The sequence below is a fragment of the Gilliamella sp. genome (assembly GCF_024104075.1).
GTDB classification, from domain to species: Bacteria; Pseudomonadota; Gammaproteobacteria; order Enterobacterales; family Orbaceae; genus Gilliamella; species Gilliamella bombi.
In genome coordinates, this window is sequence record NZ_JAGGHR010000001.1 from 1 (window position 1) to 115,343 (window position 115,343).

103 protein-coding genes, 1 tRNA gene and 1 pseudogene (1 of these 105 running past the window's edge) are annotated in these 115,343 nt (G+C 33.9%); 76 read left to right on the forward strand and 29 right to left on the reverse strand.

The features are described 5' to 3' along the window. Nucleotides 1-180 precede the first annotated feature (180 nt). Together rpmG and rpmB are read right to left on the reverse strand one after the other, a co-directional pair. Nucleotides 181-348, reverse strand: coding sequence for a 50S ribosomal protein L33 (gene rpmG, locus J6569_RS00005; protein ID WP_025314526.1), 168 nt, complete (start codon nt 346-348; stop codon nt 181-183). A 15-nt stretch (nt 349-363) separates the two neighbouring features. Next, entirely contained in the window at nt 364-600 is a 237-nt protein-coding gene (gene rpmB, locus J6569_RS00010) for a 50S ribosomal protein L28 (RefSeq protein WP_174798812.1), read from the reverse strand. A 476-nt stretch (nt 601-1,076) separates the two neighbouring features. Here rpmB and aroE point away from each other — a divergent pair, with 476 nt between their 5' ends. The 5 genes from aroE (at nt 1,077) to argA (ending at nt 6,205) form a co-directional block, all read left to right on the forward strand. After that, a complete protein-coding gene (aroE, locus tag J6569_RS00015; protein ID WP_296317048.1) occupies nt 1,077-1,907 on the forward strand; it encodes a shikimate dehydrogenase in 831 nt (276 codons plus the stop codon). Nucleotides 1,908-2,061: 154 nt separating this feature from the next. Then, nucleotides 2,062-2,415 carry a DUF1870 family protein gene (locus J6569_RS00020; RefSeq protein WP_034913431.1) on the forward strand — a complete coding sequence of 118 codons (354 nt, stop codon included), beginning with the start codon at nt 2,062-2,064 and terminating at the stop codon, nt 2,413-2,415. Nucleotides 2,416-2,631: 216 nt separating this feature from the next. Then, nucleotides 2,632-3,144: a shikimate kinase AroL gene (aroL, locus tag J6569_RS00025; RefSeq protein ID WP_296317050.1), complete on the forward strand. Its 513-nt coding sequence runs from the start codon at nt 2,632-2,634 to the stop codon at nt 3,142-3,144. Nucleotides 3,145-3,387: 243 nt separating this feature from the next. Continuing rightward, on the forward strand, nt 3,388-4,587 hold the full coding sequence (locus tag J6569_RS00030; RefSeq protein ID WP_296317053.1) for an MFS transporter: 1,200 nt from the start codon (nt 3,388-3,390) through the stop codon (nt 4,585-4,587). A gap of 289 nt (nt 4,588-4,876) precedes the next feature. After that, entirely contained in the window at nt 4,877-6,205 is a 1,329-nt protein-coding gene (gene argA, locus J6569_RS00035) for an amino-acid N-acetyltransferase (RefSeq protein ID WP_296317055.1), read from the forward strand. A gap of 100 nt (nt 6,206-6,305) precedes the next feature. Here argA and mutH read toward each other — a convergent pair whose 3' ends face one another. From mutH to J6569_RS00050, 3 genes are all read right to left on the reverse strand, one after another. After that, nucleotides 6,306-6,977 (reverse strand): DNA mismatch repair endonuclease MutH, encoded by a 672-nt coding sequence (gene mutH, locus J6569_RS00040; RefSeq protein WP_296317057.1) that lies wholly within the window; start codon nt 6,975-6,977, stop codon nt 6,306-6,308. A gap of 75 nt (nt 6,978-7,052) precedes the next feature. Next, nucleotides 7,053-7,601: an NAD(P)H-dependent oxidoreductase gene (locus tag J6569_RS00045; protein ID WP_065590279.1), complete on the reverse strand. Its 549-nt coding sequence runs from the start codon at nt 7,599-7,601 to the stop codon at nt 7,053-7,055. Nucleotides 7,602-7,662: 61 nt separating this feature from the next. Further along, nucleotides 7,663-8,199: a DNA starvation/stationary phase protection protein gene (locus tag J6569_RS00050; RefSeq protein WP_034913453.1), complete on the reverse strand. Its 537-nt coding sequence runs from the start codon at nt 8,197-8,199 to the stop codon at nt 7,663-7,665. Nucleotides 8,200-8,473: 274 nt separating this feature from the next. Between J6569_RS00050 and srlA the strand changes: the two genes are divergently transcribed. From srlA to J6569_RS00080, 6 genes are all read left to right on the forward strand, one after another. Then, nucleotides 8,474-9,022, forward strand: a complete 549-nt coding sequence (gene srlA, locus J6569_RS00055) for a glucitol/sorbitol-specific PTS transporter subunit IIC (protein ID WP_034913455.1) — start codon at nt 8,474-8,476, stop codon at nt 9,020-9,022. A gap of 21 nt (nt 9,023-9,043) precedes the next feature. Beyond that, nucleotides 9,044-10,030: a PTS glucitol/sorbitol transporter subunit IIB gene (locus J6569_RS00060; protein ID WP_296317059.1), complete on the forward strand. Its 987-nt coding sequence runs from the start codon at nt 9,044-9,046 to the stop codon at nt 10,028-10,030. Nucleotides 10,031-10,126: 96 nt separating this feature from the next. Further along, nucleotides 10,127-10,495, forward strand: a complete 369-nt coding sequence (locus J6569_RS00065; RefSeq protein WP_065590281.1) for a PTS glucitol/sorbitol transporter subunit IIA — start codon at nt 10,127-10,129, stop codon at nt 10,493-10,495. A gap of 12 nt (nt 10,496-10,507) precedes the next feature. Further along, the gene (gene srlD / locus J6569_RS00070; protein WP_174798803.1) at nt 10,508-11,287 is read left to right on the forward strand and encodes a sorbitol-6-phosphate dehydrogenase; all 780 of its coding nucleotides are present in this window, start codon (nt 10,508-10,510) and stop codon (nt 11,285-11,287) included. Nucleotides 11,288-11,365: 78 nt separating this feature from the next. Continuing rightward, on the forward strand, nt 11,366-11,725 hold the full coding sequence (gene gutM / locus J6569_RS00075) for a transcriptional regulator GutM (protein WP_065590283.1): 360 nt from the start codon (nt 11,366-11,368) through the stop codon (nt 11,723-11,725). Nucleotides 11,726-11,823: 98 nt separating this feature from the next. Next, nucleotides 11,824-12,606 (forward strand): DNA-binding transcriptional repressor, encoded by a 783-nt coding sequence (locus J6569_RS00080; RefSeq protein WP_065590284.1) that lies wholly within the window; start codon nt 11,824-11,826, stop codon nt 12,604-12,606. 137 nt (nt 12,607-12,743) lie between these two features. Here the strand turns inward: J6569_RS00080 and serA are convergent, their stop codons facing one another. Together serA and rpiA are read right to left on the reverse strand one after the other, a co-directional pair. Beyond that, the gene (serA, locus tag J6569_RS00085; RefSeq protein ID WP_296317061.1) at nt 12,744-13,985 is read right to left on the reverse strand and encodes a phosphoglycerate dehydrogenase; all 1,242 of its coding nucleotides are present in this window, start codon (nt 13,983-13,985) and stop codon (nt 12,744-12,746) included. Between the two features lie 79 nt (nt 13,986-14,064). Further along, nucleotides 14,065-14,721 (reverse strand): ribose-5-phosphate isomerase RpiA, encoded by a 657-nt coding sequence (rpiA, locus tag J6569_RS00090; RefSeq protein WP_296317063.1) that lies wholly within the window; start codon nt 14,719-14,721, stop codon nt 14,065-14,067. A 212-nt stretch (nt 14,722-14,933) separates the two neighbouring features. Here rpiA and J6569_RS00095 point away from each other — a divergent pair, with 212 nt between their 5' ends. The 4 genes from J6569_RS00095 (at nt 14,934) to J6569_RS00110 (ending at nt 18,048) form a co-directional block, all read left to right on the forward strand. Next, entirely contained in the window at nt 14,934-15,821 is an 888-nt protein-coding gene (locus tag J6569_RS00095) for a LysR family transcriptional regulator ArgP (protein ID WP_085165171.1), read from the forward strand. A gap of 112 nt (nt 15,822-15,933) precedes the next feature. After that, on the forward strand, nt 15,934-17,007 hold the full coding sequence (gene hemE / locus J6569_RS00100; RefSeq protein ID WP_296317064.1) for a uroporphyrinogen decarboxylase: 1,074 nt from the start codon (nt 15,934-15,936) through the stop codon (nt 17,005-17,007). Beyond that, the gene (locus J6569_RS00105) at nt 17,000-17,602 is read left to right on the forward strand and encodes a DUF416 family protein (RefSeq protein ID WP_296317066.1); all 603 of its coding nucleotides are present in this window, start codon (nt 17,000-17,002) and stop codon (nt 17,600-17,602) included. The genes hemE and J6569_RS00105 overlap by 8 nt, the downstream gene beginning before the upstream one ends. 173 nt (nt 17,603-17,775) lie before the next feature. Further along, on the forward strand, nt 17,776-18,048 hold the full coding sequence (locus tag J6569_RS00110; RefSeq protein WP_034912351.1) for an HU family DNA-binding protein: 273 nt from the start codon (nt 17,776-17,778) through the stop codon (nt 18,046-18,048). A gap of 169 nt (nt 18,049-18,217) precedes the next feature. Here the strand turns inward: J6569_RS00110 and ybaK are convergent, their stop codons facing one another. The 10 genes from ybaK to J6569_RS00160 form a co-directional block, all read right to left on the reverse strand. After that, nucleotides 18,218-18,703: a Cys-tRNA(Pro) deacylase gene (ybaK, locus tag J6569_RS00115; protein ID WP_065590290.1), complete on the reverse strand. Its 486-nt coding sequence runs from the start codon at nt 18,701-18,703 to the stop codon at nt 18,218-18,220. A gap of 103 nt (nt 18,704-18,806) precedes the next feature. Next, the gene (locus J6569_RS00120; protein WP_065590291.1) at nt 18,807-19,616 is read right to left on the reverse strand and encodes a hypothetical protein; all 810 of its coding nucleotides are present in this window, start codon (nt 19,614-19,616) and stop codon (nt 18,807-18,809) included. 74 nt (nt 19,617-19,690) lie between these two features. Further along, complete coding sequence (gene glyS / locus J6569_RS00125) at nt 19,691-21,763, reverse strand: glycine--tRNA ligase subunit beta (RefSeq protein WP_366941215.1); 2,073 nt, start codon at nt 21,761-21,763, stop codon at nt 19,691-19,693. Nucleotides 21,764-21,773: 10 nt separating this feature from the next. Beyond that, entirely contained in the window at nt 21,774-22,706 is a 933-nt protein-coding gene (gene glyQ / locus J6569_RS00130) for a glycine--tRNA ligase subunit alpha (RefSeq protein WP_034912362.1), read from the reverse strand. Nucleotides 22,707-23,016: 310 nt separating this feature from the next. Then, a complete protein-coding gene (gene dusC / locus J6569_RS00135; protein WP_296317070.1) occupies nt 23,017-23,973 on the reverse strand; it encodes a tRNA dihydrouridine(16) synthase DusC in 957 nt (318 codons plus the stop codon). Beyond that, nucleotides 23,970-24,743 (reverse strand): molybdopterin-synthase adenylyltransferase MoeB, encoded by a 774-nt coding sequence (locus J6569_RS00140; RefSeq protein ID WP_065590295.1) that lies wholly within the window; start codon nt 24,741-24,743, stop codon nt 23,970-23,972. Before J6569_RS00140 ends, dusC begins: the two co-directional genes overlap by 4 nt. An 81-nt stretch (nt 24,744-24,824) precedes the next feature. Then, on the reverse strand, nt 24,825-26,144 hold the full coding sequence (locus tag J6569_RS00145; protein ID WP_296317073.1) for an amidohydrolase: 1,320 nt from the start codon (nt 26,142-26,144) through the stop codon (nt 24,825-24,827). Between the two features lie 20 nt (nt 26,145-26,164). Then, on the reverse strand, nt 26,165-26,614 hold the full coding sequence (locus tag J6569_RS00150) for a hypothetical protein (RefSeq protein ID WP_065560819.1): 450 nt from the start codon (nt 26,612-26,614) through the stop codon (nt 26,165-26,167). Then, entirely contained in the window at nt 26,614-27,402 is a 789-nt protein-coding gene (locus tag J6569_RS00155; protein WP_296300186.1) for a DUF3100 domain-containing protein, read from the reverse strand. The genes J6569_RS00150 and J6569_RS00155 overlap by 1 nt, the downstream gene beginning before the upstream one ends. Nucleotides 27,403-27,431: 29 nt before the next feature. Then, the gene (locus tag J6569_RS00160) at nt 27,432-27,977 is read right to left on the reverse strand and encodes an isochorismatase family cysteine hydrolase (RefSeq protein WP_174798792.1); all 546 of its coding nucleotides are present in this window, start codon (nt 27,975-27,977) and stop codon (nt 27,432-27,434) included. A gap of 285 nt (nt 27,978-28,262) precedes the next feature. On the opposite strand from J6569_RS00160, the gene aspS reads away from it, so the two are divergent. The 5 genes from aspS to J6569_RS00185 all read left to right on the forward strand — a co-directional run bounded on the left by aspS (nt 28,263) and on the right by J6569_RS00185 (nt 33,652). Beyond that, on the forward strand, nt 28,263-30,020 hold the full coding sequence (gene aspS / locus J6569_RS00165) for an aspartate--tRNA ligase (RefSeq protein ID WP_296317076.1): 1,758 nt from the start codon (nt 28,263-28,265) through the stop codon (nt 30,018-30,020). Between the two features lie 9 nt (nt 30,021-30,029). Beyond that, entirely contained in the window at nt 30,030-30,482 is a 453-nt protein-coding gene (gene nudB / locus J6569_RS00170; protein WP_174798790.1) for a dihydroneopterin triphosphate diphosphatase, read from the forward strand. Nucleotides 30,483-30,493: 11 nt separating this feature from the next. Then, nucleotides 30,494-30,910, forward strand: a complete 417-nt coding sequence (locus J6569_RS00175) for a hypothetical protein (RefSeq protein ID WP_296317078.1) — start codon at nt 30,494-30,496, stop codon at nt 30,908-30,910. A 92-nt stretch (nt 30,911-31,002) separates the two neighbouring features. After that, nucleotides 31,003-32,466 (forward strand): 4-hydroxy-3-polyprenylbenzoate decarboxylase, encoded by a 1,464-nt coding sequence (gene ubiD, locus J6569_RS00180; protein ID WP_085165137.1) that lies wholly within the window; start codon nt 31,003-31,005, stop codon nt 32,464-32,466. A 121-nt stretch (nt 32,467-32,587) separates the two neighbouring features. Beyond that, entirely contained in the window at nt 32,588-33,652 is a 1,065-nt protein-coding gene (locus tag J6569_RS00185) for a tetratricopeptide repeat protein (protein ID WP_085165135.1), read from the forward strand. A 23-nt stretch (nt 33,653-33,675) separates the two neighbouring features. Here J6569_RS00185 and ppc read toward each other — a convergent pair whose 3' ends face one another. After that, a complete protein-coding gene (gene ppc, locus J6569_RS00190; RefSeq protein WP_296317083.1) occupies nt 33,676-36,327 on the reverse strand; it encodes a phosphoenolpyruvate carboxylase in 2,652 nt (883 codons plus the stop codon). 345 nt (nt 36,328-36,672) lie between these two features. Between ppc and J6569_RS00195 the strand changes: the two genes are divergently transcribed. The 12 genes from J6569_RS00195 to J6569_RS00250 all read left to right on the forward strand — a co-directional run bounded on the left by J6569_RS00195 (nt 36,673) and on the right by J6569_RS00250 (nt 47,784). Next, complete coding sequence (locus J6569_RS00195; protein ID WP_034912407.1) at nt 36,673-37,164, forward strand: NADH-quinone oxidoreductase subunit J; 492 nt, start codon at nt 36,673-36,675, stop codon at nt 37,162-37,164. Between the two features lies 1 nt (nt 37,165). Continuing rightward, nucleotides 37,166-37,468 carry an NADH-quinone oxidoreductase subunit NuoK gene (nuoK, locus tag J6569_RS00200; RefSeq protein WP_034912410.1) on the forward strand — a complete coding sequence of 101 codons (303 nt, stop codon included), beginning with the start codon at nt 37,166-37,168 and terminating at the stop codon, nt 37,466-37,468. Further along, entirely contained in the window at nt 37,465-39,312 is a 1,848-nt protein-coding gene (locus J6569_RS00205) for a proton-conducting transporter membrane subunit (protein ID WP_296317085.1), read from the forward strand. Before nuoK ends, J6569_RS00205 begins: the two co-directional genes overlap by 4 nt. A gap of 17 nt (nt 39,313-39,329) precedes the next feature. Continuing rightward, nucleotides 39,330-40,874 (forward strand): NuoM family protein, encoded by a 1,545-nt coding sequence (locus J6569_RS00210; protein WP_174798785.1) that lies wholly within the window; start codon nt 39,330-39,332, stop codon nt 40,872-40,874. 6 nt (nt 40,875-40,880) lie between these two features. Beyond that, the gene (locus J6569_RS00215; RefSeq protein WP_174798784.1) at nt 40,881-42,617 is read left to right on the forward strand and encodes an NADH-quinone oxidoreductase subunit N; all 1,737 of its coding nucleotides are present in this window, start codon (nt 40,881-40,883) and stop codon (nt 42,615-42,617) included. A 186-nt stretch (nt 42,618-42,803) separates the two neighbouring features. Further along, a complete protein-coding gene (gene yajC / locus J6569_RS00220; protein ID WP_085165105.1) occupies nt 42,804-43,136 on the forward strand; it encodes a preprotein translocase subunit YajC in 333 nt (110 codons plus the stop codon). Between the two features lie 68 nt (nt 43,137-43,204). Further along, entirely contained in the window at nt 43,205-45,061 is a 1,857-nt protein-coding gene (gene secD / locus J6569_RS00225) for a protein translocase subunit SecD (protein WP_296317089.1), read from the forward strand. Nucleotides 45,062-45,076: 15 nt separating this feature from the next. Next, nucleotides 45,077-46,072 (forward strand): protein translocase subunit SecF, encoded by a 996-nt coding sequence (gene secF, locus J6569_RS00230; RefSeq protein ID WP_366941216.1) that lies wholly within the window; start codon nt 45,077-45,079, stop codon nt 46,070-46,072. Between the two features lie 125 nt (nt 46,073-46,197). Continuing rightward, nucleotides 46,198-46,273: transfer RNA gene (locus J6569_RS00235), tRNA-Ala, on the forward strand. Between the two features lie 326 nt (nt 46,274-46,599). Then, nucleotides 46,600-46,941 (forward strand): chorismate mutase, encoded by a 342-nt coding sequence (locus J6569_RS00240; protein WP_202983932.1) that lies wholly within the window; start codon nt 46,600-46,602, stop codon nt 46,939-46,941. A 61-nt stretch (nt 46,942-47,002) separates the two neighbouring features. Next, nucleotides 47,003-47,518: a ClbS/DfsB family four-helix bundle protein gene (locus tag J6569_RS00245; RefSeq protein WP_296317093.1), complete on the forward strand. Its 516-nt coding sequence runs from the start codon at nt 47,003-47,005 to the stop codon at nt 47,516-47,518. A gap of 80 nt (nt 47,519-47,598) precedes the next feature. Beyond that, nucleotides 47,599-47,784: a hypothetical protein gene (locus tag J6569_RS00250; RefSeq protein ID WP_296317095.1), complete on the forward strand. Its 186-nt coding sequence runs from the start codon at nt 47,599-47,601 to the stop codon at nt 47,782-47,784. Between the two features lie 168 nt (nt 47,785-47,952). On the opposite strand, the gene mukB is transcribed toward J6569_RS00250, so the two are convergent. The 3 genes from mukB to mukF are packed head-to-tail and all read right to left on the reverse strand — an operon-like array spanning nt 47,953 to nt 54,468. After that, a complete protein-coding gene (gene mukB / locus J6569_RS00255; protein ID WP_296317096.1) occupies nt 47,953-52,371 on the reverse strand; it encodes a chromosome partition protein MukB in 4,419 nt (1,472 codons plus the stop codon). A gap of 2 nt (nt 52,372-52,373) precedes the next feature. Next, nucleotides 52,374-53,102, reverse strand: a complete 729-nt coding sequence (gene mukE, locus J6569_RS00260) for a chromosome partition protein MukE (RefSeq protein WP_366941217.1) — start codon at nt 53,100-53,102, stop codon at nt 52,374-52,376. Between the two features lie 43 nt (nt 53,103-53,145). Further along, nucleotides 53,146-54,468, reverse strand: coding sequence for a chromosome partition protein MukF (mukF, locus tag J6569_RS00265; RefSeq protein ID WP_296317101.1), 1,323 nt, complete (start codon nt 54,466-54,468; stop codon nt 53,146-53,148). 316 nt (nt 54,469-54,784) lie between these two features. Between mukF and pntA the strand changes: the two genes are divergently transcribed. Together pntA and pntB are read left to right on the forward strand one after the other, a co-directional pair. Further along, on the forward strand, nt 54,785-56,317 hold the full coding sequence (gene pntA, locus J6569_RS00270; protein ID WP_085165561.1) for a Re/Si-specific NAD(P)(+) transhydrogenase subunit alpha: 1,533 nt from the start codon (nt 54,785-54,787) through the stop codon (nt 56,315-56,317). A 15-nt stretch (nt 56,318-56,332) separates the two neighbouring features. Then, a complete protein-coding gene (gene pntB / locus J6569_RS00275) occupies nt 56,333-57,724 on the forward strand; it encodes a Re/Si-specific NAD(P)(+) transhydrogenase subunit beta (RefSeq protein WP_296317105.1) in 1,392 nt (463 codons plus the stop codon). 441 nt (nt 57,725-58,165) lie between these two features. Here pntB and fabR read toward each other — a convergent pair whose 3' ends face one another. After that, nucleotides 58,166-58,810, reverse strand: coding sequence for an HTH-type transcriptional repressor FabR (gene fabR / locus J6569_RS00280; RefSeq protein WP_065626638.1), 645 nt, complete (start codon nt 58,808-58,810; stop codon nt 58,166-58,168). A gap of 41 nt (nt 58,811-58,851) precedes the next feature. Further along, nucleotides 58,852-59,778 carry a DNA-binding transcriptional regulator OxyR gene (gene oxyR / locus J6569_RS00285; protein ID WP_085165558.1) on the reverse strand — a complete coding sequence of 309 codons (927 nt, stop codon included), beginning with the start codon at nt 59,776-59,778 and terminating at the stop codon, nt 58,852-58,854. Nucleotides 59,779-60,184: 406 nt separating this feature from the next. On the opposite strand from oxyR, the gene pcnB reads away from it, so the two are divergent. From pcnB to yciH, 13 genes are all read left to right on the forward strand, one after another. Continuing rightward, nucleotides 60,185-61,549 carry a polynucleotide adenylyltransferase PcnB gene (gene pcnB, locus J6569_RS00290; protein WP_296317108.1) on the forward strand — a complete coding sequence of 455 codons (1,365 nt, stop codon included), beginning with the start codon at nt 60,185-60,187 and terminating at the stop codon, nt 61,547-61,549. Nucleotides 61,550-61,624: 75 nt separating this feature from the next. Beyond that, nucleotides 61,625-63,991: an LPS assembly protein LptD gene (lptD, locus tag J6569_RS00295; protein ID WP_296317110.1), complete on the forward strand. Its 2,367-nt coding sequence runs from the start codon at nt 61,625-61,627 to the stop codon at nt 63,989-63,991. Nucleotides 63,992-64,070: 79 nt separating this feature from the next. Further along, nucleotides 64,071-65,384, forward strand: a complete 1,314-nt coding sequence (gene surA, locus J6569_RS00300) for a peptidylprolyl isomerase SurA (RefSeq protein ID WP_085165552.1) — start codon at nt 64,071-64,073, stop codon at nt 65,382-65,384. Beyond that, nucleotides 65,377-66,174: a 16S rRNA (adenine(1518)-N(6)/adenine(1519)-N(6))-dimethyltransferase RsmA gene (gene rsmA, locus J6569_RS00305; RefSeq protein ID WP_296317112.1), complete on the forward strand. Its 798-nt coding sequence runs from the start codon at nt 65,377-65,379 to the stop codon at nt 66,172-66,174. The genes surA and rsmA overlap by 8 nt, the downstream gene beginning before the upstream one ends. A 5-nt stretch (nt 66,175-66,179) precedes the next feature. Continuing rightward, on the forward strand, nt 66,180-66,998 hold the full coding sequence (apaH, locus tag J6569_RS00310) for a bis(5'-nucleosyl)-tetraphosphatase (symmetrical) ApaH (RefSeq protein WP_296317114.1): 819 nt from the start codon (nt 66,180-66,182) through the stop codon (nt 66,996-66,998). Between the two features lie 29 nt (nt 66,999-67,027). Then, nucleotides 67,028-68,860, forward strand: a complete 1,833-nt coding sequence (sppA, locus tag J6569_RS00315) for a signal peptide peptidase SppA (protein WP_296317115.1) — start codon at nt 67,028-67,030, stop codon at nt 68,858-68,860. A 783-nt stretch (nt 68,861-69,643) separates the two neighbouring features. Then, complete coding sequence (gene tmk / locus J6569_RS00320) at nt 69,644-70,285, forward strand: dTMP kinase (RefSeq protein WP_034910296.1); 642 nt, start codon at nt 69,644-69,646, stop codon at nt 70,283-70,285. Then, the gene (holB, locus tag J6569_RS00325) at nt 70,282-71,265 is read left to right on the forward strand and encodes a DNA polymerase III subunit delta' (protein ID WP_065590323.1); all 984 of its coding nucleotides are present in this window, start codon (nt 70,282-70,284) and stop codon (nt 71,263-71,265) included. Before tmk ends, holB begins: the two co-directional genes overlap by 4 nt. A gap of 76 nt (nt 71,266-71,341) precedes the next feature. Then, complete coding sequence (locus J6569_RS00330) at nt 71,342-72,742, forward strand: MBOAT family O-acyltransferase (RefSeq protein ID WP_065590324.1); 1,401 nt, start codon at nt 71,342-71,344, stop codon at nt 72,740-72,742. 16 nt (nt 72,743-72,758) lie between these two features. After that, nucleotides 72,759-74,057 (forward strand): DUF459 domain-containing protein, encoded by a 1,299-nt coding sequence (locus J6569_RS00335; protein ID WP_296317117.1) that lies wholly within the window; start codon nt 72,759-72,761, stop codon nt 74,055-74,057. Beyond that, nucleotides 74,050-75,225 (forward strand): GDSL-type esterase/lipase family protein, encoded by a 1,176-nt coding sequence (locus J6569_RS00340; protein ID WP_296317119.1) that lies wholly within the window; start codon nt 74,050-74,052, stop codon nt 75,223-75,225. The genes J6569_RS00335 and J6569_RS00340 overlap by 8 nt, the downstream gene beginning before the upstream one ends. A gap of 29 nt (nt 75,226-75,254) precedes the next feature. Further along, nucleotides 75,255-75,959: an orotidine-5'-phosphate decarboxylase gene (gene pyrF / locus J6569_RS00345; RefSeq protein ID WP_034910287.1), complete on the forward strand. Its 705-nt coding sequence runs from the start codon at nt 75,255-75,257 to the stop codon at nt 75,957-75,959. Between the two features lie 10 nt (nt 75,960-75,969). Continuing rightward, the gene (yciH, locus tag J6569_RS00350) at nt 75,970-76,290 is read left to right on the forward strand and encodes a stress response translation initiation inhibitor YciH (protein ID WP_296300246.1); all 321 of its coding nucleotides are present in this window, start codon (nt 75,970-75,972) and stop codon (nt 76,288-76,290) included. Nucleotides 76,291-76,350: 60 nt separating this feature from the next. Here the strand turns inward: yciH and tmaR are convergent, their stop codons facing one another. Next, on the reverse strand, nt 76,351-76,671 hold the full coding sequence (gene tmaR, locus J6569_RS00355; RefSeq protein WP_085165540.1) for a PTS system regulator TmaR: 321 nt from the start codon (nt 76,669-76,671) through the stop codon (nt 76,351-76,353). A gap of 308 nt (nt 76,672-76,979) precedes the next feature. Between tmaR and accD the strand changes: the two genes are divergently transcribed. From accD to J6569_RS00460, 21 genes are all read left to right on the forward strand, one after another. Next, nucleotides 76,980-77,870 carry an acetyl-CoA carboxylase, carboxyltransferase subunit beta gene (gene accD / locus J6569_RS00360; RefSeq protein ID WP_296317121.1) on the forward strand — a complete coding sequence of 297 codons (891 nt, stop codon included), beginning with the start codon at nt 76,980-76,982 and terminating at the stop codon, nt 77,868-77,870. A gap of 6 nt (nt 77,871-77,876) precedes the next feature. Continuing rightward, nucleotides 77,877-79,148, forward strand: a complete 1,272-nt coding sequence (gene folC, locus J6569_RS00365; RefSeq protein ID WP_065590329.1) for a bifunctional tetrahydrofolate synthase/dihydrofolate synthase — start codon at nt 77,877-77,879, stop codon at nt 79,146-79,148. 12 nt (nt 79,149-79,160) lie between these two features. Further along, nucleotides 79,161-79,736: an SPOR domain-containing protein gene (locus J6569_RS00370; RefSeq protein ID WP_065590330.1), complete on the forward strand. Its 576-nt coding sequence runs from the start codon at nt 79,161-79,163 to the stop codon at nt 79,734-79,736. A 68-nt stretch (nt 79,737-79,804) separates the two neighbouring features. After that, nucleotides 79,805-80,290 (forward strand): CvpA family protein, encoded by a 486-nt coding sequence (locus J6569_RS00375; RefSeq protein ID WP_085165571.1) that lies wholly within the window; start codon nt 79,805-79,807, stop codon nt 80,288-80,290. An 18-nt stretch (nt 80,291-80,308) separates the two neighbouring features. Next, the gene (gene purF / locus J6569_RS00380) at nt 80,309-81,823 is read left to right on the forward strand and encodes an amidophosphoribosyltransferase (RefSeq protein ID WP_065590331.1); all 1,515 of its coding nucleotides are present in this window, start codon (nt 80,309-80,311) and stop codon (nt 81,821-81,823) included. 461 nt (nt 81,824-82,284) lie between these two features. Beyond that, the gene (locus J6569_RS00385) at nt 82,285-84,978 is read left to right on the forward strand and encodes an inverse autotransporter beta domain-containing protein (protein WP_174798764.1); all 2,694 of its coding nucleotides are present in this window, start codon (nt 82,285-82,287) and stop codon (nt 84,976-84,978) included. Between the two features lie 116 nt (nt 84,979-85,094). Continuing rightward, nucleotides 85,095-86,126: a hypothetical protein gene (locus tag J6569_RS00390; RefSeq protein ID WP_174798763.1), complete on the forward strand. Its 1,032-nt coding sequence runs from the start codon at nt 85,095-85,097 to the stop codon at nt 86,124-86,126. Between the two features lie 143 nt (nt 86,127-86,269). Next, nucleotides 86,270-86,476, forward strand: a complete 207-nt coding sequence (locus J6569_RS00395) for a YheU family protein (RefSeq protein ID WP_065575078.1) — start codon at nt 86,270-86,272, stop codon at nt 86,474-86,476. 85 nt (nt 86,477-86,561) lie between these two features. Next, the gene (gene crp / locus J6569_RS00400; RefSeq protein ID WP_034910269.1) at nt 86,562-87,191 is read left to right on the forward strand and encodes a cAMP-activated global transcriptional regulator CRP; all 630 of its coding nucleotides are present in this window, start codon (nt 86,562-86,564) and stop codon (nt 87,189-87,191) included. Nucleotides 87,192-87,243: 52 nt separating this feature from the next. Continuing rightward, entirely contained in the window at nt 87,244-87,975 is a 732-nt protein-coding gene (locus J6569_RS00405) for an isoprenyl transferase (RefSeq protein WP_218059337.1), read from the forward strand. Then, a complete protein-coding gene (locus J6569_RS00410) occupies nt 87,969-88,811 on the forward strand; it encodes a CDP-archaeol synthase (protein WP_065590335.1) in 843 nt (280 codons plus the stop codon). The genes J6569_RS00405 and J6569_RS00410 overlap by 7 nt, the downstream gene beginning before the upstream one ends. A 16-nt stretch (nt 88,812-88,827) precedes the next feature. After that, nucleotides 88,828-90,144, forward strand: coding sequence for an RIP metalloprotease RseP (gene rseP, locus J6569_RS00415; protein ID WP_255456974.1), 1,317 nt, complete (start codon nt 88,828-88,830; stop codon nt 90,142-90,144). Between the two features lie 25 nt (nt 90,145-90,169). Further along, nucleotides 90,170-92,593, forward strand: a complete 2,424-nt coding sequence (gene bamA, locus J6569_RS00420; RefSeq protein ID WP_174798761.1) for an outer membrane protein assembly factor BamA — start codon at nt 90,170-90,172, stop codon at nt 92,591-92,593. Between the two features lie 38 nt (nt 92,594-92,631). After that, nucleotides 92,632-93,120, forward strand: coding sequence for an OmpH family outer membrane protein (locus J6569_RS00425; RefSeq protein ID WP_065590337.1), 489 nt, complete (start codon nt 92,632-92,634; stop codon nt 93,118-93,120). Beyond that, nucleotides 93,120-94,148 (forward strand): UDP-3-O-(3-hydroxymyristoyl)glucosamine N-acyltransferase, encoded by a 1,029-nt coding sequence (lpxD, locus tag J6569_RS00430; protein WP_174798760.1) that lies wholly within the window; start codon nt 93,120-93,122, stop codon nt 94,146-94,148. Before J6569_RS00425 ends, lpxD begins: the two co-directional genes overlap by 1 nt. A 106-nt stretch (nt 94,149-94,254) precedes the next feature. After that, nucleotides 94,255-95,556, forward strand: a complete 1,302-nt coding sequence (tig, locus tag J6569_RS00435) for a trigger factor (RefSeq protein ID WP_174798759.1) — start codon at nt 94,255-94,257, stop codon at nt 95,554-95,556. Between the two features lie 93 nt (nt 95,557-95,649). Beyond that, nucleotides 95,650-96,252 (forward strand): ATP-dependent Clp endopeptidase proteolytic subunit ClpP, encoded by a 603-nt coding sequence (gene clpP, locus J6569_RS00440; protein ID WP_065590340.1) that lies wholly within the window; start codon nt 95,650-95,652, stop codon nt 96,250-96,252. 10 nt (nt 96,253-96,262) lie between these two features. Beyond that, the gene (gene clpX / locus J6569_RS00445; protein WP_065590341.1) at nt 96,263-97,537 is read left to right on the forward strand and encodes an ATP-dependent protease ATP-binding subunit ClpX; all 1,275 of its coding nucleotides are present in this window, start codon (nt 96,263-96,265) and stop codon (nt 97,535-97,537) included. A 188-nt stretch (nt 97,538-97,725) separates the two neighbouring features. Further along, a complete protein-coding gene (gene lon / locus J6569_RS00450) occupies nt 97,726-100,140 on the forward strand; it encodes an endopeptidase La (protein ID WP_174798758.1) in 2,415 nt (804 codons plus the stop codon). Nucleotides 100,141-100,275: 135 nt separating this feature from the next. Then, nucleotides 100,276-102,135, forward strand: coding sequence for a SurA N-terminal domain-containing protein (locus J6569_RS00455; RefSeq protein WP_174798757.1), 1,860 nt, complete (start codon nt 100,276-100,278; stop codon nt 102,133-102,135). Between the two features lie 153 nt (nt 102,136-102,288). After that, on the forward strand, nt 102,289-102,600 hold the full coding sequence (locus J6569_RS00460; RefSeq protein ID WP_065590344.1) for a helix-hairpin-helix domain-containing protein: 312 nt from the start codon (nt 102,289-102,291) through the stop codon (nt 102,598-102,600). Nucleotides 102,601-102,643: 43 nt separating this feature from the next. On the opposite strand, the gene priA is transcribed toward J6569_RS00460, so the two are convergent. Beyond that, nucleotides 102,644-104,812, reverse strand: coding sequence for a primosomal protein N' (gene priA / locus J6569_RS00465; RefSeq protein WP_296317143.1), 2,169 nt, complete (start codon nt 104,810-104,812; stop codon nt 102,644-102,646). Between the two features lie 202 nt (nt 104,813-105,014). On the opposite strand from priA, the gene moaC reads away from it, so the two are divergent. From moaC to frdD, 8 genes are all read left to right on the forward strand, one after another. Beyond that, nucleotides 105,015-105,500: a cyclic pyranopterin monophosphate synthase MoaC gene (moaC, locus tag J6569_RS00470; RefSeq protein WP_065590346.1), complete on the forward strand. Its 486-nt coding sequence runs from the start codon at nt 105,015-105,017 to the stop codon at nt 105,498-105,500. A 10-nt stretch (nt 105,501-105,510) separates the two neighbouring features. Next, nucleotides 105,511-105,756 carry a molybdopterin synthase sulfur carrier subunit gene (gene moaD, locus J6569_RS00475; protein ID WP_065590347.1) on the forward strand — a complete coding sequence of 82 codons (246 nt, stop codon included), beginning with the start codon at nt 105,511-105,513 and terminating at the stop codon, nt 105,754-105,756. 1 nt (nt 105,757) lies between these two features. Continuing rightward, nucleotides 105,758-106,204 (forward strand): molybdopterin synthase catalytic subunit MoaE, encoded by a 447-nt coding sequence (gene moaE / locus J6569_RS00480; protein WP_176701300.1) that lies wholly within the window; start codon nt 105,758-105,760, stop codon nt 106,202-106,204. 60 nt (nt 106,205-106,264) lie between these two features. Further along, nucleotides 106,265-106,963 carry a Bax inhibitor-1/YccA family protein gene (locus J6569_RS00485; protein WP_085165522.1) on the forward strand — a complete coding sequence of 233 codons (699 nt, stop codon included), beginning with the start codon at nt 106,265-106,267 and terminating at the stop codon, nt 106,961-106,963. 170 nt (nt 106,964-107,133) lie between these two features. After that, entirely contained in the window at nt 107,134-108,978 is a 1,845-nt protein-coding gene (locus tag J6569_RS00490) for a sulfatase-like hydrolase/transferase (RefSeq protein ID WP_296317145.1), read from the forward strand. Between the two features lie 571 nt (nt 108,979-109,549). Then, nucleotides 109,550-109,900, forward strand: coding sequence for a hypothetical protein (locus tag J6569_RS00495; RefSeq protein ID WP_065590373.1), 351 nt, complete (start codon nt 109,550-109,552; stop codon nt 109,898-109,900). A 272-nt stretch (nt 109,901-110,172) separates the two neighbouring features. Further along, nucleotides 110,173-110,568, forward strand: coding sequence for a hypothetical protein (locus tag J6569_RS00500; RefSeq protein ID WP_051634141.1), 396 nt, complete (start codon nt 110,173-110,175; stop codon nt 110,566-110,568). A gap of 14 nt (nt 110,569-110,582) precedes the next feature. Beyond that, the gene (gene frdD / locus J6569_RS00505) at nt 110,583-110,939 is read left to right on the forward strand and encodes a fumarate reductase subunit FrdD (RefSeq protein ID WP_296317147.1); all 357 of its coding nucleotides are present in this window, start codon (nt 110,583-110,585) and stop codon (nt 110,937-110,939) included. A gap of 83 nt (nt 110,940-111,022) precedes the next feature. On the opposite strand, the gene J6569_RS00510 is transcribed toward frdD, so the two are convergent. The 4 genes and pseudogenes from J6569_RS00510 to J6569_RS00525 form a co-directional block, all read right to left on the reverse strand. Beyond that, nucleotides 111,023-111,886, reverse strand: coding sequence for a hypothetical protein (locus J6569_RS00510; protein WP_296317149.1), 864 nt, complete (start codon nt 111,884-111,886; stop codon nt 111,023-111,025). Nucleotides 111,887-112,132: 246 nt separating this feature from the next. Further along, a pseudogene (gene yejF, locus J6569_RS00515) lies at nt 112,133-113,716 on the reverse strand (microcin C ABC transporter ATP-binding protein YejF); the annotation flags it as partial. Continuing rightward, nucleotides 113,716-114,744, reverse strand: coding sequence for an ABC transporter permease (locus tag J6569_RS00520; protein WP_174798750.1), 1,029 nt, complete (start codon nt 114,742-114,744; stop codon nt 113,716-113,718). The gene J6569_RS00520 and the pseudogene yejF, both read right to left, overlap by 1 nt. After that, nucleotides 114,744-115,343, reverse strand: partial view of a microcin C ABC transporter permease YejB gene (locus J6569_RS00525; protein ID WP_034910220.1) — the 3' portion only. Its footprint extends 489 nt past the window's final position; only the last 600 of its 1,089 coding nucleotides appear in the window; the start codon falls outside the window, past its right edge; its stop codon occupies nt 114,744-114,746. Before J6569_RS00525 ends, J6569_RS00520 begins: the two co-directional genes overlap by 1 nt.

The window sequence follows — 115,343 nt, forward strand, 5'->3', positions numbered from 1 at the left end:
GTCATTTTTTTCATAATTAAATCCCCTTTTGCTTTTATCATAGAGAATTTTCTACTTTTTTGCTGTACTATTTTAGGGGATAGTTACAATGTTGTTTTATTGAAAATAGCGATAATTTTGTCTACAAATCGATATAAAAAAACCCAGCATTTGCTGGGTTTTTCAGTATTTATTAGATAACTATTTAATTTTAGCTTCTTTATAAATAACATGCTGACGAACTACAGGATCGTATTTTTTGATCTCCATTTTTTCAGGCATAGTTCTTTTATTTTTGCTAGTGGTATAAAAATGACCTGTACCAGCAGAAGAAACTAATCTGATTTTTTCGCGTACACCTTTAGCCATGATATGGTTTCCTTATTAGTACTTTTCACCACGGGCACGAAGTTCAGCTAAAACTGCATCAATACCCTTTTTATCGATAGTACGCATACCTTTAGCAGATACACGCAATTTTACAAAACGTTTTTCGCTCTCAACCCAGAAACGGTGAGTTTGAAGGTTTGGTAGAAAACGACGTTTAGTAGCATTCATCGCATGAGAACGATTATTTCCTACTAAAGGACCTTTTCCTGTTACTTGGCATACTCGTGACATGTCAATAATTCTCCGAAATTTCTATGCTTAAGCCCTGGGCGTAATATGTTAATGGAATTGACCTCGTCAGGCTTTTAGTTTACTGCAGTTCTATCTGAGAAGCAGTTTAACCTCTCACACTACACCCATAATAATGAGGTAGCGAAGTATACGCTGTTATGCGCAAATTCTCAAGTATTATCTTACCTATGCATAAAATTAGTTTACAATGGCATAACTCATATAATATTTATTTTATTAATTAAAAAAAATTCCTAAAACCATTTTGAATCAATCTGATAGATAAAATTTTTGTAAAAATTTTTTGTAATAGCACTTGCTTTTTTCTTATAACGAACAATTCATTATAAAACAATATACTGTCTTTAACATCATTTTAGAAAAAATGATTTAATTTAATAATAAATATGTTTTAATAAGCTTGATTAAGATTTTTATTTATATCGTGTTAATTTTCCAATTTATAAGGAGATTATATGAACCAGTTCACGCCGTATAGTATATATGGCATTATCGGTTATCCTTTAGGGCACAGTATGAGTCCACTTATTCATACTACGTCATTTCAAGATTATGGGATCCCAGCAGTTTTAGTTCCTTTTCCTACTCCACCAGAAGAGATACCGACACTTTTTAAATCAGTAAGATTACTAAATATCCGTGGATTATGTGTCACTATTCCACATAAACAGACTATCATCCCTTATTTAGATGAAGTGACAGATCATGTAAAAAAAGCAGGTGCTGCGAATTTGGTGTATTGGGATGGGGATAAACTTTGTGGGGATAATACAGATATTATTGGATTCATGGAGCCACTTCAAAATAAAAAACTGCCAGCAGAATTCAAAAAAGTGTTATTACTTGGTGCAGGAGGTGCTGCACGAGCAGCTGTAGTGGGATTACAGGAACTTGGTTATAGCGATATTACAGTAACAGATATTGCTGATGATTTACCTCAGGCATTAGCCAGTGAATTCAACCTTAAAACTGTTTCATGGGAAGACCGTAGTAAAGTTGAAGCTCAAATTGTTATTAATTCAACACCATTAGGTATGACGGGTAAATTTGAGAATCAAACACCTTATAAACAAGCTTGGTTTAAAGGTAAAGGCGTGGCTTACGATATTGTTTATACTCCATATAATACTTGTTTTAGACAAGAAGCAGAAAGAGCTGGCTGGCAATCTATTTCAGGGCGTGAAATGTTTATTGGTCAAGCAAATGCTCAATTTAAAATTTGGACAGGAAAAGATCTTTCTGAACGAGCAAAACAAGCTGTAATTGATGCTTTAGCTAAACATTAATTACCAAACAGGCAAACATATCTAGTTAAATTGGAATTAATCGTATTTTCTACTGTTTATACAATTAGCTGCTATTGCCAACTATATTACGTTGGCATAGGCAAAGTTAATATATTAATTGGATAGATCAAGCGCATTATAATAAGGAGCATTTATGACTAACTTAGAATTGCAAGCGTATCGTCGTTTTCTTATGCTAAAAGTATCAGAAGCTAGTGAATATATTGGAAAAACAGATATTAATACATGGCATGATTGGGAAAATGGTACAAAGCCGATCCCAGAGTTTGTCGGAAAAGCAATGCAAGAACTAAAAAAAATCAGAAACGAAAAAATAAATATTATTATAAATAGTATTAATGATCGTATTGGTAGTAATACAATCCGTTATTTTATGACATACGAAGAGTTCAAAAAGGTAAATTTAGATCTTGATGTGATTCAATGGCGATTACATCAATCAATTGCAACAGAGCTCTATTTCCGTGGTTTAGAAAAGTTATGTTAATTAACTTTATTAAGATGACTTTTAGGTTTTAAAAGCTTCCTTATAATTATTGTAAACATTTCATTACGGATGGTTCTGTGGTGGGGTTATTTAATTATATAAAAAATATATATTTATACATTTTTTATATAATATGTAAAAAATTTGTTGCAAAAATAAGAGCGAATCACTAGCATGGTTAATATATTCTATAAATCTGAAAAGATAAAACCCGATATGAATAAAACAATTTTTTTAGTTGGTGCACGGGCTGCAGGTAAAACAACGATGGGAAAGATGTTAGCAAATAAGCTATCGTTTTCTTTCATTGATACCGATAGCTATTTACTCGAAACTACCCAAAAAACGGTAGCCGAAATTGTTGAAAAAGAAGGTTGGGAAGGATTTAGAGCAAGAGAGAGCCAGGTGTTGATTGATACAACTAAACCTAATTGTGTCATTGCAACTGGTGGCGGCATGGTATTAGCCGAGCATAACCGGAATTTTATGAAACAAAATGGTATAGTTATTTTTTTATCTGCGCCTGCGGCAACACTAGCTGCGCGTTTAATGAAAGATCCTAACATTGCTCAAAGACCGTCACTAACGGGTCTATCTATTTCTGATGAGATGGAAAAGGTATTAGCTGAAAGATTACCTTTATACCATGATGCTGCACACCATGTGATCAATGTTGATCAAGATGAAAGTTTGATTCTTGCAAAAATGTTTGAAATACTTCAAAGCTAATTTAACTTCTTTTAATAAAAATACCGATTAAAAAGTGGTATTTTTATTAATAATAGAAAAAATAAATTTTTAAAATTTAATTAAGATTCTATATAAGTTTAATTTTTGAATAAAACTTTATTGTTTTCTAGAACCAAATGAAAGCTAAGTAACAAATTTATACTTACTATCTTTCTGATTAATATTGATACTTGTATATTGAATAGAATTATAATTTTATGTTTTACATATGGAGTATGACAAGTGGATAATCGAAAGGTCAATTCTTATGGAATTGCAGGATCTATATATGCAAATTATATAATACAAAGTATTGCATTAATTGTGATCATGCAATTTTCATATGATATATCGAAACAACTTAATATTGATCTAATCGGCATTGGTAAAATTGCTTCGGGTATAGGAATTGGAAAAATATTATTAATGTTTGTTGGTGGTGTATTGTCAGATAAATTTGGTCGCAAACTATTTATTTGTCTAGGTATGGCTTGCTATGCTATTTTTTTTCTAGGAATGCCTTTTTGTACTAATATAAATATTGCTTTTTGTTTAGCTATTGCTATTGGGGCTGGAAATTCTTTTTTAGATACTGGTTCAATGCCAGCATTAACAGAATGTTTTCCAAACTCATGTGGTACAGCTAGCGTATTGATCAAGGCTTTCATTTCAATGGGATCTCTTGTTCTTCCATTTATTGTTGTTTTTTGCCATCAATACCAAATATGGTATGGTTGGATTTTTTTTGGTTTTGTTGCTTATTTAATAGTTAATACACTATTTTTACTTCCTAAGCAGTTTCCACATATAGATACCTCCATTAAAAGTAATGAATGCTCACAAAGTTATTTTATTGGAAAACCTAATTTTGGATTTGAAGGTATTTTATTAATTATTATGGGATTTACAACAACAGCAACATTCGTTATTGTTTTGCAGTGGTTGCCAACTATCGCTATCAGAGCTGTTAATATGAGCGAACCTGATGCTAATCAACTGATTAGTTATTATAGTACTGCCTCAATTATTTCTGTATTTGTTACGGCTTTTGTAGTCAAACATCTATTAAAACCTATCTTTTGCATCATTATTTTGCCTGCCTTATCTGCGTTGGTATTAATCATTTTTTATTTTAATGTTTCACCTGCAATGTGCGTTATCGTCGCAATAGGAATGGGATTTACTGCGGCAGGGGGGGTACTTCAATTAACTTTGGTTGTTATGCAACAAATGTTCCCAACACGAAAAGGTCTTGCTGTAGGTTGTATGTATACTTTTAGCGGTCTATCGTTTGTTATCATTCCGCTTATAGTACCAAAATTAGCTATGTTCAATGTAAGTTATGCCATATTAATTGACTTTTTTATTGCGATGTCAAGTGTAATACTTGGCTCAATTATCTTTTATCGTTTTAAAAAGGTAGTTGATATAACAAAAATATAATTTTATATATTTTAAGAATAATAATGTTAGAGGGCATGCCAATATGGCATGCTTTTTTTCGATATTAACATCTCATAAAAATTTTAATTTATTTTCGTATTTAACAATTCAATATTTTGTTAATCCATTATTACTTAATCAAAAATCATTAAGCTTAAGCCATTAACTTTTATTAATAGCAAATTTTAAGATTTTTATTAGATTCTTGAAATATTGCTTGCCATAAAACCAAAAATAAATAAAAATACATAAAAAGTGAATAAGTATTCAGCTTGAGGTGGTTGTGAAAATGAAAGAACGTACAACTGAGTTAGTTGATGGCTTAAGACATTCAGTACCTTATATTAATGCACATCATGGTAAAACATTTGTAATTTTGCTCACAGGCGCAGTGTTAAAAAGTAATAATTATTCAAGTATTATTAGTGATATTGGTTTACTTTATAGTCTTGGTATTAAACTTGTTATTGTTAATGGTGCTCGCAATCAGATTGATGAATCTTTAAAAAATCATAATATCACACCTAAATATTATAAAAATACGCGTATTACCGATGCAACAACACTGGACATCATTAAACAAGTTACTGGTTCATTACAACTCAATATTACCGCAAGTTTATCAATGAGTTTAAATAATACTCCATTACAAGGAGCTCATATCAGTGTTGTAAGTGGTAATTTTGTGATTGCACAACCTTTAGGGGTAGATGATGGGATTGATTATTGTCATACAGGTAAAATCCGTCGTATAAACAATGAGGCTATAGCTGAACAACTAGCTCGTGGATCAATTGTGTTACTAGGCCCTGTTGGCGTTTCGGTTACTGGTGAAAGTTTCAATTTAGCGTCTGAGGATGTCGCAACCGAAGTTGCTATTCGCTTAAAAGCGGATAAATTAATCAGTTTTTGCGCTGAACAAGGAGTACTAGATGAAAACGGTCGTGTTATTACCGACCTTTATCCTGTTGATGCGGATAATTATGTCAATAAAAAAGAGCAGCAAGGTAAACCTTTATCTAGTGAAGCACGTTTTTTACGTGCAGCATCTAAAGCATGCCGTAGTGGGGTCAGACGAAGCCATTTGGTAAGTTATTTGGTTGATGGCTCAATTTTACAAGAATTATTTTCGCGTGATGGGATTGGAACACAAGTAGCGATGGAGCATTCTGAACAAGTACGTTTAGCAACTATTAACGATATTGGAGGAATTCTAGAACTCATACGCCCACTTGAAGAACAAGGTATTTTGGTTAAACGTTCACGTGAGCAGTTAGAAATGGAGATAGATAAATTTACCATTATTGAACGTGATAATATGACAATTGGTTGTGCCGCACTTTATCCATATCCTGAAGAAAAAATGGGAGAAATGGCCTGTGTAGCTATTCATCCTGATTATCGCAATTCATCTCGAGGAGATGACTTAATTGAAAAGTTAACAGAAAAGGCAATCCAGTTAGGGCTCGAAAAAATATTTGTTTTAACTACACGTAGTATTCATTGGTTTAGAGAAAAAGGTTTTAACCCTGCAGAAGTTGATGATTTACCGATTAAAAAGAAAAAACTTTATAATTATCAAAGGAATTCTAAAATTTTAATGCTTGATATTCTTTGACCTATATTTAAATAAGGTTGGGAGCGACTAAAATTTCTAATATTATAAATCTGGTATTAAATAATGGGATATTAACGCCAGCTATAAAAAGTAATTAGAATTAGTATGTTACAACAGTATTTAAAATTTGCATTGTAAATGTTTTTTTTAAGTAAAACCCACGTGGTCGAGTTAAAATAATATCACCATTTTCACCAATTGCTTCCGTAAGAGCTTGCCCATTGGCTGCTTTAGGCCTAATTTGTAAATAAGTACCATATCGAGCAGTAATTTTTTCAACATGCCCTAGTGCTATCATATCCATTAACTCTTCCCAGTCTTGTTTGAGCTGTTGCTCTTGTTTTTTAGTTGGTGTCCACATAATAGGTTTTCCAACTTTTCTATCTGCGAGAGGAATAGTTCTTTCACCTTCTATCGGAATCCAAAGCACTTTTGCAAGTTTATATCTAACATGGCTTGTCTCCCAAATAACACCATGATTAGCCATTAATGGTGTGACACTAACGAAGGTTGTTTCAAGTGGTTTACCGTGTTTATCAACAGGAATAGTTTTAAGCTCTATACCAAGATTAGCAAAATCTTGCTCAGCTTTACTACCAGCATTTGCTCCTAAAAAAGTTTCAATAAGATTGCCTACCCAACCCTTTTGTTTATTTAGATTATTCGGTATAGGTATGTTTAAGTATTGTGCTATCTCGCCAAAAGTATAACCTGCTGCTAACTGAGCTCGTTGCAATAATTCTTGTTCACTATTAGGAAAAAATATAGGCATGGCAAAAATAGTTAACTTACTTGTTAAGAAAACACAGTCAATTATATTGACTGTGAATCTTAAAATAAAGAGTTATTAGCTTAACTTTTCAACCCAACTTGCATAGCTATTAATAATAAGGGCTAAGAATTCTTTACTTTTTTCAGTAATATTACCACTTTCATCAAAAGTAGAAGCTACATTACCAATATAAGCTTCAGGCTGTTGTAATGTCGGCATATCAAGAAATACTAATGATTGACGAAGTTGATGGTTAGCGCCAAACCCACCAATTGCACCTTGTGAAACGGAAACAATTGCAGCGGCTTTTTTAGACCAAATGCTCTTACCATAAGGACGAGAACCAATATCTATTGCATTTTTGATAACAGCAGGAACTCCACGATTATATTCTGGTGTCACAAAAATAACACCCTGACAATCGGCTACTTCTTTGCGGAAACGAGTATAAGAGGCAGGAGGGGTATCATTATCAATATCTTCATTATATAAAGGTAAATCGCCAATTTGAATAATTTGTAATGAAAGTGATGGTGGTGCAATTTTTTGAAAAACTTTTGCTACTTTTAAGTTATAAGAGTCTTTGCGCAAACTTCCTACCAGTACAGCAATTTTTTTACTCATCTTAAATCTCCACTTTTTTTATAAGAGGTATTTTTAATACCTCTTAAATTAATAGTATTTGTTAATGTCCTGATGAGTCGACTTTTCGGCCTGCTTCAAATAAGAACCATGCACGTTGTTCTGTTTGATCGATCCACTCTTCAATTAAACTGGCAGTAGCGGTATCATTGTATTTATCACAAATATCATGTGCAACACGCATACGTTCTGTTAGTTTTACATTATCTTGGCATAGCTCGGCAAGCATATCTGATGGTTCAACGAAATCTGCATCATTATCAGAAATACTCTGTAATTTAGCAATGTGACCAATTGAGCGTAGAGTTGTGCCACCTAACTTACGGACACGTTCCGCAATCGGATCTGTCATTGCAAATAGCTCTTCACCTTGATCATCTAGCATTAAGTGGTAATCACGGAAATGAGGGCCACTAACATGCCAATGAAAGTTTTTAGTTTTTAAATATAAAGCAAATACATCTGCTAAAACAGAATTCATTGCTCCAGAAATATCTTTTGATGCCTTTTGTCCTAAATCAGTAGGAAACAAAATAGCTGATTGTTGTAGTTTTTTAGCAGAAGCCGTACTTTTAGCCATGATATATTCTCCTTTAAATTGAATAATAAATACCCGTATTGACAAAATTACGCCAACTTAATGTTAATGTCCAATAAAAAACGTTAATTTTTTACTATCATTGCTATTTCAGTAACCTATGGTTTCTTTATCTCTTTCTTCTTTCTTGTTTTTATTTATCTGAAACAATATCTTTCAAAATAAAAGAAAATATTTCAAAATGTGATTTAGTTAAAAGTTTTTATATTTCAAAGTTGATAGCATTAATGCGAAATTTAACTCAATAGGAGACAATATGATTGATGCTATTTCATTTGGTGCCGAATGGTTTATTGGTTTATTCCAAGAAGGCGGCAAGGTATTTGTGGGTATGGTAACAAGTATATTACCATTATTAATTTCATTACTCGTTGTGATGAACGCAGTGATTAAATTTATTGGGCAAGAACGTATTGAACGTTTAGCGCAAGCTTGTGCGGGCAATCCTGTTTCTCGATATCTATTATTACCACTTATCGGAACTTTCGTATTTTGTAATCCAATGACATTAAGCCTAGGTCGTTTTATGCCAGAGTTTTACAAACCGAGTTATTATGCAGCTTCATCTTATAGTTGCCATTCAATGAATGGACTCTTTCCACACGTTAACCCTGGTGAACTTTTTGTTTATTTGGGAATAGCTGCTGGTTTAACTACCCTAAATTTACCTTTAGGTCCTCTTGCTGTGAGTTATTTCCTTGTTGGTTTAGGTACTAACTTCTTTAGGGGGTGGATTACTGACTTTTGTACTGCCATTTTTGAAAGAAAAATGGGCATCAAGTTAGAAAGAAAAGTTCATCTATAATAAAAATAAGGAATATAAAAAATGGCAAAATTTATCCACATTGAAAAAGGCGAAGCAGGTTGGGGTGGACCTTTGGAACTTCCAGTTATTGCTGGTAAAAAAATTGTTTATATTGCAGCAGGTACTTGTCCAGCCATAGTTGACACTTTAGTTGATCTAACAGGTTGGGAAGCTATTGATGGTTTTAAAGATGGTGAGCCGCCTAAAGATGAAATTGGCGTTGCTGTGATTGATTGTGGAGGAACATTACGTTGTGGAATTTATCCAAAAAATCGTATACCAACTATCAATATTCATGCCACAGGTAAATCAGGCCCTCTGGCTCAATATATTGTTGAAGATATTTATGTTTCTGCGGTAAAACCTCACAATATCAAACTAATAGAAAAAGAAGGGAATGTTGTAAGCGAACCAGCAACAAACGATAAATCGTCTGAATTTAAAGATTATGACAGCAGCAAAAAAATTACTGAACAAAGCGATGGTTTGTTAGCAAGAATTGGTATCGGTATGGGTTCTGGCGTTGCTGTCTTCTTCCAAGCTGGCCGAGATACAATTGACACTGTACTGAAAACAATACTTCCTTTTATGGCGTTTGTATCGGCACTAATTGGTATCATCATTGCATCTGGATTGGGTAACTTTATTGCGCATGGGCTAGTACCACTGGCAAACAATCCGCTTGGATTGGTTATTTTAGCCTTAATTTGTTCATTTCCATTACTTTCCCCATTCTTAGGTCCTGGTGCGGTTATTGCTCAAGTTATTGGGACATTAGTTGGTGTTCAAATTGGACTTGGTAATATTCCACCGCATTTAGCATTGCCAGCATTATTTGCCATTAATGCACAAGCAGCATGCGACTTTATTCCGGTTGGTTTATCACTTGCTGAAGCTAAACAAGATACAGTTCGAGTAGGGGTACCATCGGTGTTAGTTAGCCGCTTTTTAACCGGTGCGCCAACAGTATTAGTTGCATGGGCGGTATCGTTATTTATCTATCAATAGATTGTCTAAAAAATGGGATGGTTCCATCCCATTTTAAACTAATGTTAAAAATAAAAAGCTTGGATTAAGTAAAAGCAAGAAATAAGAAGGTTAATGATGTCAAATATTATCTATCAATCAAAAATTAGTCAAATTGGTGAGTTTGCTCAAGATGCATTAACTGATGGTATGTTAATCCTGTTTAAAACTGGAGCACCAGCAGATTTAGCGGATTATTGTTTTGTGCATAGTCATGATGATTTAAAACAAGATTTACAAGTTGGGCAGACCATTTATCTAGGTAAACAGAGTTACAAAATTACCGCGGTGGGTGATGTTGCTAGCGTTAATTTCCGTGAATTAGGTCATATCACATTAAAATTTGATAGTAATAATCAAGCCGAATTACCAGGAACCATTCATATAGAAGGTGAAACTCCAAGTCAGCTTTTTGTGGGTGATGAAATTAGAATTGTAAATGATTAAGGAACATAAAAAATGAAACAAGTAGCAGTTGTTATAGGTGGCGGACAAACTCTTGGTGAATTCTTATGTAAAGGTATCGCTGATGCTGGATACAAAGTTGCCGTTGCAGATTTGAATGCCGCTAATGCAAACAAAGTTGCAGATGAAATAAATCAAAAACATGGCGCTAGCACGGCAAAAGGCTTTGTTGTTGATGCAACCAAAGAAGATAGTGTCATCAAGTTAGCACAAGACGTTGAAGCTACATTTAAACATGCTGACTTATTAGTCTACAGTGCAGGAATTGCACGTGCAGCTCCAATTACCAGTTTTGCATTAAGTGATTTTCAATTATCGGTTGATGTCAACTTAACTGGTTATTTCTTATGTGCGCGTGAATTTGCAAAATTAATGGTAAAACATAATACCGCTGGTCGTATTATCCAAATCAATTCGAAATCTGGAAAAGTGGGTAGCAAACATAATTCAGGATACAGCGCAGCCAAATTTGGTGGGGTAGGGTTAACACAATCACTTGCCCTAGATCTTGCTGATTGTGGTATTACTGTAAACTCATTAATGTTAGGTAACTTATTAAAATCCCCTATGTTCCAATCGTTAATACCACAGTATGCTAAAAAATTAGGTATTCCTGAAAACCAAGTGGAACAAGTTTATATTGATAAAGTTCCCTTAAAACGAGGTTGTGATTATCAAGATGTACTTGACGTATTGCTATTTTATGCAAGTGATAAAGCATCATATTGCACAGGGCAATCAATCAACATTACTGGTGGACAAGTGATGTTCTAGTTAAAATAAAGTGCGAAAGTTAATTTAAACTTATCGCACTTTTTATTCTAGCTTAAACAAAATGGAAAAATATTAAATATGACGACTACTCTAGTTGCTATAGCGCTTATTGCTTGGTGTATTCAAATTATTTTTAGTTGGTTTCAAATTCGTCGTTTCAATAAAGCGTTTCTAGCTTTAAAAAAAGGTTGCTACTTAGGTGTTGGTCGTAGTAAAAGTAAACGATTTAGACCAAGAGTATTAATCGCAATTTCATTAGATGAAAATAAAGTTGTGATTGATTCTATCATAATGAAAGGGATCACGGTATTTGCATTGCCTAAATCTATTTCCCAGCTCCATGGCTTATCTGTATCAGAAATAATCCCTGAAAAAATATTTCCAAACGACGTAATATCACAAAGTGCGTTGATTGTTGCCTTAACAGCAAAAAATTAATAATTATCTTTTATTTTGAAAAGTAATTTCTTTCATTATAAAGTATAATGGTTTGCAAAATAAAATTTCCTATATACTAATAATGATGGAATCATAATATGAAAGTAAGGCAACGACAAACAGCTATTTTAGAATACCTGCAAAATAATGGGCAAGTTAGTATTGATGAATTAGTTGAGTATTTCAAAACGACTGGAACTACAATTCGTAAAGATCTCACTCAACTCAGCCAAAGTGGTCTAGTTTTACGTACTTACGGCGGCGCCATGTTAAACCGTGAAATTGGTGATAGAGCTATTGATCATAAAACTTATATCAACATTGCATCTAAAAAATCAATTGCATGCGAAGCAGTTAAATTGATCCACGAAGGTGACTCAATTATTTTTGACTCTGGAAGTACTGTTGCTCAGATGATTCCTATACTGACAAGTTTCAATAATTTGACTATTATGACTAACAGCTTACACATTGTAAATGAACTTGTTGCACATAATAATGATCATACTATTATCTTATCAGGTGGCACTTTTCGCCGTAAATCGGCCTCTTTTCACAGTAACAGTGCATCAACTGCGGCCATATTTGAATCTTACACTTTTGATAAACTATTTATGGGGGCTGATGGGATTGATTTAGTAGGGGGCGTGACAACATTTAATGAAAGCTATCACGGCAGTGTTGCCATGAGTAAAGCTGCGGCAAAATTAATATTATTAGCTGACTCAACCAAGTTTGGCAGGCGTAGTCCTAATGTTGTGTGTGACTTAAATGCTGTTGATACCATCATCACCGACAATAAATTAGATGACAAATATTATGAAGCACTCATACAACGAGGCATCAAAGTCATTAAAGTAGACGTAATTGATAAAGAATAAAAAATAGCATTGTTTAAATGTTGCATTAGCGGGAATCTATTTGAGTGATGCAAATTATTAACAAAACAAATTTAATTTACTCAAAAATTAAAAACCCGCTAAAGCTGAGTGGCTAACAAGCGTACCGACTTATCACCTTAAAATAACAATCTAGCACGAATTGTTCCTGGCACGTTTTTCAGTTTAGATAACAACTCTTCAGCCTTACTTTGTTTAACTCTATCGATATCAATAACAACATAACCAATCTGAGGATCAGTTTGTAAATATTGTGCTGAAATATTAAGCCCTTGTTCAGCGAATAACGTATTGATAGCAGTTAGAACACCAGGTTGGTTACGATGAATATTAATAAAACGACTAGAGCCTTTAGCTGGAATAGGTAAAGAGGCTTCAGGAAAATTAACTGCTGAAAGTGTTGCACCAGTATCAGAATATTTAGCTAGTTTACTTGCGACCTCAATCCCAATATTTTCTTGTGCTTCGCTAGTTGAACCACCGATATGCGGAGTAATAATTACATTATCAAATTGACATAATGGAGATTCAAAAGGGTCGTTGTTACTAGCAGGCTCTGTTGGAAAAACATCAATAGCTGCCCCACTGAGTTTATTGGCTTTCAGAGCTTTAGTTAAAGCATCAAGATCGATAACTTTACCGCGTGAAGCATTGATTAAAATTGCGTCTTGTTTCATTGCATCAATTTCGTTATCACTAATCATTTTGATGGTTGTTGGATTTTCTGGCACATGCATTGAAACAATATCGCTTATTGCTAGTAATTCTTTCATTGTTGAAACTTGTTTAGCATTACCTAAAGGTAGTTTTGTTTCAATATCATAAAAATAAACATTCATCCCTAACGATTCAGCCAAAATACTTAGTTGGCTACCAATATGCCCATAACCAATAATACCCAAATTTTTACCACGAGCTTCGTGTGAACCTGTCGCAATCTTATTCCATTTTCCTCGGTGTGCTTTAGCATTTGCATCTGGTACTCGACGAAGTAATAATATTGCTTCGGCTAATACTAGTTCTGCTACAGATCGCGTATTTGAAAATGGTGCATTAAAAACAGGAATCCCTTTTACTGTCGCTGCATCAAGATCAACTTGGTTGGTACCTATACAAAAACAGCCAATGCCAGCAAGTTTAGGTGCAGAATCGATAATGTCCTTAGTTAATTGTGTTCTTGACCGGATCCCAATAAACCGGACATCTTTCAGAGCTTGCTTAAGTTCTTCAGGCGATAATGCGCTTTTATGATATTCAATATTGGTAAAGCCGGCGGATTTTAATATTTCAATTGCGCTAGGATGAACTCCCTCAAGTAATAAAAACTTATTTTCATCTTTGGTTAAAGTTTGAATAACCATTATTTCCTCTCTTTCCTTCAGCATACAAATTGGTACTTATAATTAAATACCATTATTAACTTTATTGTAGTAAATGATTTTATCTCAGCTCTTTTACACCCGTACTGCATCCAACAAGCGCAATATCAGCGCCTTTATTGGCAAATAATCCAACAGTAACCACACCTGCAATGCTATTAATTCGGTTTTCAAGCTCCATTGGTTTGGTAATGACAAGATCATGAACATCTAAAATCACATTACCATTATCAGTTATAACGCCTTGACGATATATTGGTTTACCGCCCAGCTTATATAACTCACGAGCAACATAGGAACGTGCCATTGGGATCACTTCAACCGGTAATGGGAATTTACCTAATACATCAACAACTTTTGATTCATCAACAATACAAATAAATTGTTTAGCAATGGCTGAAACAATTTTTTCGCGCGTTAAAGCTGCGCCACCACCTTTAATCATTTGCAACTGGTGATTAATTTCATCTGCACCATCGACATAGACATCCAAATAATCGACTTCATTACAATCGAGAACAGGAATACCATAGCTTTTTAATTTTTGGGTGGATGCTTCCGAACTAGATACAGTACCTTTGATTTGATCTTTTATTGTAGCTAATGCATCAATAAAATGGGATGCAGTAGAGCCTGTTCCTACACCAATAAAAGAATCAGGTTTGATAAATTTTAAGGCTGACCAGCCTACGGCCTTTTTTAATTCGTCTTGTGTCATAATATCACCCCTATTTTGAGGATAATTTTTCTTAAAAAAAAAATAAAATTTTGAAAGCAAAATTGTTGAAGATATGGCATAGTACCCAATTAGAAAGCAAAAATCATTAGGATTTTAAGAATTAAATCAACTTTGTGATAGGTTTAAAACTTATTACGATATTAAAGTAGATTAAATATTTGAGCAATGATCAAATCATTAATAAAGAGATTATGAAGCGTCCAGATTATAGAGCGTTACAAGCATTAGATGCGGTGATAAAGGAACGAGGATTTGAAAGAGCTGCTGATAAATTGTGTATTACACAACCTGCGGTTTCGCAACGTATCAAACAATTAGAAAGCTTTTTTGGTCAACAACTGCTAGTTAGGACCATTCCTCCGAAAGCAACCAAACAAGGTGAGCACCTGCTTGGCTTATTACATCAAGTTGAATTATTAGAACAGCAATGGTTAGGTGATAACGAGCAAAATGCCACACCGTTGTCGTTATCTATTGCGATTAATGCTGATTCTTTAGCAACTTGGTTTTTACCTGCGTTAAAACCAGTTTTAGATAAAAATATCTTACGTTTTGATATTCAAGTCAAAGATGAAGAACATACGTTAGAATTATTGCGTTTAGGGACAGTAGTTGGTGCGATTAGCATTCAAGCTAATCCTTTACCAGGTTGCTTGTCTGATTTATTAGGTGCTTTAGACTATATTTTTGTGGCTTCACCTGATTTTGCTAAAAAGTACTTTCCAACTGGGGTAACTCGATCATCTTTATTAAAAGCGCCTGCTGTTGCATTCGATCATTTAGATGATATGCATCAGGCCTTCTTACAAGAAAACTTTAACCTTACGCCAGGTAGTGTAATTTGCCATATCACTAGTTCATCTGAAGCTTTTGTGCAATTAGCTAAACAAGGTTCGGCCTGCTGTATGTTACCAAAGTTGCAAGTTGAGCAAGAATTAAAAAATGGTGAATTAATTAACTTAACTGATGGGTTATATCAAAGACGTATGCTATATTGGCATCGTTTTGCTCCTGAAAGTAGTGTAATGCAAAATATCTCTGAAACCTTGATTCGTTATGCACAACGAACATTATCATAGCCTCAGGATTTAGATCACAAATAATAGATAAATTAAGTGATTTTTATACTGAAACACATACTTACCTGAAACTTTTTAACAAAATAAAGTCTATATTTAAAGAGCTGAAGATATGAGCCAATTAAAAAATGATCGTTATTTACGAGCTTTACAATGTTTGCCTGTAGACTATACACCAGTTTGGATGATGCGACAGGCAGGTCGTTATTTACCTGAGTATCGTCAATTAAGATCAAAAGCGGGTGATTTTATGACGATGTGTCAAACGCCAGAATTAGCTTGTGAGGTCACCTTACAACCATTACAACGATTTGAGCTTGATGCTGCTATTATTTTCTCTGATATTTTAACAATCCCTGATGCTATGGGGCTTGGCTTATATTTTGAATCGGGTGAAGGACCTAAATTTAAAAAATCGATATCTTGCATATCAGATATTGAACAATTACCCATCCCAGATCCAGAGCAATCACTTAAATATGTGATGGATGCGATTCGATTAACAAAAAAAGAACTCAATGGTAAAGTTCCACTAATTGGTTTTTCGGGAAGCCCATGGACACTAGCCACCTACATGATTGAAGGGGGCAGTAGCAAAGCATTCACCAAAATTAAAAAGATGCTTTATAGTGAGCCCAAAGCGTTGCATCAACTACTTGAAAAACTCGCAAACAGTATCGCATTATATTTAAATGCACAAATTCAAGCAGGAGCACAATCGATTATGATTTTTGATACTTGGGGCGGCGTATTAAGTCATCAAAGCTATCAAACATTTTCACTTGACTATATGCAACAGATCTTATCGCAATTAAAACAAGGTAAAAAAAGTCAAGATATAACCTCGTACATTCCTGTTACTTTATTTACTAAAGGAGGAGGAATATGGCTTGATCGTATTATTAATACAGGTTGTGATGCGGTGGGAGTAGATTGGACTGTAAATTTAAGCCAGATTACTCAAAAAGGGAAAATAGCAGTACAAGGGAATTTAGATCCTTCCGTTTTATATGCAGGAAAGCAAACAATTGAATCCAATGTAGAGGCCGTTCTTAATGAATATGGCTATCACAATGGGCATGTTTTTAATTTAGGGCATGGTATTCACCAAGATATCCCTGTAGATAATGTACAGCATTTGATTGAAGCGGTACATCGACTATCAAAAAGGTTTCATCATGATTAAAAATCCTGTTCAATTAAGGCTAGAAAAGTTACCACAATGGAAACAACGTCTATTTATGGTCTGCTTATGTGAACGAATGTATCCCAACTTTGTTTTTTATTGTCATCAACAACATCATGAAGATGATGCTAAAAATTATAAAAAAATACTGGATTTAGTTTGGGAATCACTATTAGTTGAAGATGTAAAAATCAATTTTGATTTACAGCTTGAGAAATTAGAACTCATTATTCCAACTGTAACTGATGATAGTCCTTATATGGTTTATCCAGCCATCGATGCTTGTCATGCACTTGGTGAGGCCTTACACTCTTACTTGAGTGGTGAAATCGCTGAACATACAGCTAAAGTCAGTAGTATATCAGCAACTACAGTTGCTGAATTTGAAATGACCAAAACAAATGTTACTCTTTCAGAAGATGAACAACAAACTTTGCCTAGTGTTATAGATGAATTCGATTTGCAGTGGGAAATATTTCGATTGCTACGCGAAGAAAATAATGAAATGAATGAGTTGATAAAAGGCTTGAAAGATGAAATTCGAGCAGCGGAAACTAGTAATATTGGTGTTTTTTTGAGCTATCAAGGCGTTTAAAGTGTAATTTTTAAAATTTTTATTAAATTTTTCTTTAATATTGGACAAATATAGACTACATTTAACAGCAATGTAATCTAAGCAACGTTTACAGTAACGACGCTAAAATATTAAGTTTTAGCTTCGTTTATAATGTTAACTTTAACAATAAAATAATATGTAAGGATATACCCATGAATAAAACAGAACTTGTCGACGCTATTGCTAGCAAAGCTGATATTACCAAAGTAGCTGCAAAAACGGCGTTGGAAGCTACATTAGCCGCTATTACTGAATCATTGAAAGCTGGTGAGCCAGTTCAATTAGTTGGTTTTGGTACATTTAAAGTTAATTCTCGTAAAGCTCGTACTGGTCGTAATCCAAAAACTGGTAAAGAAATTAAAATTGCAGCAAGTAAAGTACCAGCATTCGTATCAGGTAAAACTTTGAAAGAAGCAATCAAATAAGTTGCTTTTTCTTACTGTCAACTTGATTGATAGAAGTATTAGGTCATAGGGTATAGTCTTATGACCTTATCAACTCAATAAAAATACATTATTTTAAGGCAAATTGCTTTCGCTTTTTCTTGTTTATAAGTAGTATTAGAACCAAATTAAAATTATATTACTAATAATTTTAAGTGGTTATTTCAACCCATTTCGCTTGTAATATATCAATCAAATCTTGAGGCGCAATTTCAATTTCTAATCCTCTTCGCCCGCCTGATATAAACATTGTTGTGTGCTCACTTGCACTTAAATCAATGAGTGTGGGTAGTTGTTGTTTTTGACCGAGTGGACTAATTCCTCCCACCAAATAACCTGTTACCTTTTGAGCTAAATTAGGATCAGCTAAATCTATTTTTTTACATTTTAGTGCTTTTGCGACTTTTTTAAGATCCAAATGTCTATCGACGGGCAATACACAAACCGCTAACGTCTTATTATTACCGTTTAAACTTACAATCAAGGTTTTAAATACCTGTGTAGCTGTAACATTCAAACTGGGATCAAGTTTATTAACCGCTTCTTGCCCGTAGTTAGTTTGGTTGGGATCGTGTTTATATTGGTGGATATTAAATTTGATTTTTAGCTTTTTAAGTAAATCAATTGCTGGAGTCATAGCTTTTATCCAATAGATTTAGTTAAATCAAAATAGTATATGGTAAGCGATATCCTTACCAAAATAGAGTTGGTAAGGAAATGAATAACAATTAAAGAATTAATTAGTGGTCTTCTTTATTTTTATCATCATTGCTAGTAGACGGTGCTGCTGAGTTAGAGGCACTATTTGCTAGCGTATAAAGACGATAGAAAAAGCTAGTAACAAAAATATCAAAAAAGATACTACAGAAAGAGAAGATGGTATCAAGGACAAAATTGTCACTATCGAACGCAATAGCTAATTGAGTAAAAACCATCACGAATGCTAGGAAGATTAATACCATCAAAATAGCTGAGCGCCACTGGGTTTTTGATGACTGAATGCTTAATGAAAGTGAGTCAAGAATATTGTTTTGACCAGGTTCAACCAGCGAAGCAAAAAAGAAGTTACAAAAGATAATTAAAATTAGAATTGGAATCAGTAGTACTAAAAAAATTAATATAAAAATAAGTTCTTTAGGTAAAAGCAAATTTAAACTAATAAGTACTATAGATAACATAAATGAGACTAAAAATATAAAGACTCCAATGATAAGATAAAAAAGAATAATTTTTAATGTATTTGATAACGCTTTAGACAGTAATAAATTTAAATTAAGTTTATCGCTGATATAAAGGTTAGAAATAGTTGCTATACTAATTGCTTTTAAAATAATGCTAATTAGTAATGTCAACATCACGAATAAAACATAGTTAGTTAAATTTTGTGAAAAATAGATTTGTTCAGCTAGATTTTGTTTGTCAAAGAAAGAATTAAAAAACGCATGAATTAAAGCTAGCGTTAGACTAACAAGAACAAATTGCGTAATGCGATTACGAATAAAATTGCATGTTTGTATAAAAACTAAAGAAAAAGAGATTTTTTTTTGCATTTCTATGTAAGTTCCTTATATGTGGTAACTGATTTAGTTACCACTATTATTTTTTGAATGATTAAATTCGTAAATTAAGCTTGCAATAATGAAATATCCGCAACTTTTAAGAATAAATTTTGTAGCTTTTTCAAAAGCGCTAATCGATTAAGTCTAATAACTTCATTGTCAACCATAACCATGACTGAATCAAAAAATGTATTTACCGTCTCTTTTAATGACGATAATTCAATTAACGCATCTTGATAACGGCTTTCACTAAAATACGGTGAAAGTTTATCGGTTAAAATTGCCAATTTTTTAGCTAATTCACCTTCTGCGCCTGTCTCTAGCAAGGCTGCATTGATCTGCTCAGGAATAGTAACCTCAATTTTAGATAAAATATTTGACACACGCTTATTAGCTTCGGCTAATGACGAGGCTTCGGGCAAGGTTCTAAAGTGAGTGACTGCCTTAACGCGTGCATCAAAATCAGCGGGTTTAGTTGGATTAAGTGCTAAAACTGCTTGAATCGTATCAATTGCAAAGCCTTGTTCTTGATACCAAGCTCGGAAACGACCCTGCATAAAATTAACAATATCGTCAACTACGTTTTTATTATTAAGCTTATCGCCATATAATGATGCGGCATAATTGGCTAATTCGACTAGATCTAAAGGCAGTGCCTTTTCAACAATAATACGTAAAACACCAATAGCAGCGCGACGCAATGCAAAAGGATCTTTATCACCTTTAGGATGCTGACCAATACCAAAAATGCCGGCTAAAGTATCTAATTTTTCAGCGATAGAAACTGAACAAGAAACAGCAGTACTTGGTAATTCATCACCAGCAAAACGCGGTTTATATTGTTCTTCAATGGCGGTTGCAACTGCAATACTTTCGCCATCTTTAAGGGCCAAATAACGTCCCATAATACCTTGTGTTTCAGGGAATTCAAAAACAGTATTAGTCACTAAATCGCATTTTGTTAATTTGCCCGCTCGTTTGGCTTGCTCAACATCAGCCCCAATTTTATCGGCAATAAAGCCAGATAACGATTCAATGCGAATTGCTTTATCCTTAACTGTTCCAAGCTGTTGTTGAAATAAAACTGTTTCAAGACGAGGCAAACGGTCTTCTAAACGTTGTTTTAAATCAGTTTGATAAAAGAATTCAGCATCGGCAAGGCGAGGGCGAACCACTTTCTCATTACCCGAAATTACAACTTGTGGATCTTTTGACTCAATATTAGCCACAAAAATAAAGTTTGGTAATAATTTGCCTTGTTTATCATAAACAGGAAAGTATTTTTGATCGCCTTTCATGGTATAAACCAATGATTCAGCAGGAACCTCTAAAAATCGCTCCTCAAATTTAGCAGTTAACACAACAGGCCATTCAACTAGAGAGGAAACTTCTTCAAGCAAATTATCTGTTAAATCTGCTTTACCATTTAATTTTGCAGCTTCTTCTTCAGCTTGTTGTTTAATAATAGATTTACGTTTATCGTAGTCAGCAATTACCTTACCACGTTGTTCCAAAATTTCAGGATACTGGTCTGCATTATCAATAGTGAACTCTTGCTCACCCATAAAACGATGGCCACGAATAATACGATCTGATTTAATCTCTAAAATCGTACCAGGCACAAGCTCATCACCATACAACATGGTAACAGTATGACATGGACGAATAAATTCAACTTGGCGAGCCGCCCAACGCATTGGTTTAGGGATAGGTAATTTGCTTAATGCGGTTTTAACCATATCACATAACAAATTAACAACTGGCTGACCTTTTTGATTTTGAGTATAAGAAAGCCATTCACCTTTATCAGTTTGTATACGCTCAGCCTGATCAACTGTAATACCACAACCACGAGCCCAACCTTCAGCAGCTTTAGTTGCATTGCCATTGGCATCAAAGGCTGCGCTGACCGCAGGACCACGTTTAACAATTTGGCTATCGGGTTGCGTATCATTCAAATTTAAAACTTTTAATGCTAAACGGCGAGGCGATGCATACCAAAGCACTTCACCATGTTCCAAATTGGCATTATCAAGCTGTTGTATAAAATTAGCCGCAAAGCTTTCTGCTAACGTGCGGAGTGATTTTGGTGGTAACTCTTCGGTACCAATTTCCACTAAAAATGTTTTTTGCATAATCTTCTAATTCCTACTTTGATGCACTTTCGTTAGATTGTGAATTTTGGCACATGGGGAAGCCAAGTGCTTCGCGAGATGCGTAATAGGCTTCCGCCACCATTTTGGTTAATGTTCTGATGCGCAAAATATAACGTTGTCGCTCAGTTACTGAAATCGCTTTACGAGCATCAAGTAAATTAAAACAGTGGGCCGCTTTTAAGATGCGTTCATAAGCAGGTAGTGGTAGTGGTTTTTCTAACTCAAGCAAAAACTTGGCTTCTTTTTCGTGTTGTTCAAAACAATAAAATAAAAATTCAACATTGGCGTATTCAAAATTATAAGTGGACTGCTCAACTTCGTTTTGATGGAACACATCACCATAGGTTGTTTTACCAAATGCTCCATCACTCCAAACCAAATCATAAACACTATCCACGCCTTGAATATACATTGCTAAGCGCTCAAGTCCATAAGTGATTTCACCAGTAACTGGTTTACATTCAAGCCCACCAACTTGTTGAAAATAAGTAAATTGGGTTACTTCCATACCATTTAACCAAACTTCCCATCCAAGCCCCCAAGCACCAAGGGTTGGGTTTTCCCAATTATCTTCAACAAAACGGATATCATTAACAGTTGGATCAAGACCTAATTGTTTTAACGAACCTAAATAAAGCTCTTGAATATTATCAGGAGAAGGTTTTAAGATAACTTGAAATTGATAATAATGCTGAAGCCTGTTTGGATTCTCGCCATAGCGGCCATCGGTTGGGCGGCGAGATGGTTGAACATAAGCTGCATTAATAGGTTCTGGCCCAAGCGCTCGTAGGCAAGTCATCGGGTGAGACGTGCCCGCACCGACTTCCATATCCAAAGGCTGAATCACAGTGCATCCCTGATTAGCCCAGTAGTCTTGTAACGTAAGAATTAACCCCTGAAAGGTTTTGACATTAAACTTTTGCATGATGTTATCTTTATGGTTGAATTGGTTTTTCGATAATTTAAATAGTGCTATATATTATACTTTTTATCAATACTTGTGAAATGCCTAATCAGGCTCTGTCTAATATTGAATAAATGATTGATTTTTCTTTAAAAGTAAAAAATTAAATAAAATCAATGCTCTACCTGAACGTTTTTTATGGAAAAGTAGAACCACATATAACCTTTTCTGATTAACATTAATTAATCTTTTAATATCAGCTAAATAGATTATATTTTATTGGTAATATGTAATGTACCTTATTTAGCTGTTGGATAAATAGCCACGACATTTATGTATTATTTTTATTGTCATTTGTTAAAAATTGACAAATTTCTTGTTGTGATTTGAGTGTTCTAATGTTTTGTAAGACTTCTGACGCTTGAACATAGTGCTGTTTTAAGTAAGCAAGCCATTGTTTGATGCGAGCAGAGTGATAAAGCGGTTTAGCATTATCAATAGATGATGTTGCATAGTGAATTAAAATTTCCATCACTTGTTGCCAATTTAATGCTGATTGCTCAGTTCGTATCATATTAGCTAGGTTTGGAATAGTTAAAATACCGCGCCCTAGCATAATGTCATTAGTTTGGCTTTGGCTTATGCAATTTTTTGCATCTGCAATAGAGAAAATTTCACCATTAGCAATAACAGGAATTTTTAAGTGCTGTTTGATTTGGCCTATTGTTTGCCAATCTATTTTTTCGGTTTTATAGCCGTCTTCTTTGGTCCTTCCGTGAATTGCTATTTCATTGGCTCCAGCAAGTTCAATTGCGTTGGCAATTTCGTGACAATGCGATTTATTATCCCAACCTAAGCGAATTTTGACTGATAATTTATTTGTTGCACCTATAGCTTGTCGTACCTGGCTGACAATATTAAATATCTGCTCTGGATATTGTAATAAATAAGCGCCACCGTGGCTGCCAACTACAGTTTTGGCTGGGCAACCAAAATTGATATCTATACCATAAGAACCTAATTCGATAGCTTTAATAGCATTTTCAGCCATCCACTCTGGTGACTGTCCTAAAATTTGGACACGAACTGGCGTGCCAGATTCGGTTTTTCCATTATTGTAAAGTTCAGGACATAGGCGATAGAAAGTCCTATTTGATAATTTGTGATGGGTCACTCTGATAAATTCTGTAACACAATAATCAAATTGGTTAATTTCAGTTAAAAGTTGCCTGACTTGATAATCAAGTACTCCCTCCATAGGAGCTAAAATAATTCGATTAATTTTCATTGAGAAACCTGATTGGTATTACCACTACCACAAACGGGACAATTAGGTTGTTTGGTAAATTTAACTTGGCTAAACTCCATTGTCATTGTATCAATCATTAATACACGACCAATTAATGGTTTTCCATATTGAGTTAACACTTTTATCGCTTCTAAGGCTTGCATGGAACCAAACATTCCAACAAGCGGAGCCATGACGCCGGTCTCAACACAAGTGAGTTGATCTTTACCAAATAAGCGACTTAAACAGTGATAACAGGGTTCATTAGGTTGGTATGTAAATACACTTAATAACCCCTCCATACGGATTGCCGCTCCAGAAACTAACGTTTTTTTTACTTGAAAGCAACAGCGGTTAATTTGCTCTCGTGTCACTAGGTTATCCGTACAGTCTATGACAATATCATGTTGTTTAATAAGTGAAATAAGCTTATTATCATCAAGTCGCTGATTTACTGTTTCAATTAACGTATTGGCATTTATATTGGTTAAGGCCTCTTTTGCCACCTCGACTTTGTATTGATTAATAAAGCTTTCGGTATATAAGATTTGTCGATTTAAGTTGGATTTTGATATGGTGTCAAAATCAACTAACGTTAATTTGCCTAAACCTGATGCCGCTAAATAGAGTGATGCAGCGCAACCAAGTCCGCCTAAACCAATGATCAGTGCTGAACTGTTTTTCAATATTTGCTGTTTATCAATATCGAAATCACGCAATGTGATTTGTCTATCATAACGAAACAATTCTTGATCAGTAAGTTCTAGCATATTGTGCGATTATTATTGTGGTTAATTATGAAGAAGCATTATAACAGAAACTTGGCACAACAATGTGCCAAGCTATTAAGATTATTTGTCAAAGCCAGATAGAAAGGTTAAATATTCCTCTTTGGTCATTAGTGGTTTATATTCTGACATCAGTTTCTGTGCAGGTTTGGCATCATCATAAAGTAAATCAATAATTGTACATGCCATCATTTGTGCAGGGCGGATGTAAGCCATTTCTTCATCAAATACCGTATAATCTTTACCATGTAAAACACCTCGAACTGAACCAATCCATGGGTGGCTAACAGGCATAATGTGAGATAAATCTCCAGTATCCGTACTACCTGTCATATGAGGCGCAATCCAAACATTATCAGCACCAATTAGATCTTGTGCATTACTTTGTAAAAAGTCATTAAGTGTTGGATTGTTTTGCAAAGGTAAATAACCTGGTAGATCTTTAATTTCACACGTTGCCCCAACAGCCATTGCTCCAGCTTTTAATGCTTGATTTATTCGTTCATTGGCATCAATCATGGCAGGCACATTGCCTGCGCGCACATAGCTTTCCATTCTGACATCGCTTGGAACTACATTTACTAAATCACCACCTTGGGTAATAATTGGATGGAATCTAATGTAGTCTTTTTCTTGAAATGTTTCACGAATAGCATGCACCCCCATCATTCCCATCATCGCAGCATTTAAGGCATTGACGCCAGCATGAGGCGCTGCAGCAGCATGTGCTGCCTCACCTTTATATTTAATTAATTTTCCGATAAAACCATTGCTAGTTGTTGATATTTCGATAAAACCATTTTGACGTTCATTAGGTACACTAGTTAAATGTATTTGTAATGCCATATCAATATCGTCAAACTCGCCACGTGAAATTAACTCTGGTTTGCCACCAATATATTTGATTTTACCTTCTTTTATTAAGCGATTTCGATAAGTGATTTCAACATATTCTTCAGCTGGAACAGCAAATGGTACGACATCGCCAGCTAAAAATTGCATAGCCCCTGAATCAATTAATCCCATCGTTACTGCCATCATATTTGCAATTTGAGCATTATGTCCACAGCAGTGCGCAGCACCAGATGTTTCGTCAGCAGCAGGGTGATCTGCACAAATAATAGCATCAAGCTCGCCGATAACGGCAATGCTATATTTACTACCTTTTCCTCCTTTTAGGCGACCTTTTACTCCTGTTATTGCTAATTTATTTTTAAATGGAATACCTAGTTTTTCAAAAGTTTGCTCAACTTTTTGAGCTGTTTTGTGTTCTTTATAACCAAGTTCAGGTTCTACCCAAATTGATTCAGCAATCGCCTTAATATCGGCTTTACGGTTTGCAATTGCACTACAAACCTTTTTTTTAAGTTCTTCTTTTGTCATAAATTAAATCCTAGTGCAAATTAGATAACACCTTCCCAATGCAAGGTGATTTGAGCAATGATTGCTGCCAAAATAAAAGTGCCTGAAAATACCGCTAATGAAACAGGAATAATTCGCCATGAGATACTTTTAAATAATGCTAAATCTTTACCAATAGCCAATCCAGCATAAGCAAGCACTGGGGTACAAACCGCTAATAAAGAAACCTTGTCAGTAAGTGAAACAACTTGTTCATGAAAAGGGAAAATAGGTGATGAAGCCACTGCGGCTACAACTGATACCCATAAAATAACTGGAAATTTGTTTAATACTGGAATTTTGCCAACAAAATAACCAACAATTGATATAACAACTAAAATTGATAACGCTTCTAATGACAGCATAAAATCAATTTTGTAACCTACTGTATTACCAGCAGCCATAATAATGGCAACTAAGATCAGTAAAAATATTGTTTCTAAACTTTTCATTATAGCGCTCCTTCTTTATTACGTCGTAAACGGGAAAAGATGTTATATAAGAAAGAGGCAAACGGTAGTGAAAATAATGTATAAATATAAATACCAACAACACTCGACATTAAGTTTGCTGTTGTTGCATAGGCTTTGATTTCACTAGCCATTTCTGGATAAAGGTCACTTATTGGAGCAAGTGATGCCGCCATCATACTACCACTTCCAACCCCAGCTCCCATGGCTAAAGCATAAGGATGGAGAATATCTAGTTTTGCCATCACACTGGCTAGTATACTCATCCAAATAGCACCATAAAGTGTGCCACAAACATACATCGCCATAACGCCTCGACCTTCAGCGGAATCCAATCCATATTTATCTGCAACAATTGCTATATTCGGTTCGCGAGCAACAGAATAAGTTGCACCTACAGCTTCCCGTTTCATGCCTAATATCATTGCTAGTGGCAAACCCAATAAAATCGTACCAGCAAAATGACCTAATTCCTGAAAAATTAATGCTAACTTAGCATCTTTTAGAATCATATCAATCTTAGGACCGACAGAAACGCCAAGCTTGGCAATAAGTAACATCAAAGTTACAATCATGATGGCGCTGGCATTATTCATATTTTTTAGTTTTAATATTTTTAATTTGGGAACACTTATTATTCCACCAATGATCATGGCGTATAACATCGGATACACGGCGATAATCCAAATAGACTGCTTACCGATAAACTCACATGCCAAAACAACGACTAGTGCAAGTAAATGCACTTTATAATCTCGTAAAACTTTCATTATTACTCCTTAATTTATTTAAAATATTTTTAAAGTATCGTTGCCCCTAATGTATTTTTAAAATGATTTAAAGCCCATTGATGACCGATTGGATCAAAGCTGGCTACTGCCTTTTTATGAATAAATATTTTATACCCTAAATTATAGGCATCTACTGCTGTGTGCAATATGCAAATATCAGTACAAACTCCTGTCAAATGGATTTCACTGATGCATCTTTCGCGTAATCGTAAATCAAGATCTGTCCCACAAAAAGCTGAATAGTGGCGCTTATTTATCCAATAGATATGATTAGTATTTTTATATTTTTGATAAAGGTTATCTAAACTACCAAATAATTGTTGTCCTAAAGTACCAATTATATTATGAGGCGGAAAAAGAGAATATTCAGGGTGAAATCTATCAGAAGGGTCATGAGAATCGATAGCAAAAACGACAAAATTATTATTTTTTATAAATGATTCTGCTACGTTTAGCATTTCCGCTTCAATTTTTTGACCAGCTAGGCCTGTAGTTAAAGCTCCATTATCAGCAACAAAATCATTTGTATAATCAATTGAAATTAACGCTTTCATATCAAGTAAATAGGCTATTAAATAATATTAAAGCTTATTAATAAATATTTGATATGACAAGTTATTTTCAATAAGTAATTTGAATATGTTTTTTATAAAATTAAGATCTAATTGGTATCTTTTTGAATTTAATTTATTTTATAAAAACTTTTATAAAGTAAATTTATTATTAAAAACTAACTATAAATAAATTAAATGAAAATTATTTTAAATCATGGTCTTTATACCCTGATAAATTGCTCTATAATAATTATCATTATTGCTAATAGTACACAGGATATTTTAATGAGAACAATTTATTGCGGACAACTCAATGCAAGTTATATTAATCAAGAAGTAACATTATGTGGTTGGGTCAATAAACGCCGAGACTTAGGCGGTATGATTTTTATCGATATGCGTGATCGTGAAGGTATTGTACAAGTTTTTTTTGATCCTGATTATCAACAAGCATATCAACTTGCTGGTGAACTTCGTAATGAATTTTGTATCCAAATTAAAGGCAAAGTAAGAGCTCGTCCGGAAGGTCAAATCAATAAAGATATGGCAACCGGAGAGGTTGAAATTTTGGCAACTGAATTGAAAATATTTAACCGTAGCGATGTATTGCCTCTTGATTTCAATCAAAACAACAGTGAAGAGCAACGTCTAAAATATCGTTATATTGACTTGCGTCGCCCTGAAATGGCAACGATCTTTAAAACGCGAGCTAAAATTACCGCATTTGTTCGTTCGTTTATGAACGAACATGGTTTTTTAGATATCGAAACGCCAATGTTAACCAAAGCAACTCCAGAGGGCGCAAGAGATTACTTGGTTCCAAGTCGAATCCATAAAGGTGAGTTTTATGCGCTGCCACAATCGCCACAATTATTTAAACAATTGCTAATGATGTCAGGATTCGACCGTTATTATCAAATTGTAAAATGTTTTCGTGATGAAGATTTAAGAGCCGATCGTCAACCTGAGTTTACGCAAATCGATGTTGAAACTTCATTTATGACAGCAGAGCAAGTGCGTGATGTTATGGAGAAGATGATTCGTGAGCTTTGGTTACATGTTAAAAATGTGGATTTAGGTAAGTTTCCTATTATGACTTTTGCTGAAGCGATGCGTCGCTTTGGAAGTGATAAGCCTGATCTGCGTAATCCGCTTGAAATTATTGATGTGGCTGATTTGGTTAAAGATGTTGATTTTAAAGTGTTTTCAACACCAGCTAACGATCCGAAAGGACGCGTTGCATTGCTTTGTATTCCAAACGGTGCACAATTAACACGTAAACAACTTGATGAATATACGCAATTCATTTCAGTTTACGGCGCAAAAGGTATGGCTTGGATTAAAGTTAATGAACGTTGCAAAGGGTTAGAAGGTGTACAAAGCCCAGTTGCTAAATTCTTTAATGAATTGCAAATGGAAGCACTGCTTAATCGTGCCAATGCTAAAGATGGTGATATTTTATTATTTGGTGCCGATAGCTATAAAGTAGTGAGTGATGCGTTAGGGGCATTACGTTTAAAAGTTGGTAAAGATTTAGGTTTAACCGATGAAAGTAAATGGGCGGTACTTTGGGTTATTGATTTCCCGATGTTTGAAGAAACAGATGAAGGTTTAAGTGCTATGCATCATCCATTTACGTCACCAAAAGATTATACACCAGAAGAACTTCTGAATAATCCTGAAAATGCTGTTGCAAATGCTTATGATATGGTAATCAATGGTTATGAGGTTGGTGGTGGATCGGTTCGTATTCACCGTAGCGAAATGCAACAAGCCGTCTTTTCAATTTTAGGTATTAATGAACATGATCAACGTGAGAAATTTGGCTTTTTACTTGATGCATTAAAATATGGTACACCTCCTCATGCAGGATTGGCATTTGGATTAGATCGATTAAGTATGTTATTAACTGGAACGGATAATATTCGCGATGTGATAGCGTTTCCTAAAACTACAGCAGCAACTTGTTTACTTACTGATGCTCCAAGCCCAGCCAATATTGCAGCATTGACTGAACTTGGTATTGAAGTAAGTAAAAAATAGTGATATTTGATGCGAAAATTCAAAAAACCTGAATCTGTTCTGGTGGTGATTTTCTGCCAGACAACAAACCGTTGCCTTATGTTACAGCGCCAAGACGACCCTTGTTTTTGGCAATCAGTAACAGGTAGTATGGAAAATAATGAGCTACCACGAGAAACAGCAATTCGTGAGGTTTTTGAAGAAACAGGCATTGATATTATAGGGCAAAATCTTGAGTTAATTGATGCAAAGTATTCCGTTGAATTTGAGATTTTCCCGCAATTTAGACATAAATATGCACCAGAAGTTAAGCTAAATAAAGAACATTGGTTTTATCTGCCTATTATTAATGAGATAATACCAGTACTTACTGAGCATTTAGATTATCAATGGTTAACAATTGATGAAGCAATCAATCTTACTTTATCTCCAAATAACAGTGAAGCTATTGGTAATATTCACAATTTGATTAAATCTAATTAAGAGGTTTGAAAATGAAATTAAGCCTATATGCCGTTGCGTTGTCCTGCTTATGTTTTTTTGTACCAACTTGTAATGCCGATATAAATATAACAAAGTGTCAACCTAATCAAAATGATTATATTATTTTTGATGAGTATGACGTTAAAATATCAGAGAAGATAATTGATTATAAATTACATGATCAACCTGAAAAACGTGAAAATAGTATTATTCAGATATTTGCTAATGAAAATAGTGATGATCGAAATGACTGGATAGCCTCGTTTCTATTTGATGATCAATCTGAACAATTTTTATTTTATCAAGTTGATCAAGATAAATTTATTGAAATCGATAAAAAACAATTTGATGCCTTATTACCTAAAATTGTTGAGTGTAATCAAAATAAACAAGTACCTATATATAGTGAAAACTTTGATGCAGATTAGTTAAATATCAAAGCTACATTAGTATTAAGTATTAAAAATGATTTTAGGATTTGGTTAACTCAAGACTATTAAGTAACAGGGAGTAGTAATAAATGAATTTTTCAAATTTTAGAGATTTTTTAGATTATCTTGAACAACAAGGTGAATTAAAAAAAATTACTTTTCCTGTTAATCCTTATCTCGAAATGACCGAAATTGCTGATCGTGTTTTACGTAATGGAGGCCCTGCTTTATTATTCGAAAATCCGATTGGTTATGATATGCCTGTTTTATGTAATTTGTTTGGCACCGCTAAACGTGTTGCAATGGGAATGGGGCGTGAAGATACTTCAGCTTTGCGTGAAATTGGTGAGTTATTGGCATTTTTACGTGAACCCGAACCGCCTAAGGGCATACGGCAATTTTTTAATGTGTTACCTAAGTATAAACAAGTACTAAATATGCCAGTCAAACATCGTTCTTCAGCACCATGCCAAGAGGTGATTTTTAAGGATGATGAGGTGGATTTGACTCGTTTACCTATTATGCATTGCTGGCCCGAAGATGTAGCACCTCTGTTATCTTGGGGACTGACTATTACTAAAGGTCCTTATAAAGATCGACAAAATGTGGGCATTTATCGCTTGCAACTTTTAGGAAAAAATAAATTGATCATGCGTTGGTTGTCACATCGTGGTGGTGCACTTGATTTTGCCGAATGGCAACAAGCACACCCAAACGAAAGATTTCCAGTTAGTATTGCTATTGGAGCTGATCCAGCCACCATTTTAGGTGCAGTGACACCAGTGCCAGATACTCTACCTGAATATGCTTTTTCTGGATTATTACGTGGTAGCCGAACAGAGGTAGTCAAATCGTTATCGAATGATTTAGAAGTTCCAGCTAGTGCAGAGATAATTCTTGAAGGTTATATTGATCCTAATGAGTTAGCATCAGAAGGTCCGTATGGTGATCACACAGGTTATTATAATGAAGTTGAGCAATTTTCCGTATTTACCGTAACGCACTTAACTCGCCGGAAAGATGCGATTTATCACTCAACTTATACAGGTAGACCACCAGATGAACCCGCAATCATGGGACTTGCTTTGAATGAAGTTTTTATTCCAATTTTACAAAAGCAGTTTCCTGAAATTGTTGATTTTTATTTACCGCCAGAAGGATGTTCATACCGTATTGCGATTGTTACTATTAAAAAGCAATATCCAGGTCATGCTAAACGAGTTATGATGGGAGTTTGGTCGTATTTAAGGCAATTTATGTATACCAAATTTGTAATTGTCTGTGATGATGATATTAATGCACGTGACTGGAAAGATGTAATGTGGGCTATTTCGACACGTATGGATCCTCATCGGGATACGACTTTTATTGATAATACACCGATCGATTATTTGGACTTTGCTTCACCTGTATCAGGATTAGGCTCTAAAATGGGTTTAGATGCTACCAATAAATGGACAGGTGAAACAAATCGTGAATGGGGAAAGATAATTAAGAAAGATCCAAAAGTCATTGCCCATATTGACGAAATTTGGGATGAGTTAGGTTTATAGAATTATCTTTAATCAATATTAATTGTATAAATAAAATAGCCCAAATAAGAATTAAACAAAAACTATTCCCTTATATTGCATTTATGTATAATTATTAAAATTGCTATAATAATTAAAAAATATGAAAAAAATTCAAATATTGTTAGTACTATTGTTATCTATTTCTTATAGTGCAATGGCTACAAATTATAAGACGCAATCAGATGATACTCAACTAAAGCTTAAAGCGTCAGATTCATTGCTCCCTTCTTTACGTTTGTCTGCAGAAAAAGGGAACTCAGAAGCTCAGTACTCATTAGGAAATATTTATAAACAAGGATTAGGTGTCGAGGTTAGTGATGTTCGAGCTTTTTTCTGGTATAAAAAAGCGGCTGAACAAGGGCTTGCCAAAGCACAAAATAATTTAGCATTTATGTACCAAAGTGGTTTAGGTACTAAACCTGATTTAAATGAAGCATTTAAATATTTTAAATTAGCGGCAGATCAAAATTATGCATTAGCTAAATATAATTTAGCTTTAATGTACAAAGAAGGGAATGGAGTAGAAAAAAACATACCGACTGCGATTGATTATTTTACACAGGCTGGTAATGAAGGTATTTATGACGCTTATCTAAATCTTGGTATTATGTATTTTTTTGGTGATGGTGTAAAAGAAGATCGCATGACGGCAGCTGATTGGTTTAGTAAAGCAGCTAAAGATAATATTCCAGAAGCGCAATATTATTTGGGATTAATGTCTGAAAATGGCGATGGTTTAACCCAAGATTATGTGGCAGCTAGCTATTTTTATACACAAGCGGCAGAGCATGGCCATGTATTAGCGATGTACAATTTAGCTATTATGTATGCAACAGGTACAGGAACTAAACCGGACAATACGCAAGCGGCATATTGGTTCACTAAAGCCGCTGAAGCTGGTAATGCTGATGCTCAATATAATATTGGTGTGATGTATGATGTAGGTGGAGGAGTGCCTAAAGACGAGGAAAAAGCCGTTGAATGGTATCTAAAAGCTGCAGAGCAGGGCAGTGTTGATGCTCAATATAATTTAGGTGTTAAATATCTAGAAGGCGAAGGCACGGATAGAGATCAAGATCGTGCTATTTATTGGTTTACTAAAGCTAGCGAGCAAGGAGATCAAGACGCTAAAGCTTATTTAGAACAATTATTACCAGAAAATTAAAAAAGGCATTAGCCTTTTTTAATTTATCCAGAGTTTCTCATACCCGCTGCGATTCCTGAGATGGTGATCATTAGCCCTTGTTCAACTATAATGTTTTCATTATTATTATCGTTGTTTTTTCGTGAGCGACTTAGTAACTCTACTTGTAATAAGTTTAATGGTTCAATGTAAGTATTACGTAATGCTACCGACTGGGCTATCCAAGGTAAATCAGCCATTAAACTAATATCATCAGTGATAGTTAATACTGTATTGATATCTTGGGTTAGCAAATTTCTTAATTCTTCACCTAATGGCCATAATGCAGGATCGACTAAACGTTGTTCGTAATATTGGTGAATATTTGGCGCAGATTTTGCGTAAACCATTTCAAGCATACCTAATCGGGCATTAAAGAAAGGCCAATTGTGGTACATCTCTTTAAGAATGTTTTGTCTGCCTTCTCCAATAATAGCTCTTAGTGCACTACCTGCACCGAGCCAAGATGGCACCATTAAACGGTTTTGTGTCCAAGCAAAAATCCAAGGAATAGCTCGTAAACTTTCAATTCCTCCACCTATTCGGCGCTTTTGTGGCCTTGAGCCTAGTGGTAATCTGGCTAATTCAACCTCTGGTGTTACTGCTCTAAAATAATCAACAAATTCAGAATGTTCTCGTACATAACTACGATAACAATTGCATGAAATTTCTGACATTTCGTCCATGATACTGCGCCATTCCTGTTTAGGTTCTGGAGGTGGTAATAAGTTGGCTTGCAAAATAGCTGAGGTATAAAGCATGAGACTACTGAGAGCAACCTCTGGCAGGCCGAGTTTAAAGCGGATCATTTCTCCTTGTTCAGTAACTCTAAGTCCTCCTTTTAATGATCCTGGTGGTTGCGAAAGTAGTGCGGCATGAGCTGGTGCGCCTCCTCGACCAATTGATCCTCCTCGTCCATGGAATAACACCAAATTAATATTATATTTTTCAAATAAGTTAACTAATTCCTCTTGTGACCGATATTGTGCCCAAGACGCGGCAAGAGTGCCAGCATCTTTAGCCGAATCAGAATAACCTATCATTACCATCTGTTTACCTTGAATTTTATTATAATACCAAGGGATATCCAATAGTTTTTGCATGACTGATTTAGCATTATTTAAGTCTTCTAGAGTTTCAAATAACGGTACTATGGGAATGTGTTTTTGGCAGTCAACGATTTTTAATAATAGATAAACCGCTAAAATATCAGAAGGTGCTTTAGCCATTGAAATTACATAAGAAGCAATTGATTCTTCGCCTGCTTTTTTTATTACACGACAAGTGTCTAATACTTCTTGAACCATTTGATCTGGTTGCCAACTGTAAGGTAATAACGGTCGATTTGATTTTAACTCTGTTAATAAAAATGTTTGTTTTTCTTCTTCAGACCATTGAGCATAGCTACCTAAGTTAAGTTCTTTGGTTAATGCGTCGAGTGCTTCTGTATGTACTGAACTGTCTTGACGGATATCTAATCTGACTAATTGTAACCCAAAGCTTTTTATACGACGCAGTGTGTCTAACAATGGTCCATGAGCAATTGTTGACATTCCATTGTCAATTAACGATTCATAACATACATAAAGCGGATTCCACAACTGCTCATTTTTAATCAAAATATCGCAAGGCGCTAATATAGGTTCATTATTCAATAAAGCTTCAATATAGTTGTGAGTTTTGATTAAACGTGTTCGTAACTGCTTCATTACAGCTCGATATGGCTCTGAAACGTTTTTGTTTTTTTCATCTAACAGTTCAATGACCGAATTACTGCATTCCGTCATTGAAAGTTCACGAACAAGTATTTGAATATCTGCTAAAAATAACTCAATTGCCTTTAATCTGGCTTGTAACATGACTTTTTCTGTTATTTTTGCTGTGACATTTGGATTACCATCACGATCTCCCCCCATCCATGAGGTGAATTTAATAGGGACATGATCAACCGATAATTGTTCATCAAACGCATCAACTAATTGGTCATTAAGTTCACGTAAAAATAGAGGTACACCATTCCATAAGCTATCTTCAATGACTGAGAATCCCCATTTCGCTTCATCAATAGGAGTAGGGCGTTTTTTACGTATTTCATCAGTATACCAAGCCTGACAAACTAACTGCTTCAAACGTCGCATAATGCGCTCAATTTCGTAGTCAGCTAAATCATCATGATCCAGTTGTGATAGACAGTTATTTATGGCTGTATAAGTATTAATCATCGTTCGGCGATTGATTTCGGTCGGGTGTGCGGTCAATACTAATTCAATTGACAAATCATTAATTGCTTTTGTAATAGTTTGATTTGAAAAATTAAGGTTTTTTAGTGTGCTAAATAATTCGGTCATTTTTTTAGGACTACTAGAAGCTTCCCCATGGGGTGAAATACCATAATACTCAGCGGCTGTATTGACCAAATTCAAAAACTGATTGAATGCCCGTGCAACATGTAATAAATCGTCATCATTAAGGTTTTCAATTAATTTAAGTAACTCATTATGAGCTTGAGTATCTCCTTGTTGAGCTGATTTTGATAATTGTCTTATCATTTCAACTAAATTAAATGTTTCATTGCCAGTAGCACGTTTGATTGCATTGCCTAGTAGAGTACCTAACATATTGACATTACTTCTCATTGATGAGTATTGGTTATTCATGATTTTCTCGTCTTCGATTTTATTATGCCTAAGCCCCTTTAAGCTGTATGAATCAAAATGACAATTTAATGGGATAGGTATAATGTTGATTAATGTGCATAAGTTATACTTTATTACAATTTGATTTTGAATTTAAATAATAAAATTTTATGGTTTTTATTTGTTATAGTTGTTTTAATTATATCTATCATGAAAAATTAGACTTCGAATGTTTATTCGATATTAGAAATATTCATTAGAAAACTTATTTAACAGGATTATTTTTTATGAATACAGTGGTAAACTGTATCTTGATATCATTTGGGTATATACTAGCTATATTATGAATACACATTGGATTATTTAATGATTGCTGTTTTTTATATCGCGTCGATTATTGCTGTCGTTGCTAGTATAAAAGTAATTAGTAGTTTACGTGTTGATAAAGCAATTTTATATCTTGTTATTTCACTTTTTGCTTCAGCACTAATATTTATTCTACTTAATACATATTATTCAGCTATTTTATATATTTTACTGTTTATTGGTGGATCGGTAACTCTTTTTTTACTTGTCGCTTCAATTTTGAAAATTAAAGATGATAATGTTGAAAACCACAAGCAAGGAATTAGTCCTAAAATCTGGTTAGGTCCACTTGTCTTAGCATTTGTATTATTAGTCGCCCTAATTTATAGTGTAGTAAGTACTGACTATTCAGAACTGAAAGAGTCTCATGAATTAATGCATGAAATGTCTAAATATGCATACATTTTGATAGCTGAATTGGCACTGTTTTTACTATTGGGCGCAGTTGTGATTGCTTATCATTTTATGCATCGGCTTATGTTGGAGAAATAATATGATTCCACTCATACATAGTCTTATTCTTGCTTCTATTTTATTTGTGATTGGTTTGTTAGGAATAATGATTCGACGCCATTTCTATTTTTTATTACTTAGCCTTATTATTATGAATAATGGGGTTATAGTTGCGTTGTTTGCAGCAAGTAGCTATTGGCAACAATCTGATGGGCAAGTACTTGCTATATTAGCAGTAATAACTGCCTTAGCCGAAGTTTGTGTCGGTCTTGCATTGATGATAAAACTATTTTACCGTCGAAAAACATTTAATATTGACTCATTGAGTGAAATGAAAGGATGAATTTACTTTATTTAACTATTATTGTTCCCTTATTTTCTTTTTTAGTATTGGTGAGCTTGGGAAGACATATCAGATCAATTAATGTGATAATTATTGGTATTACTACTATGCTGATAATAGCATTAATTACTGTATTTTCTTGTATCGATTTTAGTTCAAATACAGTACCTGATATGACCTTAGTTTATACTCGACCACTGTGGAATTGGTTTTCGGTAGGTGACTTTTCAGTACCTATTTCCTTAACCTTGGATGGATTATCATTAACCTTTTTAGCGTTGATTTCATTTTTTGGTTTTTGGGTCTATCTTTTTGCAGCTTGTGATTTAACTTCAAAAAAAGATATTTACACCTTTTATGCTTACAGTAATTTATTAATTGCTAGCATATTAACTATAATATTGGTCAATAATTTGTTTGTTATGCTAATGGGTTGGGAAGGTTTGAGTATAAGTGCATACTTGCTCATTGGTATTTACTATAAACAGCCTCGTAATGGTTATGCTGCAGTTAGAGCATTTGTGATTATGCATTTAACTGATATTTTTCTAATTATTGGTATATTTTTACTGTATCAAACTCTAGAAACATTAAATATCCGTGACGTTTTGACGCAAGCACATGATAATTTGGCTGTTGATTCTGATATCATATTTTGGATTACTCTAATGCTATTCCTTGGGGCAATGGGCAAGTCGGCACTATTTCCTATGCATTCATGGTTTGCTGAAACAACATTAGCTCCAATGCCTGCGATGGCTTTATTGCAATCTTCAACAGTAATTTTAGCTGGTGTATATTTAGTTTTAAGACTTAGTGATTTGTTTATGATGTCGAGCGATGTTCTTGCTATTATAGCAATGATTTCATCATTGACTATATTATTTGCTAGCACCATTGCATTAGTGCAGTATGATATTAAACGAATTGTTACATATATTAATTTAACGCAAATTAGCTATTTATTTTATGCTTTTTCAACAAAAAGTTGGAGTTTATCTCTTAATTGCTTAATTAATTATGTCGTAACAAGCACATTGCTAATTTTAGCTTCATCTATTTTAATTAAGAAATGTCAAGGTGAACGAGATATCAGTAAACTAGGTGGTTTACTTAAAACGTTTCCGATGTTATATGCGATATTTTTGTTAATCATGCTATCACTTAGTGCTATGCCTTGGGTTTCATCATCATTTTATATTAAAGGCGATATCATATTGGGTTTAATGACTCAAGATAAATTGATATTAGGAACCATTGGTTTGTTTGGTATTTTACTTTCTAGTTTAGGTATTTGGCGCTTAATTTCAATGGTTTTTTATCGTAAACAAAAACAGTATGATTTTACTAAAACCAAGTGGTTAAGTTATTTACCAATTTTCATCTTATTAATATTTACTACAGCTTTATTTATCTACTTCCCATTACCAACTCAAGGTATTATTCCGATAGCTGAGTTAGATACTAATGGGCAGTTACCTTTTCAACTACTTCTAGTAGCTGTAACTGGATTGAGTTTTTTGATTGCTTATATTTTATATGCTCATCCAAATAGCGAAGTACAAGAAATTCTAAATACGCCAATGGTTAAATTCCTTTTACGTTTATGTAATAGTGATTGGCATTATGATTATTTATTGCATACTTTATTTGTTAAACCTTATGTCTATTTAGCCCGTTTTTTGAAAAAAGATCCACTAGCTTTTTGGGATAATTGGATAATGAGGGGAATCAGAAAAGTAAACGCGTTCACCGTTGATCTAGAAAATGGGCAAATTCGGTGGTATATGGTTTCGATGGTTATAGGTAGTATTTTCATATTAATGCTACTGATTTTTATTTAATAAAGGTGTAATCATTCATGTTATTATGGCTCGTTTTTTTACCTATAATAGGCGGATTTATTGGTTGGTTATGCCATGTATGTTTACAAAGAGGCGTTGTTTCAGCCAATGTACAAATGCGTTGGTCAAAATTACCAATAATTGTAGCTTTTATTACTATTTTTCTTACATTATTGATGTCGATATTATTATGGATAGATGCTATAAATATATTAAATCAAGGGGGAAATTGGGTAAAAGAAGTTAATCTAGAATGGATCCCTCTATTAGGAATTCGTTTTCATCTTGTCTTAGATGGTTTATCTATGGTTGTTATTACCTCAACCTTATTTATTGTATTATTGACTATTATCTATTCTAGTAAAGAAAGCTTAAACAATCTTGGTCTATTTTACTTATGTCTATTATTTATGACATCGGCAATCATGATGTTATTTGTAATCACTGACTTATTTTTAATGTTTTTCTTTTGGGAAGCTGTAGCAATCCCCATCTATTTTTTAATCTCCTTATGGGGACGACGAGATTCAAGTTCGCAATTGCGTTTTAATGGTGCAAGTAAATTCCTGATTTATACTCAAGTGAGCAGTTTACTTATGCTAATTTCGATAGTTTCATTAGCTTTGATTAACTGGAATTTAACAGGACATTGGACGTTTGATTATCAAGAATTAACCAAAACGCCAATTTCAAGTTATACTGAATTTTTAATTATGCTAGGATTTTTAGCTGCTTTTATCGTTCGTATACCATTTGTTCCATTTCATGGTTGGTTTATTGACGCCCATATTGAATCTTCAACAACTGGCTCAATGATGATTAGTGGATTATTACTTAACACAGCTGCATTTGGCTTATTGCGTTTTGTTATACCATTATTTCCTAATGCATCAATCATTATTATGCCGTTAATGTTAGCATTTGCACTACTTACGGTTGTTTATGCTGCTTTACTTGCTTTTAACCAAACTGATATTAAAAAGCTAATAGCTTATATTCATATTGCTTTAATGGGATTTGTAACTGCAATAATCTATAGTGGTTCTGTTCTTGCTTATCAAGGTGTGGTTATTCAAATGATAGCCATCAATTTGGCAATCGTCGGCATGTTTATAATTAGTGGATTATTAGTTGAATGTTATTCAACGCGAAATATAAATCAATTTGTTGGGCTTAAAGAAAGAGTGCCTTATTTATCTTCTTTTACTTTGTTTTTTATATTGGCAGTGTTAGGCATTCCTGGTACGGCTAATTTTATTGGGAATTATATGATGTTGCTTGGTAGTTATAATGCTTTTTCCTATTATACAATTTTACTAGTAATTGGTTTATTATTACTGTCCATTTCATTTATTGTACGTATACAGCCAATTTTTTATGGTGTAGTTGATAAAGGAGCTGCAACAAAATGCCGGCTTAGTAAGAAAGATCTTTTATTATTATCAAGTATTTTAAGTGTACTTATTTTTATCGGTTTATATCCTCAAGTAGTTTTAGATATGTCTTATTCTGTCGTGAATCAAACACAGCAATACATAACCATAGAGCGGGTAGGGGAGTAATAAACTATGATAGCTTTATCCCCCATTTTTGTATTAAGCCTAGCCATCATCGTTTTTTTATCTTTACTATTTGCTTTTAAGCTAAGTACCAAAGGATGTGCTATTTTAACGGTATGCGGATTAACCTGTGCTTTAATTTGCTCTGTGATGGTTGGATATAAAATTTCTTTTAGTACTCAAGCTATTACTGATATCAGCAGTGATAATATGCAAATATCAGCATCGATTTCAGAGCCAGCTAAAGAACAAATCCGATCGAGTGAAGAAACTATTGCAATTGATACGGTGTCTACAGGAACGACCGAATCATCTAATGAAGATGAAACTATAAATATTGATAGTAATACCGAAAATAATAGCATTGACAATAAAAATATCGATATTAATTCTAATGTTGTGAATAATTCGAATATTGATGACGAGTCAACAGATGAGTGGAAAGCACACCATATCACAGCTCTATTTACTTGTGATGGCTATGGGCTACTTTACACCAGTTTGATTTTAATGATATCTATTTCCGTTGCATGTTTTGCTTATCGCTGGTTTAAACAAGAACAGAATCATCATGGATTATTTTATTTAATTTTACTTTTCATGGCATTAGGTGGTGTAACACTTGTTTACTCAAGCCATTTAATTGCATTTTTTATTGGGATCGAACTGTTATCTATTCCATTTGTTGGATTAATTGGTTATCAATATACGCAGACTCATTCGTTGGAAGCAGCAGTTAAATACATGATTTTATCTGCTATCGCCAGCGTGTTTTTATTAATGGGGATTGCTTTTTATTATGCAACTACTGGAGAACTTACTTTTAGTGGTTTAAGTTATCAACTCTCAACAATGTCTTATCCAAGTTTATTATTATTGATAGGTGTATGCTTAATGCTAGTCGGCATTGGTTTTAAATTATCTCTTGTACCATTTCAACTTTGGTTACCAGATGTTTATCAAGGTGCACCAACAATAGTCGCCTTATTATTATCAACAGTCGGAAAAGTTGCAATTTTTTGTGCTATAGCAAGACTATTTTTATTGGCACCTATTGTTAACAATGAAACTATTCGTATTATTTTAGTTATTATGGCGTTTTGCTCTATTTTGTGGGGCAACTTATTGGCGCTAATGCAAAGTAGTTTAAAGCGACTATTAGCTTATTCATCAATAGCACATTTTGGTTATTTATTAACGGCTTTAATAGCTGTGCAATATCAAGTATTAGCATTAGAAACTATTGGTGTTTATCTAATTGGCTATATTTTAGCTAATATCTGTATTTTAGGCGCGATCAGTTTAGATTCACACTCTGATGAACTTCAAGATCATGAAAACGAAATTGACCTATCAGGACTATTTTGGCGAAGGCCAATCCTAGCATTAGCCATGGGAGTTGGACTTTTATCTTTAGCAGGAACTCCCTTAACTGCGGGATTTGTTGGGCGATTTTTATTAGTGTTATTAGGTGTAACCGCCGAATTATGGTGGTTAGTCGCTGCCGTTGTTATTGGCAGTGCATTAGGTCTTTACTTCTATGCTCGCTTAATTATAAACCTTTATATAAGACCTGTTTGTCGTGATGATCTAATATCAAGCAAATCTTCAATTAAATTAAAATGGACTGATATTAGAATAAGTGAATTAATCATTGTGTTATGTGCTTTATTGACGATGCTTTGTGGAATATACCCTAAATGGCTATTTAATTTAGTCAGTATGGCGCAATATTTGGCAACCTAATTAACATTTATCTGCCACATCGTTTTATTGGTGGAATTATATCAACCTAGGTAGTATTGAATGCTTTGTTTTTATACTAGAACGCATAGTTACCTGAAACTTTTTGACAAGAAATAGTTAATAATAGCTTAATTTATTATGTTATAATTCCGACCTTTAAAATTTATTTTAATCAAGAGGACCAATATGGACTTTTTAATCTCTAATGCTTATGCTACTGATGGGCAAGCCACTGAAAGCAATCCTTATTTTTTACTAATCATGTTAGTAGTTTTTGGGCTATTTTTCTACTTTATGATTATGCGACCTCAGCAAAAACGTGCCAAAGCTCATCGTGATTTAATGGCATCAATTTCAAAAGGTGATGAAGTATTAACTAACGGTGGACTTATTGGTCGCGTATCAAAAGTTAACGAAAATGGTTACATTGCGTTAGAATTAAATGATACGACTGAAGTTGTGATCAAACGTGACTTTATTACATCAGTCTTACCAAAAGGGACAATGAAATCACTATAATAGAAATAGTATTTATTCGCTATTATTGTTCATTGTATTAATTACCTAATACCACAAGAGAATATGTCGTGTTAAACCGTTATCCTTTGTGGAAGTACATTATGTTGGTCGTCGTAATTTGCCTCGGCCTTCTTTATGCACTTCCAAATATTTATGGTGAAGATCCTGCTATACAAATTTCAGGATCAGATACTGCTGAAATTAACGTTGCTACGCAAGATAAAATCAAAAAACTTTTAACTGATAATCATATCGAACCAAAATCAATAGTTTATGAAAATAAGTCTATTTTAATTCGTCTTGGTGATAACGATACACAGCTTAAAGCAAAAGAAATTATATCCGAAGCATTAGGTGAGCAGTATATCGTTGCATTAAATTTAGCACCAGCAACACCAACTTGGCTTACGGTGTTAGGTGCAGAACCAATGAAGCTTGGTCTCGATTTACGCGGTGGTGTTCACTTTTTAATGGAAGTTGATATGACAACCGCATTAAGTAAACTCACTGAACAATCTATTGAAAACATAAAAACCGAATTTACTAATAGCAAATTAAATTATAAAACGATCAGTAAAGATAGTAATCAGCAAATTTTAATACAATTTGACAATACTGAAGATCGCAATAAAGCTATCACTAAGATCAACGGTATACAAGATTTCAAAGTTGTTTCTCAAAGTGATAATACTATTGTAATTAATGTCAGTGAGCAACGGTTACAACAAGCAAAAAATGATGCTGTACAACAAAACACTACAATTTTACGAAATCGTGTTAATCAGTTGGGTGTAGCTGAACCAATTGTTCAACGCCAAGGTGCAGATCGTATAGTTGTTGAATTACCAGGTATACAAGACACAGCATTAGCTAAACGTATTTTGGGAGCAACAGCGACACTTGAATTTAGACAAGTTAATGAAGAAAGCTCTCCTAACTTGCCAGCTATCTTAAAGGGTGATATGCGTGTTCCTTACGGCTCAGAAATTAAATATATGGAGAACGGTCGCCCAGTACTACTTTATAAGCGTATTGTATTAACGGGGGATCATATAACTGATTCTTCATATCGTGCTAATCAATATGGCCAACCCGAAGTTGCTATTACTCTTGATGGCTCGGGGGGTAAAAGAATGTTTGATTTTACCCAAAAAAATCTTCATAAAGCGATGGCAACATTGTTTGTTGAATACAAAGACACTGGTAAACGTAATGAAAACGATAAACCAATTCTTGAAAAACAAGAGCGTGTTATCAATGTAGCAACGATTCAAGGTATTTTCAGTGACCGTTTTCAGGTAACGGGTATTGGTAATATTGATGAAGCTAAAAATTTATCATTATTATTACGTGCAGGAGCTTTAATTGCTCCGATTCAAATCATTGAAGAGCGCACTGTTGGACCATCAATGGGGCAAGAAAATATAACTCAAGGGTTAGAATCTTGCGCATGGGGTTTAGCGATTTCAGTCATCTTTATGTTAGTGATGTATCGTCTGTTTGGCGTATTTGCTAGCCTTGCATTAGTTGCTAACTTAATTTTGATTGTTGGTGCAATGTCTTTACTTCCTGGGGCAACGCTAAGCATGCCAGGTATTGCGGGTATTGTGTTAACCGTTGGTATGGCTGTTGATGCCAACGTACTGATTAATGAAAGAATAAAAGAAGAACTTAGCAATGGACGCAGTGTTCAGCATGCAATTAATGAAGGGTATGCTGGTGCTTGGAGCAGTATTTTTGACGCCAACCTAACAACATTAATTACAGCTGTTATTCTTTATGCTGTTGGTACAGGCTCAATTAAAGGCTTTGCCATTACATTAGGCATCGGTATTGTAACATCAATGTTTACATCGATTGTTGGTACTCGCGCATTAGCCAATCTTATTTATGGCGGACGCCGTGTTAATAAGTTATCAATTTAGAGGTTTATTGTGGTTATTAATAAAAAAGAAAATCATGATGTTAGAGATTTAAATCATGGTCGCAGAGTCCTCGACTTTTTAAAATTTGGCTTTATTGCTTTTGTTATTTCAATGTTATTGGTAGTTGCATCGTTTGTGGTTATTTTTGTTAAAGGATTTAATCTAGGACAAGACTTCACTGGCGGTACGACAGTAGAACTCACAGTAACAAAAGTGGTTAACCTTGATGACCTTCGTAACAGTTTACGCGATGCTGGCTATCATGAGCCGATAGTACAATATTATGGTAGCAGTAAAGATATCATTATTCGATTACCTTCAGCTAAACAAGAAGATGGCAGTACGTCATCTGCTATTGATAATGCACTAGGTACAAAAATTTCCAATTTAATACATAAAGATATTGATGTCGATGCTCAAATCAAACGTATTGAATTTGTAGGACCAACAGTAGGCTCTGAACTTGCCCAAGATGGTATTTTGGCAATCTGCGCCGCATTAGTGTGTATTTTAATCTATATTGCCTTTCGTTTTGAATGGCGATTTGGTACTGGTGCCGTTGTTGCCTTAGCGCATGATGTTATCATCACCGCAGGTTATCTATCGTTATTTGAACGAGAACTAGATTTAACTATCATTGCTGCAATGTTATCGATAATTGGTTATTCGCTCAATGATACCATTGTAGTTTTCGACCGAATTCGTGAGAATTTTAGAAAGATTCGACGAGCAGAGCCTTATGATGTTATCAACATCTCGTTAACACAAACATTGCACCGTACTTTGATGACATCAGGAACAACCCTTGCAGTAGTCATCATTTTGTATATCTTTGGCGGTTCAATGTTAAAAGGTTTCTCTGAAACATTAGGCGTTGGTATTGTGCTTGGTACAATCTCATCAATTTATGTGGCTGCGTATATGTCACTCAAATTAGGCGTAAAACGTGAACACTTTATGCCACCAAAAATTGAAGCTGAAGGTGCAGATCAACCTTCAATATTGCGTTAATTATGTGAACTCTGCCATTAATTGGCAGAGTTTTATTAGACTGTTTTTCAAACAAATAACATCAAATCAATTGACACTTATCTTTTAGTTGCATATTATTAGCCACAGTTTTATCCTTTTCATTTGGGGCCATAGCTCAGCTGGGAGAGCGCAACGCTGGCAGCGTTGAGGTCAGGGGTTCGATCCCCCTTGGCTCCACCAATCAATATTCTGCAAGATTCTTTAAAACCCACTTAAAGTATATAAAATTCTCGAAGTATTTGTTAGCAGATGCATGACCAAAATTTTTAGTTATATTATTGTGTTATTCAGTGGTTATCAATGAAAAACGAAATTGATTTAATAAATAAAAAAAATCAATTAATTATTGAATATCTCCAAATATTAAACTCAATTCTATTAAAAGTGCACAATCAATTTTGTATATATAAATATAGTGCAACGATGACATCTACTAAGTGATACTTTTGTGCATAATCTAATAGTGATAGGATATAAAAAGTTAAATAAACAAAAGGTATAAAATCGTGACTTATAAACCTACCCAAGCGCCAAACAAATGTGAGAATATGAACCACATTCGTGCCGAAATAGATCAGATTGACCATTCCATAATTAAATTGCTTGCTACACGCTTTGAATACGTCAAAGCTGCCAGTAAGTTCAAGAAAAATACCACTGACGTACAAGCCAAAGAACGTTTTGACAGTATGCTAGAGCAACGAAAACAATGGTCGAATGAATTAGGACTTAATGGCGAAATCATCAAAGATCTATATGCAAATCTAGTACGATATTTTATCGATGAAGAATTGAAATATTTCAAAAACAAAGAAAATAAAAACAGAGATTTCATTAAAAATATTTAGATAAGATATTGATTTTATGTTATCTTTAAAGATATGAATGATCTCATAAGAAGTAGGTGACATGGCTTATGCAACTAAACAGCAGTTATTAGATGAAATAAACAAAACGGCCAAGCTATTTATTGATGAGTTTATAGTTTTATCTGAATCACAAAAAGACACCTTAGTGGAGGGTGTTGATCGTACTCCAGCACAAATGATTGCTTATCAACTAGGTTGGCTTAATTTGGTGAAATCTTGGGATGATGATGAGCTTGCTGGTCAAACACCTGAATTACCGGCCCCTGGATACAAATGGAATCAATTGGGTAATTTGTATCGGCAATTTTATAAAACATATCAATACCTATCATTACAGGCATTAATTCAAGCATTTAATCAGCAAATCACCATTTGGAATGATTGGATTCAATCTTTGAACGAAGACACTTTGTTTATAAAAGATAGCCGTAATTGGACTAAACCTTATCCTGAATCTTGGACTGTTGCTCGATTTATCCATATCAATTCTGTGGCGCCTTTTAAATCGTTTAGAGCAAAAATAAGAAAGTGGAAAAAGCTAAATGCATCAGTTTAAAATTATATTCAATATAATGTAAGGAGAATAATATGGCCTTTACAGAAACAGAACGACAGCAGTTGATGTAGCTTAAATTCGTGGGTACCAAAATTATTGAAAGGCTTGAAGATATGAAGTTCGATTCTTTCGATAAATTGCGTAATGCTAGTTTAGATGAAATCCTTAACGAAGGTGCATTATTAACAGGTTCAACTTGTTGGAAAAACAGTCATCAAGCAAGAACGGCAATAAGTAATATTTTGAGTTTAGTCAACAATACGTAATATCCCTTTTTATGAGCAGCGAGTGCATCCAACTTTTCAATTGAATAATGATAGTCAATTTTTTGATTTTTAATCTATTTTCAAGATATTTATACTGAAACGTATAGTTACCTGAAACTTTTTTACAAAAATTGTAAGGTTTTGCCGACAATGTCGGCAAAGCAGGAATTAAGCAAAGCCTTTCAAACCAACTACATGCACATGTTCTTGGTTATTAATAACTTTACGTACTAGTTTATAGGTTGTTCCTTTTTCAGGACTGATGTTTTCTGGAGCAGCAATGATTAATTGCATTTCTAATCGTTCACAAAGTTCAAATAGTGTTGCAATTGATTTGGCATCTAGTCGAGCTGCTTCATCTAAGAATAGTAGACGACATGGTAAAATATCTTTATTTCGAAGTCGCTTGGATTCTTCTTCCCAACTTTGAATCACCATAAGTAAAATTGACATACCTGTACCAATTGCCTCACCCGTCGATAATGCACCGCTTTCAGCACGTAACCAACCATCTGCACCTCGATTCACCTCAACATCCATTTCAAGATAATTTCGATAATCTAGCAGTTCTTCACCAATATTTTGAGCCGTTCGTTGTCCCATATCAATATGTGGATTTAAACGTTGATAGAGTTTAGCTAACGCTTCTGAGAAGGTAATACGATTATTACTAAATAGATCTTGATGTTCATTTTGCTCATCGGCAAGTGCAGCTAAAAGAGTTGAATGAGCTTCGCGAACATTGACATTTAAACGCACGCCATTAACTTGACCAAATGCCACTGCTTGTAATCCTTGGTTAAGCATACGAATACGATTTTGTTCGCGCTGTATGGTTTTACGAATAATATTCGATACACTCTTCGAGCTAATTGCCAGTTGCTGTTCACGCGAAGTGAGTTCTTCTGTTAAGCGTGACAATTCAATTTCCATCTGTTCAATGGCTTCAATTGGATCGTCAGTTTTAACAATATCTTGGCGAATTCGTTCACGCAAATGTGCGTAAACAGCGATATAGAATTGGATTTTACGTTCTGGGCGTTTTGGATCTTCTGATAGTCTTAATACATCCCGTAAATGTTCATTGTCATTAACAGCTAAACGTAAGGAACCTAATGCTTTATCTGACATTGAGCGCAATTCATCAGCACTTAAATAAGCAAGTTCACGTCGATGTAAACGCCGTTCCACACTATTTTCTTTAACAAGCCTTAAGACTAAACACCACCCCGCTTTGGCTTGCACTACCTGTTCGCGTAGGTGCTTATAATCTCGCAGTGTTTGAGTTAGTCGTTTTTGTAATTGTGTCATTTCGCTTTCGCACATAATGAGTTGCTTTTCAAGCGATGTACAATGTTGACGATTATTATTTAATTTTTGATGGATTTCATCACGACGTAATCGAGCACGTTCTTCAGTGATCGCATCGGCTTTTACCCCAATTTGTTCAATTTCTTTTTGTAGCTCATGCAACATATCTCGCTTAGTTTCAAATGCACTTTTAAGCGAAGCTAGCGTTTGGTTATATTGATTGTATTTGTCTTGATACTGTTGCATCTGACTGCGCGCTTCAGTTCTTTGAACTTCGACGACTTCTAAGCGAGAACGTAATTTTTCATTTAAATCACTATTTTCATTTAGCATACCTGCCGAGTCTTCATAGCTAAAGTGTGCACGACGTTGCATTACTTCAGTTAAGGCAAAAACTTGTTGGCGGATAGTCTGTTGTTGTGCTTTAACTGTATTGTATTGTTCTCGTAAAGCCTCGTTTTGTTCAGGATCACTTTGTAAAACAGCTAAAATTGGTTCAAGTTCTGAAACGGTATTACGATTACGGCTAACATATTGCGCAGATTCTTGTGCTTGTGCTACTTGTTCACGTAAATCGTCAACCCTATCGGCCAGATCATCATCAGCCAATAAATGCATTTGCGCAACCAAGCGATTTATGGTTGCTAATTGTTCTTTGCAATTAGTAACTTGTTGCTGATTTTGTTTATCAATACTTTCCTGAGACGATAATTGTCGTTCAATTTCAGTGCGTCTTGTCGTTAATTTTTGCGCTTCAGCTTCAGGATCGATATCAAAAGCAACTCCTAAATGTTGACCAATAAATTGCCCAACATTTTGTTCAATTCGTTGTAATTTTTGTAAATCAAATGAGATAGTTGCATAGCGTTCATGTAATTCATCACGTTCGGCAGATAATTTTTCAAGGTGAATCTCACGAGCAGCACGACCAAATAGTGGTACTTTAGGGAAGCTTGAGAATCGCCATTGACGATCACCCGTTTTGACAAGTACCGCTTTATTCATCTCCTCACAATCAAAAACACTATCATCAAATGATGAAGGATCACCTTCGATAAAATAGATATCTTCAGGGTAATCTTCATCACTTGCGGTAAGGTTTTCTAATTGCTGTTTAACTAATGATAAATCTGGTACAACAATAGCTTGTCTTGATGGACCATATAATGCAGAAAAGTAAGGTGCATCATCAATTGTTACATCTTCATAAATTTCAGAAAGTAATACGCCATTAAATCGTTCTGCTAACGAAGACAAACGTCCATCATCGACACCACTAGGTTGATTTAGTTGCTCAATTTGAACATCTAATTGGTTGCGTCTAAAACTAATTTGGTCTCGCTCAGTAACAAGTATTCGCTCTTTTTCTAGCAGTTTTTGCATATGTTGAGTGACATCTTGACTGTTATTAAACTGTTCGCTAGTTTGTTCTTGTAAAGCGATTAATGCATCTTGTGCTTTCAACCATAATGGAGCTTTTTGACGATAATCAGCTATTTTTGATTGAATTTGTTCAAGCTCTTGCCTAAATTCGATACGTTTTTCGCTAGATTCATTAGCTCGTTCGGCTGTTTCGTCTAATTGCAATTCAAGTTCTTGCTTTAAATCATCTAGTTCATCGTAATTAACTTGGCGTTCAATACGTTTACAAAATTGTGTTAATAACGATTCTGCTTCTTTTTGTTCAAAAAATCGTTGTTCTAGCTCATCTAGTTGTAGCTGTAAATGATCGGCTTGTTCTGCTTGGTAACATTGTGATGGCCATTGTCTTAATGCTTCTTTAGCTGCCGCAAAAGCGTCACTTCGGGTAACATTGCCGACTAATTTAATCACTAATTGATAAGCACGGTCAAACTGATTAATTGCCGCATCAGATACACTTAATTTTTGCTCAAGTTCAAGAACTTGTTCCGTGATCTCTTTTTGCTTTTCTTCAAACAATTCATAGTGATTTTCAATATTACTAATACCTAATTTTGGTAACTGGCATAATGACTGAGCATTTTTTAACGCCTGTAAGGCCTGTTGGTATTGAATTGCACGTGTTTGTTGAACATCAAGAGCCTGTTGATAATCAGCTAATTGAGTCTTGATTTCGTCAACTTCTTGTTCTGTTTGTTCTACTTGCTCACGATAGTTTTGGTACTGTTCATTCGCTTCAAGTACCACTTCGTGTTGTTCTTCTAACTTTAAGTTTAAATCATCTAAATCTGCTTGATAACGGTCGATTTTTTCCTGTTGACGTAATGCAGTTTGCGCTAAATTGAGGTGATCATTAGCAGCCTGTAAATCGGTTTCCAAATCACTTTGCGCACCTTGATGTTCTTTAAGTTCTTTTGCCATTTCAATTTGGCGGTATTGGTTGCTAATAAGCAGATCTTGCGTTTTAAACATATCACGACGCAGACCAAGTACTGATTCTATATGAACTCGGCGTTCATTATTATGGCGCATATAATCAGCTGCCACATAATTAGTTGACTCAGTAATTAAGTGTTTAAATAAGTCACGATCTGATTGAGTTACTCGAATAGCTTCTAACGTCATCCGATTCTCGCGTAATGCGGCTTCCATATCTTGGAAAGCTTTTCGCACACCACTATTTTCTGGTAATAAATAATCACGCAAGGAACGAGTAATAGCACTTGAGATACCTCCATAAAGTGAGGCCTCAATCAAACGGTAGTATTTACTTCTATCGGATGGAGAGCGTAAGCGTTTTGGTAAAATACCAAAATCAAACATAACCGAATGATAATCAGTAATTGAGTTAAATTGTTTAAAGATAATGCCTTCCATTGATTCGGCTTTATCTTTTAACTCTGGTAACGATAAAATTCGCGCTTGTTTATCATTTAAACGCTCCGTAACCAACTCTGTTGGGCTTACACTGATAGATAATCCTTGCAATAAAAACGGCTTGATATCGACTTTTTTGTCTCGCCCTGCTACTTGTTGCAAACGTACACCACAAATAATTCTTTGATTCCGTGAGTTAATTACGTCCAGCATAGAATAACAGACGCCTGGTTTTAATTTACCATGCAAGCCTTTATCTCGTGAGCCTGATGTGGCTCCAGCTTCGGTTGTATTTCTAAAGTGTAATAAAGTTAAGTCAGGTATTAATGCAGTTACAAATGCCGCCATGGTAGTTGATTTACCAGCACCATTACCACCAGATAATGTCGTAACTAATTGGTCAAGCTCAAAAGTTCGTGCAAAAAAACCATTCCAGTTAATTAGCGTTAATGAGTGAAATTTACCGTGTCCAATCATGATTATTCAGTCTCCTCATTAACATCTTCATCTTGTTCTTCATTATTATCATCTAAAATAAGTGCTGATTCGATTTTAATTGCTTCGCCATCTCGAATTAGGCGTAATTGCGCTTCTTGTGCGTCATCACTACTTCGTACATCCGCACCAAAACGGAAAATTGATTCGTTAATGCGAAAACGGCTACTGTCATTACCAACAATAAAAAAAATCATGCCTAGCCGGCGTAGGCGATTTAACGCTGTTTTCACTTTATCAAATAGTTTTTGGCGATCTAAATCTGAACCTGTTGAACGTTGGTTTACTAATTTGAGTAACTTACTCTCATCTGCTAATGAAACCAGTTCATCAAACAATTCTTGTAAGGTAAAAATCCCCTCATGCGCTAATCTCTCGGGACTCAAATACAAATAACAAAGTACTTTGCCAACAAGCATATCAAGTTCCGATAATACTGAACGAGGAATCAATGTTGTTGAGCGAGGACGAAGATAGAAAAATCCTTCAGGCGCACGGATTAGCTCAACATTATAACGTTGATAAAATTGTTCAAGCTCAAGTTGGAAATCCATTAGAAAAGCATGATGATCAAGTTCATCAATACCAATATGACGGCCAGAGCGTAATAAACTATCCAGTTCTGGAAAGATCGGATTAGCAATTGCTTGGGCCAACTTAACGGACATATATTTATCGATAGAAGCCTGAGAACTAGCGACTATGCGCCCCATAACTTCATCAAAATGATGTGCGGTTTGTTGTGTTTCAAAATCGTTAGTATCTGTTGATGACATGTGCTTGTACCTTAGCTCCATAATCGTTAATAGGTTTCCATTCGGCAGGAATTCCAAGCCAATCATCTTCAGCAATACCGAGACGAATAGCCTGATCAATAAATAATCTCGCTATATCAAAATGTTGTTCACGCGGGAACTGAGCCAAATAGTTATGAATGGTAGCGCCCATATCAAGTGGTTTATTTTCTTGCTTAAATACCATTAAATTTTGTTCAATATGAGCAATAATATGTTCTTGAATCTCTTCAATTATTTCAAATTCAAGTTCCGAAGGTAATTCTCCAGTTACCTCAGCATCATGTAGTGCCAATTCTTCATCACGCATATCTAGTAAACGATCGGCATTAGCAAAAGTGAGTGACCAAGGCAAATCAAAGTATCCTTGAATCGATTTTCGTAAGCGTTGCGAAAACACACGATTTTTATCTAAATCAATAGCAGTACGAATAAATTTATGAACATGGCGATCATAACCGATCCAAAGGTCAATCGCTTTTTGCCCCCAACCAATAATGCGATCTAGTTTACCTTGCAGATCCATAACTACATTGTTGATTTTATCGAGTTCTGGATTATCAAGCGTCGCATCTTGTATTAAAAGTAAACTGGCTTGTAATTTATCACCTGCAGCAGCCAAAGTATCTTGTAACTCCCGCAATGTTTGTGATGTTTCAGTCAGCAACCCTTCACAACTGCTAATTGCTGCTTGCCAATCTTGACTTAATAGGGCAGAAATATTTTGTTTAACATCAGCTTGTTGTTCATCCATCACTCGTTGTGTGATATCGATACTATCAAAAATTTCAGCGACTGAATATTTTAATGGAGCAAAGACATTTCGATGCCAATGTAAATCATCACCACCTTCGATGGCTGCATCTGCAGCTCGTTTTAACTCTTGCGCAACAATAGATAACTGAATGGATAAACGCAGCGTTGAGAATTCACGTTGGCGAATATAATAATCAGAAATACCTATACCTAACGGAGTTAAACGATAAATCGAGAAACCGTCTGTCATTTCACTTGCAAAACGTGTGATTAAGCGTTGGCGTACCAAATCATTGATAGCATTATTGGCTCGCAATGTAATAGTGTCTTCACTCTGCTCGAAAATTTGTGAAACATGCCTAAAAGCATCAATTAATTCAGATTCCGTCATTTCACCGTCAAAACGTTCGCTATTTAATACGGCAATAGCTAATAAAAAAGCTAACCTTTCCACAGGCAAAGCGATCGAAAAATCATTCTTTTTTGCCCAAGAGACCAGTTCTGGCACTGATTGGGAAAAATCAATCATAAAAAATCCTTAATTCAAGGAGAACAAAATCGAATCATGCCTTAAAGTTTACACTTCAAGGTAGACACAAAAATAACGCCAATTATATAACAATATAGAGTAAATTTGTAATGGAATTCAATGAAAGCATTAAAACTGTTTTATTTAAATTATAGCTATTTCGATATAGCCTTATAATAATATTAATTAATAAATATTACTCAAATAATTTAAAAATCTTATTTCTTGAATAAAAAATAGATTCACTACTCGCACAGAACCCTATTTATGCTAAAATCAACTTACATACAATAAACTAACATAAGGACGTAACGAAATGCATATCGGTATACCTAAAGAACGGTTAGCCAATGAAGCTAGAGTTGCAGCGACTCCTTTAACTGTTGGACAACTGTTAAAACTGGGTTTTACAGTTTCCGTAGAACAAGGCGCTGGCCATGCTGCTCATTATGAAGACCAAGCTTTTATTGATGCTGGGGCTACAATTCAAAACACACAAGATGTTTGGCAAAATGATTTAATTTTGAAGTTTCATGCGCCAAGCGATGACGAAATTTCTTTAATGAAAGAGGGTTCAACCCTTATTAGCTATATTTATCCAGCTCAACATAAAGAGCTATTAGAAAAATTAGCCACCAAAAATATTACTGTAATGGCTATGGATTGTGTACCACGTATTTCACGTGCACAATCTCTAGATGCATTAAGCTCAATGTCTAATATTGCTGGTTATCGTTCAGTTATTGAAGCAGCAAATCAATTTGGTCGATTCTTTACAGGGCAAGTTACTGCTGCTGGTAAAGTACCGCCAGCTAAAATATTAGTTATTGGAGCAGGTGTTGCAGGCCTAGCAGCAATTGGTGCTGCAGTAAGTTTGGGTGCAATTGTTCGTGCTTTTGATACTCGCCCTGAAGTTGCCGAACAAATTAACAGCATGGGCGCTGACTTTTTAGAGTTAGATTTTGAAGAAGAAGCAGGTTCTGGTGACGGTTATGCTAAACAGATGTCAGCGGCCTTTATTGAAGCTGAAATGGCACTGTTTGCAGAACAAGCTAAAGATGTTGATATCATCATAACAACTGCACTAATTCCAGGTAAACCAGCTCCAAAACTCATTTCGAAAGAAATGGTTGAATCAATGAAACCGGGTAGTGTTATTGTTGATTTGGCTGCGCTAACTGGTGGTAACTGTGAATTAACTAAACCAGGTGAAATTTTCGAAACAGATAACAATGTTAAAATTGTAGGTTATACTGATTTAGCTAATCGTATGCCAGCACAAGCATCACAGCTTTATGGTACTAACATTGTTAACCTATTAAAACTGCTTGCTAAAGAAAAAGGCGGTAATATTGATATCAATTTTGAAGATGTTGTAATTCGTGGTGTAACTGTGGTTAAAGATAAAGAAATCACTTGGCCAGCACCACCGATTCAAGTATCTGCTCAACCTCAGAAAAAAGCAGCAGAGCCAATTGTTAAACCAGAACCAAAGCCAATGGATCCTCGCAAAAAATATGGTATTTTAGCTTTAGTTCTCATTGCTTTCTTCTGGCTTGCAAACTCCGTTCCTGAAAGCTTTTTAGGGCATTTTACTGTATTTGCATTATCTTGCGTTGTTGGTTACTACGTTGTATGGAATGTTACACATTCTTTGCATACACCACTAATGTCGGTAACTAATGCAATTTCTGGAATTATATTGGTCGGAGCAATATTACAAGTCAGTGATGATAATGGCTTAACTACGGCAATTGCTTTTGTTGCTATTTTGATTGCTAGTATTAATATTTTTGGTGGATTCTTTGTTACTCAAAGAATGCTGAAAATGTTCCAACGTGGCAAGTAAAGGAGAGCATACATTATGAGTAATGGAATCATTCAAGCAGCCTATGTTATTGCTGCATTACTTTTTATCTTTAGTTTACGAGGTCTTTCCAACCAAGAATCTGCCAAATCTGGTAATATTTACGGTATGATTGGTATGGTAATCGCACTTATTGCAGCAGTTGCAAGTATTAAAGGCGGATTACACTGGATAGTTATTGCAATGATTATTGGTGCTGTAATTGGTTTATATTTGGCTAAAAAAGTTGAAATGACTCAAATGCCAGAGCTTGTTGCACTACTTCATAGCTTTGTTGGAATGGCTGCTGTTCTAGTTGGCTTAAACAGTTATTTAGATCCACACATTCAAAATTTTCAAGGTGGTGAGTTAACTGTACATTTAGTAGAGATTTTTGTTGGTGTCTTTATCGGCGCAGTAACCTTCTCCGGCTCTGTTGTCGCATTTGGTAAATTAAATGGACGCATTAGCTCAAAACCATTATCAATTCCAAATAAACATTATTGGAATCTAGCAGCAATTGTTGTTTCTATCATTTTAATGTTTACTTTTGTTGAAGTAAAAAGTGGCGCTGGTGCAACAATTAGTTTGTTGATCATGGCAATTATTGCATTCGTGTTTGGTTTCCATCTTGTTGCTTCAATTGGTGGTGCTGACATGCCTGTTGTTATTTCAATGCTAAATTCTTATTCAGGTTGGGCAGCAGCAGCGGCAGGCTTTATGTTAGGCAATGATCTATTAATTGTAACAGGCGCATTAGTTGGTTCATCAGGCGCAATTCTTTCATATATTATGTGTAAAGCGATGAACCGCTCATTTATTAGTGTTATTGCTGGCGGTTTCGGTAGCGATGGTAGCGCAGCTAGTTCATCAGATGAAGAACAAGGTGAATACTGTGAAATGCAACCAGCTGAAGTTGCACAAACTTTAAAAGAAGCTCGCTCAGTTATTATTGTCCCTGGGTATGGTATGGCAGTTGCTCAAGCTCAAGGTGCAGTAAGTAATATTACTGAAAGACTACGTGGTATGGGTATAGAAGTTCGTTTTGGTATTCACCCAGTAGCAGGACGTTTACCTGGGCATATGAATGTATTATTAGCCGAAGCAAAAGTCCCTTATGATATTGTATTAGAAATGGATGAAATCAACGATGACTTCCCTGATACTGATGTGGTTTGGGTAATTGGAGCTAACGATACAGTCAACCCAGCGGCAGAAGAAGATCCAAATAGCCCAATAGCAGGCATGCCTGTTCTTGAAGTTTGGAAAGCAAAAACGGTTGTTATTTCTAAACGCTCAATGAATACTGGTTATGCAGGTGTACAAAACCCACTATTCTTTAAAGAAAATAGCTATATGTTATTTGGTGATGCTAAAGATAGTGTTGAAAAAGTACTACAAAACCTTTAATGATTAATTCATTCAATATACTGCGGCTTCTGTCGCAGTATATTTCTAAAATAGGCACTTAATTTAAATTCGCCTTAGCTAAAAAATCGATTATTTGATCCGTTATTTCACAGCCTTTGTGCTACTTTCACCATCTTTACAAATGATATCTTCTCCTTTTGCTCTAAGATATCTATAGCGCCTGATTTACAAATTTGCATGAAATTAAAATGCATTGCATTAGGTGTAGGAAAATGCCGAGTTGTTTACGCCTCATGATTAAATTAATTCCTATTCAACAATGTTTCTCTTTTTTTAATGTTATAGTATAAATAACAAACAACACAATAAATAGTAATAATCAGTAACTAGTAAATATTTTTATTGAAAATAATTAATTGCTAAACAGCATGAAACTTTAATATTACGACCAAATTAGGATTTTGAGATGAGGCATAACGATTAATGACTATCTTTTTTGATTTGTTCTTTATGGTATAGATAATAAGCTCCACGAGATACCATTCGTAGTTGAAAAATGAGATCTTCAATTAATTTTTCACGCTGCACCAAATCAAAATCAATCGCTTCTGCACCAGCATTAAATGCAATAGTGACCATCGCTTCAGCTTGAGCTTCATTATAATGGTGAGGCATCTGGTTAGCATTATCAAGATAATCCACAAGTTCGACAATAAAGTGTTGAATTTCACGGGCAATAGCAGATCGAAAAGCGGCTGACGTCCCCGCTTTTTCACGAAGAAGTAATAAAAAGACCTTCGGATTCTTATCAATAAATTCAATAAATGTGGTCACCGATGTCCGTAATACACTACCACCTTTTTCAATACGCTTACGTGCTTGTCGCAATAATTGACGAAGCGTTAAACCGCTTTCATCAACCATGGCTAAACCCAACTCATCCATATCACGAAAATGACGATAAAATGAAGTAGCAGCGATTCCAGCTTCACGCGCTACTTCTCGCAAACTTAAACTTGTAAAACCTTGCTCAGCATTAAGTTGATTAAATGCTGTTTCAATTAAAGTACGGCGAGTTCTTTCTTTTTGTTGAGCACGAACACCACCGGTCTTGATATTTTTCATTTGATAGCTCAGTTATAATATTTTCGATTTACTACCTATCTCTAAATTGATTTGTTTAATAATCGTTCTTTCTCAGCAAATACTTTGGGCATATGCTCTCGGATTGTTTTAGCTATTGTTTCATAACGGGAACGTAATGGTGAACCAGGACGATAAATAAGAGCAATGCTGCGTACAGGTACAGGATCAGTACAAGGAATATAGCAAATATTATCACGAATTCGCTCGTTAGGTATAGCAAGTTCAGGAAATAAAGTAATACCGCGACTAGCAGAAATCATACTCCGAAGCGTTTCAAGACTAGTAGCTTTAAATTGTTTATCTTCATCAACTCCAACTTGAAAACAGTATCCCATTGCATGATCTCGTAAACAGTGACCATCTTCTAACATTAAGAATTTTTTACCTTTTAAGCTGGAAAGTTTAACTGTCTTTTTACTAGCTAATTCATCAGTAGCAGGAACAGTTAAAAACATAGGTTCATCAAATAAAGGTAGTTCAATAAATTGTGCTGTTTCTTTGACTTGTGCAATGATTGCGCAATCAAGCTTGCCGCTTTCGAGTTGAGCAACAATATTGGCAGTTTGTGCTTCGTGCAAGTAAAGTTCCAACTGAGGAAAAAAGTCATGTAAAACTGTAATGACATGAGGTAAAAGATAAGGTGCTATAGTAGGGATCAATCCTATATGCATTGGTCCAGACATTTCTTCGCCTTGACGGCTAGCCATTTCTTTTAAAATTTGGATATTACGCAAAATCTCTTTGGCTTGTTCAACTAGCATCATACCAGTTTGAGTAAATAGTACTTTGCGACTTGTGCGCTCTAATAACATTACGCCTAATTCATCTTCTAATTTTCTAATTTGACCACTGAGAGTTGGTTGACTCACATTGCAAGCATCAGCAGCTTTGCGGAAATGGCGAAATTCAGCTAACGAAACAAAATATTCCAAATCACGAATGTTCATAATGTCCCCAATAAATTATCAGTTAATGATATATACTCAGAAAACTTCTATTATGTAATAGTTATAACAAATAACATTAAAAGCGCTTTATAATTTATTAAATTATAAAGCGTTTATAAATCATATTTTGTGATACAAATAAGTAAAAAGAAGTTCTGAGTACAGTTTTATTCCATCTTAATTAGCTAATTAAATACACTAATTAGAGTAAAACAAAGTTTATTTTTTTTATTAGATGTTGTTAATATTACTATACGAGACACTATTGTTGATAATTATGTTTAAAAAATCAAATAGAATATTTAAGTCATCTAAAAAAATACAATTTTATTGAACGAAAAAATACCAATTCCAAGAAAAATGGAAACTTATTAGCAATTACTATATAATTGCGCGCTATATTATTATGAAGCAAAAAAACTTTTTGAGGTGCACCATTTTTAAACAAGTTTCACGCTTTTATCGAAAGTTTTTCCACAATGAAGACGAACAAAAAGCTAGCTATGTGTCCATTCCTCGTAATGAACATAATATATCTCGTAAAGAGATTAGTGAAAACGCATTAAAAGTCCTTTATCGATTAAATAAACAAGGGTACGAAGCCTATCTAGTCGGGGGATGTATCAGAGATCTTATCTTAGGTAAAACACCAAAGGATTTTGATATCACAACGAATGCTACGCCAGAACAAATTCAGAAAATTTTCCGTAACTGTCGCTTAGTAGGAAGACGATTTCGTCTTGCTCATATTATATTTGGGAAAGAAATTATTGAAGTTGCAACATTCCGCGGTGAGCACGATTCTCAAAAAGGACAAACCAATATATCTAAACGTTCGCAGTCAGGTATGCTATTACGTGATAATGTCTACGGAACCATTGAGCAAGATGCTATCCGTCGGGATTTCACTATGAATGCACTTTACTATAATGTAAATGATTTTACTTTACGTGATTATTGCGGAGGATTAGAAGATTTACAAAAAGGCATTATTCGATTAATTGGTGATCCGCAAACACGTTATCGAGAAGATCCTGTTAGAATGCTAAGGACAGTCCGTTTTGCCGCAAAACTGAATATGAAAATTGAACTAGCTACTGCTAAGCCAATTAAACAGCTTGCATCATTATTAAGAAACGTACCTTCAGCACGACTTTTTGATGAGTCCCTTAAATTATTACAAACTGGGAATGGTTACAAAACTTATAAGTTACTAAGAGAGTATGGCCTTTTTGAACAACTATTTCCTGTTATTGAGCATCTATTTGCTAACAATCCAAACAGTTATTTAGAGAAAATCATCGAACAAGTTTTAAAAAATACTGATTATCGCATTGCCAACAATAAGCGAATTAATCCAGCATTTTTGTTTGCAGCCTTTTTCTGGTATCCAATAATTGAACAAACACAAGCAACGTGTATCGAAAGTGGTTTGCCATTTCATGATTCGTTTTCGATGGCAATTAACGAAGTACTAAGTGAACAATGTAAAAGTATTGCTATACCTAGACGTTTAACGACCATAATGGGTGATATTTGGCGTTTACAGCTACGAATGAAAAAACGGAATGGTAAACGTGCGTTTGCCATTTTAGAACATCCTAAGTTTAGAGCTGCTTATGACCTTTTAGAAATGCGAGCCTCAATCGAAAAAGGAGAGCTCTTGCAGTTAGCTAGGTGGTGGGATGAGTTTCAAAATACTTCAGCCGAAAAAAGAATAGCAATGGTAAAACAGCTTAATAAAATAAATAAACGCATAAGGAAACGTTAATTTTTAATTCGCACTTTTATAAATAACCGCTATAATGCTGCAATTAAAATAATCAAAATAGCTTTATAATCATTGATGAAAAATTTAACGCCTTCTCTTATTGCTATAGCCGTTACTCTTTTTTTGTATAATAGCTCTAGTTATGCTTTAGATTTACCTAAAACCGTTGTAAGCAATAATCCTCAATGCCTTATAGACGTTCCTAGGTTTGATCGCCCTTTAGTTAATGGAAATATAGATACTTTACCCGTAAATGCAGAAGCTAATCAACTTGAAGCAATCTACCCTAATATTGCCATATATCAAGGTGAAGTATTAATAGAACAGGGTAACCGAACGGTTCAAGCAGATAAAGTAACCATTGATACTCAAGATAGTAATAATAGAATAGTAACATTAGAAGGTGATATTACTTATCAAGATAATTTAATAAAAATGAAAGGCGATAAAGCATCAATGAATCTAAATAACAATGATGCAGATATGATCCCAAGTGAGTATCATCTTGTCAATAGGCTTGGTCGCGGTAATGCAGATAAAATGCAACTTGAAAAAAATCGTTATGTTATTTTAAAAAAAGGTAGTTTTACATCTTGTCCTATTAATGACAGCACATGGGATATTAAAGGAACGACCGTTATTCATGACAACGAGGAGCAATTTCTAGAGGTCTGGAACGCTGTATTTAGTATTGGTAAAGTGCCTGTTCTATACTCGCCTTATTTACAATTACCAACTGGTAATAAACGCCGTTCAGGATTATTAATGCCTAATTTCGGCTATGACAGTATCGATGGCATTGATTTTTCAATACCTGTTTATTGGAATATTGCACCAAATTATGATGCAACCTTTACCCCAAGAGTATTAGAAAAACGAGGTCTACAATTGCAAACAGAATTTCGTTATTTAAACGAAATAGGTTTAGGTACACTTGCATTTGACTGGCTTCAACACGATACTAAATATAATGAAGATAGAGACAATCGTTTTAATGGTAACAATTATGACGACAATCGTCACCGTTGGTTATTTCATTGGAAAAATGATGAATTAATTAACTATAATTGGCGCTTTTATGCAGATACAACTCGAGTTAGTGACAATCAGTATCTTACAAACTTAAGTTCTAAATACGCCTCCCAAACTGCAGGATATTTAACGCAGTATTATAAAATTGCTTATAATGATGAAAATTGGGATATTATGTTAGGCTATCGACACTTTCAACCATTCCATTCAGAATTAAAAAACTCGCTTTATCAAACTCAACCACAATTGGATATGAATTATTATAATAATGATTTGGGGCCATTCAAATTTAGAGTATTCTCTCAAGTATCTCGCTTCTTGACGTCTGGAAAAAGTAAACCTAAGGCATGGCGAGCACATTTTGAACCAACGCTTAATTATACTTTATCCAATTCTTGGTCATTATTAACCACTGAAACTGGGATTATGGCAACTCATTATAATCAAGATAATATCAATAAAAATATTGAACAATATAAATATTTAGATAAAAAGGTAAATCGCTTTTTGCCTAAGTTTAGTATTGATGGTAAAGTCATCTTCGAGCGTGATGTTCCATTTATTAATGGCTATACGCAAACCTTAGAGCCTCGAGTAAAATATATCTATATTCCCTATCGAAACCAATCTAATATTAGCGACTATGATTCCACTATATTACAGTCAGATTATATTGGTCTATTTAGAGATCAACCATATAGTGGTTTAGATAGGATTGCTTCAACCAATAAAATATCAACTGGTGTAACAACTCGATTTTATGATAATAACAAGGTTGAAAAATTTAACTTATCTATTGGGCAAATTACTTATTTCACCAAATCAAAAACGAGTGAACACAATAATGATTTAGATGAAAACTCCGATACAGGCAGTATTACTTGGGCATCGGATAACTTTTGGCGTATAAGTAATGATATAATCTTTAGAAGTGGCGTTCAGTATGATACTCGAATTGATACAATATCATTAGCCAATGCAATATTTGAATACCGGCCAACTGGCGATAAGTTAATCCAATTATCATACCGATATGCAAACCGTAACTATATTGATACTGTCGATAAGAATCCATTTTATAGAGGCTATAGACAAGATATTTCACAGGCAGGAATGATGACCGCTTGGCCATTATCGCAAACATTCAATGCTGTTGGTTCATATTATTATGACGTTAAATTAGAACAAACTACAGATGGTTCTATCGGATTGAATTATAGTGATTGTTGTTGGGGAACAACAGTACAATATGGTAGAAAATTGACGGACTGGGATAATACTTCTCGCAAAAGTAAATATGAAAATAAACTATCGATTAACTTCGAATTAAAAGGATTGGGTAGCAACCGAGATACCAAAGCTAAAATGCTTAATTTCGGTAAACTACCGTATAATACAGCATTTGAATAAAATATTTTTGTAACTATAAGATTACCAATAAATTTATTACTAGCTGTCTATGCTGAAAAACAAAATGAGTTAAGTGAATATGAAATTATTAAAACTATTAATAGCATTAAATCTAAGCATAACTTTAGGAATTATAACTCCGTTATCTGCTAATGCAGCTCCGAAAGTTGTAGAACAAGTTGCTGCGGTTGTTAATAACAATGTCATTTTAGAAAGTGATGTTAATGATATGTTAAAAACGATTAAAGCTAGCTCAGATCCTAAAAATCTACCTAATGATAAAATACTTAGACAACAAATTATTGAACGTTTAATTATTGAAAATTTAATTTTACAAAAAGCAGCTAAAGCTAAAATTACAGTTAGTGATGACGAGGTAACTGATGCTATTAATAGAATTGCAGCAGAAAATGGTATGAGCATCGACCAACTTAGAAGTAGACTTTCGATGATGAGAATAAGTTATGGTGCCTATCGTGAAAGAATTCACAATGATATGCTAATAGATAAGACTCGAATGCATGAAGTTAGATCAAGAGTCAGAATTTCAGAAAAAGAAATAGAAAATTTAGCAAAAAATATTGCTCGTCAACCAACCAATAATATTGATGTAAAAATAAGCCATATTTTGATTTCTGTTCCAGAAAAAGCATCAAAACAACAAATTGATAATGCAACAAATAAAGCACGAGATATCATTAATCGAGCTCAAAAAGGGGAAAGTTTTGCTAAATTAGCCACTTCATATTCAAACGATGATTTTGCATTAAAAGGTGGTAGTATGGGGTGGCGTAAACTTAATGAATTACCTACTATCTTTGAAGAGCGATTAGTACGAGCTACAAAAGGTAGTATTATTGGACCTATCCGTTCTGGGGTTGGTCTACATATTCTAAAAGTTGATGATACTCGTTCAGAAGCACCAAGAACCTTCACAATTGAAGAGGTAAATGCGCGCCATATACTGATTAAAACAAATGTATTAGTCACCGACCAAATTGCAAAACAAAAGCTAAGTGATATCCGTAAATCAATTACTAGTGGAGCCACAACTTTTGAAGCAGCAGCTAAAGCTAACTCTGAAGATACAGGCTCGGCAAGTAAAGGGGGCAACTTAGGTTGGAATCGTCCTGAAATTTATGATAATAGCTTTAGGACTGCTCTGATTCAGTTAAAAAAAGGAGAAATTAGCCAACCAATAAAATCAGCCTACGGTTGGCACTTAATCCAATTAATTGATAAAAGAAAAGCTGATGGAACAAATGCAATGAATAAAGATCAAGCTTATCGACTCATTTTTAATCGTAAATTTTCTGAAGAAGCCCAAGTATGGATTCAAGAAATAAAAGGCGACGCTTATATTAAAATTACAGGTGAAGATAAACATGAATAACCGTGTTCACCAAGGGCATTTTGCCCGTAAAAGATTCGGGCAAAATTTTTTACATGATGATTACATTATCGAAAGTATTGTTTCAGCTATACAACCTAAAAAAGATCAAGCACTAGTCGAAATCGGTCCTGGTCTTGCGGCATTAACAATACCTATCAGTAAACATATTGATAATTTGACTGTTATAGAGATAGATAGAGATCTAGCTAATAGATTAATTGAAAATCCATTTTTAAATAATAAATTAACGGTTATTGAACAAGATGCCCTAACCTTTGACTTTAATCAGTTAGCCGATCAACTAGGAAAACCATTAAGAGTGTTTGGTAACTTACCTTATAATATCTCGACACCATTAATGTTTCATTTATTTAAACATGCAAATATCATCACTGACATGCATTTTATGCTACAAAAAGAAGTAGTAACTCGCTTAGTTGCATCGCCTAACAGTAAACATTATGGTAGATTGAGCGTTATGGCTCAATATTATTGTCAGATTATTCCTGTTCTTGAAGTACCACCAACATCATTTAAACCTGCTCCAAAAGTTGACTCTGCTGTTGTTAAATTAATACCTTATAAAGAAAAGCCTTATCTTGTTAATGATATAAAAATACTTTCTCGCGTAACTACAGAGGCATTTAACCAACGACGTAAAACTATCCGTAACAGTTTAAGTAACTTGTTTACTGTTGAACAATTAACTGAATTAAATATTGATCCTAATTTACGTGCCGAAAACTTAACAGTACAGCAATACTGTCAACTTGCAAATTCATGGAGTTAACAGGAATGGCAAACTTACTTATTGGCGATATTCATGGTTGTTATGATGAGTTTATGCGCTTACTTGAAAAAGCAAAATTCTCATCATCGGATATTTTATGGTTAACAGGAGATCTAGTTGCTAGAGGTCCAAAATCATTAGAAGTTCTAAGATTTGTTAAACATAATACTAACCAAATTCGATTGGTATTAGGTAATCATGACCTACATTTATTATCAATTTATGCCAATGTTACCCCTTCTAAAAAGAAGGATAATCTTGATGGAATTATTCGTGCACCAGATTTTGGTGAATTAATGGAATGGCTACGTAGACAGCCATTGGTCCAAATTGACGAATCATTAAAGTTAATTATGACCCACGCTGGTATTTCACCACAATGGGATATCGAAACACTAAAAAAATGTGCTCATGATCTGAATGTTATGTTATCTAGTGATTCCTATATCCTATTCCTTGATAAAATGTATGGCAACTTTCCGGATGAATGGTTTCCTGAACTACAAGGATTAGATAGATTGCGTTATATTGCTAATGCATTAACTCGTATGCGTTTTTGTTATGAAGATGGTCGATTAGATTTTTATTACAAAAAATCACCTGAGCAAGCACCTTCGAAACTTAAACCTTGGTTTTTATTACCAAGCAAAATTCCAAACGAGTATGCAGTTGCCTTTGGCCACTGGGCTGCATTAAATGGAAAAGGTACACCAGATAATGTTTATGCACTCGATACAGGATGTTGTTGGGGGGGGAAATTAACGTGCTTACGATTTGAAGATAAAAAATACTTTAAAAAGAAAAATATTGAAGTAAAAAATTAGATAAACTATCTATGAAAGGATCATTTATTATGTCTGCTTTATCTGTCATTAAATCAATATGGAAAGTGATTAACTTAATAAGAGAAATATTTCTTAATCTAATATTTCTAATTATTATTATTTTAATCTTTAGTGTCATCGCATTAGTCCAAGAAACACAAAAAAAAGAAATTATTCCACAATATGGAGCATTGGTGTTGGATATTGAAGGAGTAATTGTTGACAATACATTATACGGTGATGAAATTTATGCTTTACAAAGCAAAATCTACGGTAAGAAAGTAAACACTTCTCGTGAAAATAGTTTATTTGAATTAACTCAAAAAATAGCTCAAGCCACAGCAGATCCAAAGATTACAAGTATGGTTCTTAAATTAGATCATTTTGTCGGTGCTGATGTGAGTTCGCTACAGTATATTGGTAAATATTTAACCAAATTTAGTAAGGCGAATAAACCAATTTATGCTTATGGTTCTAACTTCAATCAAAGCCAATATTATTTAGCCAGCTATGCTGATAAAATATATTTAACACCACTTGGCTCAGTTAATGTATATGGTCTAGCGGCCAACAATCTATACTATAAAACTTTGCTTGATAATTTAAAAATTAACACACATGTTTTTAGAGTAGGAACTTATAAGTCAGCCATCGAACCATTTATTCGTGATGACATGTCAGAAGAAGCAAAAAGCAATACGACACGTTGGTTAACACTTATGTGGAACAATTATCTTCAAGACATTTCAACACAACGGAAAAAGGCCGATACCCAATTGGTTCCAACTCCAGAGGCTATGTTGACCAATTTAAAAGAGGCTAATGGTAATATGGCTCAATATGCTATGTCTAATGGATTGGTCGATGAAATTGCATCTAATTACCAATTTGAATCTGAGCTTAATAAGCAGCATCAAATCAGCATTTATGATTATCAACTTAAGTCAAAAGATACAAATTTAGATAGCGATAACGGAAGCAATAAACCACTAATTGCGGTTGTATTTGTAAATGGCACTATTACCGATGGTGAAAATAGTAGTAATATCGCTGGTAGTCAAGACATTGTTGAACAATTGAGAAATATCCGTATAAACTTAAATAAACATAACACACAAGCAATAGTATTGCGAGTAAATAGCCCAGGAGGAAGTGTGGATGCGTCAGAAGCAATTCGTAGTGAATTAGAAGTATTACGTGATTACCAGATTCCTGTTGTTATCTCTATGGGAGGAATGGCTGCATCGGGTGGATACTGGATATCAACTGCATCGGATTACATAGTTGCAAGCCCAAATACAATTACTGGCTCTATTGGTATCTTCGGTATTATTCCAACATTCGAAAAATCTTTATCTCATATTGGTGTTTATAGCGATGGTGTAACTACCTCTCCATTAGCAAGTAATAACTTTGCGCAAGATCTACCAACCGAAATGAACCAACTAATTCAATTAAATATTGATAATGGCTATCAAACATTTATTTCGTTAGTAGCAAAAGCACGAAATATGACAACCGAACAAGTCGATAAAATTGGACAAGGTCAAGTTTGGCTTGGTTCAGAAGCAAGTAAGATTGGACTTGTTGATAAATTAGGTGACTTTGATGATGCAATTGAAACAGCTGCAACATTAGCTAATTTAACTGATTATGAAATTGACTGGCAAAAGCCAAAAGGAAATTGGTTTAATTCATTTTACTCAGATATGATAGCAATGTTACCTAAATCAACGGCAGAAATATTTTTTGAACAACTTCCTGCAGCAAAACAACTTCAACAGCATGTTTCTTTATGGAATAAGTTTAATGATCCACAAAATCGCTATATTTATTGCTTAAATTGTGCTGATGTTCGTTAATATACTTTTGCTTATTATCTGCCACTGTTGTGGCAGATAATAATTTCTTTCTCACTCTAATTTATAATTTGAGGAAAAACGTGAGTTGTTTTACTGCACGATTAAAATAATCTTCTAAACTACTTATAGGCAGTTGCTTAAAATCTGGTTTTATCTCTTTCAAATTATTAAATATTTGCTTATTATATGGTATCTTGATTAAAGGATATATACGTTTTTTGCCTTCTAATTCATTTGAAGACAAGTTGGTTTAGTATATTTTTGATTGATAAGATGACTATTATAAAATCTAACAAATGAAATACTGTGAATTTTCAATTAATCATAAAACAGTATAAAATCCTGAATATTTTTTACAAAATATAACCCCAAAAGTGAATAGTTATGTAAATACCTTATAGTTAGTTTACAACTTAGGTTAAAATTTGTTGCTTGTTTTAGTGTTTTATATCCAGTAAGACTATTGTCAAATAGCCACAAAAAGCGCAAATAATTCCTACAATTAAATATATATCTTATTTATCTCCCTTGTATTTCACTAGCTGGTAGAAGTTTAGTTGTTATTGATAAAATTGAATAAAATCAATGCTCTAACTGAATGATTTTTGCTGTTCATCTTATTGCTTCATTAACATTAAAAAAATATTTAAAATTTAATAATGAAGGTATTAATTGTAAAATTGAAAAAAGTATTAATAATTCAAACTAAAATAATCAGTAAAAATAGCGTACAATAGCGCAATATTAAACACAAGCTTATTATAAATAGATTAGGAATTTAGTATGACCGGCAAATTTATTGTCGTCGAAGGGCTTGAAGGGGCAGGTAAGACCACCGCTATTGATATCGTTGCTCGTATTTTAAATCGACACAATATTGGCGATTTGCAGTTTACTCGAGAGCCAGGTGGAACAGCGATTGCTGAGGCATTACGCAATATTATTAAAAATGGTTTAGATAATGAGCTTTTGACTGATAAAGCCGAATTATTGATGTTATATGCCGCACGTATTCAGCTGATCGATAATGTAATTAAACCAGCACTTCATGCAGGTAGATGGGTTATTGGTGATCGTCATGACTTATCAACGCAAGCTTATCAAGGAGGTGGGCGCCAGTTAGATAAAGTTTTTATGATGACATTGAAAGAACAAGTGTTAGGTGATTTTAAACCTGATCTTACTTTATATTTGGATATTGATCCTCAAATAGGATTAATGCGAGCAAGATCTCGAGGTAAACTCGATCGCATCGAGCAACAGTCATTGCCGTTTTTTGAACGAACTCGTCAAAGTTATTTAGAACTTGCTAAACAAGATAAAACCATCATTACAGTTGATGCAGGAAAATCAATCGACAATGTGAATGGGCAAATTGAACAAATTTTAACTGCATGGTTAACTAAACAGGTTGATATTGAATGATCTTAAATGACTATCCTTGGCTTTCTTTGCCGTATCAGCAATTAGCTTCTGGAATTATGCACAAACGGGCTCATCATGCTTTATTAATTAATTATGTCCAAGGTAGTGGTGAAGATGAGTTTGTTTCAAAGATTGCAAGCCGTTTATTATGCCAATCTTCACAGCAATTGGAGCCGTGCTTAAACTGCCATAGTTGCCAATTATTTTTGTCTCACCATCACCCTGATTATTATGTAATAACCAATGAACAATCTAAACAGTCAATAGGTATTGATCAAATCCGTAAAATATCAAACAAAGTTTACGAAAAATCTCAGCAAGGTGGAAATAAAGTTATTTGGATAAAAAACGCAGCTTTAATGACCGAAGCTGCCGCCAATGCATTGTTAAAAACGTTAGAAGAACCACCAGAAAACACATATTTTATTTTAAGTGATGAACATAACAGCAAATTGCTTCCAACAATTCACAGTCGCTGTTTTTCTTATTTTTTACCTATTCCTAAATTGGAACAATCCATTGAATGGTTAAAAAGTCAACGCAATCAGCAATACAGCGATAATGAGCTTGCTTCAGCATTATTATTGAGCGAAAATGCACCTCTAAAAGCACTTGCACTATTGGTACCTGAAAAGTGGCAACAACGAAAAGCATTTTGTGATCATTTGTTAGAAGTTGTACCACAAAACAATTATTGGCAACTAGCTAAAACCTTTGATCATGAAGAATTTATTGAAAGAGTTATTTGGTTTTGTGCTTTATTAAGTGATGCGCTTAAAGCGAAGCAAAAAGTGGGGCGTTTTATTGTTAATCGTGATCAAGTCCCATTGGTTCGACTGCTCGCAACTAAAAGCAATGAAAAAATTTCTGAGCTCTATAATTTATGGTTGCAGGCAAGAAATCAGTTATTAACTGTTACTGGATTGAATAAAGAATTGATTGTTTATAATGTACTTGCTCAATCCGAATTGATTAGCTAGCAAAAAGTAAAGTATTTTATAAAGGGTTTAGTCAAAAATTTTCAGTAAAGTATACTGTTAAGTAATAAGGATTGCAGTGAGTTATTTATCTATAGAGTTTGGTTTACTCTTTATCGCTTTCTTTGCCTTGTATTGGGGATGTCACTTATCACCCAAAATACAAAATATTCTACTTTTAGTAGCAAGTTATCTTATTGTTGGCAGTTATAGCTGGCAATTTTCGCTTATCCTTTTTATTTATACATGTGCAATCTATTTGTTCTCAGTACTGATTGCTACATCTGAGCGTCACTCAAAACGATGGTTAATTTTAGGATTATGCTTATCAATAATTAATCTGGCGTTGTTTAAATATTTTGATTTTTTTCGTTATGAGTTGCAGGATCTACTTAATTTATTAAATTTACCAGTTTTACTACCTGTTATAACCGTACTAATTCCAATAGGCATCTCATTTTATACTTTCCATTCGGTAAGTTATTTAGTCTCGGTAAAAAAGAAAGAGTTACCCGTCGCTAACTTTTGGGATTTTGCCTTATTTTTGTCTTTTTTTCCAAGTATTATTGCAGGTCCTATTAACCGAGCTAAAGAATTTTTACCTCAAATTAGCATCAGTCAGCCTCGTAAAATTTTAGAGCCATTTCGTGCATTTACGTTGCTTATCTTGGCCGTAATCAAGGTTTACTGTTTAGGTGGTTTAATCAATGAATATTGGGTTAAACCAATATTTGCTAACCCGTTAGAATTTAGTGTAATTGATTTACTAGTAGGTCTTTATTCTTATGCAATGCAAATTTATTTAAATTTTTCAGGGTATACTGATTTAGTTACAGGTATTGCCTTATTGCTAGGATTTCGTTTACCAATTAACTTTAATTTCCCTTATTTAGCATTAAATTTGAGAGATTTTTGGGCACGTTGGCATATTAGCTTATCTCGTTGGATTCGCGATTATATTTATATTCCTTTAGGAGGAAGTCGTCGAGGTTTTATTCGGACTCAAATCAATGTCATGTTGGCAATGTTACTATCTGGATTATGGCATGGCGCTGGCATTAATTTTATTATTTGGGGGGCATGTCACGGCATTGGTATTGTGGCACTCAACATTGGCGATCGTTATTTTGGGCAAGATTGGATAGCTACACGTTCACCATGGATAGCACGGTTATTAACATGGCATTATGTCTGTTTCACATGGTTATTTTTTAATAGTGACAGTTTACCTGATTCAGTAGATTATATGACAGCATTAATGCATAACTTCTTGATAGAACCACATCATGCAGGGGCATTTTTAGTGATTTGTTTCATTTACTTTGCCTACCCGATGTGTAAAACTTTTACTGATTGGTTTATTATGCAGTTAACCAAAATACCGCATTTATATTTACCATTGATTTTTATTTTAATTCTGTGGTTGGTTATTTATATTGCACCATCAGGTATGCCAAACTTTATTTACGCTAATTTTTAATTATATTAATTTAATTATGATGATATATAAAAAATCGTTCTCAAAAAATAATAAAAAACCAAAATCTAGTTTGAAACGGCAACGTCATAAATCGCTGAATAAAAGTGTAATTAAAAAAAATCTTCACAAAAAAACAAACACACCTCTCGTTTTTACTGGCAGCCCTTTATCAGCTCGTTATATATTAGTTATAATGTCTGTTACTGCTATTGCATTAATTGCGATTTATTATAAATCTATATTGATTTATTGCCAGCAAGCATACCATACTGATTTATTTGATGGTAATACGATTGCATCCCAAGAAATTTCACCACAAGATATTGAAAAAAACTACATTGATGAGCAAAATGATCAAGAACATATAATCACACAAGCATCAACTTCACTTACTCAACCGATTGATGTTGCTTTACCCGTTACTGAAAATAAAACATCCAAGTTAGCAACGGATGAGTTTGATGAGATAAAACAAAATAAAAAAATCGAAGAAGTAGTTACAGACAAAAATCTAAAAAGTGAAGATACTGGTGCGGATTACAATTTAGAGATATATTCTGATACTACTAATCAAAATAAGCAAGAAATAGCATCTGTACTTCAAGATAGGAATGATGAAGTTCATAAGGATATTGAATCAATCCATGAACCACTACCGATTGTTCTAACAAGTAATGATAAGGTATTTTTTGCAGGTGACTCTTTAATGCAAGGCGTTGCACCATATGTAAAAAAAATGTTGTTTAAGCAGTATAAAATAGAAAGTATTGATTTGAGCAAACAAAGTACAGGACTTGCTTATCCAAGTGCCTTCGATTGGCCAAAAACAATTAATGATAATTTAATTGCTGATCCTTCAATAAAATTATTGGTCATTTTTCTTGGCGCTAATGATCCTTGGGATTTTCCTGTTAAAGGTTATGCCAAATACGCTAAATTTAAATCTGAATTATGGGAAGAGCACTACCGTTTGCGTATTGCATCTATTTTAAATAGTGCTATAGAAAATGATGTTCAAGTACTTTGGCTTGCTGCGCCTTGTATGCGTAAACACAAATTAAATAATGGAATGGTTTATCTAAATAATTTATATAAATCTGAAATAGAAAAAACTCAACAACATTTCTTAACAACAAACGAATTATTGGGTTGCACATACGAAAAGTTCAGTAATTTCATAGAAACCGATAAAGCCAAAATTAAAGTAAGAGTTGATGATGGGGTACATTTTACACCAACTGGTCAAAAAATTTTGGCAAAAGCGATTATGGAACAAATAATTTATAAAGAATTAGAGGATACCTTTAATGATTAAATCTTTAAAGTATATTATAACCGTAATTGCAGTAACAATTACCGTTGGTTGTAGTGTAGCTGAAAGTAAAACCACCACGGTATCTACTATTGTTGATTTTGGTGATCCTAATGCTAAACAATTTGCAATGCGTTTAAAATCGTTAGAGGATAATAAAAAAACGGATCAAGTGGTCAATATTACTCAATTTGGTGATTCGCATTCAGCCGCTGATTTTTTTACTGGTGAGTTAAGAACATTAATGCAACAAAAGTATGGTAATGCTGGTATTGGCTGGATAACGCCTGTAGCTATAAAAGGACAAAGCCATGCAGCTGTTACGTGGTGTTCTAAAAATTGGAATGTGCTAAGTAGCCGAACTTTAAGTAACTTGGATTTTCCTATGGGTGGTTTTATTGCTAAACCAAATAAAGATTTTGCCACTATCCGAATTACACCAAGAGGCTCTAATAATAAAGATTGGCAAGTTAAGTTAACCTTTAAAACACTTAAAAATAACACAAATTCATTAGCGCTTTATGATGCTAATAATCATAAAATTAATTTAAGCAATACTCCAAAATCAAATACTTGGCAAACAGCTTCGGTTGTTTCTAAAATGCCATTGGTTATAAAAGGTCAAAAAGATATAGAGCTTGGTGGAATTTGGTTGACTCGTTATCAACAACCAGGTGTTATTGTTTCATCTATTGCCACTAATGGAGCTAAACAGACAATTTGGCAAAAGTGGGGGAAAGATTGGTTTAAAGAACTGTCTATATCACAAAGTGATTTAATTATTTTAGAATACGGGACAAATGAAAGTTTTGATGGAGCATTAGATGCTAATCAATATCGAAAAAATTTAGTGAATAATATTAGACTGATTCGTAAAACATTACCCAATGCTACGATCTTGATAATGACACCCCCTGATACTATGGCAAATGAAACAAATATGCCTAAGTCTTTTGCAAAGATAATGGATATTCAAAAACAAGTTGCTAAATCTGAAAAAACATTATTTTGGGATTGGCAAGTGGCAATGGGGGGAAAGTATTCTATTAAGCAGTGGCGAAAACGGGGGTTAGCACGCCCAGATTTAGTGCATCAAACTTTACGAGGTTATAAAGAAAGCGCTCGTATTTTTTATGCTGATTTGAATGAATTTGTTAGAAAGAATAGCTAAGAATTTTGATTAGAAGGAATAAATGAGTTATGGCATCACCAATTATTGTTGCAGTTGATTTTCCAGATGTTAAATCGGCATGGAATTTTATTGATCGTGTAGATCCCAAAGATTGTCGCATTAAAATTGGTAAAGAGCTTTTTACACATGCAGGACCTGACTTTATCAAGCAAATTATGAAAAAAGGTTTTGATGTTTTTTTAGATCTTAAATTCCATGATATTCCAAATACTGTCGCAAAAGCAATTGCTGCAACTGCTGACCTTGGTGTGTGGATGACCAATGTTCATGCTAGCGGTGGTTCACGCATGATGACAGCTGCTAAAGATGCGCTTTATTCATATGGTAAAGATGCCCCTATTTTGATTGCAGTAACAGTATTAACTAGCATGGAGTTAGCAGATCTACAAGAAATTGGTATTAACGTATCACCTTTAGAGCAAGCAACCAGATTAGCAATACTTGCTAAAAACTGCGGGCTTGATGGTGTAGTATGTTCAGCGAAAGAAGTACAAAGTTTTAAAACCCGTTTGGGCAGTGATTTTAAATTGGTGACACCAGGTATTAGACCAGTGGGTACTAATTCTGATGACCAAAGGCGTATTATGACGCCTCAGCGAGCTCAAGCTGCAGGTTCTGATTATTTAGTCATTGGACGCCCAATTACCCAAGCAGAAGATCCAGCTAAAGCTTTACAAACAATTTTAGCAACACTAGATACAAGTAAGAGTTAATAATATTATTATGTCTGATAATTCAATTGTTTACTCGACCGATAAAGGTCGAATTAAACCGACCCAAACACTTATCTCACGCCCTAAGGGGGATGGTATTATTCGAATTCAACGACAAACATCAGGCCGTAAAGGTAAAGGTGTTTGTGTTATTACTGGATTTGATATCGATCATACTCAATTATTACAGTTAGCAGCAGAATTAAAAAAACGTTGTGGTTGTGGGGGAGCAGTTAAAGATGGTGTTATTGAAATACAAGGTGATAAACGTGATTTATTAAAGTCATTGCTAGAAGATAAAGGATTTAAAGTAAAGCTAGCAGGTGGCTGATTTAGTTTATAAAATTAGCGCCCACAATAAAAATGGACGCTAATTACAGCACAATAGATTTTAATTAGAACGATAACTACGCATTTTTTTACTGATCTCTCGACGTTCTTTTGAAATTTCAGCATTTTTAATAATGTAATCATCAACACGATCATCGTAATCGCTTTTCATGTTCGCAATAATTGCTTGAAGCTCTTCATAAGTCATATCTGGTTTAATATATTCGCTCAAGTTTTCAAGTAGCAGTACTCTTTTTTGGTTGTCACGAATTTTCTTCTCGTTATCTGATATTTCACGTTTTAATTTATTCAAACGGCGTGATAAACGAATGTATTCTAATACATCTTGAAACGATGGTGCGGTTGTTTTTTCCTTGTCCATCTATAACCCCTTATTTCAAAAAATGGAAAATAAACTTCTACCAATTATATACCAATAATTTTTTAAGATCATATTAATTATATTTTTAAACAAAATGATATTTCAGTAGATTAGTTATCTGTTGAGTGTTAGCTATTTTAAATTCGATTTTAAGCAGATTTTATTTCTAAATCTTTATCAAAATATTTTTTTATTTTATAAGGTTATTTGCAAAATAACATAAAAATAAAAACAGCTATTAAGAATTAGTGCAAAGTATTGTACAATACATTCAAATTTGTAAAAAGTGCCAGAATGAGAGAATCATAATGAGCTGGATTGAAAAAATTCTTAGTAAAAATAATATATCGTCAGATCATAAAAAGGCGAATATTCCTGGTGGCGTTTGGACAAAATGCACTAACTGTGATCAAGTCATTTATCAAGCTGAACTCGATCTTAATTTAGAGGTCTGTCCAAAATGTGATCACCATATGCATATCCCTGCCCGAGTGCGTTTATATCGTTTTTTAGACGAAGGTTCGGATATCGAAATTGGTGCAGATCTTATGCCTAAAGATATCTTAAAATTTAAAGATACTAAAAAATATAAAGATCGATTAACAGCAGCTCAAAAAGAAACTCACGAAAAAGAAGCAATGGTTGTCATGAAGGGAACATTGCTTGGCGTACCAGTAGTTGTTGCTTGTTTTGAATTTGCTTTCATTGGTGGTTCAATGTCTTCTGTTGTTGGTGCATTATTCACTCGCGCCGCAGAGCAGGCCATTGAGGATAAATGCCCTTTAATTTGCTTTTCAACAAGTGGTGGTGCACGAATGCAAGAGGCGCTATTCTCATTAATGCAAATGGCAAAGACGAGCGCTATTCTTGCTAAAATGCAAGATGAAGGTTTACCATATATTTCAGTAATGACCGACCCTACCATGGGAGGTGTATCGGCAAGTCTGGCAATGTTGGGTGACATTAATATTGCTGAACCTAAAGCACTAATTGGTTTTGCTGGTCCTCGAGTGATTCAACAAACTGTTCGTGAAACATTACCAGAAGGTTTTCAACGTAGTGAATTTTTACTTGAAAAAGGGGCAATTGATATGATCATTCATCGCAAAGATATGCGTTCTAAAATTGCCAGTTTAGTAAAAAAATTAATGAAACTACCTGATCCGTTTAATGAAGTTACTCTTAACGAGACAGCTTAATTGAGTATGACAAATAACCAACTGAATGCCATGTCAGATCTAAAGACATGGCTTTATTATTTAGAACAACTACATCCTATAACTATTGACTTAGGTTTAGAACGAGTAAAAGCTGTAGCTCAGCGCCTAGATTTATTACAACCAGCGCCTTATATTTTTACCGTTGCTGGCACTAATGGCAAAGGAACAACTTGTCGAACGCTTGAAATGATATTACTTGAAGCGAATTTAAAAGTTGGTGTTTATAGCTCTCCCCATTTATTACGTTTTACTGAACGGGTACGTATTAATAATCAAGAATCAAGTGAACAACAAACCGTAAAAGCCTTTGTAGAAATAGAACAAGCCAGAGGTGATATATCGCTTACCTATTTTGAATATGCAACACTTGCTGCACTTTATCAATTTAAACAAGCAAAATTAGATGTAGTTATATTAGAAGTTGGTCTTGGTGGGCGACTTGATGCAACTAATATCGTTGATGCTGATGTGGCAGTTATTACAACTATTGGTATTGATCATGTTGATTATTTAGGTGATACCCGTGAAAGTATCGGACGTGAAAAAGCAGGCATTTTTAAACCTAAAAGTATTGCTATTGTTGGTGAGCCAGATGTACCAGCATCTATTTTAAATGTGGCTAAATCTGTGAATTGCTCTATTTATAGGGTAAATTGTGATTGGCGTTACCAACAACTTAATAAAGATTTATGGTCATTTGAATCGGCAATAAGACAGTATAAAAATTTACCTATTGCCAATGTTCCTTTAGCTAATGCAGCAACTGCAATTGCAGCTATAAGTTATTCATCACTTAAAATAACACAAGATGAAATAACTAAAGGATTGGCAAAATCAAATTTAATCGGGCGTTTTCAAATTATTCAAACATCGCCATTGGTTATTCTTGATGTAGCACATAACCCACATGCAGCAGCTTATTTAACACAACAATTAGAAAAACTAAAAGCAGAATATTTGCAAGTAGGCAAAGTTAGATTTGTTGTTGGTATGCTTAAGGATAAAGATATTAAAAGTACCTTATCCATCTTAAAAGGTGATAGATGGTATTGTGCTTCACTTTATGGTGAACGAGGTTGTAGTGCTGAAGTATTAAAACAGCACTTATTTAATGAAGGTGAGTTTAATGTATCAGCATTTGATACTGTATCTAAAGCCTATCAAAAGGCAATGCAAGATGCTAAAGAAGATGATATCATCGTGGTATGTGGCTCATTTCATACTGTATCGGATGTGTTAACTGAAATTGAGCATTAAGTGGAATTAGTCATGGTAGACAATCAAGAAAATAATCCCAATAGAGTAAGAAATTGCCTTGTAGGTTTTGCTACATTACTACTTATTATTGCAGCAATAGCCCCGTGGATTATAACGGATAAACCTAACTTACGAACGACAACAACACCAATTTTGCAACCTGAAGTGGTTACGCAGCAAAATCAAGTGGTAGTACCATCTGATGATGTTGATGACAATTTTACCCATAATATATCAGATGTTCCTTACCTATCTGGCTCAGATCAAGATCTAAATTCATCAGCTTCATCTGATATTGTTGATGATACTGACGATTCAACAAATATAATTCAACCTTCAATGTCACAGCAAGAATCTAAACCTTATATGATCCAACTTACGGCTTTAAAAAATAAACAAAAAATAGAAGAGTTAATTGCATTATTACGATTAAATAATTATAGCGTTAGAACAATACCTGATAACCCAGAACCTAATCAGTTAATTAAGTTACAGGTTGGCCCTTATGCTAAAAAAGAGCAAGCTGAACAAGTCATTATTAATTTAAATAACCTAACAAAATTAGAAGGTATTATTATTACTAATTGACCGTTGTGCTACTTGTTTTTAAGTTGTAAAGAATAATTATTATTAATAAAAAGTTGTGAGTTATTATGATGAACTGGGCTGATTTTACGATTATTGGTGTAATTGCTTTTTCTGCATTAATTAGCGTTGTTCGAGGTTTTGTTCGAGAAGCGTTATCATTAGTTAGCTGGATATTAGCTTTTTTTATTTCCAGCCAATTTTATATTTATATTACTGATTATTTAACTTATTTTGATAGTGATGTTATACGTATTGCTGTAGCAATTGTTATTTTATTTATTGCTACCTTATTGGTTTGTTCGATTGTGTCTTATGTTATTGGACAATTATTAAAAAAAACGGGATTATCTGGTACTGATCGTTTATTAGGTATCTGTTTTGGTGTATTACGAGGCGTTTTAGTTGTTGCAGCTATTCTTTTTTTAGTTGATACTTTTACGCCGTTATCACAATCACCTTACTGGATTCAATCTCAGCTAATTCCGCATTTTAGTTTTATTATTCGCTGGTTTTTTGATTTTATACAACAGTCTTCTTCGTTTTTAATACAATAAATTTGGGGTAACCATAGTATGTGTGGTGTTGTTGGTATTGTTGGGAATAGTTCTGTTAATCAATCTATTTATGATGCATTGACTGTTTTGCAACATCGAGGGCAAGATGCAGCAGGTATTGTGACTATCGATAATCAAAATCGATTTCGTTTACGCAAAGCGAATGGTTTAGTCAAAGATGTGTTTCAAGAGCATCATATGCAACGGTTGCAAGGTAATTTGGGCATAGGACATATTCGTTATCCTACCGCAGGTAGCTCAAGCCCATCCGAAGCGCAACCTTTTTATGTCAATTCACCTTATGGTATTGCGCTTGCTCATAATGGAAATTTAACCAATACTGATCAGTTGCGTAATAAAGTGTTCGAACTTGCAAGGCGTCATATTAATACCAATTCCGACTCAGAGGTGCTACTCAATATTCTTGCTAATGAACTTGACAAATTTCCCACCTATCCACTAACTGCCGACAATATTTTTACAGCAATACATAATGTTCATAACATAATTAAAGGCGCATATGCCTGTGTTGCAATGATTATTGGGCATGGTCTTGTTGCTTTTCGTGATCCTTATGGAATACGGCCATTAGTTATTGGTAAACGGGTACTTGAGAATCAGAAAATTGAGTACATGGTTGCCTCTGAAAGTGTAGCATTAGATATTCTTGATTTTGAGTTTATACGTGATGTCGAACCAGGTGAGGCAATTTATATTACTCAAGATGGACAATTATATTCTCAGCAATGTTCGGATAACCCTCAATATTATCCATGTATTTTTGAATATGTTTATTTTGCAAGACCTGATTCTTTAATGAATGGTGTCTCAGTTTATCAATCACGTATTCAAATGGGGCAAAAATTGGGGGCTAAAATAGCAAGAGAATGGAAAGATGTTGATATTGATGTAGTCATCCCTATTCCCGAAACATCTTGTGATGCCGCTCTTGAAATTGCACGTATTTTAAATAAACCTTACCGGCAAGGATTTGTTAAAAATCGCTATGTTGGACGCACCTTTATTATGCCAGGGCAAAGCGCACGTAAATTGTCTGTAAGACGAAAACTCAATGCTAACCGTATTGAATTTGAAGGCAAAAATGTTTTATTAGTTGATGATTCGATTGTACGAGGAACAACCTCAAAAGAAATTCTTGAAATGGTACGTTCTGTTGGAGCTAAAAAAGTCTATTTAGCGTCTGCTGCGCCAGAAATCAGGCATCCAAATGTTTATGGGATAGATATGCCAGTTGCCCGTGAACTTATTGCTTATAACCGAACAGTTGATGAAATAGCAAAAAATATTGGTGCTGATAAGGTTATATTTCAAGATTTATCTGATTTAATTAATTCAATTACAGAACAAAACTCCAACATTCATCATTTAGAGTGTTCTGTTTTTGATGGAAAATATGTTACCGAAGGAATTGATGATAGCTATTTATCATTATTAGAACAGAAAAGAAATGAAACTAAAAAATCTTCAGACATTAAAGAATCAGAAAACCTAGAGATTTATAATGAAGGTTAATAAATTGTGAAAATATAAAATACAATATAAAGGCCTAAAATTATCAATTAGGTCTTTTTTTTATTTAGAGAATAATTTTATAATTTATTTAGCTAGTTACCTACAATAAATTCTTTAATATCAAAAGAAATAGCAATTCCTCACTACTCAACTAGATCTACATCCACTATTAAATTTACAAAACTTTACAAATCTTAATAAATCTTTACTTAATAAATTGAATAATAATGATAAATAAAAAATATATAAAAAACTCAACAAAAAACATAACAAAAAAGTAATAAATTATTTTGATAAATGACATTTTTGTAATAGAATTGCAAAAATTAAAAAATAGTTGTAAAAATCTAAATAGTAAAAGTTAATAAGAAATAATTATATTGCTATTTAAAATTAGAAATTGATATTGGCAATAGATTTCATATTATGCGCTTTATCGGTGAAATATAAGGAATATTAAGATGAGAAAGAATCTTAATTTAACGATTATCTCTGCATTTGTAATAGCTACATTAGGATGGCAATCTGCTTTTGCTTCTGAAACTCAAGTGTCGCAAGGTCCTATAGATAGTAATAAAATAATTGAGTTAAAAGATGGTACGAAAGCTCGTGAGATGCTTAACAATCAGCAACGTAGTCTTTATCAAATTGCACTTTTAAGTAGCATCTCTATTTCAGAATTACGTGCAATGAATGCGGGGCGTTTTGATAAAAAAGATGTTGTTGAGATCGGTGAGCGTATCGTTCTGCCTGAGAATTCACCATTGTTACCTGCAATTAAATTAAACGATGATAAAAAAGATGAACACGCCAATTTACCTCAATTGGGATCAGATGATAATTACGATGTAAAAAAGGATAAAGACGCACTATCAACTCAAATAGCTTCAACATTACAAACTTTAGCTAGCCAAGACTGGAAACAAATAACTTCGCCAGACAATGGTGGTCTATCCCAACATTTAAAAAACAAGGGTAAAGATTACGCAGAAAGTTATGTACGAAATGGGGTTAAAAACCAAGTTGTTGATCCAGTACGTAATGCTGTACAGGATTTTTTAGGTCGTTTTGGTACTGCTCAATTACAATTTGATTTAAGTGATAAAGGCGAATTTAACAATGTCAATTTGAAGTTATTTAGCCCATGGTATGACACAGAAGATACATTAATATTTAGCCAAATATCATTTCAGGAATATGAACACAACCGTCGAATAGGTAACTTTGGTATTGGTCAGCGTTGGGATGTTGCTGATAAAAAATGGTTACTTGGTTATAACGTATTTTTTGACCATGATTTCCAGCGTGCACACAATCGTTTAGGTATTGGTGCCGAAGCTTGGACTGATTATATGAAATTTGCTGCTAACTATTATCATCCGTTATCAGACTGGAAAGATTCTAAAGATTTTGATGATTATTTAGAACGAGCAGCAAGAGGCTTTGATGTTCGATTCCAAGGATATTTACCACAATATCCACATTTGGGCGGATCACTGATGTATGAACAATACTATGGTGATAAAGTTGCTTTATTTGGTAAAGATAATTTACAAAAAGACCCGCGAGCAATTACTGTCGGTCTTGATTATACACCAGTTCCACTTTTCACTATTAAGGCTGAGCATAAACGAGGTCAAGACAATAAAAAGGCAACTAAAGCTGAACTTACAATGAACTATCGTATAGGTACACCGTTAAAAGATCAGTTAGATCCAGATATGGTTCAATCTGCTCGTTCTTTAAAAGGTAGCCGTTATGATTTAGTTGATCGTAATAACTATATCGTTCTTGAATATAAAGAAAAGAAAATATCGGTCGATTTAGGGCTTGAGCAAACTCAGTTAATCGAAGGACAAGCCTATCCGCTAAATATCAGTGTTCACAATGCTAAGAACTTATCAAGTTTAGTATGGTCTGGTGATATGCTTGAAATTGACGCTGGAGGTGGTTTTTTATGTATTGCTACAGGTGAATGTACCGCTTCTTCATGGCTTAATCCACCAGCCGATGTGAATAATTGGCAAATTGTTGCTCCTAGTTATGTTGATCAAGATGGTCAGCGTCGCCCAGTTAGTACAAATGGCAAATATTCTTTATCAGTATCAGTCACTGATAGCCGAGGAAAATCTGCAACATCTAATGCTGTAAGTTTTGAAGTGTTACCAGACCCAGCAATGCGTAAAATTGGTGTATGGGCAGTAGATAGTTCAGGTAACAAAACAACGTTGGCGACTCAGCCTGCAAATGGCTCAAGTAGTTTGACCGTGTTAGCAACTCTCGTTAAACCGAAGGTAAATAATGGTTCAATCAACTCTTTTCAAGATGTAGATGGTTTTAGTGATAGTGAACTAATGGATAGTATACCAGTAACATTTAACGAATTTGTCGGATTGTGGACTGCAACCAGTAATGGCGAAAAAATTGCTTTAATCAATGGTACATCAGGTAATGTAAATGAATGTCCAGAGCAGAAACCTTGTGTTATTGTAAAATCATTTGAAAAAGTAGCAAAAGGTCAAAAAGTATCATCTCGTGCTTCAACTGCGGCTGGTTTAGAAGTAATTGGTGATAGTTATGCAATAGATGTAGCTTCAAATATTGAAGGACTGATTGATTTTTCAATTTCGTTAGATCAGTATGGTTTTGGTTCGTCATTCAATAGAGCCTCTGTTGATTTTTCTGGTGGTAGATCGGGGTATATAGAGGTTTGGAATAAATCTGGAACATTAGTTGCTAAGAGCTCAGGTTCTGTACTTGAATTTGACCCTGCTGGGCCAAACGAATGGCGTGTTGGTAATGAATACCTTGTTAAAGCATTTACATCTGAAAATGGTACCCAAATTGTTGAACCGTATGTAATTTGGTCATTGGTAGGTTCAAATGCAAGTGCTTGTCCTAATAATGAGACTTTATTACCAAATGACGCTAGGAATCATCCTAATGGACCGTGGTTTAACGTTGCTTTGGGACGAGATGCTCACTATATAATAAGAGGTAAAACGGCTAACAATTATAGTTATGCTTCATCTGGCACAAGTATACCAGCGTCTGGTGAGACAGCTCCAGAGAATTTAGATTTAACATCACAGCATGTTTCTACCCCTGCGTGTGCTGGCGATCAAGGATTTAAATTGCAAGTGACCGTTTTATAATAGATAAAAGTTTAGATTATCGACGTAAGTCGATAATCAAGAAGGGAACACCAACAAAATGGTGTATTTATATAAATACAACATGTTAATTTATAGAGAAAAATAGGAAGTTAAACATGAAAAATTTTACAATTAAAAAAGTTGCATTAGGCTTATTTTTAGCTGGTTATGCAGCAAGCAGTGCATTTGCTTTAGATGCAACTACTAATAAGGTGATTAATGGTAATGCACCAATATTGAAAGCTGTAAATGGTACAAAAGCAGAACATACTTTGACTGTTGTTGTATCTCAAAATGAAGATGGTAGTACACCAATCGGTAATCGAGTAGCTAAAGTAGGTGACTATGTCGTTATTAAATTTAATCTAGAAGATGCAGATGGCGATAATGATACTGGAAAAATCAAAGACACATTAAAAGTTTTTGCAAAAAAAACTAATGGTTGGGAGGCTATGAGTGTTCAGGCGACTGAAGACCATAGTGATGCAATAGCTCGTATATCTTTTAAAATAACTAGTGATTTCGCAGGCGCAGAAAAAATTGGTTTTAAACTTTTAGAAAGAACTGACTTTGGTATTCCTTATACCAATAAATGGTTAGAAGTAAATGATATTTGGGCAACAGGTACTCCTAATACTGCTCCAGTAGATCCTAATAACCCAGAAAACCCTCCAAGTAATCCAACTGATTCAGATAATCCAATTTCTGATGATAATCAGGTAAATAATCCCCATGGTCCAGGTGGTGATAATACAGGTATTGGTAATGGTCCAATTATAACTGATGATGCTGAAATTGGTATTTTCCTAGTCAAAGATGATGGTACTCCAAACAAAGATGTTAACTATAAGTTAAGTTCAGCTCCTGAACCTAAATATGGTCAGACATTCCAAGCTATCGTGTGGATTGATAGCGATCTTACAAATGGTGTAATGGATAGTGGTGCAGTTGAATTAACTGGTTATAATTTTGTCTGGACTCTAGATGGTGAATATAAAGGCAAGTCAGCAAATACAGAAGAAATAGCAAGTGGTGATACTATTACCTTAGCTACGACTAATAGTGATACCATGTACAATAAAGGTACCCCGAACCCGAACTACTATGCTGGTGGTCAAGGTTATCACCTTAAAGTTACAACTAACTAATTTTAAATTTGATTATATTTATAAGTGTAAAAAACCACTCTTTGGAGTGGTTTTTTATTTAATATACGCATAACTTAGTGATGCTTTATATTATTTAAATGTTGTTATAAAATAACTAGAAATCTAATTTACTATCATCAAATATGATTATTCCTTGGCAAAATCTTGATCCACAAACATTAAATAACCTAATTGAATATTTTGTATTACGTGAAGGCACTGACTACGGTTTACAAGAAAAATCACTCCAAGAAAAAGTTAATGATGTTAAACTTCAATTAGAGAATGGTTCGGCAGCACTTTTTTGGTCTCAATTACATGAAACAATTGATATTAAACTAATTAAATAGCAGTTAAAATGATTGTTTGTATATGATTTAGTGCGTAACTTTGTTATAGTGTTAGTGTTGTAAATAAAATGGAGAGGTAGGATTAATGATTGGTAAACAACAGTCGGATACAACGTTAGAATGGTTTTTATCTCATTGCCATATTCATAAATATCCAGCTAAGAGTACCCTTATACATCAAGGCGAAAAAGCAGAAACTCTCTATTATATTTTGAAAGGCTCTGTTGCGGTATTGATTAAAGATGATGAAGGCAACGAAATGATTTTGTCTTACTTAAATCAAAATCAGTTTTTAGGCGAATTAGGTCTTTTTGAAGAAGACACAGAGCGAAGCGCTTGGGTTAAAGCTAAAACAAGTTGTGAAGTAGCCGAAATTTCATACAAAAAATTTAAGCAACTTGTTCAAGTTAATCCTGATATTTTAATGCGTCTTGCCAGTCAAATGGCTAGCCGATTACAAGTAACATCTGAAAAAGTTAGTAATTTAGCATTTTTAGATGTTGCAGGGCGTATAGCACAAACACTTCTAAATCTTGCTAAACAACCCGATGCAATGACACACCCTGATGGTATGCAAATCAAAATTACGCGTCAAGAAATAGGTCAAATTGTTGGCTGTTCGCGTGAAACAGTTGGTCGAATTTTAAAAATGCTTGAAGATCAACATTTGATTTCTGCACATGGTAAAACAATTGTAGTTTATGGTACGCGTTAATTGGACAAAATAATATAATTAATATAATGATTGCGACAATATGAGATATTGCATGACACAAGAAAGATCTATTCCTAGTCATGTGGCTATAATTATGGATGGTAATGGTCGCTGGGCACAGCAACATAATCAGTTACGAGTTATTGGTCATCGAGCAGGCTTGAAAGCAGTTCGAAAAATTGTAGCTTATGCGGCAAAAATAAAGATAAAAGTCCTTACTTTATATGCTTTTAGTAGTGAAAATTGGAAACGTCCACACAATGAAGTTTCTGCCCTAATTTCCCTTTTTATTTATGCATTAAATCGTGAGATAAAAAGTTTAAATAAAAATAATGTTCGTTTGAATATTATTGGTGATATTTCTCGCTTTAGTGAACATTTACAAAATATGATTATTCATGCGCAAAATTTAACGAAAAACAATTCTGGACTAGTACTAAATATTGCAGCTAACTATGGCGGACGTTGGGATATTTTGCAGTCAGCAAAAAAAATTGCTATGCAAGTTACTAACGGAGAAATCAGTTTAGATGATATTACTGAGGATCGTTTTGGCTCAACAATGTGTATGAGCGAATTTCCTGAAGTGGATTTAGTTATTCGTACTGGCGGAGAATATCGAATTAGTAATTTTTTGTTATGGCAAATTGCTTATTCTGAACTCTATTTTACCAATACCTTATGGCCTGATTTTAATCAATCTTTATTCGATGAAGCAATCAATGCATTTAATGCCAGAGAACGACGCTTTGGTGGTATTCATAATAAGGAGCATTCATGTTAATCCATCGCATACTTGCTGCAATTGTGCTTATTCCGCTTGTGGTAGCAGTTCTTTTTTTTGTTCCATTACCCGTGTTTTCTTTCACTATTATTCTGGTTTGTGGATTAGCCGCATGGGAGTGGACTCAGTTTCTTCATATTAGAAAAAAATATTTAAAATTAATTTTTTCTTTTTCAACAGTTATTTTATTGGGCATACTTTATTTGGTTCCGGATTCTATTGAATTTAAAATGAATTTATATAGTATAATTTTATTTTTATCAATCATATGGTGGTTAACTGCTTTGTTTTTAGTAAGTAGCTATCCAACCACGACAAAGTATTGGTGTAATTCAATCTTTATAAAGTTACTATTTGCTTTTTTTACGCTAGCACCGTTCTTTATTAGTATGGTCGAATTAAGAGCAATTAACTACAATTCTAATTCTTATACGGGTGCAATTTGGTTGCTTTACGTCTTTGTGCTAGTATGGGCGACAGATACTGGAGCTTATTTTGTTGGGCGATCATTTGGTAAACGAAAATTAGCGGCAAAAGTATCCCCGGGTAAAACTATAGAAGGATTCATAGGCGGTATTAGTGTAGCAATTGCAATTAGTTTAATTGCTTACATACTTAACATGTTTGACATGACTTTCAGTACATTTTTTATTAGCTCTTTGTTAGCGATTTTAGTTTCGGTTTTAGGTGATTTAACTGAAAGTATGTTTAAGCGTGAAGCAAATATTAAAGATAGTGGTCACTTAATTCCTGGTCATGGTGGAATTTTAGATCGCATTGATAGCTTAACTGCTGCCGTTCCTGTTTTTGCTACATTAGCTTTTTACTTATTATAAAAGGTAATAGATTTTGTTGTGGTCGCTGTTATTGTTTGTTATTACCATGAGTATATTAGTTACTATTCATGAGTTTGGACATTTTTGTGTTGCTCGTTTGTGCAAGGTTCAAGTTGAATGTTTCTCAATTGGTTTTGGTAAAAAAATATGGTCTCATAAATTTTTAAGCGGAACCGAATTGGTAATTGCTATGATTCCGCTTGGTGGTTATGTTAAAATGCTCGACGGTAGAGCAACAACATTATCAAGCGATAACGAAAACTTTGCATTTGATAGAAAAAAAATTTGGCAAAGAACTGCAATTATTTTTGCTGGTCCATTTGCTAATTTTATATTAGCCTTAATTATCTATTGGATCATTTTTTTGATGGGTGTAGTTGTTTATCCTGTTAAAATAAAAGAAGTTATACCTAATACACCAGCTTCTACAGTAATAATACCAGCTGGTGCAGAATTGAAAACTATTGATAATATAAAAGTAGAAACATGGAATGACGTAAATTTAGCCTTAATTGCGGCAATGGGAAAAGCTAATGTGTCTTTTTCTTATATCGATAGCTTTGGTGATGATAACCAGAAAGAAGTTAAAAAAAATGTAGATATCAGTAATTGGCATTTTGATATAGAAAAGGATTCGACAATTACCGCATTTGGTTTTGTTCCTGAGAAGGTGAAAGTTTATCCAATTGTGAGTAAAATTGTATCGGGTTCGGCTGCTGAGAAAGCAGGTCTGCGTGTTGGGGATAAAATTATTGGTTATAATGATCACTCATACGTTGATTGGAATGATTTTTCCAATACAATTAAAACAGCTCAAGCAATGATGTTAAAGGTTAATCGAGGAAATATAGATATTTATCTTAAACTCGTGCCAACTATTGGAATAGATGGAAAAGGTGTCGCTGGTTTGTATCCCAAGTCTGATGCAAGAATTATGCAGTATGGTTTTTTAGAAAGTTTTAATAAAGGTATGGCGCAAACAGTGTTAACCACGAAGTTAACGATTCGTTCGCTTTATCAATTAGTAACAGGTGTTATTGGTCTAAAACATTTGTCTGGACCAATAACAATAGCAAAAAGCGCAGGGCAAACAGCAAGTTATGGTTTTACCTCTTACTTATATTTTCTAGCTTTTATTAGTATAAGTTTGGGCGTTATCAATCTTGTTCCATTACCTATGTTAGATGGCGGGCACCTTGTTTTTTTATTATTTGAAAAGATAAAAGGTAAAGCCTTATCAAATGAAGTACAAGAACGATTTTCTCGTATTGGCTTTTTTTTATTGATGGTAATAATGGGAATTGCACTATTTAATGATATTTTACGATTGTGATGGGATGAGGTTATAAACATTTACGATGAAAATAAATAAATTACTTATAGCATCTTTGTTGTTTAGTACTACAGCAGTATATAGTTCCAATGCATTTTGTGTTGATGATTTTGTAGTAAAAGACATCAAATTTGAAGGTTTGCAACGTGTTACTGTTGGAGCAGCATTACTTGAAATGCCTATTCAAGTCGGTGATTATGTTAATGAAGCTGATTTAGGCCGTATCATTAAATCACTATATTCTAGTGGAAACTTTGATAATATTACCGTTTCTCGTGATGGTGATAGGTTAATTGTTCATGTTCAAGAACGCCCTACTATTGCTAGCATAACTTTTTCTGGTAATAAGTCTGTTAAAGATGAGATGCTGAAAAAAAACCTAGATAGTTCAGGTATTCGTGAAGGTGAAGCATTAGATCGTACTATGCTTTCTGGTATAGAAAAAGGCTTAGAAGATTTTTACTATAGTGTTGGTAAATATAATGCTCAAATCAAAGCTGTTGTAACTCCGTTGTCACGTAATCGTGTTGATTTAAAATTAGTTGTAGCTGAAGGTAAATCGGCACTAATTGATCAGATTAATATTGTTGGTGCTAAAGCTTTTTCATCTGAAGAACTTATTTCGCGTTTTACTTTGCGTGATGAAGTACCTTGGTGGAATATGTTTGGAGATCGCAAATATCAAAAACAAAAATTGGCAGCAGATTTAGATGAATTACAAAGTTTTTATTTAAATCGTGGTTATGCTCGTTTTAACATTGAGTCAACGCAAGTTAGTTTAACGCCAGACAAAAAAGGCATATACGTTACAGTTAATATTCATGAAGGTGAACAGTATAAGTTATCTCAACTTGAATTTATGGGTAATTTTGCTGGCCATAAAGGCGAGATTTCCAAAATTGCTAATGAAAAAGTAAAAGTTGGTGAACTTTATAATGGTAAAAAAATTACTGAAATTGAAGATGGCGTTAAGCGTCTACTTGCTAATTTCGGTTATGCGTACCCTAGAGTATCAATTCAGCCTGAAATGGATGATGTCGCACATACGGTTAAATTAGTTGTTCTTGTTGATGTGGGTGAACGTTTTTATGTTCGTAAAATTAAAATAGTTGGCAATACTGTAACCAGCGAAAGTGTAATTCGCCGTGAGCTTCGACAAATGGAGGGGGCTTGGTTAAGTAATGGATTAGTTGAATTAGGTAAAGAACGTTTAAACCGACTTGGATTTTTTGATACTGTTGAAGCTAATACTGAACGTGTGCCTGGTATTGATGATCAAGTTGATATTATTTATAAAGTTGCTGAACGTAATACCGGTAGTATCAAATTTGGTATTGGTGTTGGTTCTGATAGTGGTGTTAGTTTCAATGCCGGTATTTCTCAAGATAACTGGTTGGGAACAGGTAACAGTGTCTCATTTGATGTTAACACAACTGATACAGATAAAACTGCATCTATTTCTATCGTTGATCCTTATTTTACTGTTGATGGTGTAAGTTTAGGGGGTAGTATTTATTATAATACCTATAAAAATGACGATAAAGATGATGAATCAGAATATTCAAGTAAGACTTGGGGCGCATCAGCTAATTTAGGATTCCCAATTAGTGAAAATAATTTTGTTCGTTTTGGTTCTGAATTTGCTAACCATAAGTTATCTGGTATGCAAGCGCAATATGGAATGTGGCGTTATTTCAACTCTATGGGTGAAAAAGTGAACAATAAAAGTTCTATTTCATTTGATACTAATGATTTATTGTTAAATGCTTATTGGACATATAACTCTTTAGATCGTGGATTTTTCCCTACTGATGGACTTAAAATAACAGCTAATGCTAAAGTTACAGCACCATTATTTGAAAATAGGTTCTATAAACTAGTCTCAGATGCGTCTTACTATTATCCTATTGACAATGACCATAACTGGATCTTTTTAACTCGTGCTCGATTAGGCTATGGTGGCGGTTTAGGTGGAAAAGAGTTACCTTTTTATGAAAACTTCTATGCTGGTGGTGCCTCTGTGCTACGTGGGTTTAAATCAAATACTGTAGGTCCTAAAGCGGTATATCTTAATAAAAGTGGAGTTTGCGATAGCTTAGATAATACATCTGGATGTACAAAATCAAAAGATGCTGTAGGTGGTAATGCTATAGCTTTTGCAAGTACAGAGCTAATACTTCCAACGCCATTTGCTAGCGAAAAATATGCTGATAATATTAGAACATCACTATTTTTCGATGCAGGTACTGTATGGGATACTGAATGGAATTTAAAAGGAAAAAATATCCCTGATTATAGTTCCCCATCGGATATTAGGATGTCTGCTGGGCTTGCTGTGCAATGGATGTCTCCATTAGGTCCTTTAGTCTTTTCTTATGCTCAACCGTTTAAGAAATATGATGGTGATTCAACTCAACAGTTTCAATTTAATATAGGTTCTACATGGTAATTCCATGTTATAAAATAGAAAACAAATAGGTGATTAAAGTGAAAAAAATTATATATTTTCTTAGTGTTAGTACGGCATTACTTTTTGCAAGCTTTGTAAATGCTGAAGTAAAAATTGGTGTAGTCGATGTTATGTCAGTATTACAACGTATGCCGCAACGCGAATCGGTTGGTAAAGCATTGGATAGTGAATTTGAAGCAAGAGCTAAATCATTACAAGCTGAAGAAAAGAAAGCAAATGAAGCTGCTGCACGATTAAAAAAAGATGGTTTAACATTGTCTTCATCTGAAAAAACGAAATTAAATAAAACAATTTCTGATTTTGAAAATAAAGCTAAGGCTTTTTCTGCAGATTATCGTAAGCGTGAAACAGAAGAAGCAGAGAAATTATTAATTAAAATCCAAGAAGCTATTAAAGATATAGTCGCAAAAGAAAAATACGATATTATTTTAAAAGCAGAAGCCACCTTATCAGCTTCAGATGCGGTTGACATTTCAGACAAAGTGTTGGAAAAGGTTAAAAAATAATGTTTTCCTTTCGTTTAGAGCAATTAGCTAAGCAACTTGATGCTAGGTTATATGGTGATGGTGATTTAGCCATCACTGGTATAGCATCAATGAATAGTGCTATATCAGGTCAAATTACATTTTTATCTGATAAGAAATTACAAAAGAATTTATTAGAATGCAAAGCTTCTGCTGTGGTAATGACAGAAGAGGGTCTTGAGCATTGGAATGGTGCAGCCCTTATTGTAAAAGATCCATACCTTGCATATGCAAAATTAGCACAATACCTAGATACTACTCCAGCTCCAGCTAAGGATATAGCTACATCAGCAGTGATTGATTCGACTGCTCAATTAGGTAGTAATGTTTCTATTGGCGCTAACGCTGTTATCGAAAGCGGTGTGATATTAGGAGACGATTGTATCATTGGTGCAGGGTGTTTTGTTGGAAAAAATACAACAATAGGTGCAGGTACAAAATTATGGGCTAATGTTTCTATTTATCATAATTGTATTATTGGAGAAAATTGCCTGATTCAATCTGGGACTGTAATTGGTGCAGATGGATTTGGTTATGCTAATGATAAAGGGAAGTGGGTTAAAATTCCTCAATTAGGGCGTGTTGTCATTGGCAATAACGTTGAAATTGGTGCCTCAACGACAATTGATCGCGGTGCTCTTGATGATACTATTATTGGTAATGGTGTTATTATTGACAATCAATGTCAGATTGCTCATAACGATGTAATTGGAGATCATACGGCCGTTGCTGGTGGCGTTATTATGGCTGGAAGTTTAACTATTGGTCGACATTGTTTGATTGGTGGTGCAAGTGTTATTAATGGACATATGGAAATATGTGACCAAGTTACAGTAACAGGTATGGGTATGGTAATGCGCCCAATTACACAGCCAGGTGTTTATTCATCAGGTATTCCATTGCAAGAAAACAAAGTATGGCGAAAAACGGCATCATTAGTTTTACATATTGACGAAATGAATAAACGCTTGAAAGCGCTTGAGAAGAAACTATTAAATGTCTCGACGTAGACGATTGCGGTCGGTATAATGCATGCCTATTTTTTAATTTTTTAGCTCAATTATCGTTTTTATATAATTATGAGCAAATAATATTCAATAATTTCGAGGTATAAACATGCAAGTTTCGGTAGAAACAACACAAGGATTAGGTCGACGTTTATCTATTACAATTAAAGCTGAAGATATTAAAAAAGCGGTTGATAAAGAGCTTATTAATACAGCAAAAAAAGTACGCATTGATGGTTTTCGTAAAGGAAAAGTGCCTTTAAAAATTGTTGAACAACGTTATGGTGCTTCTATTTTACAAGATGCTTTAGGCGATTTGATGCAACGGAATTTTGTTGACGCTATTATTCAAGAAAAATTAAATCCAGCTGGAGCTCCGACTTATACTCCACAAGAATATAAAAATGGTGAAGATTATACATTTACTGTTGAATTTGAAGTTTACCCAGAAATAAAAGTTGAAAATTTAGATAAAATTGAAGTTGAAAAACCAGTTGCAGAAGTTGCTGATGCAGATGTTGAAACAATGATTGAAACATTACGCAAACAACAAGGTGCTTGGAAAGAAGTTGAAAAAGCGGCTGAAGAGCAATATCGTGTTACTTTGGATTTTGTCGGTCAAGTTGATGGTGCCGAGTTTGAAGGTGGTAAGGCTAATGATTTTGCTTTAGTGTTAGGGCAAGGTCGTATGATTCCAGGTTTTGAAGATGCAATTATTGGTCATAAAGTAGGTGATAAGTTTGATATTAATGTGACTTTCCCTGAGGACTATCATGCTGAAAACCTAAAAGGTAAACCTGCTGTATTTGCATCTACACTTAAAAAGGTTGAAGAACTTGAATTACCTGAACTTACCGAAGACGTTGTTAAACGCTTTGGTATTGTAGATGGTACCGTTGAAAGTTTGAGAGCTGAAGTTCGTAAAAATATGACAAGAGAACTCAACGCAACAATTCGTAACAAAGTTAAAACACAAGCTATTGATGGTTTAGTTAAAAATAATGAGATTGATGTACCTGTGGCATTAATCGATCGTGAAATTGATGTGTTACGTCAACAAGCCTTATCTCGCTTTGGCGGTAATGTCAAACAAGGTATGGAATTACCGAAAGAACTATTTGAAGCTGAGGCTAAAAAACGTGTTGCTACAGGCTTATTATTTAGTGAAATAATTGAAAGTAATAAATTAACTGCAGACGAATCGCGTGTTCAAGCATTAATTGATGAAATTGCGACTGCATATGAAGATCCAAAAGAAGTTTCAGAATATTATCATAAAGATAAAAAAGCGATGGAGAATATTCGAGCTGTTGCATTAGAAGATCAAGTTGTAGATCTGTTATTAGCTAGTGCGAAAGTAACAGAAAAGAATTATTCATTTTCTGAATTAATGAATCAGCAGATAGCTTAATCTATTAGCTTTTTCATTTAATTTAAAAACGCTCACTTTTAAGCCCAAATATGTATTATCTGTTTGGGCTATTTTGTTAATTAGGAGATAAAAATGCCTTTTGAATCATATATGGGTGTTATTCCAATGGTAGTTGAACAAAGCTCTCGGGGTGAACGAGCTTATGATATTTACTCACGGTTATTAAAAGAGCGAGTTATATTTTTGACGGGTCAAGTTGAAGATAATATGGCAAACCTTATTATTGCTCAAATGTTATTTCTAGAAGCAGAGAATCCTGATAAAGATATCTATTTGTATATCAATTCACCTGGTGGGGTTGTTACAGCTGGCATGGCTATTTATGATACAATGCAATTTATAAAACCAGATGTTAGTACAATTTGTTTGGGACAAGCTTGTTCAATGGGGTCATTGCTTTTAACAGCTGGAGCTAAAGGTAAACGTTATTGCTTACCAAATGCACGTGTCATGATTCACCAACCATTAGGTGGTTTTCAAGGACAGGCTTCTGATATCCAAATACATGCACAAGAGATTTTACAGGTAAAAAACCGGCTAAATAATATTTTAGCAATGCACACAGGTCAAGATATTAGTGTGATTGAAAAAGATACCGACCGTGATAATTTTATGTCTGCCGATAAAGCAGTTGAATATGGTTTAGTTGATGCCATATATAGTAAACGATCTTAATGTTGGGTAGGTGATAAACGTGAATAAAGAAAGTTCAGAAAAATTACTCTATTGTACTTTTTGTGGTAAAAGTGAGCATGAAGTCCGTAAACTTATTGCTGGTCCATCATCTATTTATATTTGTAATGAATGTATAGGATTATGTAATGATATTTTAAAAGAAGAGAAAAAAAGTTTTCTTTCTCATGAAGAGTTTATTAGTAAACCATTACCAACACCACACGAAATTAGAGAGCATCTTGATGAATACGTAATTGGTCAAGAAAGAGCTAAAAAAGTTTTATCTGTTGCTGTTTATAATCATTATAAGCGCTTACGTAACCATGCTAGTCGTAGTGATGTTGAATTAGGCAAAAGTAATATTTTGCTTATAGGACCTACTGGTAGCGGTAAAACATTATTAGCTGAAACATTAGCTCGTTTTTTAGATGTACCTTTTGCTATGGCTGATGCAACAACACTAACTGAAGCTGGTTATGTTGGTGAAGATGTAGAAAATATTATTCAAAAATTATTACAGAATTGTGATTATGATGTTGAAAAAGCTCAGAGGGGGATTATTTACGTTGATGAAATCGATAAAATTTCACGAAAATCGGATAACCCATCTATTACTAGAGATGTTTCTGGTGAGGGAGTTCAACAGGCTTTATTGAAAATTATTGAAGGCACTATCGCTTCTGTTCCGCCAAAAGGTGGACGTAAACATCCTCAGCAGGAGTTTTTGCAAGTAGATACTTCAAAAATTCTATTTATTTGTGGTGGTGCATTTAGTGGTTTGGATAAAGTCATTGAGAATCGTGTATCAATTAATACAGGAATAGGTTTTGGTGCTGAGGTAACAAGCACTAAAAATAAACTTTCTGAGTCGGAGCTATTAGCAAAAATTGAAGCAGAAGACTTAGTTAAGTTTGGTTTAATTCCTGAGTTTATCGGAAGATTACCTGTTATAGGAACATTATCCGAATTAGATAAAAATGCCTTAATTAATATTCTAACGGAACCTAAAAACGCTTTAACTAAACAATTTCAAACTTTGTTTGAGTTAGATGGTGTTGAGCTTGAGTTTACGAGAGAAGCCTTGGATGCTATCGCTATAAAAGCGATGCAAAGAAAAACAGGAGCGAGAGGTTTGCGTTCAATTGTTGAAAATATATTATTAGATATAATGTATGACTTACCATCAATGAATACTATTAACAAAGTAATTGTTGAAAAAGACACCGTTGAACAATCTCTAGCACCGAAATTAATCCATCGTGAAGATGCTGAAATCTCGGCTTGAAATATATATTTGCCATCATAAATATGATGGCAAGAGCTATACCTCAAATTAATATTAAAGCAAAATTTCAGTAAATACTGTCAAGATGTTCTAGAATTAATGTATGTTAAAACAAAAAAGATAGGCTTGAATATCTAAAAATGAACCCAATATCTATCTAATAGATTTGTACTACTAGAGAGAATAAAATGAAAATAAAACGAACTAAACAAATGATTATGCCTATTTTACCATTGCGTGATGTTGTTGTATTTCCACATATGGTAATTCCTCTCTTTGTTGGTAGAAGTAAATCAATACGTTGCTTAGAAGGTGCAATGGAAATGGATAAGCAAGTCTTTCTTGTAACCCAAAAAAATCCTTCTCAAGATGATCCTGATATAGATGATTTATATGATGTCGGAACTGTGGCTAATGTTTTACAATTACTTCAATTGCCAGATGGAACAGTAAAAGTTCTTGTTGAAGGTATTGCAAGAGCTAAAATGAATGACATTGTTGAGAACAACGACAATGAATATTTTATTGCAAAAGTCAAACCATTAAGTGAAGTAAAAAAAGCCGCGGATATAAGTGAAGCCATGATACGCTTGACTTTATCTAACTTTGATGAATACTCAAAACTAAACAAAAAAATAACTCAGGAAATTGTTGATTCTATACATTTTTTGAAGGAACCTTCACGTTTAGCCGACTCTATTGCTGCAACTTTATTTTTGAAAGTTGAACAAAAACAAGAGATTTTAGAAACCGCTAATCTTATAAAGCGTTTTGAATTGCTTATTTCATTGATGGAATCAGAAATTGATTTACTACAAGTTGAAAAAAATATTCGACACCGAGTTAAACAACAAATGGAAAAGGCTCAAAGGGAGTATTACCTCAATGAGCAAATTAAGGCGATTCGTAAAGAGTTAGGCGATATAGATAATAAACCTGATGAATATGAAGAATTAAAAGAAAAAATTACTAAAGCTAAAATGCCAAAAGAAGCTACAGACAAAGCATTAGCTGAGCTTAATAAACTTAAAATGATGCCAGCGATGTCTGCTGAGGCAACGGTTGTTCGGGGATATATTGATTGGATGCTTCAAGTTCCTTGGTATAAGCGTAGTAACGTTAAAAAAGATATTGAAGCTGCACAAAAAGTTTTAGATAAAGATCATTATGGACTTGAACGTGTAAAAGATAGAATTTTAGAATATTTAGCAGTTCAAGGGCGTGTTAATAAAGTTAAAGGTCCAATTTTATGTTTAGTTGGTCCTCCTGGTGTGGGGAAGACCTCACTTGGACAATCAATTGCTAAAGCGACAGGGCGTCAGTATATACGAATGGCGCTTGGTGGTGTACGTGACGAAGCTGAGATACGTGGACATAGGCGTACATATATAGGTTCAATGCCAGGTAAATTAATTCAACGTATGGTAAAAGTGGGGGTTAAGAATCCGTTATTTTTATTAGATGAGATAGATAAGATGGCATCGGATATGCGTGGCGACCCTGCATCTGCATTATTGGAAGTGCTTGATCCTGAACAAAATAATGCTTTTAGTGACCATTATTTAGAAGTTGACTACGATTTATCTGATGTGATGTTTGTTGCAACGGCTAACTCTATGAATATTCCTGCGCCATTATTGGATAGGATGGAAGTTATTCGTCTTTCTGGCTATACAGAAGATGAGAAATTGAATATAGCAAAACAACACTTAATTGCTAAGCAGATAGAAAATAATGGTTTGAAATCAAAAGAAATTAGTATTGATGACTCAGCTATTATTGGAATCATTCGTTATTATACACGGGAAGCTGGAGTTCGAAATCTAGAAAGAGAGATTGCAAAAATTTGTCGTAAAGTTGTTAAGCAATTAGCATTAAATAGCAAATTGAAAAAAGTAACGGTAACACAAGATAACTTAAAAGATTTCTTGGGAATACAGCGTTTTGATTACGGTAAGGCAGATAATGAAAACCGTATTGGGCAAGTTATTGGTCTTGCGTGGACAGAAGTTGGTGGAGACTTACTTACTATTGAATCAGTAAGTGTACTAGGTAAAGGAAAATTGACTTACACTGGTTCATTAGGTGATGTTATGCAAGAATCGATTCAAACGGCATTAACAGTTGTTCGATCTCGTGCAGAAAAATTGGGTATTAATAGTGATTTTTATGAAAAACGCGATATCCATGTACATGTGCCTGATGGAGCAACGCCAAAAGATGGACCGAGTGCAGGTATCGCAATGTGTACTTCACTAATTTCAACATTAACGGGTAATCCAGTTCGTTCTGATGTTGCTATGACTGGCGAAATAACATTACGTGGTGAAGTTTTACCTATCGGCGGATTAAAAGAAAAATTATTAGCTGCACACCGAGGAGGAATTAAAACTGTATTGATTCCAATGGATAATGTTAAAGACTTGGAAGATATTCCTGATAATGTAAAATCTGAAGTTGATATACATCCAGTAAAATGGATTGATGATGTGCTTACAATTGCATTGCAGAATAATCCATTTGGTGTAGAGTCAGTACCAATAACTAGAAAAACTATTAAGAAATTAAAAAATAGCGTTGATAGTCCTGCTATATTAAACTAGTTATTTATTAATTTAATAAAAGATCAACTCTATGTTGATCTTTTTTTTGTAGTACATAATATTCGGACAATAGCCAATTTAGTTAAATATGCTATACTTTTACAATTCAACATTTGGTATGGAGAATCGCAATAAATGATGGAGACAATCCGAACAGCAGCAAATAATATTGTTGTTAAGATTATTTTTGCAATAATTATTTTATGTTTTATTTTCACTGGCGTCGGATTTCTAGGCTTTGGTGGCAGTGTAAGTGTTCAAGATCAACAGAAATATATCGCAAAAGTTGATGGTGAAGGTATTAGTCGGGCCGAATTCGAAGCTCAAGCTAGAGCAGTAACAGCGAATGCTGGAGGCGATAGTTCTTTTATCAAAAAATTACGCCGTAATGTTTTATCTTATCAAATTGATAATTATTTAGCTTATAAATTTTCAGAAAAAGTTGGTGTAGCTATTAGTAATGATCAAATCAAAAAGTTTATCAAAAAACAAAAAGAGTTTTTTAAAGATGGTAAATTTGATAATCAGACATATTTAAACCTTCTAGCTGAAAATAATTTTACTCCAGATAGTTATGCTGAAATTATAAGAACTGTATTACAGCAACAACAGACTGTTAATGCTATAATAAATAGTAATTTTATTCTGCCAATTGATTCTGAAATAGCTTCTCTTAAAAATCAAACTAGAAGTGTATATGCTACTTCTGTTAATGCTTCTGTAAGTGATATTGATGAGTCGAATATTACGTTAGATGATGAACAAAAATATTATAACGAACATTCAAAAGATTTTTTTAAAAATGAGCGTGTAAAAGTTAAATATATTATGACTTCTGACGAATCTTTGAGAAAAACAATTAGCGTTACTGAAAAAGAAATTAAAAATGAGTATGATAAAAATATTAAAACTTATTCATATCCAGCTAAGAGAGCTTATAGTGTAATTTTTGTGACTAATAAAGAACAAGCTAATGAAATTGCAAAGGATCTTTCGTCTGGAGCTGATTTTGATACTATTGCTAAAACTGTTAATCAGAATCATGATATTTCACCTTATGGCAAAAATGGTTCATTAGGCTGGTTTGCTGATGATGATTCATTACCTCAAGTTTTTAAAGATGCTCAATTAAAGAAAGTAGGGAAAATCTCATCGCCAATAGCCGTTGATAGTGGTTACGCAATAGTGAAATTAGATGGTATACAACCTAAAAAAGTTATGGATTTCGATTATGCTAAATACCAAATCAAGCCAAAACTCACTGAACAAAAAATACAAAAAGCTTTAGAAAATGAAGAGAATAAAATTAAAACTGCATTACATGATTCTCCTAAAAGTATTGAAGAGCTTGCTAACAAACTTGGATTTGAAGTAAAGACCTCAAATTGGATATCTTTCAACGATAAGTTTTCACTTGCTGCTCATCCTGAGGTTAGGGATGTGATTTTTAGTGAAGAAATGATAGTCGATGGTAAGGCAACGGATAAAATTTCTGATTTAATACCTGTAGATAGGAGTTTTGGGAAGTTTGATTTTGTTGTACAAACAGTTGATTATCGCCCTGAAGGTATAGCTCCATTTGATGAGGTTAAAGATGATATTCATAAAAAACTTTTTACAGAAAAGGCTCAAAGCCAGTTTAGATCTAGTGTTGATAATATATTGACTCAACTTAACGAAACTGGAAAAGCCAAAAATGTCCAATTTGCAAAAAAATATGTTTTGAATCGAAATTCAACAGAACTTGATCAAAAAGTTGTTAATATGGTCTTTAATTTAAATCCTTCAGTATCTGGGAAGACTGTTTATGGTGTGGAATTTTTAGATGATAAAAATGCTTATATTGTTGCGCTAACTAAGGTAGATACCCCAAAAGAATATGAAGATATTTCTTCTGAGTTATTACCTTTATTTATTAATAATATGCATTATTATCTTGCTGCTGACATACGCTCTAAGGCTAAGATAGAAATTATGCCTGATTCCAATTTGTGATTTAACTCCCAAAATAGTAGAAATAATTGAAAAAATGAAAAGTCACTTAGGTGGCTTTTCTCATTTTTATTATTAATGAAATTTTTTTATTTGATGAAGTGAGATAGTTATAAAGCAAATTTAATTGCGTAACTATTTTATGAGGTTAATCAAATGAAAGTATTTTCACTATTATGTATTATATTATCAAGTTTTATTTTTTCGAACATAAGCTTTGCTAATTCGGTTCCAGAAACACCAACTTCCGTTAAACAAGAACAAAAACAAGTTGCTCAAGTAAATATCAATACTGCAACAGCAGAAGAATTATCAAAAGTATTAACTGGGATTGGGGCAAGTAAAGCTCAGAAGATAATAGAATACCGAGAAAAGTTTGGTCCTTTTGTTTCAGTTGAGCAGCTAAAGGAAGTTTCAGGTATTGGACAGGCAACATTGGATAAAAATGCTGGTAAAATAATATTATAATTTATTATCTCCACTAATTAGTATTGGTGGAGATAATATCACTTTAATTATCAATGGGATCGACATCAATACTCCATCTTACTTTTGATGTTTCACTCCATTTTCCTATTACGATTAATAGTTGATCCAAAATTTTCTGTAATTGTTGTCTACTTGTATGTTGAAGTAGTAATTGCCAACGATGATATCCTGCTTTTTTCGGTTGACTTGCAGGCATTGGCCCCAACTGCCATAAAGTATTATTACTATGTTCTTTTAGCCAATCATGCACATGTTGTAAGAATGCTGGAGCGTAATGATTGTTACGATCAGCTGCACGAATTAATGTTTGGTAACTAAACGGAGGTAATTGTGTATGTTGCCGTTCTTGTAACGTTAATTTAGCAAATTTTTCATAACCTTGAGTTAGTAAAATATTGAGTAAAGGGTGATCTGGATGATATGTTTGTAAAATAACTTGTCCAGCTTTAGTTTCACGACCTGCTCTTCCTGATACTTGAGTATAAATTTGTGCAAATCGCTCAGTTGCCCTAAAATCACTTGAGAATAATGCCCCATCAACATCGACAATTCCAACTAAAGTTACATCCGGGAAATGATGCCCTTTAGCTAAAATTTGCGTGCCAACTAAAATGTGTGCGCCACCTTGTTGAATACTTTGTAAATAGTTATCTAATGCGCCTTTTTTATTCACTGTGTCTCGATCAATGCGGCTAATTTTAATATTAGGAAAGAGGATTTCAAGTTGTTGTTCAAGTTGTTCTGTTCCAAATCCAATAGGCATTAAATGAGTTGATCCACATTTTGGGCATTGTTTAGGAACCATCCTTGGTGTATCACAATAATGACATATAAGTTTGTGTTGTTTTTGATGTAGTGTATAAGGTCTATCACAGCGAGGACATTCAGCAATCCAACCGCAATCATGGCATATTAATAATGGTGAAAAACCTCGGCGATTTAAAAATAGTATTACCTGATTATTATTTGATAAATGCTTTTTTATTTGTTCAATTAATGGTTGAGATAAACCTGCAGTAAGTACTAACCCACGAAGATCCAAAATTGACTGTTTGGCTAGCATTGCATTACCGGCTCTTTCGGTTAATTGTAATAAATGATATTTGTGATTTTGTGCATTATTGAGTGTTTCAAGTGACGGTGTTGCGGAACCTAAAACAATTGGAATATTATTAAATTTTGCTCGGATAATTGCTAGATCTCGGGCATGATAACGCCAACCTTCTTGTTGTTTATAGGAACTATCATGCTCTTCATCAATAATAATCATTCCTAAGTCTTTAAAAGGAGTAAAAAGTGATGAGCGAGTACCAACAACAATAGCATTTTCACCATGTTTACTTCTTAGCCAAACAGTGAGTCTTTGTTTATCCGTTAATCCTGAGTGCAAAATATCAATTGGCCCATTAAAGCGTTTTTTGAAACGTCCAATTGTTTGTGGTGTTAACCCAATTTCTGGAACTAGTACTAATGCTTGCTTACCTGTAGCTAATATATTAGATAGTATATTTAAATATACTTCTGTTTTACCCGAACCAGTCACTCCTTCTAATAAAAATACTTCAAATTGATGATTTTTTTTGTTGATTGTTTCTATAGCATAGGTTTGCTCTTTATTTAGCTGAATTGAACTAGTATTTGTTGAAAAATTGGTTTGCCATTGAATATTATCTGATTGACAGTTTACTTGTTCTATAAGATTTTTTTTCTGTAATTCTTGATAGATAGTACTACTTACTTCATTTTCAGAAGGGGTATTATTTCTGAATGATGATAATAATAATTTTTGTTTCGGAGTCCGTGATAATGATTTTAAATCAATATTTTTACCCAATTGAGTTAATTGCCATCGTTTGGTGTCTTCCTTGATTGCTTTTCGCCCTTGTCGTAATAAAACAGGTATAGAATGAAAAAGAACTTCGCCAATAGGATAATGGTAATAACTAGCAGCCCAGTTTAACAACCGCCAAATAGAAGGTGTAAAAACAGGTTCAGTATCAATAACAGTTGTAATCGTTTTTAAGCTTTCAATATCAAATTCGGTTTTTTCGTCAATACTAACAATAATTCCTATTGCGTCACGTTTACCAAAAGGAACTTTAACCCGCATTCCAACTTGAGCTGGTTTAGTTAATTGATAATCAAATATTTGGTAAAGTGGTACAGGTAAGGCTATATGAGCGATAAGCATTAAAAAATCACAGATATTATAATTTATATAAAGCTATATTGTACGCAGTTTTTACATAACCCGCAAAAGTTATAAAAACAATCTAGTTTTTATTCATCTAGATTTATTACATTAATAGCCTTAAAAGGATTAGTAGTAACTATTAATAAAATTTGCTATCTTGGTAAAAATTGATAATTAATAAAATAGTAGGGATTAAAGGATGAGTGAATCATTTTCGCACATTAATCAGCGAGGTGAAGCCTGTATGGTTGATGTCTCAGAAAAACTAATAACAACACGCGAAGCAAGAGCTGAGTCATTAGTCTTAATGAATGCTGAAACATTGAAGATGATTATTGAGGGTAAACATCATAAAGGCGATGTTTTTGCAACAGCAAGAATTGCAGGGATTCAAGCTGCTAAAAAGACTTGGGAGCTTATTCCGCTTTGTCATCCACTTTTTTTGAGTAAAATTGAAATTAACATAGAAGTAGATCAAATAAAAAATTGTGTCCGAGTTCAATCGCTTTGTCGATTGAATGGGCAAACAGGTGTTGAAATGGAAGCAATGGTTGCCGCATCTATTGCAGCATTAACCATTTACGACATGTGCAAAGCGGTTCAAAAAGATATGGTGATTTCTCAAGTAAGATTGTTGACGAAAAGTGGTGGTAGGTCAGGGGAGTTTATTGCTCAAAAGGTTTAATAGATAGAAAATGAATAAAGTTATTTTTTTCGCTCAAATTAGAGAATTAGTTGGGACTGAGAGTGTTATGTTAGATGCTAATCAACTTCCAGTTTCCTATCTTATCGATCAGTTAAGTGAACGTGGTGAACAATGGTTTTTGGCATTTAAGGAAAACTCTGTTTTATGCGCTGTAAATCAAACGTTGGTTGATTTTGATTATATTGTGAAAGAAGGCGATGAAATCGCTTTCTTTCCTCCTGTAACAGGTGGATAACATTATGGATCTTATTAAGGTTAGTGAGCAGCCGATTGATATTAATAAGTTAAACGATTGGCTTTCACAATTACCACAAGATGGTGCTGTTGTCTCTTTTATGGGCAAAGTTCGTAGTAATGAAAAACAAACGATAAGCTTATTTTTAGAACATTATGCAGGAATGACAGAGAAGGTCTTGGCTAATATCATAGCCCAAGCTAGAGAGCGGTGGCAATTAAGTCGAGTTGCGGTAATTCATCGAGTAGGTGAAATTAGCGCAAATGAAAAGATTGTCTTTGTGGGAGCAAGTAGCGCGCATCGTTCAGATGCGTTTGCAGCAGTAGAGTTCATTATGGATGTATTAAAGAACGAAGCACCTTTTTGGAAAAAAGAACGAACGCCCCAAGGTGAAACTTGGGTTGAAGCAAAAAAAACAGATAAAGAAGCATTGAGAAAATGGTATTAGTATTTATTTAGTATATAATGATATTAAGTTATGTCATTCTTTTTTAACGAGAGGTAATTAATGAGAAATTATTCACCTAATGGTTCGATTATTGAACAATCTAGTAATCGCGTGCAAACATACATGAGTCATGTTTATGGTTGGATGACCGTCGGATTACTATTAACAGCTCTGGTTGCTTGGTTTGCATCCAATAACTATGAGCTTTTGAACGTTTTATATCAAGGTATGTGGGTATTGCTTATTGCTGAATTTGCTTTAGTTATTGCCATTTCTGCATTGATTAATCGCCTTTCTGGAGCTGTTGCGACAACATTATTCATGCTTTATTCGGTTTTAAATGGTTGCACATTTTCGATTTATTTTATTGTTTATACTTCATCATCAATAGCAAGTGTATTTTTTATTACTGCTGGAATGTTTGCAGCTTTGGCTCTTTATGGTTATACCACTAAACGTGATTTGTCTGGTTTTGGACGCTTTTTATTTATGGGATTAGTAGGTGTTGTAATTGCTTCGCTCGTTAATATCTTCATGCAAAGCCAGCCATTAATGTGGGCTATTACGTATATTGGTGTATTTGTTTTTGCTGGATTAACAGCTTATGATACACAAAAACTGAAAGAGTTAGGCGATCAATTATCGCAAGATGATCCTAATATGTTTAGGCGATTTGTTATTTTAGGTGCACTAACCCTTTATCTTGATTTTATTAACTTATTCATTATGTTGTTAAGAATTTTTGCAGATCGTCGATAACTGTATTTCATTCAACTAAAAGGGCTCTAAATTGAGCCTTTTTTGTTAAAATTTTATTAGAATCGTATTTTTTTAGTGCTAGTTTGTTAAAAAGTTTCAGGAAAGACTATGTTTCAATATAAAATACAGTAAAATTCTTATTATAATGAATTAATAACTTACTTAACACTATGAAAAAATTATACTATTTTGCCTTAATTAATCTATTTATTTCATCAATACTATCAATTCGTTTTTTTCTTGTCCCTGAGGCATCATTTAATTGGCCGAGTGTGACATTTTCAATATTTGCTGTATTGGGGCATTTTTTCTCGGCTTATTTATTACTTTTGGTTGTTTGTATACCTCTTTTATGGTTTAAACAAGCTATTCGCAATATTATTTTAGCTGCAATATTTAGCTTTATTCAAATTGGATTATATATCGATACTATTGTATTTCAACAGTATCGATTTCACGTAAATCAATCTGTCTTATCCATGGTTTTGTCTGGCCAGGTTGTCGATTTTTCGATAATTACCTATTTTTTAATGTTTACGCTTATTGTTGTTGTATTTTGCACCGAGTATTTTATTCTTTACTTGCTCAATAACAAATTAACTTCATTGCATAAAAATTCAAGAATTGTTTTATTATCAACAATATTTCTTTTTAGTTCATTTTTAATTAGTCATGTTGTGCACATGATTGCATTTTATTATGCTTATTCGCCTATTATGGTAGTGAAAGAATATATTCCACTTTATCGACCATTTACGTCGAAAAAAATCATGAATTTTTTTGACGAAAAAGGGCAACGAAAAGTCGTGTATAACAAAGATAATAGTAATGCTAGTGTTGATTACCCGAAAAATCCTTTGGTGATTAATCCAGAAAATAAAAAAACTAAAAATATTATGTTTATTGTTTTGGATTCTTGGCGATATGATACGTTTAGTGAAGAAATTTCGCCTAATACATTTCGTTTTGTTAAGCAGAATAATGGGGTCATTTTTGATAACCATTATTCAACTGGTAATGCAACACGTACAGGTATTTTTGGTTTGTTTTATGGTATTCCTGGTACTTATTGGGATTCATTTTTACGAAATAGTGTTCCTTCACTCTTTATCACAACACTACAGAAAGAAAACTATAATATTGGGATTTTTACGTCAGCTAAAGTGACTGCTCCAGAATTTGATCGAACAGCCTTTGTTACCATTAAAAATTTAAGAATTAGTAGTAAAGATGGTTCGGCATCTAATCGAGATAAACAAATTACTGATGATTGGCTTGCATGGTATAAACTACGAGATACATCTAGACCGACATTTTCTTTTTTATTTTATGATGCTCCTCATGCTTATGACTTTCCTGACGATTTTTCGGTGAAATTCAAACCTATTGGTGATCTTAATTATATGACATTGAGTAATGACACCGATCCTTTGCCTATTTTTAATCGTTACAAGCAAAGTGTTTATTATGATGATTATTTACTACAAAATATTTATGATGAGCTTGTAGAATCAGGTTCGTTAGATAATACAATATTGATTATTACAGGTGATCATGCTCAAGAGATGAATGATAATAAATTAGGATTTTGGGGGCATAATGGTAATTACACAGATGCACAAACAAAGGTGCCTTTTATTATTATTGGTGGTAAAGAATTAGAGAGCCTTAAAAATAATAGTACAAAAATAACAAGCCATGAAGATGTCGTTCCAACCCTAATGAAACATTATTTATATGTGAAAAATGATATAAGTGATTATTCGACAGGTTATGATTTATTTAATCCTATAACTGACCGTAACTGGCTTTTGATGTCTAATTATAGTTCTTATGCGGTGAGAACATCTGATAATATTTATCTTGTTAATCGATTAGGTATTAGTCATTATATGGATTTACATAATCGTGAAGTTGATGAAGTGCCAAATTATCAATATATTCAAGAAGCAATGAATCATATGCGTTATTTTTCTCAATCAGGAAAAAATAGCTTAATAAATAAAAACAATTAATTGTTAATATTAATTTGATAATACGGTTAAATTATATAAAGCAATTTCAGGTGAAACATCTTATGATGTTTTTAGAGGATTATTTCAATCATGAAGTGTGAATAGCTCAATTCTTTTTTACAAATAATTGATAAAAATTTGGATATATAATTGATTTTATTGTTTTCATTTGTGTTAATAAAGATCCTATATATCAATAAAACAGAGATCACATTAATGTTGTTTTGGCGTACTTTTGTTTAGCATATGATATATTAAAACTCTTTATGATTTGCTTTTAGAATAACGACATAGAGCAAATTAACACTTATGACAATAAAGTAACAATAATTGCCTTGATACCACTAAAACCGATGTAAAGGCCCTTTTATAATTTCATTAATTTGCATTATAAAAATACCTTGTTAAAATAAACCCGAAGCAAATTAAAGCATTATTCAAAAACGATATAATATTATTATTTTTAATTTATAAAAATATGGCTGGTTTGTATGATTCTGGAATTTAAAAATTATAAAAATGATCTCTTAAATCAAAGTACAATAAAAGATAAATATTAAGGATGGGTTTTATGGCTAATTTTCTAAAAAAAACATTTGGGGCATTAACTCTAGGTTATTTGATACGACAATATCTATTTTGTTTAATATTTGTTGTACCGCTTTTTTGTTTAATCATATTTAAGTTTAAAAATCCTGAAAGTATATATTTAGGTGTATGTATTTTAATACAATGGGGATTATATCCATATTCTAGATTTGTTTATGAAGGTGTTGTGAATTACATAGTTGGGGATAATTTATTTATTGTACGAACAGAATTGTTCTTAATAGTAAAAATATGGACAATGGCGCTGTGTTTTGGTTTTGCTTGGTTACTTGCTCCACTAGGTTTATTATATTTATATTTTCGATCGCCTTAGTTAGATGGATTTACCTTGCTATGCATTATTAAAAATATAAGTAATATAGCAATGATAATTCTGATACTTACTTTATATTGGGCTTTCTTTTTTATCCAAGCATGACTACTCACTAAAATTAGACGTACTTTTTTATAGTATTGCTGTATTAAAAGGTTATATTATGAATTGTTATAAGTTAGCAAGATAAAGCAGATTAACACTTGTAATAACCAAGTAAAAAACTACCAAACTATTACTAGCATAAAACACAATGCTACCAAGAGAGATTTATGAATCAACAAAATACCAATAATTGCCTTGATACGACTCAAACCGATGTAAAACGCTCTTTTATAATTTCAATTATGCATAAATTAGTTCCTTTTTCGATGATTTGGGTAAGTTTAGTTTTAATGTATGGCGTAATATGTATGTACACTAACACTGTTGGACAAGATGAGTTTTACCGTTTTATCTTCTTTTTGCGTAGCCCTTTTATTGTGGTGCTTAATTGTATTGCATTATTTATTAGTGTTTACCATTCAATAGTTTGGTTTAATTTAATACCCAAAGCTTTACCTTGCACAATATTTAATAAAAAATCTAACGCATTATTACTGATTGCGGGACTGTGGATGGTGATGCTAACTGTTTCGATTTTTTTATTTTTATTTGTATTGAAGTGAGTGGTATTGAATTAATGAAAAATCAACAAATTCACGTTAAAAATACTGATGGAAAAGTCATAAAAGGATTATTTGCTTTAGGCGGTACATGGGCTGCAATTTTTTTACCAGTTGTGCTTGTCATTTTGGCATTTATTATTCCTTTTGGCGATGCAATAACACGTTCTTATATTCTTAAAATAGCCAATAAAGAAATTGGTAAAGTTTTTTTATTTTTGATGATTTCATTACCTATCTGGTGTGGATTACAACAAATTTTATCCATTTTACACGAGCGTAAAATCTATCCTAAACGTGAAAAATTACTGACGTTTGGATTAGCATTAGCATGGACATTACATGCTATTTATATATTGTTTATTCGAATGTAAGAGATATTTTTTTGAATTGTAAGAACAACGGCAAAAATACACAAAACGTTATCAATCAAATCACGTTTTGTGTATTTTAAAGACTAATAATAAGTAAGTTCGCGGGTAATAGTTGTCTGTTTACCACCGTTATTATTTTTAATTTTAATTGCTGTTAGCCAATCGTTTTTTTCATTAAAGGTTGAAAAATTAGTTACATAATGAGCCGCTTCTTTGCCTGATGACAAATAAGTAGCTTCAATGGTTGTTAATCGATGATGACCATTATCATATTGATACGAAAAATCACTCTCATTTCTCATATTATTACTAAATTGATACAACACTTTGGTTAACTGTTGCTCTTGATATCCAAATGTATAAATTGAAGCCCCTTTTTGTTCTTTACCTGTATAGTTACCATTCTCATCAGTTTCTTTAAGCAGCCATTGTACATTTTTATTGATAAGACAATTATTACTGTCGTATACATAATTATCTGTTTCAAAAAAGACAAAATCGGTCGCTTTTTTAGTTTGCTGTGATACGACAATTTTGCCTTGTTCATCGGTATTAAATTGGATAATGCTGTTAGTTTTATCTTCTACATCTTCAATGATATTTTCCCAACCAGATTTATTTTTTTGTAGGTGTTCCGAGTAAATACGGGTATTTTTATCTGAATAAAGATCATAATGGCTTTGTGTGATAAGTCCGTTAGAAGCATATTCTAGTTCGTGCTTAGCTGTAGAGCTGTTAGCATCCGTTCCCAATTTGGTAGTTGAAGTCCGAATCTCTTGTTTAATATTTCTTACTGGTGAGTCAATATAATCGAGGATTTGAAAGATATAGTTATTTGCCTCAACTATATTCTGAATAGGATTATCACTACAGGTTATCGCCATGGCATTTATTGGAATTATTGATAAGCAAGGGGTTAATAAAAAAGGTAGTATTCGTTTTTGCATAATAAACCTGCTAAATAGATTGGTATATTGACTTATTAACAATGGTTTTATTATAAACCATTGTTAAATTATTGCGTTGCATATTTATTTTCTACGCATTAACAGGGCATCTTCCCAACTGACCTCTCTATCTTTTTTCTTATCTTGCTGTAGATCTTGTTGAGATTCATCCTTATGAGTAAATTGCTCTGTTTTGTCAATTTTATCTTTATGTATCATAGTGTTACTTTTCTTTCGAGGTGGCTTATCTAAAAATGAAAGTAATGCTTTTGTATATTCATCTTCAGGAGAATAGAAGATCTTCTCACGTGAGCCTTGCTCAATAATACTACCATCTTTCATAACAACCACTTGGTGACACATAGTGTAAACCAACGCTAAATCATGGCTAATAAACAAATAACTAAGCTGATGCTTTTCTTGCAATGATTTCAGTAAATTAATAATTTGTTTTTGAATAGTATGATCCAACGATGAAGTAGGTTCGTCTAAAATCAATAATTCTGGTTGTAAAATTAACGCGCGAGCAATCGCTATTCTTTGGCGCTGACCGCCAGAAAACTCAGTTGGGTAGCGATAACGCATATCTGGATCAAGCCCAACTTCTTGCATAATATCGATTACTGCTTGTTCACGCTGAACTTTGTTTAATTTTTTATGAGTCATTAATCCTTCACTAATAATTTGTTCAACATTGAGGCGAGGATTAAGCGAAGAGAACGGATCTTGAAATACTACTTGGATACGGCTTCGAAATGGTAATAATTTTTTACCAGTTAAATTTTGTATCGGATGGCTGTCAAATACAATTTTGCCCTGTGATTTAATCAATCGTAGAATAGCTAGTGCTGTAGTGCTTTTACCCGATCCTGACTCACCTACAATGCCAACCGTTTCACCTTGGTGTACAGCAAACCCAATATTGTTGATAATTTTCTTCTTTTGGCTGCTAAATAAACGTTTTTTGGTAATGACTTCAACATTAAGGTGATTAACATTAAGTAATATTCCAGGTGAATCGGGCAATGGTACAGGTTCACCTTTTGGCTCTGAATTCAATAGTGTTTGAGTATATTCATGCTGTGGACGTAAAAAGACACGCTGTTTATTATTGTATTCAATAATTTGGCCCTGTTGCATAACAGCCACTTTATCAGCAAGCTTTTTAACAATACCAAGGTTATGCGAAATAAAAAGCATACTCATATTGAGTTCTTTCTTTAACTCTTTTAGTAACTGAATAATTTGTGCCTGTACAGATACATCTAGTGCTGTTGTCGGTTCGTCAGCAATAAGTAACTTTGGATGCGTTAATATTGCCATAGCAATCATTACTCGCTGCCTTTCGCCACCAGATAGTTGATGAGGATAAGCTGATAATTTACTTTTTGGTTCCTTAATGCCTACACGATCAAGGTATTGTAAAATTTCGCCACGAGCTTGATTACGCTTCATTCCTCGATGTAACGCCAGCACTTCATAAAGTTGCTTTTCAACTGTATGTAGAGGATTTAATGACACCATCGGTTCTTGGAAGATCATGCTAATTTCATTGCCACGAACTTTACGAAGTTCTTTATCTGGCGCATGTAATAATGATTTTCCTTCAAACAAAATATCACCAGTAGGGTATACCACTTGTTCTTTACGTAGTAGTCGTAAAATTGATAATGCGGTAATGCTTTTCCCTGAGCCTGACTCTCCCACTAAAGCAAGTGTTTCTTGCTCATTAATATCAAAACTAACATTACTTACTACTTGCGATAGTAAATGCGTACCACGTTTAAATGCAACACTTAAATCCTGAACGGATAATAAAGGAGAACTCATTAATACACTCCTTTGTTTGGATCAAATGCATCTCTTACTGCTTCACCAATAAAAATAAGCAGTGACAGTAAAGTTGCAATAACTAAAAATGAACTGATGCCAAGCCAAGGAGCTTGTAAATTGTTTTTACCTTGTAGTAATAATCGTCCTAGTGATGGCGAATCAATCGGTAAACCAAAACCTAAAAAATCTAGCGCTGTTAGTGTTGTTATCGAGCCACAAAGTATAAAAGGTAAAAAGGTTAATGTTGCCACCATGGCATTAGGCAAGATATGACGAAACATAATTTTAGTATCACTAACTCCCATTGCTTTAGCTGCACGAATATAATCAAAATTGCGAGTACGCAAAAATTCAGTACGCACAACACCTACTAAAGCCATCCAACCAAATAATACGGTAATACCTAATAACCACCAAAAATTAAGCGGTAAAATACTGGCTAACAGAATAATAACAAATAGCTCTGGTAACCCACTCCATATTTCTATGAAACGTTGACCGATTAGATCAATTTTACCTCCATAATAGCCTTGTATAGCCCCAAAAATGACACCAATAATTGAAGTGAAAATCGTCAAGAAAATCGCAAAAAACATAGATATGCGAAAACCATATAAAATATTGGCTAATACATCGAAACCTGCATCGGTGGTGCCTAACCAATGTGATGCCGAAGGCGGCGTTGGAAACGCGTTTGATGTATCATAAATTAATGTATTGTAGCTATAACGAAATGGCGCCCATAAAATCCAGCCATTAGCTTCTATTTTATTTTGTACAGCAGGATCAAGAAAGTTGGTTTGCGTGGCTAATTGTCCACCAAATTCCGTTTCTGGATAAAAATGAAAAATCGGCGAATAGTAATTATCCTGATATTTAATAAAAATTGGTCTATCGTTAACAATAAAATCAGCAAATAAGCTAATCACAAAACAGATCATAAATAACCAAAGTGAATAATAACCACGACGATTCTGTTTAAATCGTTGCCAACGCTGTTGATTAATAGAGTAATGGGTGGTCATTAGTTGCGAGCCTCAAAGTCAATACGTGGGTCAATCATCATATAAGATAAATCAGATAATAATTTAGTAATAAGGCTGATTAATGTAAAAATATACAATGAACCAAAAATCACAGGGTAATCACGTTGTATAATTGCCTCATATCCCAATAGCCCAAGTCCATTAAGCGAAAAGATAATTTCAATCAATAATGAACCAGTAAATAAAATACCAACAAAAGCTGCAGGAAAGCCCGATACAATCAGTAATGTTGCATTGCGAAAAACATGTTTATATAAAATTTTTCTTTCACTTAATCCTTTAGCACGTGCGGTTATTACATATTGTTTGCGGATTTCATCTAAAAATGAATTTTTAGTTAGCATGGTGAGTGATGCAAAACCGCCAATGACCATTGCAATAGTGGGTAAACAGATATGCCATGCGTAGTCTTTTATTTTGCCCCAAAAATCGAGTTGATCAAAATGGTTCGATATTAGCCCACGTAGAGGAAAAATATCCCAATAACTACCGCCAGCAAATAATACAATAAATAAAACTGCCAATAAAAAAGCAGGTATCGCATAGCCAATAATAATTAAGGTACTTGACCAAAAATC

Bases quoted from the DNA above. Each gene is read 5' to 3' on its own strand.
- rpmG (WP_025314526.1), bottom strand. From the start codon at position 348: ATGGCTAAAGGTGTACGCGAAAAAATCAGATTAGTTTCTTCTGCTGGT.
- rpmB (WP_174798812.1), bottom strand. From the start codon at position 600: ATGTCACGAGTATGCCAAGTAACAGGAAAAGGTCCTTTAGTAGGAAAT.
- aroE (WP_296317048.1), top strand. From the start codon at position 1,077: ATGAACCAGTTCACGCCGTATAGTATATATGGCATTATCGGTTATCCT.
- J6569_RS00020 (WP_034913431.1), top strand. From the start codon at position 2,062: ATGACTAACTTAGAATTGCAAGCGTATCGTCGTTTTCTTATGCTAAAA.
- aroL (WP_296317050.1), top strand. From the start codon at position 2,632: ATGAATAAAACAATTTTTTTAGTTGGTGCACGGGCTGCAGGTAAAACA.
- argA (WP_296317055.1), top strand. From the start codon at position 4,877: ATGAAAGAACGTACAACTGAGTTAGTTGATGGCTTAAGACATTCAGTA.
- mutH (WP_296317057.1), bottom strand. From the start codon at position 6,977: ATGCCTATATTTTTTCCTAATAGTGAACAAGAATTATTGCAACGAGCT.
- J6569_RS00045 (WP_065590279.1), bottom strand. From the start codon at position 7,601: ATGAGTAAAAAAATTGCTGTACTGGTAGGAAGTTTGCGCAAAGACTCT.
- J6569_RS00050 (WP_034913453.1), bottom strand. From the start codon at position 8,199: ATGGCTAAAAGTACGGCTTCTGCTAAAAAACTACAACAATCAGCTATT.
- srlA (WP_034913455.1), top strand. From the start codon at position 8,474: ATGATTGATGCTATTTCATTTGGTGCCGAATGGTTTATTGGTTTATTC.
- J6569_RS00060 (WP_296317059.1), top strand. From the start codon at position 9,044: ATGGCAAAATTTATCCACATTGAAAAAGGCGAAGCAGGTTGGGGTGGA.
- J6569_RS00065 (WP_065590281.1), top strand. From the start codon at position 10,127: ATGTCAAATATTATCTATCAATCAAAAATTAGTCAAATTGGTGAGTTT.
- srlD (WP_174798803.1), top strand. From the start codon at position 10,508: ATGAAACAAGTAGCAGTTGTTATAGGTGGCGGACAAACTCTTGGTGAA.
- gutM (WP_065590283.1), top strand. From the start codon at position 11,366: ATGACGACTACTCTAGTTGCTATAGCGCTTATTGCTTGGTGTATTCAA.
- J6569_RS00080 (WP_065590284.1), top strand. From the start codon at position 11,824: ATGAAAGTAAGGCAACGACAAACAGCTATTTTAGAATACCTGCAAAAT.
- serA (WP_296317061.1), bottom strand. From the start codon at position 13,985: ATGGTTATTCAAACTTTAACCAAAGATGAAAATAAGTTTTTATTACTT.
- rpiA (WP_296317063.1), bottom strand. From the start codon at position 14,721: ATGACACAAGACGAATTAAAAAAGGCCGTAGGCTGGTCAGCCTTAAAA.
- J6569_RS00095 (WP_085165171.1), top strand. From the start codon at position 14,934: ATGAAGCGTCCAGATTATAGAGCGTTACAAGCATTAGATGCGGTGATA.
- hemE (WP_296317064.1), top strand. From the start codon at position 15,934: ATGAGCCAATTAAAAAATGATCGTTATTTACGAGCTTTACAATGTTTG.
- J6569_RS00105 (WP_296317066.1), top strand. From the start codon at position 17,000: ATGATTAAAAATCCTGTTCAATTAAGGCTAGAAAAGTTACCACAATGG.
- J6569_RS00110 (WP_034912351.1), top strand. From the start codon at position 17,776: ATGAATAAAACAGAACTTGTCGACGCTATTGCTAGCAAAGCTGATATT.
- ybaK (WP_065590290.1), bottom strand. From the start codon at position 18,703: ATGACTCCAGCAATTGATTTACTTAAAAAGCTAAAAATCAAATTTAAT.
- J6569_RS00120 (WP_065590291.1), bottom strand. From the start codon at position 19,616: ATGCAAAAAAAAATCTCTTTTTCTTTAGTTTTTATACAAACATGCAAT.
- glyQ (WP_034912362.1), bottom strand. From the start codon at position 22,706: ATGCAAAAGTTTAATGTCAAAACCTTTCAGGGGTTAATTCTTACGTTA.
- dusC (WP_296317070.1), bottom strand. From the start codon at position 23,973: ATGAAAATTAATCGAATTATTTTAGCTCCTATGGAGGGAGTACTTGAT.
- J6569_RS00140 (WP_065590295.1), bottom strand. From the start codon at position 24,743: ATGCTAGAACTTACTGATCAAGAATTGTTTCGTTATGATAGACAAATC.
- J6569_RS00145 (WP_296317073.1), bottom strand. From the start codon at position 26,144: ATGACAAAAGAAGAACTTAAAAAAAAGGTTTGTAGTGCAATTGCAAAC.
- J6569_RS00150 (WP_065560819.1), bottom strand. From the start codon at position 26,614: ATGAAAAGTTTAGAAACAATATTTTTACTGATCTTAGTTGCCATTATT.
- J6569_RS00155 (WP_296300186.1), bottom strand. From the start codon at position 27,402: ATGAAAGTTTTACGAGATTATAAAGTGCATTTACTTGCACTAGTCGTT.
- J6569_RS00160 (WP_174798792.1), bottom strand. From the start codon at position 27,977: ATGAAAGCGTTAATTTCAATTGATTATACAAATGATTTTGTTGCTGAT.
- aspS (WP_296317076.1), top strand. From the start codon at position 28,263: ATGAGAACAATTTATTGCGGACAACTCAATGCAAGTTATATTAATCAA.
- nudB (WP_174798790.1), top strand. From the start codon at position 30,030: ATGCGAAAATTCAAAAAACCTGAATCTGTTCTGGTGGTGATTTTCTGC.
- J6569_RS00175 (WP_296317078.1), top strand. From the start codon at position 30,494: ATGAAATTAAGCCTATATGCCGTTGCGTTGTCCTGCTTATGTTTTTTT.
- ubiD (WP_085165137.1), top strand. From the start codon at position 31,003: ATGAATTTTTCAAATTTTAGAGATTTTTTAGATTATCTTGAACAACAA.
- J6569_RS00185 (WP_085165135.1), top strand. From the start codon at position 32,588: ATGAAAAAAATTCAAATATTGTTAGTACTATTGTTATCTATTTCTTAT.
- ppc (WP_296317083.1), bottom strand. From the start codon at position 36,327: ATGAATAACCAATACTCATCAATGAGAAGTAATGTCAATATGTTAGGT.
- J6569_RS00195 (WP_034912407.1), top strand. From the start codon at position 36,673: ATGATTGCTGTTTTTTATATCGCGTCGATTATTGCTGTCGTTGCTAGT.
- nuoK (WP_034912410.1), top strand. From the start codon at position 37,166: ATGATTCCACTCATACATAGTCTTATTCTTGCTTCTATTTTATTTGTG.
- J6569_RS00205 (WP_296317085.1), top strand. From the start codon at position 37,465: ATGAATTTACTTTATTTAACTATTATTGTTCCCTTATTTTCTTTTTTA.
- J6569_RS00210 (WP_174798785.1), top strand. From the start codon at position 39,330: ATGTTATTATGGCTCGTTTTTTTACCTATAATAGGCGGATTTATTGGT.
- J6569_RS00215 (WP_174798784.1), top strand. From the start codon at position 40,881: ATGATAGCTTTATCCCCCATTTTTGTATTAAGCCTAGCCATCATCGTT.
- yajC (WP_085165105.1), top strand. From the start codon at position 42,804: ATGGACTTTTTAATCTCTAATGCTTATGCTACTGATGGGCAAGCCACT.
- J6569_RS00245 (WP_296317093.1), top strand. From the start codon at position 47,003: ATGGCTTATGCAACTAAACAGCAGTTATTAGATGAAATAAACAAAACG.
- mukB (WP_296317096.1), bottom strand. From the start codon at position 52,371: ATGATTGGACACGGTAAATTTCACTCATTAACGCTAATTAACTGGAAT.
- mukE (WP_366941217.1), bottom strand. From the start codon at position 53,102: ATGGGGCGCATAGTCGCTAGTTCTCAGGCTTCTATCGATAAATATATG.
- mukF (WP_296317101.1), bottom strand. From the start codon at position 54,468: ATGATTGATTTTTCCCAATCAGTGCCAGAACTGGTCTCTTGGGCAAAA.
- pntA (WP_085165561.1), top strand. From the start codon at position 54,785: ATGCATATCGGTATACCTAAAGAACGGTTAGCCAATGAAGCTAGAGTT.
- pntB (WP_296317105.1), top strand. From the start codon at position 56,333: ATGAGTAATGGAATCATTCAAGCAGCCTATGTTATTGCTGCATTACTT.
- fabR (WP_065626638.1), bottom strand. From the start codon at position 58,810: ATGAAAAATATCAAGACCGGTGGTGTTCGTGCTCAACAAAAAGAAAGA.
- oxyR (WP_085165558.1), bottom strand. From the start codon at position 59,778: ATGAACATTCGTGATTTGGAATATTTTGTTTCGTTAGCTGAATTTCGC.
- pcnB (WP_296317108.1), top strand. From the start codon at position 60,185: ATGAAGCAAAAAAACTTTTTGAGGTGCACCATTTTTAAACAAGTTTCA.
- lptD (WP_296317110.1), top strand. From the start codon at position 61,625: ATGAAAAATTTAACGCCTTCTCTTATTGCTATAGCCGTTACTCTTTTT.
- surA (WP_085165552.1), top strand. From the start codon at position 64,071: ATGAAATTATTAAAACTATTAATAGCATTAAATCTAAGCATAACTTTA.
- rsmA (WP_296317112.1), top strand. From the start codon at position 65,377: ATGAATAACCGTGTTCACCAAGGGCATTTTGCCCGTAAAAGATTCGGG.
- apaH (WP_296317114.1), top strand. From the start codon at position 66,180: ATGGCAAACTTACTTATTGGCGATATTCATGGTTGTTATGATGAGTTT.
- sppA (WP_296317115.1), top strand. From the start codon at position 67,028: ATGTCTGCTTTATCTGTCATTAAATCAATATGGAAAGTGATTAACTTA.
- tmk (WP_034910296.1), top strand. From the start codon at position 69,644: ATGACCGGCAAATTTATTGTCGTCGAAGGGCTTGAAGGGGCAGGTAAG.
- holB (WP_065590323.1), top strand. From the start codon at position 70,282: ATGATCTTAAATGACTATCCTTGGCTTTCTTTGCCGTATCAGCAATTA.
- J6569_RS00335 (WP_296317117.1), top strand. From the start codon at position 72,759: ATGATGATATATAAAAAATCGTTCTCAAAAAATAATAAAAAACCAAAA.
- J6569_RS00340 (WP_296317119.1), top strand. From the start codon at position 74,050: ATGATTAAATCTTTAAAGTATATTATAACCGTAATTGCAGTAACAATT.
- pyrF (WP_034910287.1), top strand. From the start codon at position 75,255: ATGGCATCACCAATTATTGTTGCAGTTGATTTTCCAGATGTTAAATCG.
- yciH (WP_296300246.1), top strand. From the start codon at position 75,970: ATGTCTGATAATTCAATTGTTTACTCGACCGATAAAGGTCGAATTAAA.
- tmaR (WP_085165540.1), bottom strand. From the start codon at position 76,671: ATGGACAAGGAAAAAACAACCGCACCATCGTTTCAAGATGTATTAGAA.
- accD (WP_296317121.1), top strand. From the start codon at position 76,980: ATGAGCTGGATTGAAAAAATTCTTAGTAAAAATAATATATCGTCAGAT.
- folC (WP_065590329.1), top strand. From the start codon at position 77,877: ATGACAAATAACCAACTGAATGCCATGTCAGATCTAAAGACATGGCTT.
- J6569_RS00370 (WP_065590330.1), top strand. From the start codon at position 79,161: ATGGTAGACAATCAAGAAAATAATCCCAATAGAGTAAGAAATTGCCTT.
- J6569_RS00375 (WP_085165571.1), top strand. From the start codon at position 79,805: ATGAACTGGGCTGATTTTACGATTATTGGTGTAATTGCTTTTTCTGCA.
- purF (WP_065590331.1), top strand. From the start codon at position 80,309: ATGTGTGGTGTTGTTGGTATTGTTGGGAATAGTTCTGTTAATCAATCT.
- J6569_RS00385 (WP_174798764.1), top strand. From the start codon at position 82,285: ATGAGAAAGAATCTTAATTTAACGATTATCTCTGCATTTGTAATAGCT.
- J6569_RS00390 (WP_174798763.1), top strand. From the start codon at position 85,095: ATGAAAAATTTTACAATTAAAAAAGTTGCATTAGGCTTATTTTTAGCT.
- J6569_RS00395 (WP_065575078.1), top strand. From the start codon at position 86,270: ATGATTATTCCTTGGCAAAATCTTGATCCACAAACATTAAATAACCTA.
- crp (WP_034910269.1), top strand. From the start codon at position 86,562: ATGATTGGTAAACAACAGTCGGATACAACGTTAGAATGGTTTTTATCT.
- J6569_RS00405 (WP_218059337.1), top strand. From the start codon at position 87,244: ATGACACAAGAAAGATCTATTCCTAGTCATGTGGCTATAATTATGGAT.
- J6569_RS00410 (WP_065590335.1), top strand. From the start codon at position 87,969: ATGTTAATCCATCGCATACTTGCTGCAATTGTGCTTATTCCGCTTGTG.
- bamA (WP_174798761.1), top strand. From the start codon at position 90,170: ATGAAAATAAATAAATTACTTATAGCATCTTTGTTGTTTAGTACTACA.
- lpxD (WP_174798760.1), top strand. From the start codon at position 93,120: ATGTTTTCCTTTCGTTTAGAGCAATTAGCTAAGCAACTTGATGCTAGG.
- tig (WP_174798759.1), top strand. From the start codon at position 94,255: ATGCAAGTTTCGGTAGAAACAACACAAGGATTAGGTCGACGTTTATCT.
- clpP (WP_065590340.1), top strand. From the start codon at position 95,650: ATGCCTTTTGAATCATATATGGGTGTTATTCCAATGGTAGTTGAACAA.
- lon (WP_174798758.1), top strand. From the start codon at position 97,726: ATGAAAATAAAACGAACTAAACAAATGATTATGCCTATTTTACCATTG.
- J6569_RS00455 (WP_174798757.1), top strand. From the start codon at position 100,276: ATGATGGAGACAATCCGAACAGCAGCAAATAATATTGTTGTTAAGATT.
- J6569_RS00460 (WP_065590344.1), top strand. From the start codon at position 102,289: ATGAAAGTATTTTCACTATTATGTATTATATTATCAAGTTTTATTTTT.
- priA (WP_296317143.1), bottom strand. From the start codon at position 104,812: ATGCTTATCGCTCATATAGCCTTACCTGTACCACTTTACCAAATATTT.
- moaC (WP_065590346.1), top strand. From the start codon at position 105,015: ATGAGTGAATCATTTTCGCACATTAATCAGCGAGGTGAAGCCTGTATG.
- moaD (WP_065590347.1), top strand. From the start codon at position 105,511: ATGAATAAAGTTATTTTTTTCGCTCAAATTAGAGAATTAGTTGGGACT.
- J6569_RS00485 (WP_085165522.1), top strand. From the start codon at position 106,265: ATGAGAAATTATTCACCTAATGGTTCGATTATTGAACAATCTAGTAAT.
- J6569_RS00490 (WP_296317145.1), top strand. From the start codon at position 107,134: ATGAAAAAATTATACTATTTTGCCTTAATTAATCTATTTATTTCATCA.
- J6569_RS00495 (WP_065590373.1), top strand. From the start codon at position 109,550: ATGGCTAATTTTCTAAAAAAAACATTTGGGGCATTAACTCTAGGTTAT.
- J6569_RS00500 (WP_051634141.1), top strand. From the start codon at position 110,173: ATGAATCAACAAAATACCAATAATTGCCTTGATACGACTCAAACCGAT.
- frdD (WP_296317147.1), top strand. From the start codon at position 110,583: ATGAAAAATCAACAAATTCACGTTAAAAATACTGATGGAAAAGTCATA.
- J6569_RS00510 (WP_296317149.1), bottom strand. From the start codon at position 111,886: ATGCAAAAACGAATACTACCTTTTTTATTAACCCCTTGCTTATCAATA.
- J6569_RS00520 (WP_174798750.1), bottom strand. From the start codon at position 114,744: ATGACCACCCATTACTCTATTAATCAACAGCGTTGGCAACGATTTAAA.